Source organism: Actinoplanes lutulentus, from assembly GCF_003259845.1.
Classification (GTDB): domain Bacteria; phylum Actinomycetota; class Actinomycetes; order Mycobacteriales; family Micromonosporaceae; genus Actinoplanes; species Actinoplanes lutulentus.
In genome coordinates, this window is sequence record NZ_QLMJ01000021.1 from 1 (window position 1) to 115,343 (window position 115,343).

A 115,343-nucleotide genomic window follows, 5' to 3' on the forward strand; every position below is an offset into this window, starting at 1 on the left:
GTAGCTAAGCCCTCCAGCGCCGATGGTACTGCACTCGGGAGGGTGTGGGAGAGTAGGACGCCGCCGGACTCAACTTGTATGAAAGCCCACCCGGGTATCCGGGTGGGCTTTCTGCATTTCCAGGCCGTTTTTTGCTGCCGGCTGGGACGGTTGTGGGGCGGGGATGGGCCACGCAGGGCGGTCAGGCTTGATCCCTGCGTGACCCATCCCCGCCCCACAACCTTGCTCACCTGGCCGACTTTCTCTCACGCCTGGTGGTCGAGGAAACTCCTCAACCTTTGGCCGGTCCGCGCCGGCCACGTCGCTGCCTGCGCTAGTTCAGCGCGATGCGACTCCTGCACGCTGCGTCTCGCCACTCAGCCTTTGCTGGCGTTCTTACCCTTGTCGGTCCTCTCGCCGTTGCGGCTCGGTCATTTTGCCGTCTCGCTCGCGAGCCGTTGCGGCCACGCTGCGGCGCGTGGGGTGGTTGGTGTGGGGCCTGCTCCGGGGGTGCTGCTTCTTCCTGGCTGGTTGGTGGGTTCACGTTTGGCTGGCTTGTGGAGGGCGGCTGCTTTGGGTGGGCTGGGGGCTGGGCCTGGGGATTTGGGCTTGTTGGGGCGTACGGAATTGGGGTTCTGAAATTTGGGGTTCTTGACAGGGAGGTGGGGGTTCGGCATAGAGGTGGGTACGGTGCCGACCCAGTGCAGGGAGGGACGACGATGCGGATCAGCGACATTCTTCGAGTCAAGGGTGATCAGGTGGTCACTGTGCCGCCGGAGACTACGGTGGCGCGGCTGGTTGAGGTTCTCGCACACCATCGGATCGGTGCGGTGGTGGTGTCGCGGGAAGGTTCGGCGGTTGAGGGCATCGTCAGTGAGCGGGACATCGTGCGGGCTCTTGCCGCGCGGGGTGCGGCGGTGCTGACGGAGCAGGTGAGCGCGATTCAAACGACGCAGGTGCGGACGGTGGTTCCGGACGCGCAGCTGGAGGATGTCGAGCGGTTGATGACCGAGCATCGATTCCGGCATGTGCCGGTGGTCGCCGACGGGCTGCTGCGGGGGGTTGTCAGCATCGGGGACGTGGTGAAGAACCGGATCGACGAGTTGGAGTCCGAGCGGAGCACGCTCGCCGACTACATCACCGGAGAGCGCACCTGACGCAGATCGCGCCGGCCAGGTAAGACGGGGCCGGCCAGGTAAGCGACGAGAACCAGAAAGCCGAACCGCCGCTGCCCGGGCAATCCGGGCAGCGGCGGTCGGTCGAACAGTCGGCTCAGCGGTTCAGCAGGGCCGCGAGTTTGCTCCGTGGTGCCGCCTTGGCGGCGGTTCGGCGGCGGCCCAGGACGACAGCGGCGACTGCCGCGCCGGCCAGGGCCAGGAGGGCCGCGGTTGTCGACTTCGGATTGCTGCGGGCGGTGGAGGTCGCTTTCGTGCTCGCGGCCGACACCGCCTGGCGCGTACGGGAGTGGGTCGCCGGCAGGGTGTTGAGCTGGTCAGTCGTGGTGGTCATCGCTCACCTCTCAGAAATCGGGGTTATCCCGGCTTATGCCCCTCGTCCTCCGTACTTCAACCTCACGTAGCGGTTCATTCACGCTCTGGAACCGACGCTAATCGGACAGTGAGCGTGGGCGTGTCGGAGACCCGACTCAGCGCACGACCGACAGGCCGCCTCGCTGGGGCTCCTTGCTCAGCCGGTACTGCCGGACCGCCCACACCACCAGCATGATCAGCGCGGTGTCGCGAATCGTGACGAACACGGATCCACCGAACGTCAGTGCCTCCGGGTCGACGACCGTCTGGAGCACCACGCCCGAGAACGCTGCCGCCCCGGCCGAGGCAGCGAGCCGGGCGAACACCGCGTTACGCTGCCGGAATCGGTCACCGTGGCCGAGCCAGTACCCGGGCAGCATCCGGTTCAGCATCATTACGAACAGCACACCGGGGATGGTCGCGACCACCGCGTACGTGAGTGCCAGCAGTAGACCCGCGCCGTTCAGCGTGGCCGCGACCGCGGCCGCCGTGGCGAGCATGATGACGTCGAGGCGGTGCCGGCCGTACTTGTTCTGGGCCACCAGCCAGAGGGCGGCGACCGCCACCGCCGGCAGCATGATCGGACTCAGCGACAGCGGCCCTGCCACGGCCCAGGCGATGAGGAGATAGCCGGCGGCGAACGCGCCGGAACGGACCGGATAACTGTTGATGCTCATCGGCCTGCCTGAGGGGTCGGGAACCGTCGGGCCGGTCCGATCGGCCTCACACCGCATCACTTGAGTGTTCCAGCAGGAGCAGAGCAAGTGTTCCAGCAAGAACAGAACGAGTGTTCCAGCATGAGCAGAGCAGGAATCGAGAAGCGAGCACAACCAGCGTTGACTACCGTTGACGGCGCTGCCGACAGAGGGGACACGATGAGCACGGAAACGCACGTCGCGGACAGCCACGATCTGATCCGGGTGCAGGGCGCGCGGGTGAACAACCTCAAGGACGTGACCGTCGAGATCCTGAAACGGCGTCTGACCGTTTTCACCGGTGTCTCCGGTTCGGGCAAGAGCTCCCTGGTGTTCGGCACCATCGCCGCCGAGTCGCAGCGGATGATCAACGAGACGTACAGCGCGTTCGTGCAGGGGTTCATGCCCACCCTTGCCCGGCCGGACGTGGACGTGCTCGACGGGCTGACCACCGCGATCATCGTGGACCAGGAGCGGATGGGCTCCGACCCCCGGTCGACGGTCGGCACGGCCACCGACGCGAACGCGATGCTGCGCATCCTGTTCAGCCGGCTCGGGCAGCCGCACATCGGGTCGCCGCAGGCGTTCTCGTTCAACGTGGCGTCGATCTCCGGCGCCGGCGCGGTCACCCTGGAAAAGGGTGGGGTCACCACCAAGGAACGGCGCAGCTTCAGCATCGTGGGCGGCATGTGCCCGCGCTGCGAGGGCCGCGGCTCGGTGACCGACTTCGACCTCACCGCGCTCTACGACGACAGCAAGTCGCTGAACGGCGGCGCGCTGACCATTCCCGGTTACAGCATGGACGGCTGGTCCGGCCGCATCTTCCGGGGCTGTGGCTTCTTCGACCCGGACAAGCCGATCCGCGAGTTCACCAAGAAGGAACTGAACGACCTCCTCTACAAGGAGGCCACGAAGATCAAGGTCGACGGGATCAACCTGACCTATCTCGGTCTGATCCTGCAGATCCAGAAGTCCTTCCTGTCGAAGGACGTGGACGCGATGCAGCCGCACATCCGGGCCTTCGTGGAACGGGCGATCACGTTCACCGCCTGCCCCGAGTGCGGCGGCACCCGGCTGAGCGAGGCGGCCCGATCGTCCAAGGTCAACGGGATCAGCATCGCGGACGCCTGCCAGATGCAGATCAGTGACCTGGCCGCCTGGGTGAAAGAGCTCAAGGAGTCCAGCGTGGCGCCGCTGCTCGGCAAGCTCCAGCACACGCTGGACTCGTTCGTCGAGATCGGGCTCGGATACCTCTCCCTGGACCGGCCCTCGGGCACGCTCTCCGGCGGCGAGGCCCAGCGTACGAAAATGATCCGGCATCTCGGCTCGGCGCTCACCGATGTCACCTATGTCTTCGACGAGCCGACGATCGGGCTGCACCCGCACGACATCCAGCGGATGAACGAGCTGCTGCTGCGGCTGCGCGACAAGGGCAACACGGTCCTCGTGGTCGAGCACAAGCCGGAGGCGATCGCGATCGCCGACCGGGTGATCGATCTCGGTCCCGGCGCCGGCACCGCCGGCGGCTCCATCTGCTTCGAGGGTACGGTCGAAGAGCTGCGCAAGAGTGACACGCTGACCGGTCGTCATCTCGACGACCGCGCCCGGCTCAAGGAGAAGGTCCGCGCCGCCACGGGCCAGCTGCAGATCCGTGGCGCCGGCCGGCACAACCTCCAGGACGTGGACGTCGACGTTCCGCTCGGTGTGCTATGCGTGGTCACCGGAGTGGCCGGGTCCGGCAAGAGCTCCTTGATCCACGGTTCGATCCCCGCGGAGTCCGGCGTCGTGTCGGTCGATCAGGTGCCGATCCGCGGTTCACGACGCAGCAATCCGGCCACGTACACAAGCATGCTGGAACCGATCCGCAAAGCGTTCGCAAAGGTCAATGGGGTTAAGCCCGCGCTGTTCAGCGCGAATTCGGAGGGCGCGTGCCCGACGTGCAACGGCAACGGCGTGATCTACACCGACCTGGCGATGATGGCCGGTGTGGCGACGCCGTGCGAGGAGTGCGAGGGCAAGCGGTTCCAGGCGGCGGTGCTGGAGTACAAGTTCGGCGGCAAGGACATCAGTGAGGTCCTGGGTCTGTCGGTGACCGATGCTGAACAGTTCTTCGGCGAGGGCGAGGCGCGCATCCCGGCCGCGCACGCGATCCTGAAGCGGCTCGTCGACGTCGGCCTCGGCTATCTGAGCCTGGGTCAGCCGCTCACCACGCTCTCCGGCGGCGAGCGGCAGCGGCTGAAACTGGCCACGCACATGGGCGACAAGGGTGGCGTCTACGTGCTTGACGAGCCGACCACCGGCCTGCACCTGGCCGATGTGGAACAGCTGCTCGCGCTGCTGGACCGGCTCGTCGACTCCGGCAAGTCGGTGATCGTCATCGAGCACCACCAGGCGGTGATGGCGCACGCGGACTGGATCATCGATCTGGGTCCGGGCGCGGGCCATGACGGTGGCCGGATCGTTTTCGAGGGGACGCCGGCCGACCTGGTGGCTGACCGGTCGACGCTGACCGGTCAGCACCTGGCGACTTACGTCAGCGCCTGATCAACGCGGCCTGGGTCAGGAACCGCAGCAGAGGACGTAACTCGGGTGGCACGGTCGGTTCTGCGACCGTGCCACGCCAATGTCGCCCGCCACATTGGAGGGCGAGGTCGTATCGGACCAGGTCGGCATCGCAGGGTGCCACGATCTTCGCGCCGAGGCGGGTCAGATCGAGACCGCGGACGAGTTGAGTGAGTCGGCGGGCATCGGGCTCGGGCAGGGTCGGGGAGTCCATGACGACGTGCAGGGATCGGCCGGCATAACCACCCGATCGTCGTAGTTCGGCGCGGACGGGTTCGGTCACTGTTCCTCCTCAGGCGGCAACCATCGGATACCTGGAACATTGGCACCTACCTGACTCCAGCGCTGTCAGTTCTTGAACACTTCCGGATTCCCTACAAGTTCCATAGGTCATATAGACAGGTTGAGACAATCCGCTTAATCTCACGACCATGAATCTCTTGATCCGGTCGGCCGGCGCGGCTGTCGCGCTCACCCTGGCGTTCGGCGTGGTGCCCGCGCCGGCGTTCGCGGCCGCCGTGGCATCCGGCCCCGCCGCTCCGCAGAACCCCTACACCGCACCGGCCGGCGGTGCCTCCACACACGGCGACAGCGCGTCGGCGAAGACGTTCACCGGTCGTGGGCCGGCCGGAAGCTCGGTCAAGGTGACCCGGTCGACGCTGCTGTCGGCCTGCCCGACGCTGCTGCACGGCGCCGACGGCCAGCTGCTCGGCCTCTGCACCGAATACATCGGACAGGCGCCGGCCCTGCATCTGCTCGACAAGACGAACGGCAGCTCACTGGCCAAGCTGTCGATCGCCAAGGGGACGCTGCTGGGCGGGGTCTACGCGTACGTCGACAACCTGGATCGGGTGGTGATCGTCGACGGGAACCGGGACCTGCTGCGGATCGCGCACACCGGTGGCACGCTGACCGTCGTCGAGAAGACTCCGCTCAGTGGTGTGATCGACGCGAGTGACGCCGTCGTCGGGGTGATCCCGGCGTACGACGGGCGGGTGTGGTTCGTCACGGCGGCCGGCAAGGTCGGCGCGGTCGACACGTCCACCGGTGCGGCGGTGACCTATCAACTGCCGGCCGGGGAGAAGATCGCCAACAGCATCTCCACGGTGCCGGGGCGGTTCGCGGTCACCAGTGACCGGGCTGTCTACGTCTTCAACACCGCGGATGTCACGCTGCGCTGGCGTTATGCGTACGACCGTGGGGCTGCTCGCAAGCCGGGGCAGCTGTCCTGGGGCAGTGGGGCGACGCCGGTGTTCTTCGGGCCGTCGACCGGTTATGAGTATGTGGCCATCACGGACAACGCGAACCCCCACCTGAACCTTGTGGTGCTGCGTACCGATGGGACGGGGGCGCCGGTGTGTGTGCAGCCGCTCTTCACGAACCGTGCCGCGAGCGGTACGGAGAACGCGCCGGTCGCTGTGGGCCGCAGTGTCTTCATCACCAATACGTACGGGTACGACTACCCGGCTCTGCCGGACGATGCCGGTGAGAGTGTGCCGTCGGACGCGAGCTTCGACGGCGGCGTGGCCCGCATCGACGTGAACGCGGCGGGAACCGGTTGTGCCGTGACGTGGCAGATCAACACGCGCAGCGCCGCGCTGCCCCGGCTGTCGGTGACCGACGGCAAGGTCTACACGGCGATCCAGGACGGGATCCTGGGTGACGCCGACCCGTTCTACTTCGCGGCAATCGACTCGGGCACCGGGGCGGTCAGTGACAAGACGCTGCTCGGGTTCGGTCTGGTCAACCCGTTGCAGACCGCCGGCACGGCGATCAACCGTAGCTATTACCAGGGAACGGTCACCGGCCTGTTGACCATCACGCCGTCAAGTTGAGTCAAGGCGTCCCGGTGTGTTGAGTGCTCAATATTGACGGCGTCAATATTGAGCACTCCTCAACTCAACCCGATCTCAACGCCTCGCGGTGCGACACGACGAGGCGCGACACGGCACGACACGTCGCGACACGACGCGCGGAACCTCAGAACATGACCGGGATCAGCTGCGTCACCCGGGCCATCAGCTCGGCCGTGCTGAACGGCTTCACCAGATAACCCTCGGCGCCGACCACACGACCGAGCTCCATGTCCGACGGCTCACCGTTCCCCGAGATGATGACCGGGATCTGCGCGGTCTCCGGCGACGAGTGCAGCTCGTAGCAGAACCCGAGGCCGTTCAGCTTCCGCGTCGTCACGTCGAGAACGATCAGGCTCGGCTGCTCGTTGACCGCCAGCGACATCGCGGTGATCCCGTTGTCGGTGACCAGCGTGCGATAGCCCGCCATCTGCAACTCCTGCTCGATCAGCGAGCGGATCTCCTCGTCGTCCTCGACGACCAGGACGGTCGGCGGCTCGAGGGCGGCCGCCCAGTCCTCAACCCGCCAGAGGCCGTTCGCGTTCGCGTCGCTGAACGTGATCGTGGTGGTGGGGGACTGAGGCATCTCAACTCCTTCAACGCTGGGACACCTTTGATCGGTCTTACGTTCTCGACCTGCAGAAAAGTGTGTGTTGCAGTAGGGGAGCAGGGGTGGTGGTGACAGGGTCCGGAGCAACGGTTAGGTTAGGGTTACCTAAACCGTGATGCCTGGGGAGGCGACCGTGACCCAGACCGCCGTGCCTACGGAGGCGCCTCCGTTCCGCTTCTTCGAAGTCGAGGTCGTCCGGATCAACCGGCTCAGCCCGAACTTCGTGCGGGTGACGTTCACCGGCGACGACCTCGACCGGTTCGCCGACAACGGGTTCGACCAGCGGATCAAACTGATCCCGCCGCTCGACGACTCCGGCTTCGCGTACCTGCCGCAGGGCCTGGACTGGTACACCCAGTGGCGGCTGCTCCCCGACGAGCGGCGCAACCCGATCCGCACGTACACGGTCCGCGCCGTGCGTCAGCACCTGCGCGAGGTCGACGTCGACATGGTGTTGCACGGGGTGAGCGGCCCGGCGTCGCGGTGGGCGGTCAGCGCCGGTCCCGGTACCCAGGCCCGCCTCATGGGCCCGAACGCGGAGTTCGGCGGCCCGTCCGGCGGCATCGACTTCCACCCGCCGGCGAACACCCGGCACATCCTGCTCGGCGGTGACGAGACCGCGGTCCCGGCGATCGCCTCGATCATCGAGCGGCTGCCCGCGAACGCGACCGGCGAGGCCGTACTCGAGGTCCCGGAGCACGCCGACCGGCTGGAGATCGCCGCCCCGGAAGGTTTCCGGGTCACCTGGCTGTCCCGCGACGGCGCCGCGCACGGCACCTACCTGGTCCCCGCGATCGAAGCCGCCGCGGAACGCCTGCTCGGCGACTGCACCAGCGCGGTGAAGGCCGACCTCGAGGACATCGACGTCGACACCGACATGCTCTGGGAGGTTCCGGACGGCTCGGCGACCACGATCGACGGCTTCTACGCCTGGCTGGCCGGCGAGTCCGCGGTGATCAAGACGCTGCGCCGCCACCTGGTGACCGGCTGCGGCGTCGACCGGCGAGCGGTCGCCTTCATGGGCTACTGGCGCCTCGGCAAGGCCGAATGCTGAAAACCCGAGCTCACCCTCGGGACTGAGGTCACCCTCGGGCCCGAGCTCACGCTCGGCGCGGCTCGCTCTTGGCGCGGATCACGAGGGTACGCACGGACGACCACACCAGGCCGTTCCGGCGTACCCAAGAAGCTCTTAGATCCGGAAGCCCGCCACCACCTCGCGCAGCTCGCCGGCGACCGTGGTCAGCTCGCTGACCGACACCTCCGCCTCGCCCAGCGCCGAGGTCGTGGCGTGCGCCGCGCTGGCGACCGCGTTGATGCTGCCGGCGATGTTGGAGCTGCCGTTGGCCGCTTCGCCGATGCTGCGGCTCATCTCGTTCGTCGTGGCGGTCTGTTCCTCGACGGCCGACGCGATCGTCACCTGGTAGTCGTTGATCTCGGAGATGATCCGCGAGATCTCCTGGATCGCGACGACCGCACTCGACGTGTCGGCCTGGATCGCCTCGACGCGGCGGGCAATGTCCTCGGTGGCCCGCGCGGTCTCCTGAGCGAGATCCTTGACCTCGCTGGCGACCACCGCGAACCCCTTGCCGGCCTCGCCGGCGCGGGCGGCCTCGATCGTCGCGTTCAGGGCGAGCAGGTTGGTCTGCTCGGCGATCGCGGTGATCGCCTTGACCACGTTGCCGATCTCCTCGGACGACGTGCCCAGCTTGGCGACGGTGTCGTTGGTGGTCTGCGCGACGCCGACCGCGCTGGAGGCGACCTGCGCGGCGCTGTTCGCGTTCTGCGAGATCTCCCGGATCGACGCGCCCATCTGGTCGCTGCCGGCGGCCACCGACTGCACGCTCGCGGAGACCTCGCCGGCCGTGCCGGCAACCAGGTTGGCTTGCTCGGAGGCTTCCCGGGACTCGGCGTCCAGGCGGGTGGTGATCATGCCGAGCCGCTGGGTCACGTCGCCGAGCACCTCGGCGCCGTGGTTGAGCTTGCGCACGCTGACGATCAGGCCGTCCCGGGCCCGGTTGGTGGCCTCGGCCATCTGGCCCAGCTCGTCGCGGGAGCGGACCTCGGCGGGGATGGTGAGATCGCCGTCGGCGACCGCGCTGAGCGCCCGGGAGACGGTGGCGAGCTGCCGTTTGATCAGCTGCATCACGCCGAACCCGACGAACGCCGCGATGACGAACCCGATCACCAGCCCGGCGATCACGATCGTGCGGGCGCGCTGGTACGAGGCGGTGCCGTCGGCGGCCATCGCGTCGGCGTCGGACTCCTCGGTCGTCTGCAGGTCGTCCATCGTCGTGGTGATGGTGGTGTCCGAGGTGTTGAAGGCCGCGAGAATGTCGGCGGCGGCCGGCATCTCGAACCCGGAGGGCGGCGCCTGACCGAAGATGACCACGGTGCTCAGCCCGCGGTGGTAGAGCACCGCCTCGGAGAACGCCTGGAGCTTTTCGAGGCGGTCGGTGGCGCCGGACTTCGTGGCGATCGCCTCGTACGTCGCGACCGCGTCGTCGATCTTGGCGGAGGCTTCCTCGGCGCCGTCCAGGCCGGCCTGCATCAGCGCCTCGTTACCGGCCTTGCCGGCGTTGTACTTCAGGGCGCTGCGGAAGTACTCGGTCAGGCCGCCGCGCATGTCGGCGATCTGTTCCATGCTGTCGACGTGCTGGCTCTTCATGGCCTGCAGGTCGTCGCGAAGCTCGGCGAGGCGGGTCAGGGCCACCACGGTCACGCCCAGCGCGACGACCGCGACGCACATCGCGGCCACCGTGCTCTTGATCAGCAGACTGCGGTCGCCGAGCAGCCGATCCAGCAACCCGCGACCCGAAGTAGTGATCTCCGCCTGCATGACGTCCACCATAGAGGCGGTTCCGTCGCATTTCGGCGAATTGCTCAACCTCCTGATGTATTGCCCTGAACTAGGGCGATGCTGCACCTCGCGCGGTGCAACAGGTGCCGGCCGATCGACGGGCGCAGGGCCATCCGGAGCGCTCGGCGTACCCTCGCGCCGGCCACCACCAGCTGGGCGCCGGCGGCGGCCTGGGCCAGGACCTCGCCGGGCGGGCCGACCAGGACCTCGGTGGTGACCGGGACCGACGGGAAACGCCGCCGCCAGCAGGCGACGATCTCGTCGAGGCGGCGGCGCTCGGCGGCGACCGCTGCCAGGTTGCGCTCGCAGAGCAGGTCGCGGCCGCCGTCCGGCATCGGCCAGCCGTGCACCGCGCGCAGCGCCACACCCCGCACCGCGGCCTGCTCGAACGCGAAACCGAGCACGGTCGCCGCGGTGGGGGAGTCGTCGATGCCGGCCAGCACCGGGTCGGTGGCCCGGGGCTCGCCGCGGACCACCACCACCGGGCAGCGGGCGTGGGTGCTGACCGAGGCGGCCGTCGAGCCGAGCAGCGCGCGCACCGCGGAGTGCCGCGGGCCGCCGACCACGAGCAGCGCCGCCTCGGCGCCGCGCTGGGTGAGCGCCACCGCGGCGGTGCCGTGCTCGACACGGGCGCGCACCCGGACACAGGGATGGGTCTCGGCCGCGGCGGCGATGGCCCGGCCCAGCATGTCGCCGACCGCGTCGTCGGTCTCGGCGTCCGGGTAGACCGCGGCGGCGGGCATCATCGCCGCCGCCGGGACATAGGTGGGCCATTCGTACGCGTAAAGCAGCTCGACAGGCGCGTCCGTGCGCTGCGCCTCGTCGAGTGCCCACCGGGCTGCCTTACGGGCGTCCGGAGAGCCGTCGTAACCCACCACGATCCGCTGGTCGGGCACCGTGCCCACCTCCTCGGCGTTGCTACCCACGATCGTCGTGTCTGGACGCCCGCGCGGCAAGACCGAAAGGCTCAGTGGCGCAGGACCTTAACAACTGCTTCAGCGACACCGGTCGACGACGCGGGGTTCTGGCCGGTCACCAGATTGCCGTCGGTGACCACGTGCGGTTGCCAGTCAGCGGCGCCGGTGTGCTTGCCACCCTGCTTCTCCAGGGTGCTCTGCAGCAGGAAAGGCACCACATCGGTCAGACCGACGGCGGCCTCCTCGGAGTCGGTGAACGCGGCGATGTTCTTACCGGCCACGATCGGCGAGCCGTCCGACAGTGTGATGCCGACGAGGGCGGCCGGGCCGTGGCAGACCGCGGAGACGACGCCGCCGCGCTCGTAGAGGTCACGGGCGACGGTGGCGAGGTCGGGGTCGTCCGGGAAGTCGAAGACGGCGCCGTGGCCGCCGGCGAAGAGGATGGCGTCGTAATCGGCCTGGTCGACCTCGGCGAACGTCGGCGTCACCGCGAGCTGGGCCTGGACGGTGGTGTCCTCGGTGAACGCCTTCTGGATCGGGTCGGTCAGGTCGGCGCCGTCGATCGGCGGCTCGCCGCCCGCGACGCTGACGAAGTCGACCGTGTAACCCGCCTCGGTGAACACGTGCCACGGGTGCGCGGCCTCGGCCAGGTAGTAGCCGGTCGGGCGCAGTCCGGCCAGGTCACCGTGGCTGGTCAGGGCGATAAGGATCTTGCGAGTTGCTCTCATATTTCAATACTTGCCCACCTCAGCCATCGGCAACCAAGAGGTTTCCCTCACCGAGCCATAGGATTCCTGATGTGTCCGGACGTGTCTCGCTCGATCTGCTGCATTCCTTCCTCGCCGTCCACCGCGCCGGCACGCTGACCCACGCCGCTGAGGTGCTCGGGCTCTCCCAGCCGACCGTCACGGCCCAGCTGCGTACCCTGGAGACGCAGCTCGGCCAGGCCCTGTTCGTCCGGGGCGCCCGCGGTGTCACCCCGACGCCGGCCGCCGACGATCTGGCCCGCCGTCTCGACGGGCCGCTCGACGCCCTCGCCGGTGTCGCCGGATCGCTGGGCAGCACTCCCGATCACACCCTTCATCTGGGCGGCCCGGCCGAGCTGATGACCGCCCGGGTGCTGCCGGCCCTGAAGACCACGATCGCTGCCGGGATCAGCGTCCGGGTGCGGCTCGGGCTCGCCGACGGCCTGCTTGCCGACCTCGCCGAGGGCCGGCTCGACGTGGTGGTCAGCGCGGTCCGGCTCCGCCGGGCGGGTGTGTACGCCGAACCGCTCTACGACGAGGAGTTCACCCTGGTCGGAGCGCCGGGGACAGGAAAGGAGCAGCCGCTGCTGTCCTATGCCGAGGACATGCCGATCATCCGGCGCTGGTGGCGGCACGTGCTCGGTGCACCGCCGCCGAGACGGGCGGCGCTGGTCGTACCCGATCTGCGCGCGCTGCGAGCCGCCGCGCTCGCCGGAATCGGGGTGACGGTGTTGCCGCGTTATCTGATCGCCGGGGATCTGCGGGCCGGGACCCTGGTCGAGCTGCACCCGACCGACGATCCGCCGATCAACACGCTGTACCTGGCTACCCGGGTGGCGGTGCTGCACGCGCCGCACGTGGCGGCGACCCGGACGGCGCTGCTGGCGGCTGCCCGGTCCTGGTGACCTCGGCCAGCCACGGCTCGACCACCTCGCCGAGCAGCGTGGCCAGGGTGTTCCGGGATTCCTGGTCGAGTGGGGCGAACGCGTCCCGGATCGCGCCGCGGGCCACCTCGATCTTGCTGTGCACGAGCGCTCTGCCCTGGTCGGTCGGGCAGAGCCACACCTTGCGGCGGTCGTTCTCGTCGCGGGAGCGCTCGATCAGGCCGCCCGTCTCCAGGCGGTCGGCGAGCGGGGTGATCGAGGACTGCTGCACGTGCAGGAGCCGGGCGAGCGCGCCGCCGGTGAGGCCCTCGTGCTGGCCGAGCATGTAGAGCGCGAGCAGATCCATCGCCGGCATCCCGGCGTCGACGGCGGCCTCCTCGACCGCGTTCTGGACCAGGCGGCCGGCGTGGAGCGTGAGGTAGCCGAGTTCGAGCCCGCCGGGTGAACGGCCCAAAGACTGCGTCACGAAAGCTTCATCGGCCGAAACATTCGGGGCCTGAAAGGTTACCGGGATCACGTGTCCGAGGTGCGGGATCGGAAACGTGGATTTGATCTTCGCTGGATAGCATTCCCGCGCCGCGTCAGGGTTGTCCGGCATCGATGCATTCCAGTCGATGTTCCGGATTTTTTACTTTTTGGGAGACTGAGAATGGCTGTCAAGGCCGAATACATCTGGGTCGACGGAACCCAGCCCACCGCCAAGCTGCGCTCCAAGACCAAGATCCTGGCTGACGGCGAAAAGCCCGGCATCTGGGGCTTCGACGGCTCCAGCACGAACCAGGCGCCCGGCGACAAGTCGGACTGTGTGCTCCAGCCGGTCTTCACCTGTCCGGACCCGATCCGTGGCGGTAGCCACATCCTGGTCCTGTGCGAGGTCGAGCTGATCGACGGCACCCCGCACCCGACCAACACCCGCGCCCCGCTCCGCGCGGTCGCCGAGAAGTTCGCCGACCAGGAGGCGATCTTCGGCATCGAGCAGGAGTACACCTTCTTCAAGGACGGCCGTCCGCTCGGCTTCCCGGTCGGCGGCGGCTACCCCGCCCCGCAGGGTGGCTACTACTGCGGCGTCGGCTCCGACGAGGTCTTCGGCCGTGAGATCGTCGAGGCGCACATGGACGCCTGCCTCGAGGCCGGCCTGAACCTCTCCGGCATCAACGCCGAGGTCATGCCGGGTCAGTGGGAGTTCCAGATCGGCGCGGTCGCCGCTCCGCAGGTCGCCGACGAGCTCTGGATCGCCCGCTGGCTGCTTTACCGCATCGCCGAGGACTACGGCGTGTCCGCGACCCTCGACCCGAAGCCGGTCAAGGGCGACTGGAACGGCGCCGGCGCGCACACCAACTTCTCCACGAAGGCGATGCGCGAGGGTTACGACGCGATCATCGCGGCCGCCGAGTCGCTGGGCAAGAAGCGCCAGGAGCACGTCGACGGTTACGGCGCCGGCATCGACCAGCGTCTCACCGGTCTGCACGAGACCGCCCCGTGGACCGAGTACAGCTACGGCGTCTCCGACCGTGGCGCCTCGGTGCGCATCCCGTGGCAGGTCGAGAAGGACGGCAAGGGTTACATCGAGGACCGCCGCCCGAACGCGAACGTCGACCCCTACGTCGTCACCCGCCTGCTGATCGACACCATCTGCACCGCTCTCGCCTGATCTGGTGCTTAACGTGCGGGAGCTCCGGCTCCCGCACGTTATAACCTTCCTGCGATGACCTTCGACCTCGTGCCCGGCGATCCGGATTCCCCGGTGATCCTGCACGTCCCGCACGCCTCCCGGGAGATCGTTTCCTCCGATCTGGTGATCGGCCCCGGCGAGATCGCCGAGGAGCTCGACCACCTCACCGACGCGTGGACGGACGTGATCGCGGCCCGGGCTTTTTCGGTCGCGGCCCGCCGGCCCTGGATGCTGATCAACCGGCTGTCCCGGCTCGTCGTCGACCCGGAACGCTTTCCCGGCGACACCGAGGAGATGCTCGCCTCCGGCATGGGCCCGGTCTACACGCACGGTCACTCCGGGCGGCGCTTGCGCACCGACGATCCGTCACGCGACGCGACACTTCTCCACGATCACTTCATTCCGTACGCGTCAGCAATGACGACCCTGGTGGCAGGACGCCTGTCCTCAACCGGCCGAGCGGTGATTCTCGACGTGCACTCGTACTCGACGGTGGCGCTGGCGTACGAACTGCACCGGGACGGGCCCCGCCCGCCGGTCTGCCTCGGCACCGACGAGTTCCACACGCCGGGCTGGCTGCTCGACGCGGCCCGTTCGGCGTTCGACGGCACCGGCCTGAACAGCCCCTTCGCCGGCTGTTACGTCCCGCTGGACCACTGGCGGCGTGACCCGGCCGTCTCCGCACTGATGATCGAGATCCGACGTGACCAGTACATGCGCGAACCCGGCGGCGCCATCCTCGCCGGACCGGACGGCACAGCCGGGCTGGACACCCTCGCCCGGGCGCTCGCCACGCTCGTCGACGCGGTCCCCTGAAGGGTTGACGGCGGTAGGCGCTTTCCGCCATGACGGGTGACATGATGGGCCGGGCAACGTTACCGGGGTCGGGGAGGTGCGGCAGTCGATGGGTATTTTCGAGGCACGGACGTCCGCCGGACCCGGCCGGATCATCGTGACACTCACCGGCGAGTGCGACCTCTCCGCCCGTGAGCACCTCACCGCCATCCTGCTCGACGCGCTCACCCGGGCCAAGGCGGTCTTCGTCGACCTGGCCCCGCTGACCTTCCTGGACTCCAGCGGCGTGCACAGCCTGATCACCGCCCATCACGCCGCGAAACACACCGGAGGCCGGATCTACGTGGTGAACGCCGCCGGCCCGGTCGCCGCCGTCCTCGACCTCACCGGCGTCGGCGCCCTGCTGCGCGCCCCCGCCGACGAGCACCGCCATGTCTGAGGCCACGATGTCCGAGACCGACGGCGACGGCGACGGGATGTCGTACTCGGTGCCCGACGACCTGCGCGCCGTCCGGGTCTTCGTGACCGAGCGGGCGCTGGCACTGGGCATGCCGGAGAACCGGATAGACCTGCTGACCCTCGCGGTCAGCGAGCTGACCACCAACACCCTGCAGCACACGTCCGGCGGCGGGCACATCCGGATCTGGGCGGAGAACGGCCGCTTGGTCTGCGACGTCGTCGACCGTGGCGCCGAGCGCCCCTTCGGCCGTGCGATGCCGGCCGCGGAAGCGGTTCGAGGCCGAGGCCTCGCCATCGTCGAGCGCGTCTGCGACGAGGTCTACACAACGGCCGTCCCCGAGGGAACCCTCGTGCGGATCTGCCTCGACCTCTGACCCGCGACGCGGCGCGGCTCAGCGCGGCTTGGCGCGGCTCGGCGTGGCTCGGCTCGGCGCGACGCAGCTCGGCGCGACGCGACGCGGCTCGGTGGAGGCGGCGAGCACACCGAAGGTCACAGGCCCCGACTCCGCGCCCGTCCCCACCGCGATCGTGGTCCCCGAACCACATCCCGCCGGGGAAACCACGGCCGAACACCGCGCGGACCAGAAGGGCCGTGTCGATTAGGGGTTCGCTACGCCCCCAAACTCGACACGCACGCCGCCCGCCGCTTGACCGTGTCGACTTCAGGTCCGATGCGCACCCCAAGTCGACACGTACGCCGCCTGTCGCTTGACCGTGTCGACTTTGGGTCTGCTGGGCGCCCAAAGTCGACACGCACCGGCGGGAGCGTTTGCGGCCTGTCGACTTCGGCTCCGCCGGGCGAAAGCCGGGCCGAGCCGGTGAGCAAGCCGAGCTGCTGGACAAGCCGGGCCGCTGCGCAAGCTGAGCCGGTGAGCGGGCCGAGCCGTAGCTCAGACGCGGAATCGGGCCCTCATAAGGTGTCTGAACGACGGCCGAGGGGCGCGAGCCGTAGCTCAGACACGGCATCGCGGCCTTATGACATGTCTGAGCTACGGCTCGCGCCTCTCGGCGCTGAGTAGCGCCGCGCCCGGACACGTCGCGAGGTAACGCCGCGCCCGGATATGCCGTGAGGTAACGCCGCACTCGGATACGCCGTGAGGTGGCGCTGACGGCTGGGCGGTGCGGTGCGATCTTGAGTGACTTTCTCCAGCGGGGGTCTGGGAATCGCTCGACGTCTGCGCTGGGGCTGCTGGCGGAGTGCCGGGTTCCGCGGATGGCTGGGTGGGTGGGGGTGGGACTCGGGTCAGATGACGCGCACGGTCAGGGTGCAGGTGTCGTCGTCGGGGCTGGGGGTGTGCAGCAGGGTGTGGATGCGGGTCAGCGGGTTGGGGCCCGGCTTCGCGGACACCGCTGAGAGGTGGCCGCGGACCTCTGCCGAGCGGGCGGTGGTGCCGGCGGATCGGCGTTCGACCAGGCCGTCGGTGTAGAAGAGGATCAGGTCGCCGGGTTCCAGGCGGGCGCTTGCCACCGGGAAGTCCTCGTCCGGTTCGGCGCCGAGCAGCAGGCCCGGTGGGCGGGTCAGTTCGGCGCTCTCGCCGTCCCGGGCCAGCAGCGGGGCCATGTGGCCGGCTCGGGCCCAGGGGAGGGTGCGGGTCCGAGGGTCGTAGACCGAGATCAGGGCGGTGCCGGTGATGCCGAGCTGGGTGCAGAGGCGGTTCATGTGCTGCAGCAGCGTGCCCGGTTCGCGGATGCCGATCGAGAGCCAGGCCATCAGGGCGAAGCGCAGGTGGGCCATGCCGTTGGCCGCTTCCAGGCCGTGGCCGGCCACGTCGCCGATCGCCAGGACGACCAGGCCGTCCGGGAGGGTCTGCGCGTGGTACCAGTCGCCGCCGACCTGGATCGTGCTCTCGGCCGGCAGGTAGCTGACCATCGCCTCCATACCGTCCAGCTTGAACGGGGTGGCGGGCACCGGCTGGATCATGCGTTGCAGCTGGCCGGCCAGGCGGTGCTCGGCCAGCGCCGTCAGTTCGCGGGTCCGCAACTTGTCGCTGAGCTGCTCGATCTCGGTACGCGTATCCACCCGGGCCGTGACGTCCTGCACGACCGCGTAGATCTTCACCGGGGTCCCGGCGGCGTCGTGGGCGATGTCGGACAGGATGCGCAGGTGCTTCACCGCGTCGCCGACCTGGAAGCGGACCGTCACGTCCGAGGTGGAGCCGGTGTCCAGGGTCTGCCACGCGGCCTCGGCCAGCCCGCGGTCCTCGGGCAGCAGCGCGGCGGCCTGGGCGGTGCGGGTGAGTGGCTCGAGACGGGGGTCGCGCTCGAAGATCCGGTACATCCCCGGTGACCAGTCGGTGCGGCCGGTGGCCAGGTCGAACTCGGACCAGCCGAGGCTGCCGAGCAGTTCGGTACGCTCCAGACGGCGCTGATGTTCGTCGACCCGTTCCCACCAGACCAGCAGGCCGCCCAGCACGCGATGGACGCTGATCTCGAAGCGGGACTCGGCGACGACACCGGGCTGGCGCTCCTCGTAACGGAACTCGTCGAGCCGGCCGGGTTCGCCGGTGCGCAGGACGTCGCCGTACAGATGCCAGAGCGGTCCGCCCACCATGGACGGATAGAGGACGCTGATCAGTTCGTTGATCCGCTGGGTGCCGCGGTTCTGGATGTCGGAGACCTGGGCGCTGGTCGCGGCGACGCGGTAATCCACGAGCTCGTCGTCGTCGTGGACCGGCAGCAGCCAGGTGCAGCCCACCGGGATCACGGCGAGCAGCTCGCGGACCACGTCCTCGACGGCCATCAGCGAAGCCTAGCGGTGAGCGCGGGAAACCAGGGGGACAAGGGTGTCGCCATGCCTTTGCGGGCGGGCGGCGTGGATGCCGCCGACGCTGACCGGTGGGGCTCGGTTACGCGTACGCCATGGTGGCCTTGACGCGGTGCAGAAAGGCGGCGTTTGTCGGGGTTGTGCGCAGCTGCTTCAGCAGCTGTTGCATGCCTTCGCGGCGATCCTGGCCGGTGAGGGCGCGGCGGACCTGGGCAATCACGGCGAGTTCGGCGGGTGGGAGGAGGGCCTCGTCGTGGCGCGTGCCGGAGGCGGCGATGTCGATCGCGGGGTAGATGCGGGCCTCGGCGAGGGAGCGGTCGAGTTTGAGGTCGGCATTGCCGGTGCTCTTGAACTCCTCGAAGATCAGGCCGTCCATCGCGGAGCCGGTTTCGGTCAGGGCGGTGGCGATGATCGTGAGGGAGCCGCCGTTCTCGATGTTGCGGGCGGCGCCGAGCAGTTGTTTCGGCGGGTGCAGGGCGGATGCGTCCAGGCCGCCCGAGAGGGTACGCCCCTTGCCGGGTGCGATGAGGTTGTAGGCCCTGCCCAGGCGGGTGATGGAATCGATGAGCATGACGACGTCGCGGCCCTGTTCGACGAGGCGTTTGGCGCGTTCGATGGCCTGTTCGGCGATGTCGGTGTGCTCTTTCGGTGCGCGGTCGAAGGTCGCGGCGATCACCTCGCCATGGATGGTGCGGCGCATGTCGGTGACCTCTTCCGGTCGTTCGCCGATCAGCAGGACCATCAGGTGGCACTCGGGGTGGTTGCGGGTGATGCCGTCGGCGATGTGGCGCAGGACGGTGGTTTTGCCGGCTTTGGGTGGGGCGACGATGAGGGCGCGCTGACCCTTGCCGATCGGCATGACCAGGTCGATCACGCGGGTGGTGAGGTTGTCGGTCTCCAGGCGGAGGCGTTCGGTGGGATGGATGGGTGTTAGTTGGTAGAAATTGGTAGTTTTCGCCCTTGGCGGGCGCACGGCGGTTTGTGTCATGGGGTTCCTCGAAAAAAGGATGGTGGTGCTCGCGTGTGACAGAAACGCGAGGAAAAGAAAGGCTGATCAACGGGGGCTGGAACGCCCGCACCGGGATCTGCTGTGAGCAACGGTAGCACCGATGGGCGATGATGGCACTCCACGGCGTGGTCACGGAGGAGACGAACATGGCACTGCTACGCAGAGTGATCGGATCCGTGTTGCGGAGAGTGCGCCAGGCGCAGGGCCGCACGCTGCGTGACGTCGCCGAGGCCGCAGGCGTTTCGCTGCCCTACCTCTCCGAGGTGGAACGCGGCACCAAGGAGGCGTCGTCCGAGGTGCTGGCCGCGATCTGCCGTGCGCTCGGGCTGCCGCTGCCGGAACTGCTCGACGAGGCGCGCAAGGAGCTGCAGCGCAGTGCGCCGGGCCCGCGAGCCCGGGTGCGTTCTTACGCGACGACCAGGACCGGGGTGCCGGGGTCGACCTTGCCGAGGAGTGCTCGCTGTGCGGCGGCCGGCATCCGGACGCAGCCGTTGGACACGCTGCGGCCGAAGGCGCTCGTGCGGGACCACGCGTGGATGGCGGTGTGCGCGCCCCGCAGCGACGCCGCGAGGTTCTCCTTCTTCTCCGGCACGGTGCCGAGCACCAGCGCGTCGAGTCCTTCGTAAACCGCGCCGTTCGTGGTGGTCGTCCCCATCACGAAGGTGCGGCCGAGCGGCGTGGGCGTGGCCTTCGACCCGACGGAGACCTCCCACGACTGCTCCTCCTCGCCCTCGCGCAGCCAGGTGAGGCGGTGTTCGCTGAGGTCGACGACGATGTGGTCACCCAGCGGTTCGGGGGTCCAGCCGTCCTCGGGAACCCAGCCGATCCGCCGGTTCGACGACGGGGCGAGCACCGCGACCCAGCCGTTGTCGCGGGCCACGATCGGTGCGACCGTCGGCAGGCCGCTGATCTTCGGCGGGAGGTACGCGCGGGGTTTGCCGCCGGGCTCGTCGTAGAGCGCCATCTTCTTGGTCGGCCGCAGTGCTTCGGTCGGCACGTCGAGGCTGGTGGCGCCGGGGTCCTCGGGCAGGCCCTCGGGGCCTTCCGCGTAGGTGATCACGTGGAGGTCCTTCGGCGGTTCGGACGCCTCCAGCGGCTCTTCTTCCGGCTCGGGCAGCGCCGAAGCGGGCGCCGCCGACGGGCTCACCCAGGTGCCGGTCGTTTCGTTGCCCCGGGCGACCGCGACCGCCGCGCCGAGGGCCAGGAGCAGCGCGACAACCGTCAGGATCAACAGGTACGCGCGGGTCCGGCTCCGCGGCTGGACAGTGTGCGGGGCGCTGGGCATCCGCCCAGGGTAGCGGGAGCTGTTCCGGCCGATGTGAGGAACATTCCGCATCAGTGGTCTTCGTAACTCCTATCTGACGGGCGGGGATTGCCGGCGATAGGGTGAGAATCATGCTGCGCAAGCTGGGATTTCTCACGATCGGGCTGTTCGACGAGGCGGACCCGGGCCGGGGCCACGAGTCCACGCTGGAGATCATCGAGCTGGGGGAGCGCCTCGGATTCGACAGTGCCTGGCTGCGGCATCGCCATCTGCAGTTCGGCATCTCGTCACCGGTCGCCGTGCTCGCCGCCGCGACCCAGCGGACCAGCCGGATCGAGCTGGGCACCGCGGTCACGCCGCTCGGCTGGGAAAATCCGCTGCGCCTCGCCGAGGACCTGGCCACCGTCGACATCCTGTCCGGTGGGCGGCTCAATCCGGGGATCAGCGTGGGCCCGCCGATGCAGTACGAGCAGGTGAAGGACGCGCTCTACCCGGACTCCGGCTCGGTGGAGGACTTCAGTTACACCCGGGTCGAGCGCTTCCTGGCCGCCGTCCGCGGCGAGGCGGTGACCGATTTTGAGGGCTCGGTCGGGTTCGAGCAGTTCTCTCAGCGGGTTCAGCCGCACTCGCCCGGGCTCGCGTCCCGCCTGTGGTACGGCGGCGGCAGCCTGCGGTCGGCGCAGTGGGCCGGTGAGCACGGGATGAACTTCCTGACCAGCAGCGTGGTGAAAGCCGAGGAGTCGGAGGACTTCGAGCAGATCCAGCTGTCGCACGTGCGGGCGTTCCGGGCCGCGCATCCGGCGGGCCGGGTCTCGCAGGGGCTGGTCGTGATTCCGACCGACAGCGCGACGGCCTCGCAGAAGGCGAAATACGCGGCGTACGCGGAGAAACGCTTGCCGCGGACCCGGGCACCGCAGGGGCCGGCCCGGATGATGTTCGCGCCCGACCTGGTCGGATCATCCGCGGAGCTGGCGGAGCGGTTGGCGGCGCATGCCGCCTTCCAGGAGATCGACGAGGTGGCGTTCGCGCTGCCGTTCACATTCGAGCACGAGGATTACGTGCAGATCCTGACCGATATGGCCCAGTCACTGGGTCCGGCGCTCGGCTGGAAGCCCGCCGTTTAGAGACGGGACAATCGCGCGGCGAGGCCGTCGACGAACATGGTGAGGGCGAACTCGAAGCTGTCCCGGTCGACGGCGTCGGCGTGCTCGCGCAGCCGGTGCGCGTCGCCGAGCGCGGGGTAACGGTCCAGGTACACCTGCACGTCGTCGACGAAACCCCGGGAGAACGAGCCCATCGCGGCACCCACCACCAGGTATTTCGTGGAGGCGCCGATCATCGTGGCCTCCCGGGGCGGCCAGCCGGCGGCGACCAGGCCGCCGTGGATCGCGTCGGCGCGGCGCAGTGAGGCGTCGCGCTGGCCGGGGCCGCGCGCCAGGAACGGCACGATGTTCGGATGCCCGGCGAGTGCCGCGCGATAGGACCGCGCCCAGCCGAGCAGGCCCTCGCGCCAGCCCTGGGTGAAGGCGCTGACGTCGACCTTCTCCATGATTTCGCTGGCAACGTCGTCGAGCAGTTGCTCCTTGGTCGGATAGTGGAAGTAGAGCGCCGGCGCGCTGACACCGAGCGCGGTGGCGAGTTTGCGCATGCTGAGCCCGTCGAGGCCGTCCCGGTCGATGATCTCGAGCGCCGCCGCGCGGATGCCGGCCTGGCTCAGCAACGGGGTGGTCGGCCGCGCCATGTGGCTCCTTCCGTTGTTTTATCTAACGGTGTTAAGTTAGCATCCGACTTGAAACCTGACAGCGTTAGTTTTACTTCTTCCGGGAGGCGCCGTGGACCTCGGCCTGACGGACGAGCAGGAGCAGTTCCGCTCCCTGGCCCGAGACTGGGTTGACCGTGAGGTCGTCCCGCACGTGACCGATTGGGATCGTGCCGAGCAGGTCGACCTGAAGATCGTCGGCAAGCTCGGCGAACTGGGCTTTCTCGGACTCGGCATCACTGAGGAGTTCGGCGGCTCGGGCGGCGACTTCCTCTCCTACATCCTGATGATGGAGGAGCTGGGTCGCGGCGACACGTCGGTGCGCGGCATCGTCTCGGTCTCGCTGGGCCTGGTCGCGAAGAACATCCAGGCTTATGGCACGACCGCTCAGAAACAGCGGTGGCTGCCGGGGCTGTGCTCCGGCGAGATGCTGGGCTGTTTCGGTCTCACTGAGCCGGGCACCGGATCCGACGCCGGCAATCTGACCACCCGGGCCGTCCCCGACGGCGACGGCTGGCTGATCAGCGGCGAGAAGATCTTCATCACGAACGGGACCTGGGCTCAGGTCGTGCTGGTCTTTGCGCGTACCGGAGGGCCTGGACCGAAAGGGATCAGCGCCTTCCTGGTGCCCACCGACGCGCCGGGCGTTGCCCGGCGCGAGATCAAGGGGAAACTCGGCCTGCGCGGTCAGGCGACAGCCGAGATCAACTTCGATGGGGTACGCGTCACCGAGGCTGATCTGCTCGGCGAAGAAGGTGGCGGCTTCAAGATCGCCATGTCGGCCCTCGACAAGGGCCGGATCGCCGTCGCGTCCGGTTCCGTCGGCCTGGCCCGCGGTTGCCTCGAAGCCTCCGTCGCCTACGCGAAGGAGCGCGTCCAGTTCGGCAAGCCGATCGCCTCGTACCAGCTGGTGCAGGAGATGCTTGCCGACATGGCGGTCGAGACCGACGCCGCCCGGCTGATGGTCTGGCGGGCCGCTGACCTGGTCGACCGGGGTCTGCCGTTCCGCACCGAGGCCTCGATGGCGAAGCTGTTCGCCACCGAGTCCGCCGTGAAGGCCGCCAACCAGGCGATCCAGGTGTTCGGCGGGTACGGGTACGTCGACGAGTTCCCGGTCGGCAAGGCCATGCGCGACGCCCGCGTCACCACGCTCTACGAAGGCACCAGTCAGATCCAGAAACTGCTCATCGGCCGTGCGCTGACCGGGATCAGCGCGTTCTGAGGAGGTACGTGTTGAGTCGGGTAGCCATCGTCACCGGAGCCGCGCGGGGTATCGGCGCGGCAACCGCCGTCAAGCTCGCGTCCGACGGCGCGGCGGTCGCCGTGCTGGATCTGTCCTCGGACGCCTGCGCTCCTCTCGTTGACCAAATTCGCTCGGCCGGTGGCACGGCGGTTGCCTTCTCCTGCGATGTCGCCGACGAGGCGCAGGTCGACGCGGTCTTCGACAAGGTCGCCGGTGAGCTCGGCAGCGTCGACGTGCTGGTCAACAACGCCGGGGTGCTGCGGGACAACCTGCTGCACAAGATGTCCTCGTCGGACTGGGACATCGTGATGAACGTGCACCTGCGCGGCGCCTTCCTGTGCAGCCGGGCGGCGCAGCGGCACATGGTGCCCCAGCGCTCCGGGAAGATCGTCAACACGTCCAGCGTCTCCGCGCTGGGCAACCGGGGGCAGGCCAACTACGCCGCCGCGAAGGCCGGGATCCAGGGTTTGACGCGTACGCTCGCGATGGAGCTCGGGCCGTTCGGCATCAACGTGAACGCTGTGGCGCCCGGCTTCATCGTGACCGAGATGACCGACGCGACCGCGGCCCGGGTCGGCATCGCCGCCGAGGACATGCAGGCCAAGGCCGCCGAGATCACCCCGCTTCGCCGGGTGGGTCAGCCTTCCGACATCGCGAATGTTGTCGCGTTTCTGGCGAGTGACGCGGCTTCCTTCATCACCGGACAGACCATTTATGTCGACGGCGGACGCCGACTTTAATAGGGGATCTTTTCTATGCGTCGCTCAGTTTTCAACGAAGACCACGAGGCGTTCCGGCAGACGCTGCGGACGTTCATCGAGGCCGAGGTGGTACCGAACTACGACGAGTGGTTCGTGGCCGGCGAGGTGCCGCGCGACTTCTACAAGAAGCTCGCCGAGCTGGGCCTGTTCGGCATCGAGGTGCCCGAGGAGTACGGCGGCGCCGGCATCGACTCGTTCAAGTTCGCCGCCATCCAGACCGAGGAGACCACCCGGGCCGGTGTGTCGTTCGGTGCCTCCGGGGCGCACGTCGCGCTCTGCCTTCCGTACCTTCTGCAGCTCGCCACCGAGGAGCAGAAGCGCCGCTGGCTGCCCGACTTCGTCTCCGGCGAGGCGATGTACGCGATCGCGATGACCGAACCGGGCACCGGCAGTGACCTGGCCGGCATGAGCACCACGGCGCGTCTCTCCGAGGACGGCACGCATTACGTGCTGAACGGCGCGAAGACCTTCATCACCGGCGGTGTGCACGCCGACAAGGTGATCGTCTGTGCGCGGACCGCCGCGTCGCTGCCCGAGGACCGCCGGCACGGCATCACGCTGCTGGTCGTCGACACGAAGCTGCCGGGTTACTCGGTCGGCCGCAAGCTGGACAAGCTGGGTCTGCGTACCTCGGACACCGCCGAGCTGGCGTTCGTCGACGTGAAGGTGCCGGTCGAGGACCTGCTCGGCGAGGAGAACAAGGGCTTTTCCTACCTGGGCAAGAACCTGCCCAAGGAGCGGCTGTCGATCGCGTACGGCGCGTACGCGCAGGCCGCGGCGGCGGTGCGGTTCGCCAAGCAGTACACCCAGGAGCGCAAGGTCTTCGGCCAGGCCGTGGCGTCGTTCCAGAACACCAAGTTCGAGCTGGCCGCGTGTCAGGCCGAGGTTGACGCCGCGCAGGCGGTGGCCGACCGGGCCCTGGAGGCGCTCGACGACGGTGAGCTGACCGCTGCCGAGGCCGCGTCGGCGAAGCTGTTCTGCACCGAGGTGGCGCACCGGGTGATCGACCGGTGCCTGCAGCTGCACGGCGGCTACGGGTTCATCAACGAGTACCCGATCGCTCGCCTCTACGCCGACAACCGGGTCAACCGGATCTACGGCGGCACGTCCGAGGTGATGAAGATGATCATTGCGAAGGACATGGGTCTGTAGTTCTTGTCATCTCGGGGCGGGGCCATCCTTCTGCGATAGGCCCCGCCTGGGATGTATCGACGTTCGTCACTTTCTGGCTACGGTCGGGCCGGGCAGCAGCCCGTTCCCCCGTCAGGCAGAAAGGACGAACGCATGCGCTCCGTTCCCCGGATGCTCCTCGCTGTCGCCGTTGCCGTCGCCGGGTTGTTCGCGCCGGCCACCGCGGCCCTCGCGAACCCCTCCGACGTCGGTCCACTGGTCGTCGGCGGCCAGCCCGCCAGCGAGAACTACTCGTTCATGGTCTACGTCTCCGGCTGCACCGGCTCGCTCATCAAGGCGAACTGGGCGGTCACCGCGGCACACTGCCCGACACCCTCGACGGTGCGGGTCGGCAGCATCAACCGCAGCAGTGGCGGCACCGTGGTGTCGGTCCGGCGGGCCGTCACCCACCCGCGGATCGACGTGAAGCTGCTCGAACTGGCGTCCTCGGTGACCCACGCGCCCGCCTCGATCCCCACGGCGTCCGGCGCGGTCGGCACCGCCACCCGGATTATCGGCTGGGGACAGACCTGCCCGCAGCGCGGCTGCGGCTCGGCCCCGACGGTCGCCAACGAGCTGAACACGTCGATCGTGGCGGACAGCCGCTGCTCCGGCATCGACGCCGCGTACGAGATCTGCACCAACAACACCAACGGCAACGCCGGCGCCTGTTACGGCGACTCCGGCGGGCCGCAGGTCCGTCAGGTCAGCGGCCGCTGGGCGCTGATCGGCGTCACCAGCCGGGCCGGCAACAACAGCTCGACCTGCGCGACCGCGCCGTCGATCTACGGTGACCTGCCGTCCATCCGCGCCTGGGTGAACACGCAGGTCGGCGGTCTGCCTGCCTGACCTTTTCGCGCACGTCATTCGACGACCGGGTCGGTGCGCCGCGGCGCACCGACCCGGTCCGTCCTGACTAGGCTCTCGGTATGGCTCTCCTCCACAAGGCACAGATCACCCCGAGCAAGCTGGAATTGCTCGCCGCCTGGCTACCGACCCGCCCTTGGTACGACGGTGAGGGCCCACTGTCCCGGGTGGCAGCCGCGCGGTTCGACGACCCGGCCGGCGAGGTCGGCGTCGAGACCATGCTGGTCCGTGCCGGGGACGGTCCGGTGCTGCACGTCCCGCTGACCTACCGGGGCGCGCCGCTGGACGGTGCCGAGGAGCATCTGATCGGCGTGACCGAGCATTCGGTGCTGGGCAAGCGGTGGGTCTACGACGGCACCGGCGACCCGGTCTATGTCGCCACGCTGGTCGAGGTGATCCGCTCGGCCGGTAGTGAGGCCGTCGAGGAGATCGAGTCGGACGGCGCCCGGGTCACCCGCGAGGTGGACCTCACGCTGACCGGCAGCGGGGCGGAGGTCGCACCGGCCACCGCGATCACCGGCCACGCCGACGGCGACCCGACCGTGATCGCCACGGACGCTCTGACGCTGAACGTGAACCGGGTTCCGCTGATCGCCGTCGATCCCGCGGACAGGGGTGTTCTGAGTGGTTGCTGGAGTGGGCAGGAGACCCCGGCGGTCCTGGTCCACCTCCGCTGACTAGTACAGGGGTAGCTCGACGGGGCATTCGGCCCAGGCGTGGCGCCGGAGCTGGTACGGCGGCGTGAGGCCGGCGCCCCATTTGCCAGCGCGGCGGTTCGCCTTCGCGAGATTCGCCGAACACGCGAGGGTGTAGGGGTGGCCGGCGCCGCGTACCAGCACGGACGTGTCGTACGTCTGCTTCAGCATGCGGCAGGACGTCGCGTGGTCTCCGGCGATCGCATGGTTGATCGCCCGGCCGTTCCCGGCGCACAGGGTCACCCAATGCTGGACGCCGAAGACGTTCTCCACGGCCCCGGCCGCCTGTTCGTCATGGTGGGCGGCGGCCGCGTACTCGCCGTTGCGCCGCTCGGTCACCGCCGTGTTGACCAGGGCTGCCAGCGTCGCCGGGTGGTCGTCGCCGTACACCTTCTGATGCAGTGCCAGTGTGGCGCGAACAAGCGTGAGGGACTCTGCGGGGTGGCCGGCCCGGAGTGCGTTCACCGTGGTCATCGCGATCGCAATGGTATCGGGATGGTCCACGCCGCGGACGGTACGGTACGCATCGAGCAGCGGCCGGCTCAGTGCCGCGGCCTTCGCGTGCTCGCCGGCCGCGGTCAGGGCGATCACCTGAATGCGCAGGCCCGGGGAGAAGTACATGTCCGGTGATTCCACCAGTGGCTTCATCAGCGGGATGACGGTCTCGGCGATGTCGAGGCACTCCTGGTACCGGCCGAGGTAGTAGAGGTCGAGGGCACACGCCGCCTGTGAGAAGAGGGTGGTGAGGTGACCGGGCCCCAGGGTCCGCAGGCGCAGGGCGTGGGTCTCCTCGTTCTGCGCGAGCGCCTCGGCGAACCGCCCGAGATTGCGCAGGTCGATCGCGAGGTTGTTGGAGACCGCCGCAGTCCAGAAGCCCGTTGGCCCGTAGGTGACCCGGCATCTCTCGAGCGTCAGCAGGTCTGACTGGTAGGCCCGGCGGTAGTCACCGGCGAGCCGCAGATTGGCTCCGTAGCTGTTCGCGGCCCGCAGGGTGACCGGGTGGTCATTACCCAGCGAGCGGCGGGCGCGTCCGAGAATCTCCTCCAGTAGCACTTTCGACAGGCCGATGTCGCCGAGTCCGCGTGCCGCCCCGGCCAACCAGAATGCCGCGAAGAGCGTGTTCTCATCGTCCGGCCCGGCCCGCTCGCTCCACCGGTCTCTGGCTTCCTCGGCAAAGTCCCGGCAGCTCTTCATGTCCCCACGGTTGTGCAGGTAGCTCAGCTGCCGCAGCACCAATTCCTGAATCTGCCGGTTGGTGCTGCTCAGACAGCCGGTGAATCGCAGATGCGGCGTGATCCTGCCGTGCATCGCCCACGTCTGGGGATCGGTCTCATCGCCTGCGGCACCTTCCGCGGTCGCCAGCAGCGACTGTGCCGCCGCGCGCAACTCATCGACCCGGTCCGGGCTTACCTGGGCCTGGACGACGGCTCGCATGAGCCTATGCAGCTGGATGGTTCCCCGGCCGGCGTCGAGCTTGGCGAGAGACAACCGGCCGATGTGCGCCATGGCCTGGTCGAGGCGGAGGGGATCGGTGAGGACCTCCTTCAGCGCCGTGGGCGATACACCGCCGCCGCCGAGGCGAAGCATGCCGCGGTCGACCGGTTCCGGTGCGAGAAAGGCGGTCAGTTCGAGCAACCGCACCGCCGCGCTGTCAGTGGTGGACAGGCGTTCCAGCGCCACACCCCAGGTAGCGGCGACAGACGCCGGGTAATCGGCGGGCCGGTTGGCGTCCAGCAGATCCCGGGTTCGTTCGGAGAGCAGACGCAGATAGTGCGGGAGCGTGGTGCCGGAAGCGTCGATCCACGCGGACGCCTGCTCCAGTGCCAGCGGCAGATCACCCAGTTGTTCGGCTAGACGAACCGCGTCCGCCTCGTCGACAACGGGATTACGCTTGCGTAGCAGGGCCACGCTCTCGTCGCGGTGCAGCACCTCGACCTCGATGGTGTCGGCCACACCGGACCAGCCTCGATCGCGTGATGTGATCAGCACCTGGCCGGTTGAGTGTGGTGGCGCCGGTTCGGGAAGGTAGGCCTGTAGCGTCGCCGGCCCCTCGGCGTTGTCGAAGATCATCAGCCAGCGCCGAAACGGCACCCCTCGGCGCAGGCCGTCACGCACCAGGGCCAGGGTACGTTCCACGTCGTCCGACTCGGGCAGACCCATAGCCGCCGCGACACGTAGATAGGCGGATCGCAGCGCCGCCGGCTGCTCCGCGGGGATCCACGCCACCAGATCGAACTGATGGTGCCGGCGGTGTGCGTACTCGACCGCGAGGTGCGTCTTGCCTACACCGCCGAGGCCGTACAGCGCGTGGGGGACGATGGCGGTCACGCCGTGGCTCTCCGCCGGGCGATGTGCGAGCAGTGTGAGCAGTTCCTGCCGGCCGGTGAAGTGTCGGCTTCGCGGCGGGACATCCACCCAGGCCGGCGGGGCGCCGGCTGGTGCCGGCACGGCCGGGACGGGCGCCGGGAGACTGTAGTTCCGCTCCGCCGCGACGGTCAGCACCGCCGACACCGTGACCACGCCGGCAAGCGCGGCGAACAGCCAGGGGTCCCAGCCGGACGTCAGAACGTTGGTGAGCCAGCTTCCGATGGCCACGACGACGGGGACTGCTCCCACGAGCAGCGCGGTGCGGAGACGGCGGGGATTGCGGGCTTCCAGCAAACTGCGCCACCTCCGGTCGGTGCCGAGGGTGGTCAATCTACAACGCTCTGTCACCGGAAGCGATCCTCTTATCCGGTACTCCGCGCCGGCGCGGCCGCGTCTGGTCAGCTGGTCGTCAGGCCGAAGAACTCCGCGATGGCCGTTGCCGCGTGCAGGTCCGTCGCGGTGCGGCCCATCAGGGCGGGGGAGGGCTTCGGGCCCGGGATGGTGTGGCCGCCGCCGTGCACGGTGAACAGGGTGACCGGCGGGTGGCCGTCCTGGGCGTAGCCGGTCCGGCTCACTGTCGTCCGGCCGCCCCGATGCGGCAGGTCGGTGCTGGTCGGCGGGGTGGTTATCCCGTTGCGCCGGGCGAAGTAGGCGGCCGTCTCCGGAGCGGACAGCAGGGCCCCGCCGGACTTGAACGCGAGCCTGGCCCACGCTGCCATCCGCCCGCCCGCGTACGGAACGATCCGGTCCTTGGTTCCGTGGATCAGGAGCACAGGCTTCGGTACGACCGGCAGAGCCGGCGTTCCGGACAACAGGAAGTTGTCCGGGGCCGGCTGCTGGGCCGCGATGATCGCGCCGCCGGCGAGCAGGTCGGGGCGCTCGTGGAGGAGCCGGATCACCATGCCGCCGCCGTTGGAGTACCCGGCGGCGACGGTCTCCCGGCCGTCGCCGAACCGTTTCACGATCGCCTCGGTGAACGCCACGTCGTCGACGCCGGCGAGCCGGGCCGGTGTGCTGCTGAGCTTGCGGGCGTCGTTCCAGTTGCCCCGGTGCCCGTCGAGGTAGGCGACGGCGGTCCGGTCCAGGCGGTCGAACGCGTTGCCGGTGAAGCGGCGGAAGATCCCGGCGTTCTGGGTGGAGCCGTGGAAGACGATCAGCAGGCGGTCGTAGTCGCCGCCGTCCGGGGTGACCAGCGTGAAGGTGCGGGGCCGTCCGGCCACGTCGATGGTTTCCATGGGGGCTCCCGTTGAAGCGGATGGCTTATCCGTTTCAACGTAACATGATGTGGATGGAGTATCCGGTTATCCTTCTCACGTGACTTCCGTACCGCTGCGCAAGGACGCCGCCCGTAACTGGCAGCAGATCGTCGAGGTGGGCCGGCGTTTTGTGGACGAGGGCGTGCCGCTGCGGCTCAACGACGTCGCCCGTGAGGCGTCGATCGGGGTGGCCACGGTCTACCGGCATTTCCCCACGACGGAGACGCTGCTGGAGACCGTCGCCCGGCCGGGCCTCGAGAACCTGGTGACCGAGGCGAACCGTGCCCTGGGCGCGGACGATGCCTGGGACGCGTTCGCCGGGTTTCTCCTGGCCGGCATCGACATCCAGCTGGCCGACGCGTCCGTGCAGCCGGTCTTCGCCGCGAGTACGCACGCGCTGCCGGAGACGGCCGAGCTGGTCGGCCGTCTCCACGCCGCCTCCGGGGAGTTGCTCGGCCGGGCGCAGGCGAGCGGCGTGGTCCGGCCGGATCTGACCAGCCAGGACGTCGTCCGGCTGATGTGCGGCGTGGTCTTCGCGGCCACCGTGCACGCGAGCCCGGGGGAGCGGGCCGGCCTGACCCGCCGTTACCTCGACATGGTCCTGGCCGGCCTCCGCGCCTCCGCTCAGAGCGCCTCGTCCGTAGCGCCTCGTCCGTAGCGCCTCGTCAGTAGAACCTCGTTCTTAAAGCGCCTCGTCCGCCTTGCGTGCGGCGATCAGCACCGGGTCCCACACCGGGGCGAAAGGTGGTGCGTAGCCCAGATCCAAAGCGGTCATCTCGGTGACCGTCATCCGGTTCCACACGGCCACCGCGAACGCGTCTATCCGTTTCGCGGCCTCGGCCTTGCCGACGATCTGGGCGCCGAGGAGCAGGCCGCTCTCTTTCTCGGCGATGACCTTCACGGTCATCGGATCGGCGCCGGGCATGTAGCCGGCGCGGTTCGTCGACGAGACCGTGGCGGTCACGTATCGGTAGCCGGCCGTGTCGGCCTCTTTCGACGACAGGCCGGTCCGGGCCACCTCCAGGTCGCAGATCTTGGTGATGCCGGTGCCGATGATGCCGGGGAACGTGGCGTACCCGCCGCCGAGGTTGATGCCGGCGACCCGGCCCTGCTTGTTCGCGTGGGTGCCGAGCGGGACGTGCACCTGCCGCCCGCTGACCCGGTTCAGCACCTGGGTGCAGTCGCCGGCCGCCCAGACGCCCTCGACCAGGCCGGACGGGCCGGTCACCCGTTGCCGCAGGTCGGTGGCGAGACCACCGGTGGCGCCGAGCGGGATCCCGGCGGCCTTGGCCAGCTCGGTGTTGGGCCGGACGCCCAGTCCCAGGATCACCAGGTCGGCCGGCAGCGTCCCGGCATCGGTCACCACCGCCCCGATCCGATCACTTCCGGACGCGGAAGACCCGGACGCCAAAGACCCGGATGCTGAAGATCCGGACGCCGAAGACCCGGACGCCGGCGACCGGGACTCCAGGGATTGGACGGTGACACCCGTCCGCAGCGTTATCCCCATGCCCTCGATGGACTTCGCGACCAGCGCACCCATGTCCGGGTCGATCGTGGACATCGGCTGCGGCGACTGCTCGACCAGGGTGACCGACAGGCCGCGCCGCAGCAGCGCCTCGGCCATTTCCACGCCGATGTACCCGGCGCCGATCACCACGGCGTTCTTCGGCGACGTCTCGGCGATCCAGGCCTCCACGGCCGCGCCGTCGCCCAGGGTCTGCATCCCGAAGACGCCGCGCATCGGTCCCGCGGCCCATTTCGGCCGCACCGGGACAGCGCCGGCGGCGTAAACCAGCTCGTCGAAGCCCTCGCTGAACTCCCGGTCGGCCGAGCGCACCGTCACGGTCCGCGCGGACAGATCAATTCCGGTCACCTCGTGCCCGGTGTGGACGGTGATGCCACTCTCGGCGAACGCCGCCGGATTTCGGGCTATCAACGCGTCCGGCCCGTCGACGAGGCCGCCGATCCAGTACGGGATCCCGCACGCCGAGTAGGACGTGAACTCGCCCCGCTCGAACGCGATGACCTCCAGGTCGTCCGCCTTGCGCCGTTTCCGAGCCTGCGCGGCCGCTGACATTCCGGCCGCGTCGCCGCCGATCACGATGATTCGCACCGTCCCATTGTCCTCCAGCCCCGATCTCTGTTACCGCGGCATTTCCGGAAAGCTGCGGGCGATGGTTGCCTGTCGCATCAGCCGGGATCTATGGTGACCCCACCGCGTCCCACCCCACCGTCCCCTGACACCGCTGATCGTCGAAGCGCTTCGACAGCCCACCTCGGAGCGCCATTTCGCCATGCCTTTCTCATGATGGAGACCACCATGCGCAAACGCGGTCTGGCCGTCCTCGCCACCGCTCTGCTGGTCGTGCCTCTCGCGCCCGGCGCAGCAGTAGCCGCCGATCCCGCCTATCCGTTCCGTGATCCGAGCCTGCCCCTTGTCACCCGGATTGACGACCTGGTCGGCCGGCTCACGCTCGACGAGAAGATCTCCCTGCTGCACCAGTACCAGCCGGCCATCCCGCGTCTCGGCCTCGGTGTGTTCAAGTCCGGCACCGAGGCGCTGCACGGTGTGGCCTGGTCGAACAGTTACGCGCAGAACGGCGCGAAGATCGACGCCACCGCGACGGTCTTCCCGCAGGCCGTCGGCCTTGCCAGCACCTGGGACCCGGAGCTGCTGAAGCGGGTCGGCTCGGCGGTCGGCGACGAACTGCGCGGTTTCCACGCGCAGGACCCGGCGATCTGGGGCCTGAACACCTGGGCGCCGGTGGTCAACCTGCTGCGTGACCCGCGCTGGGGCCGCAACGAGGAGGGTTACTCGGAGGATCCGCTGCTCTCCGGGGAGATCGCCACCGCGTACGGACAGGGTCTGCAGGGCGACGACCCGGACCATTTGAAGACCGCGCCGACGCTGAAGCATTACGCCGCGTACAACAACGAGACGAAACGCGATGTGACCTCGTCGAACGTCCCGCAGCGGGTGCTCAACGAATATGACCGGGCGCCGTTCAAAGCGGCGCTGGAGAACGGCGCCGCCACCGGCGTGATGGCTTCCTACAATCTGATCAACGGCCGCCCCGCGACGGTTGACCCTGATCTGGGAACGCTGGTCCGCGGTTGGAGTGACCAGCGCCTTTTCAATGTCAGTGATGCCTGGGCGCCGACGAACCTGACCGGTTCGCAGGCTTATTTCGCGACCCAGGCCGCGGCGAACGCCGCCCTGCTGAAGGCCGGCCTGGACAGTTTCACGGTCAACGACACGAACGCCGTCCCGACGGTGACCGCGATCAACGAAGCCCTCCAGCAGGGGCTGCTCACCGAAGCGACGATCAACGAGTCGGCCGGCAACGCCCTGAGCATCCGGTTCCGGCTCGGCGAGTTCGACCCGGACGGCGGCCCGCACGCGGACATCACCGCCGCCGTGATCGACAGCCCGGCACACCGCGCCCTCGCCCGGGAGACCGCCGCCGAAGCTGCTGTCCTGTTGAAGAACGACAACAGCCTGCTGCCCCTCAAGCCGGGCGGTGACGTCGCGGTCGTCGGTCCTCTCGCCGACAAGCTTTACACCGATTGGTACGGCGGACAGCTCCCGTACGAAGTCACGACCCTCGACGGGATCAAGGAACGGGCGAAGAACGTCACCACGAGTTTCGGCGCCGACCGGATCGCGTTGAAGGAGGTCACCACCGGCCGCTATCTCAACGCCACCGACGGCCCGGCCGGCCTCGGCGAGAAGACCACGGCGTCGGAGTTCGACAGCGTGGACTGGGGTGACGGCGTCTCCACCCTGCGCAGCGTCGCCAACGGCAAGCTGCTCGGTTACGGCTGGGGGCCGTTCGTCACCGTCGAGGAGAACCCGACCGGCTGGTTCGTCCAGCAGCAGTTCAAGGTCGAGGAACAGAGCGACGGCACGGTCGTGCTGCACTACGCCGGTTACGAGACGCAGGAGCCGTGGTTCGGCACGAACACGTACGTCACCGTGGGCGCCGACGGCAACCTGGCGCTCGGGGCGTCCAGCGCGGCGACGGCGGCACGGTTCAGCAAGGAGTTGCTGGTCGACGGGGTAAAGCAGGCCGCTGCCACGGCGAAGAACGCGAAGACCGCCGTCGTGGTCGTCGGCACCGACCCGTTCGTCGCCGGCCGCGAAGCACACGACCGGACCGGCCTCGGCCTCGGCGCCCGCCAGGAAGCCCTGATCAGAGCGGTACGCCAAGCGAACCCGAATACCGTCGTCGTCCTGCAGAGCAGTTATCCCCAGTCGATCACCTGGGCGCAGCAGCACGTGCCCGGCATCCTCTGGACCACCCACGCCGGCGCCGAGACCGGGCACGCGATCGCCGACGTGCTGTACGGCAGCGTCAACCCGTCGGGCCGGCTGACACAGACCTGGCCCCGCTCGGAGGCGCAACTGCCGGCCGACCTCAACCAGTACGACATCATCACGACCGGCCAGACGTACCTGTACAGCGACGCGAAGCCGCTCTATCCGTTCGGCCACGGGTTGTCGTACACGAAATTCCGCTACAGCAACGTAAAGATCAGGAACGGCACGGTCAGCGTGACCGTCACCAACACCGGCGATAGAGCCGGTGACGAGGTGGTCCAGCTGTACACGCATCAGCGCACCTCGCGCGACGTCACGCCGACGAAGCAGCTGCGCGGGTTCACCAAGGTCCACCTGGCACCCGGGAAATCGACGACGGTCACGCTCAAGCTCGACCGGGAAGACCTGGCCAGGTGGGACGTCACCCGGCAGCGCTGGGTGGTCGAGAGCTCGGTGCACGACATCCTCCTCGGCTCGTCGTCGAGCGACATCCGGCAGCGGGCGACCCTCGCCGTCCGGGGCGAGACGATCCCCGCACGGGACCTCACTGAAGAGACGAGGGCGGAGACCTTCGACGTGTACACCGGCGTCAAACTTCTCGACGAGACCAAGGAACGCGGCACGGTGGTCGGCGCGAGCAGGGCCGGCGACTGGATCGGTTTCCGCGACGCCGCGCTCCGCGGCGGCACAACCCTCACGGTCCGTGCGTCCGGCGCCGGCTCCGTCGAGGTCAGGCTCGGTTCGCCCTCCGGGCGCCTGCTCGGTACGGCCACGCTGAGCGACACCGGCGGCATCTATGAGTACGCCTCAACGACCGCGAAGTTGCGGCTCGTGAGCGGCCGCCACGACGTCTACCTGGTGCCGAGCCCCGGCCTGCGCCTGGCGACGTTCACCATCCGCTGACCCCGGTCCGCGTGTCGATCCGGGGCGCGATGCGAACCCCGGATCGGCACGCGGTGAGGGACCACGGCCAGTGCGGCGAGCAGGACTGATCGACGGGATCAGTAGGATCGACGAGGGGAGCGGTCTTGGCAAAGGACCGGGCGACTTGGGGAGGCGCAGTGCCGACGATCAACGACGTCGCCCGGGCGGCCGGGGTTTCGCCCAGCACGGTGTCGTACGTTCTGAGCGGCCGCCGCCCGATCTCGGCCGAGACCCGCGCTCGGGTCCAGGCCGCCATCGCCGAGCTCGGGTTCCATCCGCACGCGGGTGCTCGCGCCCTGGCCAGCAGCAAGACCAACGTGCTCGCCCTGGTCGCGCCGCTGCGGGTGGACGTCAACGTGCCGGTCATCATGCAGTTCGCGACAGCCGTGGTGACCGCGGCCCGGGCGTACAACCATGATGTTCTGCTGCTGACCAAGGACGAGGGCACCGCCGGGCTGGAACGCGTCGCGCACAGCACCATGGTGGACGCGTTGATACTGATGGATCTGGAACGGGACGACCTGCGCATCCCGGCGTTGCGCCGGCTCAAGCAGCCGTCGGTGCTGATCGGGCTGCCGTCCGACCACACCGGCATCGCCTGCGTCGACCTGGACTTCGCGGCGGCCGCCCGGCTGGCGCTGGAGCATCTCGCCGGGCACGGCCACCGGCGGATCGGCCTGGTCGGCCCGTCGCCGGCCGTCTACCGGCGGCAGACCACGTACGCGGACCGGTTCCTCGCGGGCTTCCTCGAAGCCTCCGCCGAACTGGACCTGCGCACGGTCACGCACCCGTGCGAGCCGGGCGCGGCCGGGGTCCGCGACGCGATGGCCGACATCGACGCCCAGCTGTCCGATCTGACCGCGCTCGTGGTGCACAACGAGGAAGCGCTGCGGCCCCTGCTCGACCTGTTGCACGCGACAGGTCGCAAGGTGCCGGACGACGTCTCGATCGTCGCGATCTGCCCGCAGGACGTGGCTACCAGCATGCCGGTCGGCCTCACATCGATCGACATCCCTGCCCATGATGTCGGGACTCTGGCCGTGGAGACCGCGATGCGGCTGCTCGACGGCCGGACCGTGGAATACACCCGGTTGCTGGCGCCGGCTCTGGTCGAGCGGAACAGCTGCACGGAAATCTCTCCGTCACACCGTTGACATGAACGGCGCTCGTTCCCTAGCGTCTCCCGCAAGGCCATCGTCGAAGCGTTTCGACAGATACCCGTCGAAGCGCTTCGACGATCGGCGCACCCGCTCTCCCCGAATCCGAAATCTGAAACCCAGTCCCCCTGGGAGGACCCCGTGTTCAGAACACGTGCCGCTGCCGCGATCCTGCTGGCGACGTCTCTGGCCCTGACCGCCTGCGGCGGCGGAGGCGACGACGCCGATGAAGGCGCCGACGCGAAGACCCTGACCCTCTGGCACTACGAGGGTCCGAACAGCGCCATGGGCATCGCCTGGAACAAGTCGATCGAGATCTTCAAGAAGGACCACCCCGGCGTCGAGGTGAAGTTCGAGGAGAAGGGCTTCGAGCAGATCCAGCAGAACGCCCAGATGATCCTCAACTCGGACAGTGCGCCCGACCTGATGGAGTACAACAAGGGCAACGCGACGGCCGGCCTGCTCTCCAAGCAGGGCCTGCTCACCGACCTCAGCGAGCAGGCCACCAAGCGCGGGTGGGACACCAAGCTGAGCCCGAGCCTGCAGACCACCGCCAAGTACGACGAAGACGGCATCATGGGCAGCGGCAAGTTCTACGGCGTGCCCAACTACGGCGAATACGTCATGGTCTATTACAACAAGGCCCTCTTCGACAAGTACAAGCTCGCCGTACCCACCACCTTCGAAGAGTTCACCAAGGTCATGGACACCTTCGTCCAGAACAAGGTGACCCCCCTGGCCGTCGGCGGCGCCGAGTACCCGGCTCAGCAGATCTTCTACGAGCTCGCGCTCTCCAAGTCCGACCGCGCTTTCGTCGACGACTACCAGCTCTACAAGAACAAGGTGGACTTCAAGGGCCCGCAGCTCACCTACGGCGCCCAGACGTTCGCCGACTGGGTGAGCAAGGGCTACATCTCCAAGGACTCGGCCGGCATCAAGGCCGAGGACATGGGCGTCTCGTTCACCCAGGGCAAGTTCCCGATCCTCTTCTCCGGCAGCTGGTGGTACGGCCGGTTCGCCGAGGAGATCAAGGACTTCGAGTGGGGCACCTTCCTCTTCCCCGGCAACAACCTGCACCCGGGCTCCAGCGGCAACCTCTGGGTCGTGCCGGAGAAGAGCAAGGCCAAGGCTCTCGCGTACGACTTCATCGACATCACCATGTCGCCGGAGATCCAAGCGCTGCTCGGCAACTCCGGTGGTGTCCCGGTCGCGGCGGACGTCTCGCAGATCACCGATCCGAAGAACAAGGAACTGGTCGAGACGTTCAACAAGATTTCGGGCAGTGACGGCCTCGCGTTCTACCCGGACTGGCCGGCGCCCGGTTACTACGACGTCCTCGTCGCCGGCGTGCAGGGCCTGATCAACGGGTCGAAGACGCCCGATGCGTTCCTCGATGAGATCGCCAAGCCGTACAACGAGAATCTGGCCGATCTCGGCAAGTGAGCGAACTTTTTCAACGTGACGAGGGCCGTCGCCGCCGGCGCCGGCGGACGGCCCGGAAGCTTCGGCCCGATGTCAGGTTGAAAAAAGTTCGGAGTCGCGGGCGGCAGGGTGACCCGCCGCCCGCCTCGCGGAAGGAATCGGCCATGAAGAAGAATCGCGGCTACGCGATCTACCTGATCCCCGGAGTGCTCGCCTCGCTCGCCGTGATCGTCGTTCCGCTGGTGATGACGGTCTATGTCAGTTTCACCAAATGGACCGGCGTCGGCACGCCCCGCTGGGTCGGTTTCGACAACTACACCAGGCTTTTCCAGGACACGCTCTTCTGGCAGTCGTTCTCCAACATCGGGCTGCTGGTCCTCGCGATGGCCGTGGTGCCGACGCTGCTCGGGCTGTTCCTGGCCGCGGTGCTCTTCGACTACGTGGCCAAGAAGTTCGGTGACCGCTGGGCCGGCACGCTGCGTAGCGGGTACTACATCCCGCAGGTGCTGCCGGTCGCGGTGACCGGCATCGTCTGGGGCTGGATCCTGCACCCCGATTACGGCGCGCTCAACAAGATCATGGAGTCGATCGGCCTCGGCGGGCTCACCCGGAACTGGCTCGGCGACCCGGATTACGCGCTGTACAGCGTGATGGCCGTGATGATCTGGTTCCAGCTCGGCTATCCGGTCGTCATGTTCATGGCCGGGCTGTCCCGGGTCGACCCGGAGCTTTACGAGGCGGCCGACCTGGACGGCGCGAGCTGGTGGCAGCGGTTCCGCAAGATCACCGTCTACATGATCCGGCCGGAGTTCTACGTCGTGCTGGTGACCACCACGATCGCCGCACTGAAGATCTTCGGGCAGGTCTTCGTGCTCACCGGCGGCGGGCCGAGCAACGCCACCCTGGTCCCGTCGTATTTCGCCTACAAGAACTTCTTCGAGAAAGCCCAGGTCGGGTACGGCTCAGCGATCTCCACGGTGCTGACCGTGCTGATCGTCCTGCTGGCGTTCCTGTTCCTGCGCCTGCAGCACCGTGCGGAGGAGACCCGATGACCGTCGTGGACACGGAGGCCTCTACGCGTACCCTCGAAGATCCGTCGCCGAAGGCGGCGAAGCATCGCAACCCGGTGCGATTCGCCGTGCTGTTCGCCCTCGTGGTTTTGCTTCTCCTGCTGGTCGGACCGCTGCTGGTGGTCGCGGTCAACGCGGTGAAGAGCCCGGCGGATTACGCCGCGAGCGGGCCGCTGTCGATTCCCACGCACCTGTACTGGGACGGGATCGTCGATTTCTGGAACCGGGTCAATTTCGGTCAGAAGCTCTGGAACAGCTTCATCACCAGCCTGGTCGTCGCGGTGCTCGGCGTGGTCCTGAGCATTCTGAACGCCTACGCGCTCGGCATCGGCAAGGTGAAAGGCCGCGTCTGGTTCCTGGTGTTCTTCCTGGTCGCGAACCTGCTGCCGCAGGAGGTGCTGGTCTACCCGCTGTATTACATCGGCAAGGAGATCGGTCTCTACGACAACCTGATATCGATCATCATCATCTTCACGGTGATTCAGAGCGCGTTCGGCACCTACCTGTTGACCTCGGTCTACGCCGAGTTCCCCAAGGAATTGCTGGAAGCCGCCTCGATCGACGGCGCCGGCAAATGGCGCGCGCTGTGGCAGGTGGTGGTGCCGGTCAGCCGGCCGACCCTCGCGGTGCTGTTCACGTTCTTCTTCATCTGGACGTGGAACGAGTTCTTCCTGCCGCTGATCTTCCTGATCTCGAACGACAACCAGACCGTTCCGGTCGCACTCGGTGTGCTGCAGGGCGATCGCATGATGGATGCCACGACGACGAGCGCCTCCGCGCTGATCGGCATTCTCCCCGCGATGCTCTTCTTCCTCCTTTTCCAGCGGACCCTCACGCGCGGCATCGCCGCCGGTGCCATCAAATGATCGTTTGTAAAGGACACTCATGAAGTTCACCGACGGCTATTGGCGTAAGCGGGACGGGGTCACCGCGCTGCACCCGGCGCATGTTGTGGACAGTTCGACGGCGCCGGACTCGCTGACTGTCTATGCCGCCACCAAGCCGGTGCGAGGCCGTGGCGACACGCTGAACGCGCCGCTGATCACGGTCACGCTGGCCGCGCCGGCACCGGACGTCATCCGGGTGACGATCGACCATTTCCAAGGATCAGTCGCGAAATTTCCGAATTTTTCGGTTAGCTCCTCGCCGGTCGACGTCGCCGTCGACGCCGTCTCGCTCACCTCGGGCGCGCTGACCGCCCGTTTCAACGACGGCGAGCACTGGGGACTCGACTTCCTCGTCGACGGCAAGCGGATCACCGGCAGCGGCTGGAAGGGCATGGGCATCGTCGACACCGCCGACGGTTCCTCGTTCGTCCACGAGCAGCTGGATCTTGGCGTCGGTGAGGCCGTCTACGGTCTCGGCGAGCGCTTCGGCCCACTGGTCAAGAACGGTCAGAGCATCGACGTCTGGAACGAGGACGGCGGGACCAGCAGCGAGCAGGCGTACAAGAACGTCCCGTTCTACTTCACCACCGGCGGTTACGGCGTCCTCGTCGACCACCCCGGCAAGGTGTCCTTCGAGGTCGCCTCGGAGATGGTGTCGCGCACCCAGTTCAGCGTCGCCGGGCAGAGCCTGTCGTACCTGATCATTCACGGTCCCACGCCGGCCGACGTGATCCGTAAGTACACCGCGCTGACCGGCCGGCCCGCACTGCCGCCGGCCTGGTCGTTCGGGCTCTGGCTGACCACGTCGTTCACCACGTCCTATGACGAGGACACGGTGAACAAGTTCATCGACGGGATGGCCGAGCGGGACCTGCCATTGAGCGTGTTCCATTTCGACACGTTCTGGATGCGCGAGTTCTCGTGGTGCGACTTCGAGTGGGATACGCGTACCTTCCCGGACCCGCCGGGCATGCTGAAGCGCCTCGCCGGGCGGGGTCTGAAGGTCTGCCTCTGGATCAACCCCTATATCGCGCAGCGGTCGGCGCTCTTCGCCGAAGGCCGGGAGAAGGGTTACCTGGTCAAACGCGCCAACGGCGACGTCTTCCAATGGGACCTCTGGCAGGCCGGCATGGGCCTCGTCGACTTCACCAACCCGGCGGCCCGGGAATGGTATGCCGGCAAATTGCGGGTGCTCGTCGAGATGGGCGTGGATGCCTTCAAGTCCGACTTCGGCGAACGCGTGCCGACCGATGTGGTCTGGCACGACGGCTCCGACCCCGAGCGCATGCACAACTACTACACGCAGATCTACAACCAGGTCGTCTTCGACGTTCTGAAAGAGGCGAAAGGCGACGGCGAGGCGGTCCTCTTCGCCCGCTCGGCCACCGTCGGCGGCCAGCAATTCCCGGTGCACTGGGGCGGCGACAACTCCAGCACCTACGAATCCATGGCGGAAAGCCTGCGCGGCGGCCTCTCCCTGATGTCCTCCGGCTTCGGATTCTGGAGCCACGACATCGGCGGCTTCGAAGGCATGCCCGACCCGGCGGTCTTCAAGCGGTGGATCGCTTTCGGTCTGCTGTCCTCGCACAGCCGGTTGCACGGCAGCACGTCATACCGCGTCCCGTGGAACTTCGACGACGAATCCTCCGACATCCTGCGGTCGTTCACCCATCTCAAATACCGCCTGATGCCGTACCTTTTCGGCGCGGCCCGCGAAGCGCATCTCACCGGCCTGCCGGTAATGCGCCCGATGGTCGTCGGTTTCCCGGACGACCCGGCAGCGACCTACCTGGACCGCCAATACCTGCTGGGCGGCGACCTCCTGGTAGCCCCGGTCTTCAGCACCGCCGGAAACGTCCGCTATTACGTCCCCGACGGCCGTTGGACCAATTTCCTGACCGGCAATGTAATCGAAGGCCCTAAATGGGTCGACGAGGTGCACGGCTTCGACAGCGTCCCTCTGCTGGTCCGCCCGGGCGCGGCCATCCCGGTCGGCGCCCGAACCGACCGCCCCGACTACGACTACCGCGAGGGCGTCACCCTCCGGCTCTTCGAGCCGCCCTCCAACGGTACGGAAACAGTCACGGTCCCCGGCCCAGCAGAAGCCGGCACCACCTTCAGCGTGCAATGGCATGGCAACACCGTGCGAGTCGAGCGCTCCGGCGCCGAACTCCCCTGGAAGGTCCAGCTTGGTGATGCGGTGACCGAGGTTCCTGCCGACGAGGACAGCTGCACTCTCACCGTCGAGTAGCAGCGAACGACTACCGGCGGCGCCCACAAGACGCCGCCGGTAGTCGGCATCAGCAGTGCCGGCCGCGGGCCGGCGCCTTTGTCGGTAGACCCGATTCTCAAGAGTTCGGCCGCCAGATCGTGGCCGTGACCTCCCAGGCCAAGTGCTCGTCGGGGCCGTCGTGGCCCGGCGGCGGGCGGTCCATTCTGGACGCGTACCCAAGAAGGGCCCGGACAGGAAGTCCTGGCCGGGCCGATCTCGGGGTGGGGTTTGAGGGTCAGGCCAGGGACGGCTCGTCGGTGCGCAGTTGCGGGACCGCCGCGGCCGGGCCGGTGGGCGGCGGGGTGAGGCCGCGGAGGGTGAGCAGGCTGGCGAAGAGGCCGGAGAAGGTGACCGTGAAGCCGAGGGCGATGGCGGCGACCGACGGCAGGACCAGGCGGATGGTGCCGCGGGGGTCGAGGTCGCCGAAGCCGGCCAGGCCCCAGTCGGAGAGGGCGACCACGGTGCCGGCCAGGCCTACGACGATCAGGCTGAGGCCGATGACGACGCAGCGTTCGAAGCTGAGCCAGCGCACCCAGCGGGTCAGCTGACGGTCCCGCACGATGCCTTCGACGCGTCCGTAGATCTGGGCGAAGCCGCCGAACAGGAACAGCTGGGCGCCGACCAGCAGGGTGGCGCAGGCGTACGCCAGGGCGTTCACGTCGAAGGTCACGCCGGCCACCTTCACCGGGGTGAGCGCCAGCGTGACGGTGCCGACCAGGCTGAGTGCGAAGAGTGCCAGGCCCGGCCAGACCAGTGTCCGGTTCGGTGCGAAGACCAGCAGGAAGCGCAGGTGACGCCAGCCGTCGCGCCAGGTACGCAGGTGCGGCGGGCGGCTGCGGCCGTCCTTGCGCAGCGTGGTCGGCACCTCGGTCATGCGGTACCCGGCGAGTGCCGCGCGCACCACCACCTCGGAGGCGAACTCCATGCCCGGCATGCAGAGGCCGAGCTTGCGGATCCGGTCCCGGCTGAAGCCGCGGATGCCGCAGTGGAAGTCGCGGACACCGTCCAGTTTGAACAGTGCCCGGCCGAGCCAGGAGAGCACCGGGTTGCCGAGGTACTTGTGCAGCACCGGCATGGCGCCCGGCTCGATGCCGCCGCGGAACCGGTTGCCCATCACCAGGTCGTACCCGGCGCGCAGCTGCTCGATGAACGGGCCCAGGTTCGCCAGGTCGTAGGAGTCGTCGGCGTCCGCCATGATGATGTACTTGCCGCGCGCCTGGTCGATGCCGTTGAGCAGGGCGCCGCCGTAACCGCGGATCGGGGCGTGCACCACGCGGGCGCCGGCCGCCTCGGCGATCGCCTGCGAGCCGTCGGTGGATCCGTTGTCGCTGACCAGCACCTCGCCCGCGACACCCAGCTCGGCGAGGCTGGCGAGGGCCTTGCGGACGCAGACCTCCAGGGTCTCCGCCTCGTTGAGGCAGGGCAGCAGGACGGTTATCTCGAGTTCGTCGGACATTCTTAACTCCCCGTGGATGTGTCGGCGTCGGTGCGGGTCAGCGCCAAGGCGGCGCCGATCGGCAGGAAGAACAGCGCCGGTACGGCGTACCGGGGCTCGTACATGGAGGTGGCGACCGAGGCCATGATCAGGCCGAGGCCGGCGGCACCGAACAGCAGCGCGTTCCAGCGCGGCCGCCACCCGCCCCGCAGCGGCCAGACCACCCCGGCCAGCAGGGCGAGCAGCATCACGGCGAGGAACGGGCCCATCAGGTACGTGGTCACCAGCGACCAGCCCCAGAGCGCCTTCCGCAGCGGCGTGGCCGCGAGCGTGCTGCCTTCCGGTACCACGTTCTGCTCGGTGATCGCGGTGTAGTTACGCATCGCGCAGTTGGTGCCCGGCTCGGCCGGCAGGTCGTACTTGCCGAAGATGTCGCAGTCGTACGCGGCCGAGACCGGCGGGTGCCGGTCGAAGTGCCAGGACGTCTCGCGGACCAGCATGGTGAGGAAGTCACCGGGCTGGGCCAGGATCGCCTTCGTCGCGAACGAGCTGAGCAGCGGGTCGTCCTGGAGGCGTCCGGCGTGCACCATGCCGGGCTGGGTCTTCACCCACACGTAGTAGTCCGGGCGCTCCGGCCGCTTGCTGACCGGCGTGGGGTCGCAGAGCAGTCGTTCCTGATCGGTCAGCGAGGTGATCCGGTCGCAGTCGGCGAACGTCTGCACCCGGCCGTAGAGGAACCGGCCCTGGAACTGCCCGAACGAGTAGACGCCGTGGTAGTCGTGGTACCAGACCAGGTACCCGCTGAGCGGCAGCACCAGGGCCACCACAAAACCGGCGAGCGGTTTCCACCCCGGCCAGCGCACCAGCAGGAACGCGACGCAGAGCGCGGCCAGCGGCAGGCCGACCGATCGGGTCAGCGTTGCCGCGCCGATCAGCAGGCCGGCCAGCGCCGCCGCCCACGCCGGGGTGCGTTTCCGCCAGGCCAGCAGGATCAGCGCGACGCCGGCCAGGACCACGAACACCGTCTCGGCGAGGACCGCGTGTTCGAGGGTGATGGCCCGGCCGATCAGGGCGAACGGCGCGATGGCGAGGCCGGCCAGCCACGGCCGGACACCGCGGCGCAGCAGGAAGGCGTACGTGAGGACGAGCAGCCCGAGCACCAGCAGGTGCTGGACGATCGCCACCACGATCAGCGGCCAGGACATGAACGGGATCAGGAACGCGGAGTATCCGTACGGGCGGATCGGGCTCGGGTGGTCCAGCGTGGCGAACTCGGTGTAGGCCAGGCTGTCGGCGAGCCAGAACGCGTACGGGTACGCCCGCAGTACGAGTAGGCGCAGGGTGATCGCGGCCACGAGGACCACGAGGAGAACGGCGTGCCGCCTCATCCATGCCGGAAGTCCGGTGAATCGCCCCCGCGGTTCGGACATTATGGACGGTGAGTCGTCGATCAAGTGGGGTTTCAGCCGTTCCTGTCAGATGTTCGTCGATGCCGTGACGGCCCGAGTTCATCCGGGCGTCATCACGGGAGCGCCGAAACTAACAGCAAGCTGAATAATTTGTGGTCCCGTTGCTATCCGGTTTGATCTATCCCACACAGACTTGTGGACGTAACAGACGGCTGGGTGGTCACGTCCGGGGGTGCCGCCAGACGGCTTCCAGGCGGGTGACGAGATCGGGGCGCCGGGTGGCGACCTCGCTGATCAGTTCGTCGAAGGCAGCCCGGTCGTGGAGCTCGCGGATGGCGGGTACTTCGAGATCGAGCTCGTGCAACCGGCACACGGCCTCCGCGGTGAGCACTCTGTCGAGAGCGTGGGCGTTGAGGGCGAAACCGCAGCGAACGTAGCCGGCCAGGACCACGTCGATGTCCCGGCCGCCACGGCCGAGAAATGCCAGAGCACAACGGCACATCCGAGAGGCCAGCTCCCTGCGCTGGCAGCTTCCGATCACGTGGGTCGCCAGGTGCGGGCTCACGTCGGGATCGGTGGCGAGCCGGTCCAGCAACAAGGCGCCGAAGCGGGAATCCCGCTGTGTGTTGTGCTCAGCGAGGGTCAGGTAGGCGCCCGGCGACGGGGAGACCCAGAGTTGTTGCAACAGATGTGCTGGAGATTGGGCGTGCTGGTCGGCAGGCCGGACGAAGAAGCCGCCGACGCTTCCCGGAAGAGCGTCCAGGACCGGCGTCAGCGCGTGGTGCATGATGTCGGCGTTCGGATCACACTGCAGGTAGGCGGCCCGGCGGAACTGGTCCTCGCGGTACTCCCAGTGACCCGCCTGCCGGTCGCCGACCACGGATTCGAAGGTCCAGGCCAGATCGGTCTCCTGTGCCGACCATCCGGCGCCGAGAGTGAGCCGGACATCGCGCCGGCCGTCGGTGTGCACCCGCTCCAGCTTGAGGGCCAGAACCAGGGTGCTCCAACTGTCCGAGGAGAGCTGTGACCGCCACAGGGTGACCTTCCTACGCCAGGCCTCGACGCGATTCTGCTCGGTGAACAGGTCGCTCGCCCGGATCTCGCCGGCGGTGGCGAGGATCAGCAACAGCAGGTTGGCGCCGTACGCGGCGTAGCGTGCCGGCTCGCCCGGTGACTGCGGCCGATAATCGGCGAACCGGTGCCCCGGCGGCGTGTGGTCGAGGTCGCGGAACAGCCGGATCAGCAGTTCCGAGCCGTCCGGCACCGGCATCGCGGACAGGAACTCAAGGATCGGTGTGCGGGCGGTCAGAGGCTGGAACGACAACAGGGCGCGTAGCAGGTCGTCCTCGGCCGGGCCGCCGCTGAACGACATTGTCGATGCCTGTTCCTTCGCGACCATGTCGAGCAGCACCTGGTGGACGAGCCGGGCGACCAGGAACTCGCCGAACGTCGCGTGCAGGAACTCGTACGTCTGAAGTCTGGTCTTGTCGCGCAGAGCCCGCGCCTGGTGGATGAAGAAGAATCGGCCGAGCGTCAGATCGGCGCTGGTCAGCGGTGTCCGTGAGCCGGTGCCGGAGGGTGAGCCCTGCGGGCCGCGGATGGGCAGGGCGGTGAAGTCGGCGTCGAGATCGGTTTCGGTCACCCACTGGGCGGCTCGGTTGAACATCGCGAACGCCACGACGGAGAGGCGACGCAGCTCGTTCTCGACGGCGGCGGTCAGGTCGCGCTCGGTGAGGCCGGGCCGGTGCTTGGCGATCTCGCGGATCGCGAAGCTGCGCAGCAACTGCTCGTAGAGTTCGTGGGCGCTCAGATGAGTCCCCTGGCGTCGCAGTGCGTTGCCGTCGGCGTCATACAGCGCGAGCATCAGCAGGAGCAGCGGCTGCTCGGCGAGGGCGCGATGGACCAGAACGGTCTCGGCGGTCAGCGGCTGGAGCCGGCGGGTGGCGAAGTCGCCGGCGTTGACGGTGTTCCAGATGTCCAGCCACGTGGTGACCTGGTCGTCGGCGAAGGGTTCCAGGCGCAGCGCGACGGTTCCGGCCGGCGGACGGGCGCGGTCGGCCACCGCGGTCCGGCTGGTCACGACCACCGCGACCGGGCGGTGCTGTTCGGCTTCGCGGCGCTGGAATCTGGCGACCCGGTCCAGGTAGTCGGTCTGGCTCACCCCGGCGGCCTGCAGCAGCTCGTCGAAGCCGTCGAGGAGGATCACCGGCATGGCGTCGCCGGCCGAGCGGGACAGGGCCGGCCATTCGACGCGTTCGCCGGTGGCGGAGCGGATCGCGTACTCGATCTGGTCTTGAAGGTCGTCGCTCGTGGGGGTGTCACGCAGCACGACCCGGATCGGGAGGAAATCCGCGGCCGGCAGGCGGGCGGCGAAGACCTTGGTGAGCACGGACTTGCCGGAGCCGGGCTGGCCGAGCACGAGCAGGGGAGCGCGGATCGCCTGCGGCGACGTGAGGTGCCCGATCAGGAATTCCTGCAGATCGTCACGGACCGTGAGGGTGGACCACCAGGCTTCCTCGCTCACCTGCCCGGACGCCGGGACGTCGGCGACCCGGAACCGGTGCGGGAGATAGGCGTCCTCCAGCCACGGTACGGCGATCCCGTCGGGCACGTCGCCGGACTCGACAACGGGCCGGCGCAGCTCCGCGCGGTACGCCAGAGCGAGGCTCTCCCGGCGCTGGTCCGGCGCCCGGCCGGTGGAGATCGCCCGGAGCTGTTCCTCCAGGCCGGCGAGCGCCGCGCGGGTGGCGAGATGTTCCTGCTTGTTCGCCCAGAAACCCACCTCGGGGAAGTCGGCCATCAGCTGCCGGAACAGTTCCTGGTAGCGGTCGAGCGCATCCGACGGCAGCCGGGACAGCCCGTCGAGAGCCCGCCGGACCTCGATCTCGTCGGCCTCGTCCTCCGTGACGGTCTCCAGGATGATCAGCCGTGTCAGCTCGGCGAGCTCGGTGTAGACGTCCAGCATCCGGGCGTCGAAGGCGCCGGGCGAGTCCTGCGGCAGCGGCAGCACCCCGCCGAGCGCGATCAGCTGCTGTTGCAGGTTCTTCGCGAAGTACGCGGCATCCGCACGTTTACCCATGACCCGGGCGACCTGCTCGGATCTCTCCCGTGCCAGTCCGTTGATGTGATCCGGCAGCAGGTTGTCCAGGACCTCGAAATAGGCGGCCACCGCGATCACCGCGTGGGCGGCCTCGAGCCGTTCGGTCCGGCTGTGGCGGGACAGCCCGCTGCGTTACTCGGCGAGGGAGCGGATCAGGTCGTTGCTCAGCCGGACGAATTCGGACTTCGCGTCGAACCAGCTCAGGAAGGCCGGAATGACCGGAGCGCCGCCGAGGAGCACGCCGCCGACGATTTTCTCGACGGCGCTGACGATCTTGCTGTCCGTGCCGCCGAGCAATCTGACGGCGTCCGTGTAGCTGAGCGACCGCGACATGCCGTCCATCATGGCCGGTCTCCGCCAGAGAGTGTCATTCGTCCGGGGTGACCCGGGCACCGCCGGACCCTGGTAGGTCTTTTACGGGACCTTCATTTCCCGGTCGGCGCATCCGATGCCGAAGCGTGGGTAACGTGCCCTGCAGAAGCGGGACCAAAGACCCGTGTTCAGTGAATCTCGGATCGATACGTTGATCGGGACATCAGTCAGGACTCTGGCAGATCAATCGAGGGGAATGACCGTGACCGCCGTTTCGGAGAACCGGGCCAGCGCGCTCGACCACAACGAGCTCGTGCGTAGTCTGGCGGAACCCGACGAGAACGAGGTCGCGGGCCTCGACGCCTGGTGGCGGGCGAACAATTATCTGACCATCGGCCAGATCTACCTCCAGGGCAACGCGCTGCTGAAGGAGCCGCTCGTCACCGAGCACATCAAGCCCCGCCTGCTCGGGCACTGGGGGACCAGCCCCGGCCTCTCCTTCATCTACGCGCACGTCTCCCGCCTGATCAAGAAGACCGGCCAGCAGGCCATCTATCTGGCCGGGCCCGGTCACGGCGGTCCCGCGCTGGTCGCGGCCGGATATCTCGAAGGCACCTACTCGGAGATCTACCCGAAGATCAGCCAGGATGCAGGCGGCGTGCTGCGCCTGTTCCGGCAGTTCTCCAGCCCGGGCGGCATCCCGTCGCACGTGTCGGTGACGACGCCCGGCTCGATCCACGAGGGCGGCGAGCTCGGGTACGTGCTGGTGCACGCCTTCGGCTCGGTGATGGACAACCCCGACCTGCTCACGATCGCGGTGGTCGGCGACGGTGAGGCCGAGACCGGCCCGCTCGAAGGCTCCTGGAAGGGCATCTCGTTCATCAACCCGGCGCACGACGGCGCTGTCCTGCCGATCCTGCACCTCAACGGCGCCAAGATCGCCGGACCGACCGTGCTGGCCCGCAAGGACCCCGCCGAGGTGCGCAAACTTCTCGAAGGCCATGGGTACGAGATCATCGAGGTGGGCGGCGACGACCTGCCCGGCATGCATCACCGCTTCGCGGAGGGTCTCGCCAAGGCCTGGGGTCGCATCAAGGAGATCCAGGACGCGGCTCGCGGCGGCGACTGGGACGGTGCGCGGCCGCACTGGCCACTGATCATCTTGCGTACGCCGAAAGGCTGGACCGGTCCGGAGAAGATCGACGGGATCACGGTGACCGGCACGTGGCGCTCGCACCAGGTGCCGCTCTCCGGTGTGCGGGGCAACCCGGAGCACCTCAAGGACCTGGAGACCTGGCTCAAGTCGTACCGTCCGGAGGAGCTGTTCGACGAGGCCGGCGCGCCGGTGCAGATCATCAAGGACCAGGCGCCCGACGGTGACCTGCGGATGAGCGCCAGCCCGCACGCCAACGGCGGGGTGCTCACCCGCGACCTGGACCTGCCGGACTACCGCGACTACGCGGTCGACGTGAAGCAGCCGGCCCAGGGCCGGGCCGAGTCGACCCGCAAGCTCGGCGAGATGATGCGTGACATCTACACGCGCAACCCCGACCGGTTCCGGCTGTTCTGCCCGGACGAGACGAACAGCAACCGCCTCGGCGCGGTCTTCGAGGTCTCCGACCGCGGCTTCATGGAGTCGGTCAACGCCGACGACGTGAAGATCAGCAAAGAGGGCCGGGTCATGGAGGTGCTCTCCGAGCACAACTGCCACGGCTGGCTGGAGGGGTACAACCTGACCGGCCGGCACGGCATGTTCGCCACGTACGAGGCGTTTGCCATGGTCAGCGCGTCGCAGACGATCCAGCACGGCAAGTGGCTGCAGGAGGCTTCGCATCTGCCGTGGCGGGCCAAGGTTCCCAGCCTGAACATCCTGCTGACCTCGACGGCCTGGCGCAACGACCACAACGGCTTCTCGCACCAGGGTCCCGGCCTGATCCAGAACGTGCTGACCCAGCGTGGCGACGTGGCCCGGGTGTACCTGCCGCCGGACGCGAACACGCTGCTCTCGGTCGCGAACCACTGCTTCCGGTCGCGGTCGTACATCAACCTCATCGTGATCGACAAGCAGCCGCAGCTGCAGTGGCTCGACATGGACGCCGCGATCGAGCACTGCCGCAAGGGCGCCGGGGTCTGGGATTGGGCCGGCACCGACGAGGGCGCCAGCGACCCGGACATCGTCCTGGCGTGCGCCGGCGACGTGGTGACCATGGAGACCGTGGCGGCCGCGCAGATCCTCAAGGAGAAACTGCCTCGTTTGAACGTGCGCGTCGTCAACGTCGTCGACCTGATGACGCTGCCGCGGCCGAAGGACCACCCGCATGGCATGAGCGAGACGGAGTTCCGGGAGCTGTTCACCGATCACGTCGACGTGGTGTTCGCCTTCCACGGATACCCGGGCGCCATTCACCAGCTGGTGCACGGCCGGCCGGACGCGGACCGGTTCCGGGTACGCGGCTTCATCGAGCAGGGCACCACGACCACGCCGTTCGACATGACGGTCCGCAACCGGGCGTCCCGGTACCACCTGGTGATCGACGCGATCAACAACGCGCGGCGGCTGCCGGCCGGCGCCACCGAGCTGAAGGCCTGGTGCGAGTCGCAGCTCGAACGGCACGAGAAGTACGTCGTCGAGCACCTGGAGGACATGCCCGAGGTGCGCGACTGGTCGCTGGGGGACTGGGCGGAGAGCTGATCCGCTGATCTTGTGAGGTGGGATATTCCACTCCGGAGTGCGCGACTCTGCGCGTTTCCGGGGTGGAATTCTCACATTCACGCGCGTTAGCACACGATGATGGGTGCGAATCGGTCAGTCGACCGAAATTCTTTCCGAAGAATCTGTGGCCGAGACATGTCTCACCCTTTTAATCAACGGCATGGTTAAGCGAAAGTGAGGGGAGCACAACACCCGTCGCTCGACGATGAGGAAGGGGACCCCTCTATGGCCGCCACGCGGAGCCCTTGGCCGACGACCCGGCAGGGCGCGAAGGACCACTCGGTTACCACCCTGCAATTCCTGTTGCTGGCCCACGGCCAGACGGTCACGGTGGACGGCGTCTTCGGCGCCCAGACCGGCGACGCGGTACGCGCGTTCCAGTGGGCCAAGAGCCTTCCGGACAACGGCGTGGTCTGCCCGGTGACGTGGGAGGCGCTGATCGTCGAGGTACGCCCCGGCGCCCAGGGCAACGCGGTCCGCGGCGTGCAGCGGGAGTTCCCCACGTCCGTCGACGGGGTTTACGGTCCCGCGACCGAGCGGGCGGTGCGCGCGTTCCAGCAGAGCGCCGCGATCCCCGCCGACGGTGTCGTCGGACGTGCGACGTGGCAGGCCCTCATCAGCCGTGAGCAGGCCGCCGAGCTCCAGCAGGCCGCGTAGTCCCCGCACGTCCCGTACGCCCCGCACCTCCCCGGATCTTGGTGAGTTTCGCCCACACGGCGACCCGAACTTGCCAAGATCGCGGGGAGGTTGGCGTCAGAGCGGCCGGGGCGCCGGCCGGTCCGGCTGGCGCTCAGTGCTGTCCCGGTGCTTGCGGGCAGGGCTCGTGGGCAGGGCTTGCGGGCAGGGCTCGCGGGCAGGGCTTGCGGACAACGCTCGCGGGCAGCGCTTGCGGACAGTGCTCGCGAACAACGCTCGCGGATAGCGTGGGCGGCTCGTCGTGCGACGTCTCGCTTGCGGGCGGAGACGCCTGGCGGTTTGCGTCGCCTACCTCGCGAGCGGAGCGCCTATCAGTGCGGCGATCGAGCTCGCGGCGAGGTTAAGACGGCGGGTTATCACGGTGAGTAGGGAATTTCCGGGGCGACCCGCTGATCTTGGAATGCCGCGGGTGCTCTGACCCCCGAAGAATTCCACGAATGCGCGACGGGCGCCGTCGATGATCACTCGCAGGCCACGCTGTGTGATCGTTGCGCTCGGATGGCTGATTGCGGGGTGGCAGGAGGCTGTCCAGATCGCGGCGAGGTCAGCGAGAGGGCGATCGCGGGCTCGGGGAGTGCCGCTCCCTGCCTCAGCCGCTCCCCGCCTCAGCCGATCTTGGCGAGTTTCGCCCAGATGGGCGGCCCGAACTTGTCAAGATCGCGGCAGAGGCGCGGGCGGGGAGCCTACCCGGGGGATGCGTGACGTCGAATTGCGGTCGGGTGTGTTCTGTCGCCGTAGGTCTCGTCGTTGCGGGGGCCAGCCGTAGCTCAGATAGGTCATCGCACCCTCATGACCTATCTGAGCTACGGCTCGCGCCGACCAGCCGTAGGCCAGACACCTCATAGCGGCCCGATGACCTATCTGAGCTACGGCTCGCCCCCAACGGTCGGCTCGCCCCCAACGGTCGGCTCGCCCCCAACGGTCGGCTCGCCCTCGGCGGACGGCTCGCCAGTTGGCGGGCGGCACGCGCCGGCGGACGGGTTCGGTTCGTCTAGCGGGGCCGGCGGCGACACCCCGTGAGCACTCCGCCTGGTGTGTGTCGAGTTGAGGCGCGTATCGAACCTGAAATCGACACAGCCGTCGGGAACGCGCTGCGGTTGCCGTCGGGGCTGTGGTTCGGGGACCACTATCGTCGCGACCACTATCGCCGCGACCACTATCGCCGCGGGAAAGCCCCGGGGCGCAGAGGCGATCACGAACGAACGTCCCCTGCCAGCGGGACTTCAACGAGTCAGCAGGGAGAGCCCGCCGGGCGGATGCCGGGGCTCAGGACGGGCTGCGGCGGGAGGCCAGTGCCGCCACCGGGTCGAAGCCGAACGGGAGCTCCAAGCGGTGGGCGCTCATCAGCGAACGGTCGGCCAGCAGGTCGACCGTCGGGCCGTCGGCTACCAGGCGGCCCTCGTCGAGGATCACCGCGCGGGGGCACAGCTCCAGGGCGTACGGGAGATCGTGGGTCACCATCAGGACGGTGACCGGTAACGATTCCAGGATTTCGGCCAGTTCGCGGCGGCTGGCCGGGTCCAGGTTGGAGGACGGTTCGTCCAGGACCAGGATCTCGGGGCGCATCGCCAGGACGGTCGCCACCGCCACCCGGCGGCGCTGGCCGAACGAGAGGTGGTGCGGGATCTGGTCGCGGTGCGCCGACATGCCCACGGCGGACAGGGCTTCGTCGACGCGATTATCGAGCTCGGTTCCGCGTACCCCGAGGTTTGCCGGACCGAAAGCGACGTCTTCCGCGACCGTCGGCATGAAGAGCTGGTCGTCGGGGTCCTGGAAGACGATGCCGACCCGGCGGCGGATCTCGGCGATCGCGGCGCGATCGCTCGGCGTGACCGGGAGACCGGAGATCTCCACCCGGCCGGGACCGCCGTGCAGGATGCCGTTGAGGTGCAGGACCAGCGTGGTCTTGCCGGCGCCGTTCGGGCCCAGCAGCGCGACCCGCTCACCCTGGGCGAGGGTCAGGTCAACCCCGCGAAGCGCTTCGCGCCCATCCGGGTACGCGAAATGCAGCCCGGAGATGGTCAGCGCAGGTTCAGTCACGTTGATCATGTTAGAACGAGGCCGGCGACCGCGATCCCGGCGGCCGCCACCGGCAGCATGGCCGAAAAAGCCCACTCCCGGACCGGCGCCGAGCCGGAGGTGGTCTGCGGCAGGCGGCCGGTGTAACCGCGGGACAGCATCGCGAGGTAGACCCGCTCGCCGCGCTCGTAGGAGCGCAGGAACAGCGCGCCGATGCCGACCGCGAACGCTTTGACCTGCCAGAGGAAGCGCGGGTCGTAACCGCGGGAGAGGCGGGCGATGCGCATCCGGCGCGCGTCGTCGGCGAGTACGTCGATGTAGCGCAGCATGAACGTCATGATCTGGGTGAAGACCGACGGGCAGCGCAGCCGGTCGAGGCCGAGGACCAGGTCACGCATCGTGGTGGTGGCGGCCAGCAGCAGCGAGGCGAGGACGCCGAGGGTGCCTTTCGCAAAGATGTTCCACGCGCCGTAGAGGCCGTCGATCGACAGGGACAGGCCGTGCCAGTCGACGCGCTCGCCGTGCCCGGCCAGCGGCAGGGCCACCGCGAGCAGCACGAACGGCAGCTCGATGGTGGCGCGTTTGGCCAGCCAGAGAGCCGGCACCCGGGCCAGGACCGCGACCGCGGCGATCAGCAGCGCGTAACCGCCGAACGCCGCGAACTCGGTGCGGGGCGTGACCACCACGACCACGGTGAACAGGACCACCGCGGCGATCTTCACCTCGGGGGAGAGCCGGTGCAGCGGGCTCTCCCGATCGAGATAGAGCGGAGTGCTCATGGAGCCGGCGTCGAGGAACGGCGGCGCAGCAGCCAGAACAGGCCGCCGCCGATGCCGAACGTCACCAGCACCCCGAGGATGCCGGACAGCCCGGTGGAGAGGTACTCGTTGTTGATGCCCTTGATGCCGTAGTCCGCGAGCGGGCTGTCGCCGAGCTGGTGCTCGCCCTCCTGCTGGGCCATGCAGGTGCCGCCGGTGATCTCACCCTCGGCGTTGACGGTGCAGCCCTCACGGGCGGCGTAGTCGAGGCCGTCCGGGCTGCCGGAGGCGAAGCTGGAGACGACGCCGGCGAGGAGCAGGGCGACGAGGAGCCCACCCACGATGAAAAGCTTCTTGCTCATGCGGTCACCGCCTGCGTCGAAGCCGTCCGGAAGTGGCGCAGCGCGTAGACCAGGTCGGGCCGGACCCGGGCGACGGTCATCACCGTGGTGGCCGCGATCAGGCCCTCACCGATGCCGATCAGCACGTGCACACCGGCCATCGTGCCGGCGATCGCGCCGAGGGAGAGCTCGGTGGTGCCGCCGAGGGAGTACTCCAGGACGAAGCCCATCGAGGCGACGACCACGCCGACGATCGAGGCGATGAACGCGGTGGCGCCCAGCCCGCCGACGTTGCGCGGGAGGATCCGCAGCAGGGCGGCGACCAGCAGGTACGCCGCGGCGGTGCCGATCAGGGCCATGTTCGTGACGTTCAGCCCGATGGCGGTGAGGCCGCCGTCGGCGAACAGCAGGCACTGCACGATCAGCACGGTCGCGACGCAGAGCGCGCCGACCCACGGGCCGACCAGGATGACGGCGAGGGTGCCGCCGAGCAGGTGGCCGGAGACACCCGGCAGCACCTGGAAGTTGAGCATCTGAACGGCGAAGATGAACGCCGCGACGAGGCCGGCCATCGGCGCCAGCCGGTCGTCGAGGTCGGTCTTGGCCTTGGTGACGCAGACCGCCAGGCCCGCGACCGCAATGACTATGAAGGCCGCCGAGACGGGACCGCTGATGATCCCGTTGGCGATGTGCATCGCCTGTGTGTCCATGCCGCGAGCATATTAGGAACACTCTGCTGTTGCATATACCTGGCAATTAGGGGAGTGGTGATCTTCACTCGATGATGACGTCCCCGACATCTCGGCGCGGCGAGGGGTGCCCGGCACGGCCGTAACCGACCCGGACCGCCATCTGCGGGAAGCCCGTCCTGCCCAGCGAGCGGCGCAGCTGGTCGCGAGCGGGCGGCACCTCGATCGGCTGGGAGATCAGCGACGCGGCCAGCCCGGCGTCGGTGAGGGTGAGCAGCACGTTCTGCAGCGCCTGCCCGGCGATCACCTGATCGAGCCGGCGGTCGCCGGGTGTGCCGAGGATGCCGATCAGCGGCTCCGGCTCGTAATCGCGGCCCGGCCCGCGCCGGCGCCCGGCGAACGAGCGCTGCGGGATCAGGTCCTGCGGTTCGCCGACCGGCGCGCCGACGGAGACCGGCATGCCGTCCGGCGCCTCCTCGGTGCCGGTCCAGGTGATCAGCTCGGCCTGGTACCGGTCGTCGCGGCGCAGCACCCGGTCGGCACTGTGCGCGACCTCGGAGAACCCGGTCAGCGCGGTCATCCCGACGAGCAGGTCCAGCCAGGCGTTCTCGGCCTGGGCCGCCTCGATCAGCCGGATCCGGACGTCGGCGGCCACCGGATCGGGCCAGAACGGGTCGCGGTGGCTGTGCCGGCGGCCGATCGCGGTGTAGCGGTCGCGTTCGGCGTACGTCGGCGGCCGGTGCCGTCCCGGGGTGAGGCGGGCGATCACCTCGGGGTCGTCCGGGGGCAGCAGCCGGACCTCGGCCGGCGTGCCCGCCCAGGCCAGCGCGAGGCGCGCGTTGAACGTGGCCGCGCCGCACGCCAGGCGCAGGGCCCAGCCGCCATGGTCGGCCACCGGCAGCTGCCGGCGCGCGTCGGCGAGGATCTCGATCCCGCCGTCCCGCAGGCGGAACGCCCACGGCTGGGTGTTGTGCATCGAAGGCGCCTGGATCGCGGCCGCTGCGGCGCGCCGCAGGTCCGACTCGTCGTAGCGGTTCATCCTTCAACGGTGGCCCTCCGGGCCACCGTTTCTTAAGAGTCGAAGGTCCCGAGAGGCACGCGCCAGGTGACCAGGGTCCCGCTTCCGTCGGTACGCGGACCGGCCTCGAACGTGCCACCGAGATCACCCGCCCGCTCGGCCATGTTGACCACACCGCCGCGGGCCAGGGCCGGATCCATCCCGGTGCCGTTGTCCTCCACCATCAGGATCAGCTCGCCGCCGGCGACCCGGACCGAGACACGGACGTCGGTGGCGTGCGCGTGCCGGGCCACGTTCGACAGCGCCTCGCGCAGCACGGCGGTCAGCTCCGGGACGATGTCGTCCGGCACCGCGCTCTCCACCGGCCCGGACGTCTCCAGATCGGGCCGGAACCCGAGCGTGGCGGCGGCGTCGTCGACGGTGTCCCGCAGCTCGTTGCGGAACGTGGCGCCGATCGGCGCGCGCAGCTCGAAGATCGAGCGGCGGATGTCGCGGATCGTGGCGTCCAGCTCGTCGACGGCCGCGTTGATCCGCTTGGCGACGTCCGGCCGGACGGCCTGCGGCGCGGCGGCCGCCTGCAGTTGCATGCCGGTGGCGAACAGCCGCTGGATCACCACGTCGTGCAGGTCCCGGGCGATCCGCTCGCGGTCCTCCAGGACGGCGAGCAGCTCGCGTTCCTCCTGGGCGCGGGCCCGTTCCAGCGCGAGCGCGGCCTGGCCGGCGAAGGTGGAGAGCAGGATGGCGTCGTCCGCGATCAGGTCGGACCGCTGGCTGACGATCAGGACGCCCTGCGGCATGTCCCGCCCGGCGAGCGGCGCGGCCAGCGCCGGTCCGGCCGGCACCGGGCCCGGCCACTCGGCGGCGGACCGCAGGTCGTCGAGCACCTGGTACGGCGGACCGCCCAGCAGAACACTGAAATCGCCACCCACGATGCGCCCGGCCATCCCGGCACAGGACGGGTCGGCGCCGTCGGCCACCTCGATGGTGAACCGGGCGTTCTCCTCGTCGTGCAGCAGGACCAGGACGAGCTCGGCGCCGGCCACCTCGCGGGCCCGGCGCGCGATCAGGCGCAGCGCCTCGGTACGCCGGACCGTACCGAGCAGCACCCCGGTGATCTCGGCGGCCGCCTCCAGCCAGCGTTGCCGCCGCTGGGCCACCTCGTAGAGCCGCGCGTTGTCGATCGCGACGCCGGCCGCGGCGGCGAGCGCCACCACGATCTCCTCGTCGTCCTCGCTGAACTCGGCGGCGCCCTTCTTCTCGGCCAGGTAGAGGTTGCCGAAGATCTGCTCCCGGGTGCGGACCGGTACGCCGAGGAAGCTGTGCATCGGCGGGTGGTTCGGCGGGAAGCCGTACGAATGGGGGTGCCTGGTGATGTCCGGGAGCCGGACCGGGTACGGGTCGGTGATCAGCAGGCCGAGCACACCGCGGCCGTGCGGCAGGTCGCCGATCCTCGCGTGCGCCGCGGGCGGGATGCCGTGGGTCACGAAGTCGGAGAGATGATCATGGCCGGGGGCGAGCACGCCGAGCGCACCGAACCGGGCACCGGCCAGCGCGCACGCCGCCTCCACGATCCGCTGCAGGGTGCTGCGCAGGTCGAGGTCGGTGCCGATGCCGACGACCGCGTCGAGCAGGGCGCGCAGGCGCTCCCGGCTGGTCACGATGTCGCCGACCCGGTTCTGCATCTCCTGGAGCAACTCGTCGAGACGGACCCGGGAGAGCGGGCTCAGGCCGAGTGAGGGGGTCGGTGCGTCGGACACGAGCCGAGGCTACCTCCGGGACCAATGGCCCTAGGTGCGCGGGCCGATCGGAGAGCAGGATGGATGCATGATCCGAGTCTTTCTCCTCGACGACCACGAAGTCGTCCGCCGTGGCCTCATCGACCTGCTCCAGGCGGGTGGCGACATCGAGGTGATCGGCGAGTCCGGGTCCGCCCGGGAGGCGGCAGCGCGGATCCCGGCGCTGCGCCCCGACGTGGCGGTGCTCGACGCCCGGCTCCCGGACGGCAACGGCATCGACGTCTGCCGTGACGTCCGGGCCGTCGACTCGACGATCAAAGGACTGATCCTCACGTCGTACGAGGACGACGAGGCGCTGTTCGCCGCGATCATGGCGGGCGCGTCCGGTTATGTGCTGAAGCAGATCCGCGGCACCGACCTGGTCGACGCGGTCCGCCGGGTCGCGGCCGGACAGTCCCTGCTGGACCCGCAGGTCACCCAGCGGGTCCTCGAACGGATCCGCAACGGCGTGGAGCAGCCCCGCGAGCTGGCGTCGCTGACCGACCAGGAGCGGCGGATCCTGGAGCACGTGGCGGAGGGCCTGACCAACCGGGAGATCGCGGCGCGGATGTTCCTGGCCGAGAAGACCGTGAAGAACTATGTGTCCAGCCTGCTCGCGAAGCTGGGGCTGGAACGGCGTACCCAGGCGGCGGTGCTCGCCACGAAGCTGCTCGGCGACCACAGTCATTAGTTTTGACTTATCTCCGGCGGGGGTAAGGAATCGGGCGCACATCGCGCGTAGACCCGGGGTTTGTGAATTGAGTGCGTTGACCGCCCACCTTGATGTTCCGCTGGACACCGGCGCGCCCGGCGTGGCCCGCCGGGCCGTGGTCGCCATGCTCACCGGCTGGGGTTTTCGCGACCCCGACTGGCTGGACAGCGCGTCCGTCGTGGTCAGTGAGCTGGTCAGCAACGCGGTACGGCACGGCGGCGGCTGCGTCGAGCTGCAGCTGGAGGCGCACGACGGCCGGGTGGTTGTCGCGGTGGCCGACGGTTCCGTGGCGGTGCCGCGCCGCCGTGACCCGGACGGTGCGGGCGGCCGGGGGATCGCGCTGATCGAGGCTCTGGCGGCCGGCTGGTCGGTCCAGGACTACCGGGGCGGCAAACGGGTGTGCGTCGAACTGTCCGCGAACGATCAGACGGTGAATCGCTGAGCGGCGTCGCGTAGCCGGTCCGCCAGCTGCTGCACGTCCTCGGCCGTCCGGGCGGCCAGGGTGACCGCCTCCCGGCTGGACGCGGTGCTCCGCGCGACACTGGAGATGTTGTTCGCGATGTCGGTGACGCCGGTCGCGGCCTCGCCGACACCCCGGTTCATCTCGGCCGTGGTGGCGCTCTGCTCCTCGACCGCCGACGCGATCGTGGTCTGGAACTCGCTGATCTGCTCGATGATCCGGCTGATCCCGTCGATCGCGGTGACCGCCTGCCCGGTGTCGCTCTGGATCGCCTCGACCCGGTTCGCGATGTCCTCGGTGGCCCGGGCGGTCTCCTGGGCGAGGTCCTTGACCTCGCTGGCGACCACGGCGAAGCCCTTGCCCATCTCGCCGGCGCGGGCCGCCTCGATCGTGGCGTTCAGCGCCAGCAGGTTGGTCTGCTGGGCGATCGCGGTGATCGTCTTGATCACGTCGCCGATCTGCGCGGACGACTCGCCGAGGCGGTTGATGGTCGCGCTGGTCGACTGGGCCGCGCCGACCGCGTCCGAGGCGACCTGGGCGGCCTCCGCCGCGTTGCGGGAGATCTCGCCGATCGCCGCGCCCATCTCGGTGGAACCGGCGGCGACCGTGTTGACGTTGCCGGAGACCCCGGCGGCGCTCGCGGCGGCCAGCCCGGCCTGCTGGTCGGCCTCCGCGATGGACGTGTCGATCCGGGTGCTGACCTGGCGCATCGTCTGCGAGGCCTCGGTCAGCCGGCTGCCGTTCTCGATGATCTCCACGACGGTGGCCCGGACCCCGGTGATCGCCTCGTCGACGGCTCGGCCCATGTCGGCCATCTCGTCGGTGCCGGAGGTGTCGACGCGTACCGTGAGGTCGCCTTTCGCCATCCCGCGCAGCGCGTGGACCAGCCGGGTCGCCGGCACGACCACGCTGCGGGTCACCGCGATCGAGAAGAGCAACGCCGTGACCAGGGCAAGAACAGAGACCACGATCATTACGGTACGCAAGGACGACGCCTCCGCCCGAGCGTCCTCCGCCGCGGCGCCGGCCCGTGCGGTGACCGACCCGACCAGGGCGTCGGTGTCCTCCACGATCTTGAAGTAGATCTCGTAGCCGGAGCCCAGGATGATCGCGTTGCCCTCGGCGATCTGTCCGGCCGTGTAGAGCGCGATCAGCTGGTCGTCGGCATCCCAGTACTTCTCCCACTGCCCGGTGATCTCGTCGAAGTACGCGCGCTCGGCGTCGTTCATGGCGCCGGTGTCGACCTCGGTGAGCAGCTTCTTCAGCGTGGCGGCGCTGGCCAGGAACCCGGCCCGGTTCACCTCGTCGGGATCGACGGCCTTCTTATACCCGATCCGATACGCGTCCCAGGCGACCGCGAGCTGCCAGCCGGAGACGTCGGCGTTGTAGAACTTCTGCTCGTCGACCTGGCGCATCAGCCCCTGGAGCCGGTGCAGCTCCTCGGTGGCGTGCTGCTGGCGGGTCAGCCCGACGGCGCCGATGCCGACCGCGACGCCGAGGAGCACGAGCACCACCAGGAACGAGGTGCCGAGCCGCCCGGCCAGCCGGAGCCGTCGCAAGATCGCCATGCAAACTCCCGCCTCGAACCGCCCGTCCTAGGGAAATTCGGCAGGATCGGTACGGGACTGAGCGTCAACGGGATCAGACGGGCAGAACCATCCGGACCGTCGTTCCCTTGCCCTCACCGGGCGAGGTGATCTCGAACGTGCCGTCGTGCGCCCGCATGATCCGTTCGACGATGGCGAGGCCCAGGCCGACGCCGGGAACGGCCTGCTCCTGGGCGTGCCGGCCACGGTAGAAGCGCTCGGTCACGTGCGGCAGCTCCTCCGCCGCGATGCCGGCGCCCTCGTCGCTGACCTCGAGGCCGTGCGGCAGCACCCGGACTGTCACCGTCGTACCGGTCACGCTGAACAGGACAGCGTTCTTGATCAGCTGCTCGGCGGCCTGGCTGAGCCGGGTGAAGTCGCCGGTTACGCGTACCCTCTCGTCCTTGGTCTCGATCTCGATGCGCACGTCGCGCTGCGCGGCCTGAGCCCGGCAGGAGGCCGCGCTCGCCTCGGCGATCGCCACCAGGTCGACGCCGCCGCGCAGCAGCGGCAGCGGCGTCGCCTCCGGACGGGTGCCGGCGAGCAGGTGATCGACCATCCGGACCAGGCGGTCGCCGTTGCGCTGGATCGGGTCGATCAGGCGGCGGTACGGGATGAGCTCCTTGTTGTCGGCCAGCAGCTCCAGGTAGCCCTGGATCGTGGTGACCGGGGTACGCAGCTCGTGCGAGACGGTCGCGACGAAGTCCTCCTCGCGGCTGATCGCCCGGGAGAGCTCGTCGCCGACCTCGGCGAGCAGCAGCCGGTTGCGGACCGCGGAGAGGTGGCCGGCGGCCTGGCCGGCCATCGTGGTGAGCAGGTCCATCTGGCGGTCGCCGGCCGAGCGCGGCCGGTCGTCGAGCACGCACATGGTGCCGAGGATGTGGCCGTCCTCGTCGCGCAGCGGGACGCCGGCGTAGAACCGGATGTTCGGGGCGCCGATCACGTTTTCCCAGGTCCGGTAGACCGGGTGGTCCAGCGCGTCCTGCACGATCAGGGACATCCGGCGGTCGACGACGCGGTAGCAGAAGGACGTGTCCAGCGGGCCGCCGTCCGAGGGCATGCCGGTCTTGCCGGCGAACCACTGGCGGTCGCGGTCGATCAGCGTGACGGTGGACATCGAGGTCTCGAAGACCGAGCTGGCGAGCCGGGTCAGCTCGTCGAGCACCACCGGGCGAGGGGCGTCGAGCAGGCGGTAACTGTGTACCGCAGCGAGACGGGCGTCTTCCCCTACTGCGCTCACGTTTGTCATCCGTTTCTCCAGGGCCGCGATGGCGGCACTCCGCCGGGACGTGAGACGCATTTCGGCCGGTCGGGGCCTCCGCTTGAGGAGATCCGGCGGAAATTACACCTTCGCCAGACGCTTATGTGAGCGTTGTGGGTGGCGATATGACCATGCGTAACAACCGCTATACACGAGGTGAGGGACCACGGATGGGGACCGAGCTGTTCCGGTCGGCCGGCGCCGACAAGGGTAAGCCTGTCGTACTTCTCGTCGACGACGAGGACACCGTGCTGCAAGCGCTCGCGCTGCAGCTCGGCCGTGATCACAAGCTGCTGACCGCCTCCGACGGCGTCGAGGCCCTGCAGGTCCTGGCCGAGTACGGTCCGGTCGCCGCCGTGATCAGCGACATGCGGATGCCGAACATGGACGGCATCGAGCTGATGCGCCGGATCGCGGTGGAGTACCCGGACACCACCCGGGTGCTGCACACCGGGCACGGCGACATCGAGACCGCGATCGCCGCGATCAACTCCGGCGGGGTCTACCGGTACGTGCCGAAGCCGGCCGGCACCGACGAGCTGCGCAGCGTCGTCGGCGACGCGGTGGCCCGGCACGGCGAGGCGATGCGCGACCGGGAACTGCTCGACACCACGCTGCGCGCCAGCATGCAGGCCCTGTTCGGCTGCCTCGAACTGGCCAGCCCGGTGGCGTTCGCCCGGGCCGGCCGGATCCGCTCGCTGGTCGTCGAGATCTGCCACGAGCTGCAGCTCGACGGGCTCTGGGAGATCGAGGTCGCGGCCATGGCGTCGCAGCTCGGCGCGGTGACCGTGCCGCCGGCGGTGCTCAAGAAGCTCGACCGCGGCCAGCAGCTCGGCCCGGACGAGCAGGCCATGGTCAACGGCATGCCGCGCGCCGCGGTCCGCCTGCTGCGCGACATCCCGATGCTGCACGACGTCGTCGCGATCGCGTCCGGGCTGGCCGGCGACCCGCCGCCCGAGGAGGGCCGGTCGGCGCTGGTCGAGGCCGGGATCAACGTGGTGCGTACCGCGATCGATTACGAGATCGTCGAGTCCCGGTCGCCGACCAACGCGATGGCCATCGCCGCTCTGGAGGAGCGGGGTGACGGCGCGGCGCACGTGCTCGCCGCGCTGCGCAAGGTCAAGGGCGTCCGGGCGCACCAGGAAGTGGTGAAGTCCGTCCGGATCATGGAGCTCGAGGTCGGCATGCGCCTGGCCGAGGACGTCGTCGCGGTCAACGGCCTGGTGCTGATCGGCCGGGGCACCGTGGCGACCGAGGTGATGCTCGACCGGCTCACCAACTTCGCCCGGGTCGTCGACATCGTCGAGCCGGTCCTCGCGGCCGTGCCCGATTACCACAAGTACCTGGTCCGCAAGGAGAAGCGCTGACCAGCGGTCACGCTTGAAAGTCATCGGCCACCTCGGTGACCGCCCGCAGCGCCTGAGCGACCTCGTCGCGCAGGCGCTGCGCCGTCGTGGCGGGGTCGGAGCGGATCCCCTCGCGGGCGTCCTTCTCGACAGCCGCGCAGAGCGCTGAGAGGGCGCTCGCGCCGATGTTGGCGGCCGAGCCCTTGAACGCGTGCGCCCGCTCCCGGATGTCGCCGGTGCCGCCGTTCTCCAGCACGAAGATCAACTCGTCGGTGGCGACCGGCGCCTTCGCCGCGAAGGCCCGCAGCAGTTTCACCAGCAGGGCGCGCTCGTCCGGGCCTGGTTCGCCGCCGGTGATGTCGTCCAAGCGGGTGCGGACCGCTGCGACCCGGGCATCATGTTCCGCCGGAGGCGCGACGCTTGCCATGCTGTCATGGTGCGCCGCGCCTACCGGGGCTCGCCGGGTTTTTACCGGCTTTTACGCTCCCCAGCTTGCCTGGACGCCACCGGCGCGCTCGGTTGCCGCTGTTTGTGCGTACCCGGAGAGCTGGAAAGCCGCCACCGGATCGCGGGGAAGGCCACGCGCCTCGCGCCGGTCCGCAAGGACCGCGCGGACATCGGTCTCGTAAGCGTCCATCAGCACCGCGTTGGCACCCAGCACGTCGCCGTCACGCTGCGCGGTGGCGAGCGCCGCCTGGTCGATGAGCAGCGCTTTCGCGAGGGCCTGCTCGACGTTGAGCACCGAGCGGATCTGGCCGGGGATCTTCTCCTCGATGTTGTGGCACTGGTCCAGCATGAAGTTGACCTTGGATTCGGGCCGGTGCGCGCCGGCCGCCACGATCTCCGACATGATCCGGAAGAGCTGGAACGGGTCGGCCGCGCCCACGATCAGGTCGTCGTCGGCGTAGAAGCGCGAGTTGAAGTCGAACGCGCCGAGCCGGTTCTGCCGCAGCAGCTGCATCACGATGAACTCGATGTTCGTGCCCGGCGCGTGGTGACCGGTATCGAGCACGACCGTGGCCTGCTCGCCGAGGGCCAGGCAGTGCAGCAGCGAGGTGCCCCAGTCCGGGATGTCCATGCTGTAGAAGGCCGGTTCGAACAGCTTGTACTCCAGGAGCATCCGCTGGTCGGGGTCCATCGCGGCGTAGATCTGCTGGAGCGAGTCGGCGAGCCGGTCCTGCCGGCCGCGCAGCGAGTCCTGACCGGGATAGTTCAGGCCGTCCGGCAGCCAGATCTTGATGTCGGTGGAGCCGGTCTGTCGCATCACGTCCAGGCACGCCAGGTGATGGTCGACGGCTTTGCGGCGGATCGCCGGGTCCGGGTTGCAGAGCGAACCGAGCCGGTAGTCGTCCTCCTGGAAGAGGTTGGAGTTGATCGCGCCGATCTCTATTTTTAAAGAGTCGGCGTGCGCTTTGAGGTCCGACCAGTCGTCGACCACGTCCCACGGGATGTGCAGCGAGACCCGGTTGGCGAGCCCGGTGAGCTTGTTGACCTGCGCGGCATCCGAGATCTTTTCGTACGGGTTCCGGGGCACACCCTTGGTCGTGAAGACCTTGAATCGGGTGCCCGAGTTGCCGTATGCCCAGCTCGGAACCTCGATGGTGAAGTCGTCGAGATCGGCGAGAGTCATTGGGCGCCTCCATACTTGCGGTTCGTGAGCCCGTTGAGCAGCGCCGCGAAGACGAGCACCGCCCCGAGGGCGAGGAGCTGGTACTGCGAGCCCTCGTTGCCGACGAAGGCGAGCAGGATGCCGGCGTTGAGCCAGACGATGAGCAGGGTGGCGAGCACCACGCCGGCGACCCGGCCGATGCCGCCGGTGATCGCCACGCCGCCGAGGACGGCGATGGTGATCGCGGGCAGAGCCATGCCGTTGCCGGAGACACCGGCGTCCGGGCGCGCCGAGGCGAACTGCGCCACCGTCACGACCGCGACAAGACCCGAGATCAAACCCGCATAGACGTACGCCTTGAAGCGCGTGTCGCGGACCGGAAGGCCGGACCAGCGGGCGGCCACGTCGTTGGTGCCGATCGCGTAGAGCCGTCGGCCGTACGCGGTCCGCGCCATCAGCAGCCAGACCGCCACGACCGTGGGCAGCAGGAACGTGAAGATGCCCAGCGGGATGTCCGGGATGTACTGCCCGATGATCGGGATCTCGACCGACTTGCTCAGCGAGAAGAGCTGCTGGATCGGCTCGGTGCTGATCGGCTGCTGGTTGTTGATCACGATGGCCAGGGACTTGAACGCGTAGAACGTCGCCAGGGTCGCGATCAGCGCCGGGAATCCGATGTAGGAGACCAGGAAGCCGTTGACCGCCCCGCACAGCGCGCCGAACGCGGCCGTCGCGATGATCGCCAGCCAGAGCGGCCAGCCCCACATGCCGTACGCGAAACCGAAGACCATGCCGGCCAGGCTCACGATCGCGCCGACACTCAGGTCGATGCCGCCGCGGCCGGAGAGGATGACCAGCATCTCGGCGAGGCCGAGCATGGCGAGGGGCACCGCGTTGATCAGCGACGCCGACATGTAGTCGAAGTCGTAGGGTGCCGTCAGGTATCCACCGGCGTCGTTGATGAAGAAGGTGACGACGACGAGGACGATGAGCACCGCGAGGAGCGGGATCCGCTGGGTAAGGAAAAGTCGTACAAAGTCGGTTTTTTCTTTGGGGGGTGCTTCCGCGACCGTCATCGGTTCCTCCTCGCCCTGGCACGCAGCAGGTCAGCGCCGACCGCCACGATGATGAAGATGCCGACGAACAGGTCGGACAGCTGCGAGCGCCAGCCCAGCTGGGTCACCCCGGACGACACGGTCTGCACCAGCAGCGCACCCAGCATGGTGCCGAGCACCGATCCCCGGCCGCCCATGATCGACGTGCCGCCGATGACGACCGCCGCGATCACCGCCAGCTCCTTGCCGGAGCCGACCGACTGGTCCAGCGTGGACGTGCCCTGCGCGATCACGAAGCAGGACGCCAGGCCGACGAGCACACCCGTGATCACATAGGCCAGCAGGACCCGGCGCTGCACGCGGACACCGGCCAGCCGGGCCGCCTGGGCGTCGCCGCCGATCGCGAAGAAGTGCCGTCCACCGGCGGTGTGCCGCAGGTACCACCAGGCCGCCGCCGTGATCAGCACGGTCGCCAGGAAGGCGTGCGGAACACCGAGGGTACGGCCGTCCGGCCCGCGCCCGAAGAAGCCGAGCGTGCCCGGGATCCCGTTCACCGTGCCGGACCCGAAGATCCGCAGGCCGAGGAACATGAACAGGTTCGCCGTACCGAACGTGATGATGATGGCGTGCACCCGGCCGTACGCGATCAGCACGCCGTTGACCAGGCCCAGCACCGCGCCGGCGATGATCGAGATGAGCACCGCGACGCCGAGGTTCACGCCCGAGCCGACAAGGGTCTTCGCCGTGATGACCGAGCAGACCATGATGGCGCCGCCGACCGACACGTCGATGCCGCCCGTGATGATCACGATGGTCATGCCGACGCCGACCAGGGCGATCGGCGCGGTCGCGACCAGCAGTGGCTGGATCGAGCCGGCGGTGAGGAAGGCCGGGGTGCTGACGGCGAGAGCGGCCCAGAGGATCACGATCACGCCGACCAGCACGAGTTCCTGGCCGGTGATCGGGCTGGGCAGGTTTTTGATCTTGGAGGTTCTCGGTGCCTTCGGCTCCGCGACGGTCGTCATTCGCTTCCTCCCGCGGCCGCGGCCAGCAGGTCGACCTGCTTGGCGTCCGGGCCGAACTCCACCGTCGTCGTGCCGCCGCGGACCACCTGGATGCGGTCCGCGATGCGTAGCGCCTCCGGCAGGTCGGAGGTCACCACGAGCACCGCGGTGCCCTCCTCGGCCAGCTCGGTGATCAATCGGTGGATCTCCTCCTTGGCGCCGACGTCGACACCCTGGGTCGGCTCGGCCAGGATCAGCACTTTCGGCCGTTCCACCAGCTGGCGGGCGAGGACGACCTTCTGGGCGTTGCCGCCGGACATCGCGCTGATCGGCTGGCGCTCGTGCGGTGTGCGTACCGAAAGGCGTTTGATCATGTCGAGGGCCAGGGCCTTCTCGCGGGCGCGGTCGACGAACACGCCGAGCTTGGAGAGCAGCGTGAGGTGGCCCGCGGAGATGTTGAAGGCGATCGACTGGAAGCCGAACATGCCCTCGACCTTGCGGTTGGCCGGCAGAAGCGCGATCCCTTTTCTTTTTGCTTCTTCCGGATTTTTCGGACTAGCCGGTTCTCCGCCGATTTTGAGTGTTCCGCCGGTGGCCCGCTCGATGCCGTAACAGCAGGCCGCGATCTCCGAGACGCCACTGCCGACCAGGCCGTAGAGCGCGACGATCTCGCCCTTTTTCACCTGCACATTGACGTTCTTGAACTTGTTCGTCCGGCTGAGGTCGATCAGCTCCAGCACGGGCGGTCCCTGCGGGACCTCCCGCTGCGGCCGCGTGTCAGAAAGCTCCTCACCCACCATCAGGTGAGCGATCTGGCGCACGCTCAGATCACCGATCGGGTACGTCCCAATGGTTCGCCCGTCCCGCATGACCGTCACCTCGTCGGCGATGCGGAACAACTCGTCGAGCCGGTGCGAGATGTAGATGACGCTGACGCCCGAGGCGGTCAGCCGCCGCACCACGCCGAACAGGGTCTCGATCTCGGCGTCGGTCAGGATCGCCGACGGCTCGTCGAGGATCAGCACCTTTGCGTCGCCGGACAGCGCCTTCGCGATCGAGACCTGCTGCTGCTCGGCGATCGAGAGGTCGCCGACGGTTGCCGTGGCGTACCGGGCCGGGAGGCCGAGCAGCGCGAGCAGCTCGACCACCTTGGTGTTCTGGCCGGCCCAGTCGACTCTTCCCTGTTTCTTGAGCTCCTTGCCGAGGAAGATGTTCTCCGCGACGGTCAGCTCCGGGAAGAGCTGCGGCTCCTGATAGACGGTCGCGATGCCGAGCGCGATCGCGTCGGTGGTCGACCCGATCCTGACTTTCTCGCCGGCCCACTCGATCTCGCCGGTGTCCGCCGTCTCGGCCCCGGCGACGATTTTGATCATCGTGGACTTGCCGGCGCCGTTCTCGCCGACCAGGGCGTGCACCTGGCCGGCCTGGACGGTGAGGTCGGCATGCTGAATGGCCCGAACCGCGCCGAACCGCTTGGAAACAGCGGTCAGGCGCAGCCGGGGCTGTACTTTTTCCTGGGTCATTCGTTTTTCCCGGGTCGTCGGCTCAGTAGTTGAACTGGTCGACGTTCTGGTCGGTGATCGCGAGCGCCGGGCCGAGGAGCAGCATCTTGTCGGCCTCGGTGTAGGCGACCGCGGACAGGTCACTCGACACGTTGTTGCTCGCCGTGAACGGCTTGCCCTGTGCGAGCTGCGCGCCGGCCCAGGCGGTCAGGTAGCCCAGGTTCTCCACGTCCCAGAGGATCGCGGCGGTCGACGACTTGTCGGTCAGGTACGGCTTCATCGACTGCGGCGTACCGAGGCCCACCGTGAAGACCTTGCCGATCTTGCCGGCGTCCTTCACGGCCTGCGCCACACCCGGCGCGGAGCTCGTGCACTCGCCGACCAGGCCGGTCAGGTCCGGGTGAGCGTTCATCAGGTCGGTCGCCATCTGGGTGGCCTTGGCCTGGTCCTCACCGGCGTAGACGATGTCCACGATCTCGGCGTCCGGGTACTTCGTCTTCGTGTACGCCTTCTGCACCTCGATCCAGGAGTTCAGGTTCTCGGCGGTCTGGCCGCAGGAGACGATCGCGTACTTACCCTTGCCGCCCATCGCGGTCAGCAGCGAGTCGGTGAGGCCCTCGCCGATGCCCTGAGCCGTCGCCTGGTTCACGAAGACCTCGCGAACGCTGCTCGGCGCGTCGGTGTCGGCGGTCGCCACGTGGATGCCGGCGTCCTTGGCCTGCTGCAGCAGCGGGGCCATGCTGTCCGGGTCGTTCGGGGCGACGATGAGGGCGTCGACCTTCTGCTGGATGTAGGAACGGACGATGTCGGCCTGCGCGGCGGCATCAGCCTGGGTCGGACCCTGGTAGAGCCACTCGACGTTGCCGAGCGCGGCGGCGGCTTCCTTGCCGCCGGCATTCATCGCCTCGAAGTAGGGCACGCCCTGCAGTTTCGGGACGAAGGCCACCTTGTATGTCTTGTCGCCGGTCGCGTCACCGCTTGCGGCAGTGTCGTCGTTTTTCTTGGTGCATCCGGTGAGAGCCAGAGCAGCAGTCGCGGTGAGTGCGACGGCAGCGGCGAACCGAGGACGCATGACGCCTCCAGATAAGGACAACTTGAAACGTTCTAGCGGGGGTGTGACTCACGTTACGATCCTGTTAGGGCTGGGTCAAGAGTTGAGCCCGGATGCGCTTGAGGATCGTTGTCAGCCTGGGCGAGCGCGCGGGGCGAAGCGGGGTGAGACGTTTCAATGGGTGGGCGCGCAGCAACGAGCCCCGGCCGGTTTCGTCCGGCCGGGGCTCAGGTGCCTAGGGCCCATGCGCGTCGGGAGCTCACCGTGTGCCCGGGTCCACGCCCCGGGCAGCAAGCGCTGGAGGTCAGCGCGCTCGGCGGATCAAGACCACTCCTATGGCGGCGATGGCGACGGCCGCGCCTAGCAACGCGTAGCGGCGTGGCTCCTCGACGAACCGGCGCGGAACCGAGCCGATCGCCGCCGTAGCCTGCTCCGCTGCCTCAGCGGCGGCCTCCACCACGTGCGCGCCGGTCTCCGCCGCCGATTGGCGGACGAGTCCGGGAGCGCCGGCCTCCGCAGCCGGGGCCGCGGCGGTGTCGCCTGTACCGGTCCGGGCCGCCGCATCAGTCTTCTCGACGCTCGCGGGTGCGGAAGTGCCGGTCGCGGTCGTCTGACCGCCCACCGCAGCGGGCTGGCCTTTGACCTCGGTCGGCTTCCCCGCGTCCGCATCCGCGTCCGTGGAGGGCTTGGCCGCAGGTGCTGGCGTGGGCACGGCCGGTGCCGGCATGGCCTTTGGCGCCGCGGGTGCTGGTGTTGGTGCGCCCTTGGGTACCGCGGGTGCTGGTGCTGGTGTGGCCTTGGGCGCGGCGGGTGTTGGTGTTGGCGTGGCCTTTGGCGCCGCGGGTGTGGGTGTTGGTGCGGTCTTGGGTGCGGCGGGTGCTGGTGTGCTCTTCGGTGTCCCGGCTGTTGATGTCGTTCCTGGCTTGGGCGCCGGTGCCGGCTTGCGGCCGGGAGTCGGTGGGGCCTCGCCGCGGGCTGGTTTGGCGGGGCCGGGGCCGGTTCGGTTTTGATTGGGTGGAGGCGCCGGTTTGGGGCCTCCCGGTTTTGAGCTGTTCTGTTTCCGCTCCGGTCCGCCGCGTCCCTGCGCGGGCCTGGCTGTGGCGTTGACCCCGGAAGCCGGGCCGGGTCGCGGGGATCGCTCACCGGGCGTGGGTGACTCGCCGGTGTTCGACGAGGCGCCATGGGTGGGCGTGTGCGCTCCCGGGTTGTGCTGCCGCGAACCCGCGGATCCGTCCGCCTCCTCTGACCGCGACCGGGACCCTGAGCTGGGGCTCTCCGAGTTGGTCATGAGTGCCTCCCGGTCCGGGCGGCGGTCATCAGGGTGTCGACGTCGCGGCGGCCGCTTGCCATCGCCGCTTCGGGTGACGGGGGCACCGCCTGCTGGACCTCGTTCTTGCCGGCCGCAGCGGCGATGCCGGCCGCGGCGAAGAGCACCACGGTCACGATCAGGGCGGCCGCCCACACGGGCAGAACCAGCGCCAGCGCGGCGCCGGCCGTGACGAACAGGGCGCCGAGGCCGTACCAGGCGATCACCCCGGCACCGCCCAGCAAGCCTGCGCCCTTGCCGGCCTTCTTGCCCTTCTCCACCATCTCGATACGGGCGAGTGCCAGCTCGTCGCGTACCAGCGTCGTCACCTGTTCGCTGAGCCGGCCGACCAGTTCAGCGGTAGACGCCTGATCGGCGCGTGCGTCTGTGTGGGTCATCGTCCCCTCCGTCCTGCACGGATATCCGGGACATGTCGTACCCCTGCGAATCCCGACTAATCGCTCCAACCCCTGGTCCGGGCCACCCGAAGTCGACACGGCGTCTCCAGGGCGACCCACATGGCGCGGCCGGCGGGGGAGCACCACCGATCTTGAGCGATTCTCGACACTCGGCGGTGGAAAGTCGCTCAAGATCCGCCAAGGCGACCGCCCGGGACGCGAGCCGTAGCCCAGAGAGGTCATCGGGGCGGATGACCTCTCTGAGCTACGGCTCGCCTAGCGGTCGGCTCGCTCGGTGGTTGGCTTGCCTGGCGGTTGGCTTGCCCGGCGGTCGGCTCGCTCAGTGGCCGGGTTCGGTCCGGTTGGCAGGGCCGGCACCATCACGCCGCGAGTGCCCCGCCCGGTGCGTGTCGAGTTGAGGTGCGTGTCGAACCCGGAATCGACACAGCGCAGGTGGTCGCGCGGTGTGTGTCGAGTTGAGGTGCGTATCGAACCCCTAATCGACACGGGACAGGTGTTTCGCGGGGTGTGTGTCGAGTTTGGGGGCGTAGCGAACCTGAAGTCGACACACTCGCCGCGCCGCGCCGCGCCGAGCCGAGTGGGGCGGGGCGGGGCCTGGAGCGGGCTTGGGCTGAGCTGGAGCTGGGCGGCCGGGCTGAGGATTGGGGCGGGGCTTCAGGGGGTGGGGGACCAGGCTGAGGTGATCAGGGTGCGTAGTTCGGTGTGGGTGGGGGTGTCCGCTGCTGCCAGCAGGCCGCCTTCGCCGGTGTGCAGGGGCTGGCCCTTGATGCCGGTGACCGTGCAGCCCGCGGCCTGGCAGATCGCGATGCCGGCGGAGAAGTGGACGCTGTCCAGGACCGGGCCGTATGTCACGTAGGCCGCTCGCCGGCCGGCGGCCACCCACAGCAGGGCGAGGGTGGTGGAGAGCACGCGGGGGCGGAACCGGCCGGTGAAGCCGGGTTCGGACAGCAGGAGCGCGGGGTGGCTGGGGAACGGCGGGTCCAGGTTCACGTCGACGAGGTCGGACGTGGCGGAGGGGTGCAGGGGGTGGTCGGCGCCGTCATGGCGTACCCATGCGGTGTGTCCGTCGGTCCAGAAGGTCTCGCCGCTGAAAGGATCTGTGGCGGCGGCCGCGCCGATCGCGCCGGAAGGGAGTCGCAGGGCGACGTTGACCGCGACCAGGGGGTTGCGGACCGCGTAGTTGAGCGTTCCGCAGAGGGGGTCGACCAGCCAGCGGCGGGTGGCGCCGGCGGGCCCGGACGAACCACTTTCCTCGCCGGTGACCGCGTCGTCCGGGCGTTGGGTGCGCAGCACTGCGAGAATGGCGCGTTCGGCGGCGATGTCGGCTTCGGTCGCGAAGTCGCCGGCGGTTTTCTCGACACGGCCCAGCTCGGTGCCGTATCGGGAGCGGACGACGGCAGCGCCGGCTTCCGCGGCGGCTATGGCAGTCTCATGATCGTCAAACGGCACGCGGACCAGCCTAGGTCCGACCGGCAAACGCGCCCCGGGACAGGCATCAACCTAGATTCCTAGGATGCCTTAGCGGGTGTGCGGAGTGGCACGAACGGGAACGACGGCACGCAGTTATACGGGCTGGAAAGTACGACACGGACTAGCGAGCCGACCACGGCTCGGTGCGGGCGACACGCGTGGCAGGCACGGCCTACGTTGGGGAAGCTCGCGGAGAGGGTATGACGGAACCTATGCCCGATGCGCCGACGATCCTTGCCGGGCGGTACCGGCTGGGCGAGCTGCTGGGCCGCGGCGGGATGGGTGCTGTGCACCTGGCCCGCGACGAGACCTTGCAACGCGATGTCGCGGTCAAGGAGATCGACCAGCCTCCGGGTGAGGACGGCAGCGCCGCTGCGCGCCGCACCCTGCGGGAGGCACGCGCGGCGGCTCGGCTCAGCCATCCGAACGTGGTCCAGGTGTACGACGTTCTGCAGCTGGACGGGCGTACCTGGATCGTCATGGAGTACGTGCCGTCCCGGTCGCTGCGCCAGGTCATCGCGGAGGAGGGTCCGCTGGATCCGGCCCGGGTCGCGCGGATCGGCATGGAGCTGCTCGGCGCGCTGCGTGCCGCGCACCGGGGCGGTGTCGAGCATCGGGACGTGAAACCGGCGAACGTGCTGCTCGCCGACGACGGCCGGGTGCTGCTGACCGACTTCGGCATCGCGGCCATGGACGACGACTCGGTGATCAGCCGGTCCGACGTGGTGGTGGGTTCGCCGCACTTCATGGCGCCGGAACGGGCCCGGCTCGGTGTCAGCGGGCCGGAGGCCGACCTGTGGTCGCTGGGCGCGACGCTGTACGCCGCCGTTGAGGGGCGTTCGCCGTACGAGCGGGGCTCGACGATGGCGACGCTGACCGCGCTGGCCACCGAGGAGCCGGAGCCGCCGGTTCATGCCGGACCGCTGCGGCCGGTGCTCGACGGGCTGCTGCAGAAGGATCCGGAACGACGGATCGGGATCGAGGACGCCGAACGACTGATTCGTCAGGCGTTGGACGAGACCGGTGCTATTTCCGTACCCGGGAATGATGAGGAAGAGGCCGCGGCCTCGCGCATTCCCGCTCAGCGCACCGAGGTGCTGCCTGGGGATGACCGCGGAGAGGGAGCGGGCAAAAATCGCCGGCGTCTCGCGGTGCTCGGTGCCGCTGTCGTGGTGTTGCTGACCGGTGGGCTGGCGTGGGCTGTCGCCGGGCGGGACAGTGGCGATTCTGATCAGCAGGCGACGCCGCCGGCGGCGACCGCGCAGGTGACGAGTCCGGCGGCGCCGAGTCCGCCGGCCAGTTCTCCGACGAGCGCTCCCGCCACATCGGCGAGTGCGGCGCCGTCGGTGTCGCCGTCGGTCAGTGCGAGCGCTGCGGGTGAGCGTCCTGTTCTTCCGGCGGGGTGGGAAGAATATAAAGACAAGAGCGGATATTCCGTGTACGTCCCCAAGGGCTGGAAACACACGCAGGAGGGGACGCTGGATTACTTCCGGGGCGACGGCAAGGTGCTCGGCATCGACCAGACCGATACGCCGCGGTCGAACCCGGTCGCGGACTGGCGCAATCAGCGTGACGCGCGGGTGTCGGCGGGTGACTTCCCGAAGTACGACGAAGTGAAGATCGCGTCGGTGAAGTACTTCCAGAAGGCGGCGGACTGGGAGTTCACGTTCACCAGGAACGGCACCCGTCAGCACGTGAACAACCGTGGTGTCGTAGTGAGTTCGAAGAAGGCCTACGGCTTTTACTGGCAGACCAAGGACTCGGAGTGGGACGACTCCCGGGCCGACCTGCAGCTGGTCTTCGACAGCTTCGTCCCGAAGAAGTAGGTCAACGGGCGACGCCCAGGGTTGCTGCCTGGGCGGCCCTGGCCAGCTGGGCGGACACCTCGTCGTGGTCGGCGGCGACCAGGCCGACCGTCACCCGCAGGTGGGGCTCCATGCCGGGGCCGACCGCGAACGCGGTGCCCGCCGCGGCGCCGATGCCGGCGCTGGCCAGGCTCAGCAGCGCGGCCTGTTCGTCCTCCACCGGCAGCCAGATGTTGAGGCCCTCGCCCGGTGGTAGCGCGATGCCCGATGCCGCCAGGCCGGAGGTGATCAGGCGGCGGCGCAGGGCGTACTCGTCGCGGGCGGAGCGGACCGCTTTGACCGAGGCCGGGTCGGTCAGCAGCGTGAGCAGCAGGTGTTGCAGCAGGCGGCTGGTCCAGCCCTGGCCGAGCAGGCGGCGTTCCAGGATCGGGTCGAGGACGGTGGCCGGGCCGCTGACCGCGGCGAGCCGCAGGTCGGGGCCGTGCGACTTGGAGAAGCTGCGGACGTGGATCACCTGGCGGGGCAGGTGGGTGCCGAGTGAACAGAGCGGACCGGCGGCCAGGTCGCCGGCGGAGTCGTCCTCCACCACGTACACCTGCGGGTGTGGCGCGAGGACCGCGGCGAGTGCGCTCGCCCGGGAGCCGGACCACGACGCGCCTGTGGGGTTGAGAGCGCGCGGTTGCAGGAAGACGGCGGCGGGCCGCCGGGCGAGGGCCGCGGCGAGCTGGTCCGGCAGCATGCCGGAGGCGTCCGTGCCGACGCCGATGACCGGTACGCCGAGCACTTCGAGCAGGTCCAGCAGTGGCGGGAAACAGGGGTTCTCCACGACGGCGAGGTCGCCGAGGCGCAGCAGGGCCGAGGCGACCTGGTCGATCGCGTCCATGGCGCCGTCGAAGATCGCGAGGCGTTCCGCCGGGTAGGGCCACTGATCGCGCAGCAGTGCCCCGAGGGCAGGCAGCACCGGTTCGTCGAGATATGACGAGGGTGCGGGGGAGAGTCCGTGCAGAGCCGGGATCGGCGGCAGCAGCGCGGGGTCGGGCACGCCGGTGGAGAGGTCGAGGCCGAATCCGGAGGTGCGGCGCAGCGCCGCGCGGTAGCGGCCGGGACCGCCGGTGCCGGCGGTGGCGACGACAGTGCCGCGCCTGCCGTCCGTCCGGATGGTGCCGGCCCGGCGCAGCAGCTGCCACGCTGCGTTGACGGTGCTGGGGGAGAGGTGCAGCTCGGCGGCGACCGTGCGGACCGGTGGGAGTTTGGCGCCGGGGGCGAGCGCGCCGTCGCCGACGGCGCGGCTGACCGCTTCGGCGAGGCCGCGGGCACTGGGATCGATGAGCCGTTCCATCACCGCGTTGAGCATTTTGTGACAGTACAGATGAGGCATTGTTCGGTCCAGGGTCGTCACATAACCTCAGGCCATGAATCACATTGCGCACTGGATCGGTGGCGCCGAGCGCGCCGGTGTAAGCGGCCGGGTCGGACCGGTCTTCAACCCCGCCACGGGTTCGCAGATCGCTGAAGTTGATCTTGCTTCCAAAAAAGAGGTCGATGACGCGATCGCGGTCGCGAAGGAAGCCGCCAAGGCGTGGCGGTCGGCGTCGCTGTCCAAGCGCTCCGCGGTGTTGTTCAAGTTCCGCGAGCTTTTGCATGAAAAATCCGGCGAACTCGCAAAAATCGTCACCACTGAGCACGGCAAGGTGCTCGCCGACGCGGCCGGTGAGATCGCCCGGGGCCTGGAGAACGTCGAGTTCGCCACCGGCATCCCGCACCTGATGAAGGGCAACTTCTCGGAGCAGGCCGCCACCGGCGTCGACGTGTACTCGATCCGGCAGCCGCTCGGTGTGGTCGCCGGCATCACCCCGTTCAACTTCCCGGCGATGGTGCCGCTCTGGATGTGTGCCACCGCGATCGCGGCCGGCAACGCGTTCGTGCTCAAGCCGAGCGAGAAGGACCCGTCGGCGTCGCTCTTCCTGGCCCAGCTGTGGAAGGAAGCCGGCCTGCCGGAGGGCGTCTTCAACGTCGTGCACGGTGACAAGGAGGCGGTCGACGCCATCCTGGTGAACCCGGACGTCGCCGCGGTCAGCTTCGTCGGCTCCACCCCGATCGCGAAGTACATCTACGAGACCGGTACGTCGCACGGCAAGCGCGTACAGGCCCTCGGTGGCGCGAAGAACCACATGATCGTGCTGCCGGACGCCGAGCTCGACGCGGCCGCCGACGCGGCGATCAGCGCGGGTTACGGCGCGGCCGGCGAGCGCTGCATGGCGATCTCGGTCGTGGTGGCCGTCGGTGACATCGCCGACCCGCTGGTCGAGGCGATCGCGGCGCGCCTGCCGAAGATCAAGATCGGTGACGGGTCTGACCCGTCGTCCGAGATGGGGCCGCTGATCAGTGCTCAGCACCGGGACAAGGTCGTCGGTTACATCGCGGCCGGCGAGTCCGAGGGCGCGACGCTGGTTGCCGATGGTCGCGATATTTCCGACATCTCGGAAAAGGGCTTCTTCCTGGGTGCCACTCTTCTCGACAACGTGACCCCGAGCATGACCGTCTACACCGACGAGATCTTCGGCCCGGTGCTCAGCGTCGTCCGCGTCGAGACCTACGCCGAGGCCGTCGAGCTGGTCAACAACAACGAGTTCGGCAACGGCACCGCGATCTTCACGCGGGACGGTGGCGCCGCCCGGCAGTTCCAGTTCGACGTGAACGCGGGCATGGTCGGCGTGAACGTGCCGATCCCGGTGCCGGTGGCGTACTACTCGTTCGGCGGCTGGAAGGCGTCGCTCTTCGGCGACAGCCACATGTACGGCCCGGACGGCATCCACTTCTTCACCCGCGGCAAGGTCGTCACGTCCCGCTGGCCGGACCCGGGAACCTCGGCGATCGACCTCGGCTTCCCGCAGACTCGTTAAGGATGTCGCATATGTCCACTGAATCTCAGGTGCGCGCGGACGACCGCGCCCATGTCTTTCACTCGTGGTCTGCTCAAGGGCTGATCGACCCGCTGCCGATTGAAAAAGCTTTGGGTAGCCACTTCTGGGATTACTCAGGTCGTAAATATCTCGACTTTTCTTCCCAGTTGGTGAACATCAACATCGGGCACCAGCACCCGCGCCTGGTGGCCGCGATCCAGGAGCAGGCCGCCAAGCTCTGCACCATCCAGCCGGCGTTCGCCAACGACAAGCGCGGCGAAGCGGCCCGGATGATCGCCGAGGTGGCCCCGGCCAACCTGAACAAGGTGTTCTTCACCAACGGCGGCGCCGAGGCGAACGAGAACGCCATCCGGATGGCCCGGCTGCACACCGGCCGGCACAAGGTGCTCTCCACGTACCGCAGTTACCACGGCTCGACCGCCACCGCGATCACCGCGACCGGCGACCCGCGCCGCTGGCCCAACGAGCCGGTCGCGATCGGCGTCGTGCACTTCTGGGGTCCGTACCCCTACCGCTCGCCGTTCTACTCGGAGAACGAGCAGCAGGAGTCCGAGCGCGCTCTGCAGCACCTGCGCGACACCATCGTCTTCGAGGGCGCCGGCACGATCGCGGCGATCCTGATCGAGACGGTCGTCGGCACCAACGGCATCCTGGTGCCGCCGCCCGGTTACCTGGCCGGCGTGCGGGCGCTCTGTGACGAGTTCGGCATCGTCTTCATCGCCGACGAGGTGATGGCGGGCTTCGGCCGGTGCGGCGAGTGGTTCGCAGTCGACAAGTGGGGTGTCAGCCCCGACCTGATCACCTTCGCCAAGGGCGTGAACTCCGGTTACCTGCCGCTCGGTGGCGTGGTCATCTCCGACGAGATCGCCGAGACGTTCCGGGAGCGGCCGTTCCCGGGCGGGCTGACCTACTCCGGGCACCCGCTGGCGGTGGCGTCCGCGGTGGCGAGCATGCAGATCTTCAAGGAGGAGGGGATCATCGAGCACGCCCGGATGCTGGGCGACGACGTGATCGGCCCTGAACTCGCCAAGATCGCGGCTAAGCACCCCAGCGTGGGCGATGTTCGGGGCCTGGGCGTTTTCTGGGCGGTCGAGCTCGTGAAAGATAACGAAAAATCGCCACTTGTCCCTTATAACGCGGCAGGGAAAGACGCGGCCCCGATGAACGCCGTCGCCGCCGCATGCAAGGAAAAGGGGCTTTGGCCCTTCGTCCACTTCAACCGGATCCACGTGGTGCCGCCGTGCACGATCAGCGTGGACGACCTCAAACAGGGCCTCGCGATCCTGGACGAGGCGCTGACCGTGGCTGACAGCTACACCACAGGCTGAACCCCGGATTACGTCGTCTGAACCGGGGTCAAAGTTCTGATTCCGTTTCAGGCTTGGAAATTACTTCGGATTCCCTTGCCCCTCAATGCATCGGTGTGGAATGGTCTCGCCAGTCCCGGTGAGATCCCCGGCACACCAAGACCGGAAGGCCTTTCTTTCGTGAGCACCGTGCTGCGCAACTTCGTCGCCGGGTCGTACACCGACACCGTCGACGGGGTTACCTCCCCGATCGTCGACCCCAGCACCGGGGAGGTCTACGCGCAGGCGCCGATCTCCTCCGCGCAGGACGTCGAGAGGGCGGTGGCCTCGGCCGCCGACGGGTTCGAGGTGTGGCGCGACAGCACGCCGAGCGAGCGGCAGCGGGCGCTGTTGCGCATCGCCGACGCCGTCGAGGCGCGCGCCGAGGAGATCATCGCGGCCGAGTGCCGCAACACCGGCAAGCCCGTCGAGGCGACGCGCCAGGAAGAGATGGCGCCGATCCTCGACGAGCTGCGGTTCTTCGCCGGTGCGGCGCGGATGCTGGAGGGCAAGTCCGCGGGGGAGTACCTCCGCGACCACACCTCTTTCGTACGCCGTGAGCCGATCGGCGTGGTCGCCCAGATCGCGCCGTGGAACTACCCGATGGTGATGGCCGTCTGGAAGTTCGCACCGGCCATCGCGGCCGGCAACGCGGTCGTGCTCAAGCCGTCCGACACCACCCCGGTGAGCACCCTGCTGCTCGCCGAGATCGCCGCGGAGTTCCTGCCGGCGGGTGTGCTCAACGTGGTCTGCGGCGACCGGGACACCGGCCGCTCGCTGGTGTCGCACCCGACGCCGCAGCTCGTGTCGATCACCGGTTCGACCCGGGCCGGCATGGAGGTCGCGGCGTCGGCGGCGCCGGATCTGAAGAAGGTGCACCTCGAGCTCGGCGGCAAGGCGCCGGTCGTGGTCTTCGACGACGTCGACATCGAGGCCACCGCGGCCGCGATCGCCGGCGCCGGTTTCTTCAACGCCGGTCAGGACTGCACCGCGGCCACCCGGGTGCTGGTGCACGAGCGGATCGCCGCCGACTTCACCGCTGCCCTCGCGGCCGCGGCGAAGAGCACGAGGGTCGGCGCCCCGTCGGACACCGAGGCGTACTTCGGGCCGGTCAACAACGCGAGCCAGCTGGAGCGGGTGTCCGGTTTCCTGGACCGGACCCCGGATCACGCGGAGGTGGTGGCCGGTGGCAAGCGGATCGGTGACCGAGGGTATTTCCTGGAGCCGACCGTCGTGACCGGACTGCGACAGCGAGATGAGATGATCCAGGACGAGATCTTCGGACCGGTCATCACCGTGCAGAGTTTCACTGACGAGGAGCAGGCGGTCCGCTGGGCCAACGACGTCCGTTTCGGTCTCAGTGCCAGTGTCTGGACGCAGAACCACGGCCGGGCGATGCGCGTCTCCCGGCGACTTGACTTCGGCGCGGTGTGGATCAACACGCACCTGCCGTTCGTTTCCGAGATGCCGCACGGCGGCTACGGTCACTCCGGTTACGGCAAGGACCTTTCCATGTACGGCTTCGAGGAGTACACCCGGATCAAGCACGTGATGAGCTACAACGGCTGATCCGGTCGTAAAAGAACGCGGTCGTAAACAAACGTCAGCAATTCCGCCCCGCCTGAGGTGATAGATGACCACTTCTCCCCCGCATCACGCCACGAGCGCGCCGACCGGTCACGGTCAGCGCGCCGGGCACCCGGCGATCGAGTTCGTCGGCGTGCGCAAGGACTACCTGTCGCACGGTGAGTCGGTGCCGGCCGTCAAGAGCCTGGATCTGGCGATCGGACAGGGGGAGTTCTTCTCGCTGCTCGGCCCCTCCGGCTGCGGCAAGACCACCACCATGCGGATGATCGCCGGCTTCGAGGAGCCCACCGAGGGCAAGGTGTACCTGGACGGCCAGGACGTCACCGATGTCGCGCCGAACAAGCGCGACGTCAACATGGTCTTCCAGTCGTACGCGCTCTTCCCGCACCTCAACGTGCTGCAGAACGTGTCGTTCGGCCTGGAGCGCAAGAAGGTGTCGAAGGCCGAGATCCGGCGCCGGGTCGGCGAGATCCTCGAGATCGTCTCGCTGACCGGGATGGAGAAGCGCCAGCCCAAGGAGATGTCCGGCGGCCAGCAGCAGCGTGTCGCGCTGGCCCGGGCCCTGGTGAACCACCCGCGCGCCCTGCTGCTCGACGAGCCGCTCGGCGCGCTCGACCTCAAGCTGCGCCAGCAGATGCAGGTGGAGCTCAAGCGCATCCAGCGTGAGGTCAACATCACCTTCGTCTACGTCACGCACGACCAGGGCGAAGCGCTGACCATGTCGGACCGCATCGCGGTCATGAACGGCGGCAACATCGAGCAGCTCGGTTCGCCGCGCGCCATCTACGAGCGCCCGGCGAGCCGGTTCGTGGCCGGCTTCATCGGTACTTCCAACATCCTCGACGGCCAGGTCAGCTGGGTCGAGAACGGCCTCGGGGTGATCGACCTCGGGTCCGGCGAACGGGTTCTGGCGCCACTGCCCGCCACCGTCCAGGCTGGCCGCAACATCGAAGTCTCGGTTCGCCCGGAGAAGATCGACCTGCACCGCACGGCTCCGCACGCGCCGGGGCTCAGCGTCGTCTCGGGCACCGTCTCCGAGGTTGTGTATCACGGCACATCGACGAACTACACAGTGGCGACCACCGCTGGATCAGACTTCGTGGTGTTCGATCAGAATGCACACGATGCCGAGGACGTCGCCTCGCGCGGCGAGCGCGTCTTCCTCACGTGGGCCCCGCAGCACTCGTACCCGATCGGAGTCTGAAGTTGTTCCCCACCAATAAGCCGGACCCCTCCGTCCTCCGGGGCATGACGTCTCGGCGGTTCGGCCGCCGTGACGCTCTGCGCCTCGGCGGGATGTCGGCGATGGGCGCCTTCCTCGCCGCCTGTGGCGTGGAAGGCCAGGGCAAGCCGCAGGCCAGCGTCGCGCCTGACGCCGTCGAGAAGTTCTGGAGCGGCAAGGTCAAGAACGGCAAGCTCGACTTTGCCAACTGGCCGCTCTACATGGACCCGAAGCACCCCGAGCTCAAGAAGTTCACCAAGGAGACCGGGATCGCGATCTCGTCGTACGACGAGGTCATCCAGGAAATGGGACCCTGGTTCGCCAAGGTCCAGCCGCAGCTGTCCGCCGGGCAGTCGATCGGTTACGACCTCATGGTCATCACCAACTCGATTCAGTTCGGCCAGTTCCGGGACGCGGGCTTCCTCGCCCCCCTGGACCACTCGAAGCTGCCGAACTACGTGGCGAACGCCGCCAAGTCGTACTCGCAGTCGTCGTACGACCTCGGCAACGTCTTCAGCATCCCGTACGCGTCCGGTATCACCGGTATCGCGTACGACCCGGAGAAGACCGGTCGCGAGATCACCTCCCTCGCCGACCTGTGGGACCCGGCGTTCAAGGGCAAGGTCGGCATGTTCCGCGACCTGCAGGAGCTGGGCAACTTCGGCCTGCTCGCCGCTGGCCTCACCCCGGCCAAGTCGGGCGAGGCCGAGTGGAAGAAGGCCGCCGCCAAGCTGCGCGAGCAGAAGGACGCCGGCATCGTCCGCCAGTACTACGACCAGAGCTACGTCGACGCGCTCGGCAAGGGCGAGGTTTGGATCACCCAGGCCTGGTCCGGTGACATCTTCCAGAAGAACGTCTCGGACGGCACGAACTTCAAGTTCGTGGTCCCGTCGGAGGGCGGCACGATCTGGACCGACAACATGAGCATCCCGGTCACGGCGGCGAACCCGGTCGACGCGATCACGCTGATGGACTTCTTCTACGAGGTGGAGAACGCCGCCACCCTCGCCGAGTACATCAACTACGTGTGTCCGGTACCGGCCGCCCAGGCCGCGATGAAGAAGCACGCCGCCGCGCTCACCGGCGAGGACAAGGAATACCTCGACTCGGTGGCGACCAGCCCGCTCGTCTTCCCGAGTGAGGCCGACTACGAGAAGCTCCACTACTACGTGGACTTCAACACGGCCGAAGAGCAGCAGGACTTCACGAAGATCTTCGACCCGATCGTGCTGGGCTGATCATGGGCCGGGTAAAACGTACACTCGCGCCTTATCTGCTCGTGCTCCCCGGCGGGCTGTGGCTCCTGATGTTCTTCGCGGTGCCGATGGCGACCATGCTGTCGTTGTCGCTGCAGGAGGGCGACATCGTCAACGGGTACGTCTTCACGGGTCACTGGCAGACCTATATCGAGGCGATCTCGGACTACGAGACCCAGTTGATCCGCTCGCTGGTGTACGGCGTCATCGCCACGATCATCCTGATCGTGCTGGCGTTCCCGGCCGCCTACTGGATCGCGTTCTACGGCGGCAGGCGCAAGTCGACGTACCTGTTCCTGCTGCTGTTGCCGTTCTTCGTGTCGTTCGTGCTGCGCACCATCTCGTGGCGGCTGATCCTCACCGACGACGGCTTCCTGCTGCATCCGCTGAAGCAGGCGGGTCTGCTGCCGGAGAATTTCCACATCCTGGGTACGTCGGCCGCGGTGATCGGCGGCCTGGTGTACAACTTCCTGCCCTTCATGGTGCTGCCGATCTACGTGGCCCTGGAGCGCATCGACCCCCGTGTGGTCGAGGCGGCGCGGGATCTGTACGCCTCGCCGGTCACCGCGTTCCGTAAGGTGATCCTGCCGCTCGCTCTGCCCGGCGTCTTCGCCGGCGTGCTGATGACGTTCATCCCGGTCAGCTCGGACTACGTCAACTCCGAGGTGCTGGGCAGCTCGTCAACCACGATGATCGGGCAGGTCATCCAGAGCCAGTACCTGTCGAGTTCCAACTACCCGACCGCCTCGGCGCTGTCCTTCACCCTGATGGCGGTCCTGCTGGTCGGCGTCTTCTCCTATGCGAAGGCGCTCGGCACCGAGGACGTCATGAAGGTGGCGGCCCGATGACCACGACGCTGGAAAGGCCGGCCACCACACCGGCCAAGGCGCCCCGCAAGAAGTTCGGCGGCGTGCAGCTCATGCACGTCTACACCTGGCTGATCATCCTCTGGCTGGTGCTGCCGATCTTCGTGATGATCCTGTTCGGGTTCAACAACCCGAGCGGGCGGTACAACCAGACCTGGCAGGGCTTCACGCTCAAGTGGTACACCCAGCTCTTCGCGCTGGACGACCTCACCTCGGCGCTGATCCTGTCGCTGGTCATCGCGATCGCCAGCTCGGTGATCTCGGCGGCGCTGGGTACCGGCATCGGGTACGCGCTGGGCCGGTACCGCTTCCGCGGCTCCGGCTCACTGAACCTGATCATGTTCGCCACGATGAGCTCACCGGAGCTGGTGATGGGCGCGTCGCTGCTGACGCTGTTCGTCTCACTCGGCATCGGCCTGGGCCCCATGACGATCACGATCGCGCACGTCATGTTCTCCATCTCGTTCGTCGCCACGGTGGTCCGGGCCCGGGTGCTCACCCTGGACCGGTCCATCGAGGAAGCCGCCGCCGACCTCGGCGCCAACGGCTGGACGACGTTCTGGAAGGTCACGTTCCCGATCATCGTGCCGGCGGTTCTGTCCGGTTTCATGCTCGCGTTCGCGCTCTCCGTGGACGACTTCGTGGTCACCAACTTCACCGCGGGCACCAGCGTCACGTTCCCGCTGTGGATCTGGGGCGCCACCCGGGTCGGCCTTCCGCCGCAGGTCAACGTGATGGGCACGCTCATCTTCGCGGCCGGCATCCTGATCGCCGTGGTCACGAACCTCCGGTCGCGGCCGAAGAAGACCGCGGACTGATCGGCCCACGCTCTTCCCGAGGCGCCACCCGGCTTCTGCCGGGTGGCGCTTCTTGCGTGGGTACGCGTTTGTTCTGGAGCGTTCCAGTGCCGAAATGGCGCGGAAATAGTGGTCAATAGACTTGTGCACGACGGATTCCGTAGGCAGGATCACGTGGAACAGTAGTTACCAGTGGCGCTCAGGAGAACCAACGTGACAGACCAACCAGCTGATGTGGACGCACTCTCCGCGACCGCCCGTGACCACCTGTGGATGCACTTCACCCGTCTCTCCGCGTACCGGGACGCCCCGGTACCGGTGATCACCCGCGGTGACGGCTGTTACGTCTGGGACGCCAGCGGCCGCCGCTATCTCGACGGCCTCTCCGCGCTGTTCGTGGTGCAGACCGGCCACGGCCGCCAGGAGCTCGCCGACGCCGCCGCCAAGCAGGCCGCCGAGCTGGCGTACTTCCCGATCTGGTCGTACGGCCACCCCAAGGCGATCGAGCTGGCCGGCCGCCTCGCCGACCTCGCCCCCGGCGACCTGAACCGGGTCTTCTTCACCACCGGCGGGTCCGAGGCCGTCGAGAGCTCGTGGAAACTGGCCCGCTCCTACTTCAAGCGCGTCGGCAAGCCGCTCAAGACCAAGGTGATCTCCCGCGCCATCGCGTACCACGGCAGCTCGATGGGCGCCCTGTCGATCACCGGCATCCCGCCGTTCAAGCAGGACTTCGAGCCGCTCGTGCCGGGCGCCTTCCGGGTGCCGAACACCAACTACTACCGCCGCCCCGACGAGAACATGACGCCGGAGCAGTTCGGCGTCTGGGCCGCCGACCGCATCGCCGAGGCCATCGAGTTCGAGGGCCCGGACACCGTCGCCGCCGTGTACCTCGAGCCGGTGCAGAACGCCGGCGGCTGCTTCCCGCCGCCGCCCGGATACTTCCAGCGGGTCCGCGAGATCTGCGACCGGTACGACGTGCTGCTCGTCTCCGACGAGGTCATCTGCGCGTTCGGCCGGCTCGGCGAGTACTTCGGTGCCGACAGGTACGGGTACCAGCCCGACATCATCACCGTTGCCAAGGGCCTGACCTCGGGTTACGTGCCGCTCGGTGCGATGATCGCGTCGGACCGGCTGGCCGAGCCGTTCCTCTCCGGCGACAACATGTTCGCGCACGGCATCACCTACGGCGGCCACCCGGTCGGCGCCGCGGTGGCCCTGGCCAACCTGGACATCATGGCCCGGGAGGACCTCATCGGCCACGTCCGCGACAACAGCCCGCTGTTCCGGTCGTACCTGGAGAAGCTGCTCGACCTGCCGATCGTCGGCGACGTCCGCGGGGACGGCTACTTCTTCGGCATCGAGCTGGTCAAGGACAAGGCCACCAAGGAGACGTTCAACGCCGAGGAGTCCGAGCGGCTGCTGCGCGGCTTCCTGTCCACCGCGCTGTTCGAGGCCGGCCTGTACTGCCGCGCCGACGACCGTGGCGACCCGGTCATCCAGCTGGCGCCGCCGCTGACCGCGACCGAGACCCAGTTCGCGGAGATCGAGCAGATCATCCGCGGCGTCCTCGTCGAGGCGCAGAAGCTGCTCTGACCTTTGGGTAAAGAGCTCGTGAGGCCTTTTGGTAAAAGCTCGTGAGGCTGGCCGGGGACCCCTAGTCGGACCCGGCCAGCTCCTTCAGGATCCGCTCGACGTCGCCGCGCAGCGCGTCCTGCATCTCCTGCTCGGTGGCCGGCCAGCCCTTCGGCTCGGACACGAAGCCCGAGTAGTGGTACGACAGGACCAGCCCGCCGTCACGGACCACGAACTTGAACACGCTCAGATCCTGCGGCGTCCACGGCTTGCTGTCGTCGTGCCAGCGCCGCAGATAGGCGGCGCTGCCCAGATCCTTCAGCTCGACGACCGTACCGTCGGCGGTTTTGAACTGGTCGAATTTCGCCGTTGCCGCCGCCTCGTCGGGAAACACCTCGGCGAACAGCAGCAGCGTGATGCTGCCGTTGGCGTACGCCAGCTCGCACTGACCGTTCGCCGGATCCGACCGTTTCGACGGCGGCTCGGTGATCCGCGCCTGCACCTGGTTCTCCGCGATCAGATCGCAGACGTCACCGTCGATCCGGTAATCCGGTGGATCGTCCGAACACCCGGCCAGCAGCGTGGACGCGAGCACGAGCGATAACACGGCACGTCGGGCGATCGAGGGCATGCCCGCGATCGTGGCACATGATCACCAGTCTCGCGGTCCCGCACACGCCGGTCCGCCCCAGGACGGATCATCCCCCGGATGGACGGGAAATCCGGTATAGCGGCCCGGCGGCTCCCGCGCAGGGGCATCCTGAGGAAGAGACCGTTTGATGGAGCTGAGATGCCCGTTTTGCTGATCGCCGAGGACGACGAGGACATCGCGCTGGTGCTCACCAGGGTGTTCAAGCGTGCCAAGATGACGGTGCTGCGTGCCGAGGACGGCCAGGCCGCGCTCGACCTCATCGTCCAGGAGCACCCGGACGTGATCGTCACCGACCTGGGCATGCCGCGGATGGACGGCTGGGAGCTGATCACCGCGGTCCGCGCGCATCCGGACGTGTCCCTGACCCCGATCGTGATCCTCAGCGGCCATCTGCGCCCGGGTGACCCCCGGGCCGGCTCCGCACAGTGCTGCGCCATCCTGCTGAAGCCGTGCCCGAACGACCAGCTGCTGGCGACCGTCCAGGAACTGCTGGACATCGGGCCGCACGAGCACGACAGCAGCGACTCGCCCTGTCCGGCCGAGATGCCGGTCTCGGTGTAGATGGTGCTGCTGGACGAGGCGGTGCTCGGCAACCCGATCCGGCTGGAGGCGGTGGAACGGGCCCTGCGCACCCTGCCCGGCCGCACCACCGACCCGGACGACGTCGCCACGCTCGCCGCCCGGCTGCTCGACGCGCCGCTGGCCGCGGTCACCCTGGTCGGCGGCGATGTGGAGCACATCCTCGGCATGCACGGCCTGCCGGAGCCGTTCCGCAGCACCCGCCGGGTGCCGATGGCGTACTCGGTCTGCAAGTACGCCGTCTCCACCGATCACGTGGTGCGCTGCGGTGACATGGCCGCCGAGACCGACGCGGAGTTCCGCGATCACCCGATAGTGCGTGAGTACGGGCTCCGCGCCTTCGTCACCGTGCCGATCCGCAACGAGGACGACCGCCCGATCGGCTCGCTGACCGTGCTCGACACCCGGCCCCGCGACTGGACCGGCGAGCAGGCCGACACCCTGGTCACCATCGCCGGCACTCTGCTCGGTCCCTCCGCCGACCCCGAGGTGACCGCGCTCGACGACGGCGCGTTCCTCGGCGCACTGCTGCAGAGCCTCGACGCCGGGGTGATCGCCTGCAACGCCACCGGCCGGGTCGTGTTCGTCAACCGGGCCATGCGCGAGGCCCGTGGCCTGCCACCGGACGGGCCCATCCCGCAGGACTACGAGGACCAGACCATCGGCGTGCTCACCGGCCCGGACGAGCGGCCGCTGCCCTGGGAGCAGACCCCGCTGATCCGGGCGCTGCACGGCGAGCAGGTCCTCTCCGAGGACGTGCACGCGCACCTGGCCGGGCACCGGTGCCGGATCTTCGCGACCACCGCGCGGCCGATCGTCGGCGCCGGCGGGCGGCTGCTCGGCGCGGTGGCGGTCGCGCACGAGGCCACCGCGCTGCGCCGGGCCGAACGCTTCCGGGCCTGCCACCTCGCCGTCGAACACGTCCTGAAACGGGCCGGCACCGTCGCCGAGGCCGCCCCCGAGGCGCTGCGGGCGGTCACCGGCACCCTGGGCTGGCCGGCCGCCGAGCTGTTCCTCGTCGACGACACGACCGGCTCGCTGGAAGCCGTCGGGCACTGGGACTCCTCCGGTTTCGACCCGGACGGCTTCTTCGGGCACACCCCGATCCCGGGGGAGGGGATCACCGGGCGGGCCTGGCAGAACGGCCGGGCCATCTGGGTGCCGGACATCGCACTGAGCCAGGATCTGCGTACCGCCCACGAGCGCGAGCGGGTGGAGATCTGCCTGCGCCGCGGGGTACGCACCGCGCTGGCCGTGCCGGTCCGCGACGGCGGCACCCTGCTCGGGGTGATGACCTGCTACGCCGGCACCCAGGAGTACGAGCCGGACCTGCTCACCGTGCTGCTCGACGGGGTGGCCGCGCAGATCGGGGTGTTCGTCTCCCGGCGCCGCGCCGAGGAGATCGGCCGGCAGCTGAACCGGGCGCAGAACGACTTCGTCGACCTGGTCGGCCACGAGTTGCGGACCCCGCTCACCTCGATCACCGCGAACGCCACCATCCTCGCCGAGGAGATGGCCGGCCTCGACGACGACTGCCGGCAGATGGCCCGGGTGATCGCCCGCAACGCCGAGGTGCTGCAGCGCATCGCCGGCACCCTGCTGGACCTGGCCGGCCTCGACGCCGGCCACCTCGTCCTCGACGTGCACCCGGTCGACCTGGCGTCGCTGGTCGCCGACGCGGTCACCACGGCCCGGCACGGCGCCGACCGGCTCACCCTGGTCACCGAGGTGCCGGCCGAGCTGATCCTGCCGGCCGACGCGGCCCGGCTGCGCCAGGTCGTCCTCGACCTGCTCTCCAACGCGATCCGGTACAGCCCGCCCGGCGCCCCCGTGCACGTCATGCTGCGGGCCGAGGGCGCCACCGCCGACCTGCGCATCGCCGACATGGGCATCGGCACCCCGGCCGCCGAGCGGGCCCGGCTCTTCGACCGCTTCTTCCGCGGCAGCAACGTGCGCCACCAGGGCACCTCCGGCAGCGGCCTGGGACTGAGCCTGGCCAGGGCGATCGTGCTGCTGCACGGCGGCACGATCCGCCTGGAGGAGAACCGCCCGTCCGGCACGGTGGTCAGCGTCCGCCTGCCCCTGACCGGCCCGCCGGTCAGCTGAGCCCGGTGTCAGGCCGCGGTGCGGCGGTCCCAGGCGTCCAGCAGCGCGGTCGCGCGCAACCCCACGTTGATGCCGAGCCAGCGCGCCGGCTCCGGCTCCCAGCGCCGCGAGCGATGATTCACCCAGGGCAGCGCGGTCAGCTCACTCTGGTTGCCACGGATCAGATCCGCGAGCGTACGCCCACCGAGGTTGGCCGCCGCGACACCGTCACCGACATAACCGCCGGCCCAGGCGACCCCGTCGCGCAGCCCGGCCGACGGCATCCAGTCGCGGGGGATGCCGAGCGGCCCACCCCACCGGTACGCGATCGGCGCCTCAATGCCGAACAGTTCGGTGATCGTGCTGCGCAGCGCCTCGAAGACCTCCGGCACCCGCTCGTACTCCGGGCGGACCCGTGAGCCGAAGTGGTACGGCGCGCCCCGCCCGCCGAAGGCGAGCCGGTCGTCGGCGGTCCGCTGCCCGTAGATGACCATGCGGCGCTCGTCGGTGAACGTCTCGCGGCGCTTGAGCCCGACCCGGTCCCAGAACTCCGCCGGCAGCGGCTCGGTCGCGATCATCAGCGAGTACACCGGCGCCAGGTTGCGGCGGTGCCCGGCTAGCCCGGCGGTGTAACCCTCCAGCGCCCGGACCACCGTCTCGGCCCGCACGGTGCCGTGGTCGGTGACCACGACGCCGCGGCCGATCCGCAGCGCCCGGGTGCCCTCGAAGATGGTGACGCCGAGGCGCTCGACCGTCTCGGCCAGGCCGCGGACCAGCTTGGCCGGGTGCAGCGCCGCGCAGTGCTCGCTGTAGATGCCGCCGAGCACGTCGTTCGCCCCGCAGAGCGCGAGGGTCTGCTCGGCGTCGAGGAACCCCGGGTCGGTCCGGGCCCGGCGCAGCTGGGCCGGGCTGCGCACCAGCGACAACGTGCCGCCCTTGGTGTAATCGCAGTCGATGCCCTCGGCGGCGGTCGCCCGGCCCACCTCGTCGACGGTGCCGGCGAGCGCGGCGGTCATGGCGGCCGCTTTCGCCGCACCGAACCGGCGGGTCAGTTTCGCCTCGGAGACCGGGAACTGCCCGGACACCCAGCCGCCGTTGCGGCCGGAGGCGCCGAAGCCGCAGTACTCCGCCTCCACGATCACGATCCGCAGGCCGGGGTCGGCCTTGGCGAGGTAGTACGCGGTCCACAGACCGGTGTACCCGCCGCCGACGATCACCACATCGGCGTCGCGGTCACCGGGCAGGGCGGCGCGACGCTCGATGCTGCCGAGGGAGTCGAGCCAGAAATAGGGGTTGTTGCTCAATTTAACGGGTTCCCCAGGCGTAGGTCTGTTTGGCGAGTTTCAGGTACATGAAGGTGTCGGCGGAGGTGACACCCTTGACCGTCCGGATCTTCTCGTTGAGGAGGTCCAGCAGGTGGGCGTCGTCGGTGCAGACCAGTTCGACGAGCAGGTCGTACCGCCCCGCGCAGATCACCACGTAGTCGACTTCGGGTATTTCGGCGATCTCGTCGGCGATCGCGCGCAGATCGCCGGTGACGCGCAGACCGACCATGGCCTGCCGGGCGAAGCCCAGCGTCAGCGGGTCGGTCACCGCCACGATCTGCATCAGGTCGTTGTCGAGCAGGCGCTGCACCCGCTGACGCACCGCTGCCTCGGAAAGCCCGATCGTCTTCGCGAGAGTCGCGTACGACATCCGGCCGTCTCGTTGCAGGTGCTCGATGATCTGCTTGTTGATCTCGTCCAGAGCCACGTCGGTCACTACGCGATTCTTGCCTGCGGAGATTGGCGAGAGCAAAGAGACCGAGCCTTTCGAGGGAGTCGGCATCAACGCAGTGCGCCCCGCAAGATCTCGATACCCCGGCGCAGGTCCTCATCGGAGATCACCAGCGGGGGCAGGAACCGCAGCACGTTGCCGTAGGTGCCGCAGGTCAGCGTGAGCAGGCCCGCCTCGTGGCAGGCCTTCGACACCGCGGCCGTGCGGACCGGGTCCGGCTCCAGGCCACCGGGTACGACCAGCTCGATCGCGATCATCGCGCCGCGGCCGCGGACCTCGGCGATGCCGGGATCGGCTTCCTGGAGGGCCAGCAGCTCGGGGACCAGCACCGACTCGATCCGGCGCGCCTCGGCGGCCAGGTCGAACTCGCGCATCGTCTCGATCGCGGCGAGCGCGGCGGCGCAGGCCACCGGGTTGCCGCCGTACGTGCCGCCGAGACCGCCGGCGTGCACCGCGTCCATCAGCTCGGCCCGGCCGGTGACCCCGGCGATCGGCAGCCCGCCGCCCATCCCCTTGGCCGTGGTGATCAAATCCGGTTCGACGCCCTCGTCCTCGCAGGCGAACCAGGCACCGGTACGCGCGAACCCGGTCTGGATCTCGTCGGCGATGAAGACGGCCCCGGTCTGCTTGGCCCACGCCGCGATCGCCGGCAGGAACCCGGGCGCCGGGACGACGAAACCGCCCTCGCCCTGGATCGGCTCGATCAGCACGGCCGCCACGTTGTCCGCGCCGACCTGCTTCTCGATGACGTCGATGGCCTTACGGGCCGCCTCGGCGCCGTCCAGGCCGCCGTCGCGCAGCGGGTACGACATCGGCGCCCGGTACACCTCCGGCGCGAACGGCCCGAACCGGTGCTTGTACGGCATGTTCTTCGCGGTCAGCGCCATCGTCAGGTTGGTCCGGCCGTGGTACGCGTGATCGAACACCACGACCGCCTGCCGCCCGGTGGCGTGCCGTGCGATCTTGACGGCGTTCTCCACCGCCTCGGCGCCGGAGTTGAACAGCGCGGCCCGCTTGTCGAACGTGCCCGGCGTCAGCGCGATCAGCTGCTCGCAGACGGCCACGTACGACTCGTACGGCGCGACCATGAAGCAGGTGTGGGTGAACCGCTCGACCTGTTCCCGGACGGCGGCGACCACGCGGGGCGCGGCGTTGCCGACGTTGGTGACCGCGATGCCGGAGGCGAAGTCGATCCACTCCCGGCCGTCCACGTCGGTCAGCGTGCCGCCGGCGGCACGCTCGACGTACGCCGAGATGGTCGACCCGACACCCTTGGCCACGGCGGCGAGGCGGCGCTTGTGCAGTTCTTCAGAGGACGACGACGATGACACGGTTCAGGCTCCTACGTTGTGCATGACGTGCTTGATCCGGGTGTAGTCCTCGAGGCCGTATACCGAGAGGTCCTTGCCGTGCCCGGAGTGCTTGAAGCCGCCGTGCGGCATCTCGGCCACCAGCGGGATGTGGCAGTTGACCCAGACACAGCCGAAGTCGAGGTTCTGCGTCATCCGCATGGCCCGGCCGTGGTCCTTGGTCCAGACGCTGGAGGCCAGGGCGTACTCGACGCCGTTGGCGTAGCGCACCGCCTCGTCCTCGTCGGTGAACTTCTGCACGGTGATGACCGGGCCGAACACCTCGTTCTGGATGATCTCGTCGTCCTGGCGCAGCCCGGACACGACGGTCGGTGACCAGAAGTAGCCGCGGTCGCCGACCCGCGCGCCACCGGCCTGCAGCACCGCGTGGTCGGGCAGCCGGTCGATGAACCCGGCGACCCGGGCGAGCTGGCCGGCGTTGTTGACCGGGCCGTAGAGCACGTCCTCGTCGTCCGGGCGCCCGGTCTTGATGGCCTTGGCCTGCTCGGCTAGGGCCGCGACGAAGTCGTCGTAGGCGCCGGCGGCGACCATCACCCGGGTGGCGGCGGTGCAGTCCTGGCCGGCGTTGAAATAGCCGGCCTCGGCGATCGCGGCGGCGGCGGCCTCGATGTCGGCGTCGTCGAAGACCACGACCGGGGCCTTGCCGCCGAGTTCGAGGTGGGTGCGCTTGAGGTCGGCGGCGGCGGAGCCGGCCACCTCCATGCCGGCCCGGACCGAGCCGGTGATCGACACCATCTGCGGGGTCTTGTGCTCGACCAGCGCGCGGCCGGTGTCCCGGTCGCCGAGGACCACGTTGAAGACGCCGGCCGGGAAGAACTCGGCGGCGATCTCGGCCAGTCGCACCGAGGTGACCGGGGTGGTGTCGGACGGCTTGAGCACCACGGCGTTACCGGCGGCGAGCGCCGGAGCGATCTTCCAGACGGCCATCAGCAGCGGGTAGTTCCACGGCGTGACCTGGGCGCAGACGCCGATCGGCTCGCGGCGCACGTAGCTTTCGAAGCCGTTCATGTACTGCCCGGCGGAGCGGCCTTCGAGCAGGCGGGCGGCGCCGGCGAAGAACCGGATCTGGTCGATCGCGGGCGGCAGTTCCTCGCTGGCGGTCAGGCCGAGCGGCTTGCCGGTGTTCTGCGACTCGAGCGCGACCAGCTCGTCGGCGCGGGACTCGATCGCGTCGGCGAACTTCAGCAGCGCCCGCTGCCGGTCACTCGGGGTGGTGGTGCGCCATTCCGCGAACCCGGTCGCGGCGGCCTGCATGGCCCGGTCGACGTCGGCGGCGCTGGAGACGGGCGCCGAGGCGAACACCTCGCCGGTCGACGGGTCGATCAGGTCCTCGTAACGGCCCTCGGCGGGCGCGACGGCCTCGCCACCGACGAAGTTGTGCAGAACCGTCTTGGCGCTCATCCGGCCTCCAGCTGTGGTATCAGTGCATGCGGCCCCATCTTTTCCGCTGAATCCGTGGCGAACAAGAGGGTTAAGGAATTTTTCCGTACCGGAAACACGATGGCCTCAAACGTGGCGGCGTAGCGCGAGGACAGCGACATCGTCGGTCGGCTGTTCCACCCCGGCCTCGGCCATGACGGTAGCGCACACCACGTCGGCGGGGCCCGCGAGAACGGTCTCCACCAGCCGTCCCAGACCGATGTCGATCACCTGCTGGCGTCGCTCGACGAGCCCGTCGGTGTAACAGAACAGCACCGTGCCCGGCTCCAGCGCGAGGGTGGTGCTGCGCCGCGGCCGCAGCCGCCGGCCGGCGCCGAGGGGCGGGTCCACCACGATGCCGGCGAGCGCGGCGGCCCGGCCCGGCTCGGCCAGCACCGGCCGCAGGTGACCGGCCGAGGAGATGACCAGGCGGTCCCGCTCCGGGCTCACCATCACGTAGAGCGCGGTGGTCAGGCTCCCCGCCTCGAAATGCTGGACCTTGCGGTCCAGCAGCGTCAGCGCCTGCGCCGGATCGTCACAGATCATTGCGTACGCACGAAGAGCACTCCGGACCCGTCCCATCACCACCGCCGAGGCCAGGCCGTGGCCGGACACGTCACCGATCACCACACCGACCCAGCCGGTGGGCAGCTCGAAGACGTCGTACCAGTCGCCGCCGACGCCGGTCGCGTGCCCGGGAACGTACCGGGCGGCCAGCTCGATGCCGGGCACCTCGGGCAGCCGGGCCGGCAGCAGGCTGCGCTGCAACGCGAGCGCGGCCTGCTGGTCGAGCTTGGCCGACCGGATCCGCCCGGCCACCCCGGCCCGGTCGGCGACCAGCTCCAGCAGGGCCACGTCGTCGTCGCCGAACACCCGCCGGCTCAGCGAGCCGACGTGCAGCACCCCGACCAGGTCGGTGCCGTTCACGATCGGTACGCCGAGCAGCGACCGGATCCCCTTCTCCAGCAGTATCGGGTTGATGACGTCGTCGGCGGTGACGTCGTCGATCCGCACCGGGCGCCGGGTCGCCGCGATCCGGCCGGCGAACCCGCGGCCGACCGCGACCCGGAATCCGGTGCGGACCTCGTCCTCCAGGCCTTTCGCCGCGGTCGCGACGAGCTGCTGGGCGTGCACGTCGAGCAGCAGGATCGCGGCGGTGTCGACGTCCAGGAGATCGCGGACCCGGTCCAGCAACTCGTCGAGGAGATCCGAGACGTCGAGCCGGGACAGCGTCGCATCGGTGACCGCCTCGAGCCGCCGCAGCCGCTCATCGTTCCTGATGCGTCGGGGCACGATTCAAAGCCTAGTGTTTAGCGCTGGTCGCGGGCCGTAACCGGGAGTCACGAATCGGCGGGCCGCACCTCCACCGGGGTGACCAGCCGGCGGCCCGGGCCGGCCTCCCGCAGGTCGCCGGTGAGCTCCACCGAGCCTTCGCACGGCAGGTCCCCGGCCGAGACGCCGACGAGAACGCGCAGCTCACCGGGTTCCACGATGCGCCGCATACGTCGTCCGGTGAACGCGGTCCGGTCGGTGTGCACGGCGAACACCACGTCGGCGGCCGCACCCGGCGCGAGCTCGACGCGCTGGAACCCGACAAGCTGTTTCACCGGACGGGTGACCTCGGCGACCGGATCGGCCAGATAGAGCTGCACCACCTCGGCGCCGGCCCGCTCGCCGGTGTTGGTGACCCGCACGGTGACGGTGAACTCCGCGTCGGTCGGCACCCGGTCCGCGCTGATCCGCAGCTCGTCCACGGCGAACGTGGTGTACGAGCGGCCGTGGCCGAACGCGTACAGCGGGGTGGGGTCGAGGTTGCTGGGGCCCAGGTGCTCCGCGCCGAGCTTGGGCTGCAGGTAGGTGCCGGGCTGGCCGCCCGGGTGCCGGGGGATCTGCACCGGGAGCTTGCCGCTGGGCTGGACCCGGCCGGAGAGCACGCCGGCGATCGCGGCGCCGCCCTCCTCACCCGGCATGAACGCCTGCACCAGCCCGGCGGCGCGGCCGGCCACGTCACCGAGCGCGTACGGGCGGCCGGAGACCACCACCACGACCACCGGTTTGCCGGTCGCCAGCAGCGCGTCGACGAGGTCGGCCTGCACGCCGGGAAGCCGCAGGTCCTCGGCGTCGCAGCCCTCGCCGGAGGTGCCCTTGCCGAACAGGCCGGCCAGGTCACCGACGAACACCACTGTCACGTCGGCGGCCTGCGCGGCCCCGACGGCTTCGGCGAAACCGGACCGGTCATCACCACTGACCGCGCAGCCGGCCGCGTACACAATCTCGCTGGTGTTGAACTCGACCTTGAGCGCCTCCCAGGCGCTGGGAAGCGCGATGCCGGCGTCCACGCCCGGATAGCGCGGGAGGACGTGGTTGGGGAAGGCATAACAGCCCAGGAAGGTACGCGCGTCGTCGGCGCACGGCCCGACCACCGCGATCGTGCCGGGGTTGGCGAGAGGCAGTGCGGTGCCCGGGTCGAGCAGGACGATCGAGCGTTCCGCCAGCTCGCGGGCGAGCGTGCGGTTGGCGGGGGAGTCGAGGTCCAGGTCCGTCGCGCCGGTCACCGAGGCCTCCGGTGTCCACTCCGGATCGAGCAGGCCGAGGGCCGCTTTCTGGGTGAGCAGCCGGCGGGCGGCGCGGTCGACGAGGTCCTCGGAGATCTCGCCGCTGCGGACCCGGGCGACCAGCTCGTCGCCGTACCCGATGGTGTCCGGAAGCTCGACGTCGATGCCGGCGATCAGCGCGCGGACGCCGGCGCCGCCGTTGTCCGCGGCGATGCCGTGCATGCTCGCCAGGAACGGCACCGACCAGTAATCGGAGACCACAGTGCCGGTGAAGCCCCACTCGTCGCGGAGCAGGTCGGTGAGCAGCCACTCGTCGGCGCCGGCCGGGACACCGTCGACGTCGGAGTACGAGTTCATCACCGAGCCGGCGCCGGCACCGCCACCGGCGACCGGGGCGATCGCGGTCTCGAACGGCGGCAGGATCACGTCGAGCAGCTCGCGGCGGCCCATCGGCACCGGGCCGTGGTTGCGGGCGCCGCGGGCGGCGGAGTACCCGGCGAAGTGCTTGAGAGTGGCGATCACACCGGCGCTCTGCAGCCCGCGCACGTAGGCGGCGCCGACCTGCGACACCAGGTACGGGTCCTCGCCGATCGCCTCCTCGACCCGGCCCCACCGGTAGTCGCGGACCACGTCGAGCACCGGAGACAGGCCCTGGTGCACGCCGAGCGCGGCCATGTCCCGCCCGATCGCGGCGGCCATCCGCTCGATCAGGTCCGGGTCGAACGTCGCACCCCACGCGGTGGCGGAGGGATAGACACTCGCCCCGTACGCGGTGAAGCCGGTCAGGCACTCCTCGTGCACGATGGCCGGGATGCCCAGGCGCGAGGAGCCCATCACGATCCGCTGCTGGCGGACCAGCTCGGCGGCGCCCTCGGCGACGGTGAGCGGATAGCTGCCGTAGACCCGGGTGAGGTGGCCGAGGCCGTGCCGGCTGGCGTCCTCCAGCGCGGCGCCGGCGGCGAACTCGTCCTCCATCGGCGCGACGTTGTGGCTCTCCTCGGGTTCCGGACCGGCCGCGCCGGTGGCGCCCTTGTCCTTGCCGAGCCAGCGGCTGCCGAGTTGCGCAACCTTCTCTTCCAGGCTCATGACGGCCAGCAACGCCTCGACACGGTCGGCCACCGGCAGGCCAGGGTCCTGCCAGGGTTGAGTCGGCTGATCTGTTGTCAAGGAAAACCTCCGAAACTTTCGGTGTCCGCCGATCAGCGGCGAACTGCTCTTGCCGCAGCCTTCCGGCGCGAGCCCACGTTGCCTACTCTCGCGCTGTGAGCACTGTTACGGCAAGGGTCTTGACACTTGTGTCGACGAAACCCTACGTTAACGAAACCTCGCGTTAAATTGCGGCGGGCATTCGAAACTTTCGAAACTTAACCGGTTCGGGAAACCGGTAGTTCCGGAAATCGGGTGCCGGCCATTGCCATATCGCCAGCCGTGCCCCGACGCGGCTTCTTCGAATACGGAGACCAGCGTGAAGCGCAGGAATTTCTTGACCCTTTCCGCCGGAGCCGCCGCGGGCGCAGCCCTCGCCGCATGTGGCAGTTCCGGTCCCTCCGAAAGCACCGGCACCGGTTCCGGCGCCGAGGCCGGTTACTGGTTCCTCAGTGGCCCGCCCGGTGAGCCCATCCGTCAGGGCGCGGTCGACCGGTTCAACAAGGCCAACACCGGCGGCCAGATCAAGGTCACCACGTTCCAGAACGACGCGTACAAGGACAAGCTCAAGACCGCGCTCGGCGCGGGCCAGGCGCCCAGCATCATCTGGGGCTGGGGTGGCGGTGGCCTCAAGAGCTACGTCGACAACGACCAGGTCGACGACCTGACCGACTGGTTCGGTCAGAACGCCGCGGTCAAGGACCGGCTCTTCCCGGCCTCGTTCGGCCCGGCCACCATCAACGGCAAGATCTACGCGATGCCGTGCGAGACCGTGCAGCCGATCGTCCTCTTCTACAACAAAGAGGTCTTCGACAAGCTCAAGCTCTCGCCCCCGACCACCTGGGGCGAGGTCATGGACATCGTCCCGAAGATCAACGCGGCGAACATCGCGCCGTTCTCGCTGGGCGGCCAGTCCCGCTGGACCAACATGATGTGGCTGGAGTTCCTTTTCGACCGCATCGGCGGCCCCGAGGTCTTCCAGTCCGTCTTCGACGGCCAGGCCAACGCGTGGAACAACCCGGCCTCGCTCAAGGGCCTCACCGAGATCCAGAACCTGATCAAGGCGAACGGCTTCGTCAAGGGCTTCTCCTCGATCACCGCCGACTCCAACGCCGACCAGGCGCTGCTCTACCGGGGCAAGGCGGCCATGATGCTGCACGGCTCCTGGTCCTACGGCATCATCTCGGCCGAGGGCGGCAGCTTCATCAAGGACGGCAAGCTCGGGTACGTGAACTTCCCGACCGTCGAGGGCGGCACCGGAGACCCGTCGAACACCGTCGGTAACGCCGGCCAGTTCCTCTCGATCTACTCGAAGGCCAGCGACGCGCAGAAGGACACGGCGAAGAAGTTCTTCACCAGCCTGCTCGACGACACCGAGCAGCAGGGCTGGATCGAGACCGGCGGTGTGCCCATCGTCAAGGGCGCCGACGCCAAGCTCGCCGCCTCGCCGGACAAGGACTTCCTGAACTTCATCTACCAGGTGTCCAGCAGCGCGAAGTACTTCGGACAGTCCTGGGACCAGGCGCTGAGCCCGACGGCCGCCGAGACGCTGCTGGACAACATCGCCAAGCTGTTCCAGCTGCAGATCGCGCCCCAGCAGTTCGCCGACAGCATGAACCAGGTCATCGGCAAATGACGATTGCTCCGCCGGCTCCAAAAATCGCTCCGCCTGCCGCGAACAGCGGCGGGCGGGGCGGTTCCGTCACCTGGATGGCCTGGCCGGCGCTGGTCGCGTTCCTCACGTTCGGCATCGTGCCGCTCATCGGCGTGCTGCTGCTGAGCTTCACCTCGTGGAACAGGCTCAGCACGGACATCCCGTTCACCGGCCTGGACAGCTGGCGTTCGGTGCTGAGCGACCCCGGGCTGCCGCACGCGCTCTGGGTCACCTTCCTGATCATGGCGTTGTCCTGGCTGTTCCAGACACCGATCTCGCTGCTGCTCGGCGTCTTCATCGCCGCCCACAAGCGGTACCGCTCGGTGCTCGCGGTGCTCTTCTTCGTCCCGCTGCTGCTCAGCCAGGCGGCCATCTCGATCACGTTCAAGGCGCTGCTGGACCCGAACTTCGGTCTCGGCGCCGGCCTCGGCTTCGAGTTCCTCCAGCAGGACTGGCTCGGCAACAGCACCCTGGCCATGGGCGTCGTGGTGTTCGTGGTGTCCTGGCAGTTCATCCCGTTCCACACCCTGATCTACCAGGGCGGCATCCGGCAGATCCCGGCCTCGATGTACGAAGCCGCCCAGATCGACGGCGCCGGCCGGGTCCGGCAGTTCTTCAGCATCACGCTGCCGCAGCTCAAGTACACGGTCATCACGTCGTCGACCCTGATGGTGGTCGGCTCGCTGACGTTCTTCGACCTGATCTGGGTGCTCACCGCCGGCGGCCCCGGCGACGCGACCCGGGCCCTGGCCGTCGACATGTACCAGCGCGGTTTCAAGGCCGACCTGATGGGCCCGGCCAGCGCGATCGCGGTGATCCTGGTGCTCGTCGGCCTGGCGCTCGCCCTGGGGCTGCGCCGGCTCGGCGGCCGCGACGCCACGGCGAGTCAGTTGGAAGGGCTCTGAGATGACCACGATGCTCGACAATGTCTCGCAGGCAGCGGTCGTCCCGCCGCCGGTCGCCCGCAGGCGCCGCCCGCGGCTGCTGCAGTACAACTGGCTCGGTGGCCTGGCCGGCTGGATCTGGCTGTTCGTCGTCCTGCTGCCGATCTACTGGATCGTCATCACCAGCTTCAAGCTGCAGGAGGACTACTACGCCACCAACCCGCTCGTCCCGCCGTCCAGCCCGACCCTGGAGAACTACCGGTTCGTGCTGGAGAGCGACTTCGTCAGCTACTTCATCAACAGCGTCATCGTCACCGTCGGTGCGGTCGGTCCTGCGGTGCTGGTGTCGTTCATGGCGGCGTACGCGATCGTCCGCGGCAGTGCCGCGAGCCGGTTCCTGCGCGGGGTGAACGGGCTGTTCCTGATGGGTCTGGCCATCCCGCTCCAAGCGGTGATCATCCCGATCTACCTGCTCATCATCAAGCTCCAGATGTACGACACGCTCGGCGCGATCATCCTGCCGTCGCTGGCGTTCGCCATCCCGCTGTCCGTGCTGGTGCTGTCGAACTTCGTCCGCGACGTGCCGAAGGAGCTCTTCGAGTCGATGCGGATGGACGGCGCCACCGAGTGGGGCACGCTGTGGCGGCTCGCGTTCCCGCTGACCCGCCCGGCCATCGTGACCGTGCTGATCTACCAGGGACTCACGGTGTGGAACGGCTTCATCCTGCCGCTGATCCTCACCCAGAGCCCCGAGCAGCGCACCCTGCCGCTCGCGCTCTGGAGTTTCCAGGGTCAGTACAGCGTCAACATCCCGGCCGTGCTCGCCTCGGTCGTGCTGACCACGCTGCCGATCCTGACGCTGTACGTCCTCGGCCGCCGGCAGCTGCTCAGCGGTCTAACGGCCGGATTCGGGAAGTGAGCTCGTACTCTCGCGCACCATCAGCTTGGTGACCAGCTCGACCCGGGGAGTCTCGATGGTCTCGCCGCGCGACAACCGCAGGACGGTACGCGCGGCGAGCGCCCCCATCTCGGCGAGCGGCTGCCGGACCGTGGTGAGCGGGGGAGAGGCCCACCGCGACTCGGGCAGGTCGTCGAACCCGACCACGCTGAGCTGATCGGGCACCCGCAGCCCGCGCCGCCGCGCCGCCTCGCAGGCACCGAGCGCCATCAGGTCGCTGGACGCGAAGATCGCGGTCGGCGGGTTGTCCACACTGAGCAGCTTGTTCGCCGCCGCGAACCCGGACTCGTGCCGGAAGTCGCCGGTCTCGATCAGCTCGTCGTCGGCCTGCAACCCGGCCGCTTCCAGAGCCGCGCGGTAACCGTCGAGCCGGGCCCGGCTGCACAGCAGATCCTTCGGACCGGCGACGAAACCGATCCGCCGGTGCCCCAGCGACAGCAGATGGTCGGTGGCGGTCCGGCCACCCGACCAGTTGGTCGCGCCGATCGTCGGTACGTCCGCGGCAGCGCCACCGGCCGGATCGATGATCACCACGGGCACCTTGAGCCGGTGCAGCTCGGCGTGGATCGGCTCGGCGACGTCCGAGGTCACGAAGATGACGCCGTCGGACGCGCGGGCCCGCAGGTTCTGCAGCCACTGCCGCGCCACGGTGGTCCGGTGGTGCACCTGGGACACGACAGTGCCCACCCCGGCCGCGTGGCTGACGTCCTCGACACCGCGGATCAGCTCCAGCGCCCACGGGCTGTCCAGGTCGTTGAAGACCAGGTCGACCAGCCGCGCCCGGCCCGAATGCCGAGAGTTGCGAGGCCGGTAGTCGTGCTCCCGGAGAAGCCTCTCGATCAGTTCCCGGGTCTGCGGCGACACGTCGGAGCGCCCGTTGAGCACTCGCGACACCGTCGGCACCGAGACACCGGCGGCTTCCGCGATGGCCGCGATGGTCACACGTTGCCTGGCCACAGCCATGGGAGCGCTCCTTACGGCCGGGCGATGCCCGCTGCAACTTCCGGTCCCGGCATCGAAATCATGCCACGCCGCGTTCCCGCACTCCACAGGCCCTCACGGCACTCCACCGCGATCGGCTCCCGGCGGGTCACACAGTCGCTACGGTCAGGGTGTGGACGACACAACCGACCGCTACCTGTTCACCGGCGAGCAGATGGGCTGGCGGCAGCTTTCCGGTGAGGACCGGACTGCCTATTACCCGCTCGTCGGCCCGGAGCTCATCCACGTCCATCGCGTCGGCACGCTGACCGCGCTGACCGTCAGCGTCGACGGCAAGCAGGCGCCGGACGTGCTCGCCGACGTGCCCTGGGCGCCGGGGGACGACCGGATCGAGCTGGCCGAGCACGTCGAGGAGTCACTCCGGCGGCGAGAGACGACGGGCGAGATCCTCGACGAGCCGCTGCGGGAGTTGCTGGAGCAGATCGCGGGGTGGCGCAGGCTGCAGGAGCCCGCCGCCGGGTAGGCCGCCCGGTTCAGCCGGCCAGCGGGACTCGGATACCAGCGGTGTACATCGACTCATGCAGTACCACTGACGTCAGCTTCGTACCTTCCGGCACGTCGAACACCAGCTTTCCCTTCACGGTGTTACCGGGGTTCAGCGACTCCAGGAACGTCGAGTGATCCTTGTTGGCCCAGGTGCCCGCACCCGAATCCACCTGATACTCGCCACCGGCCGCGTCGTAGGCGTACTGCGACATGTCCGAGAACACCTCCGCTGAGGCACCGACGTTCTTCACCGTCACATCGAGCAGGCAGAACTCGCCCTGCGCCTTCTCCCCGAACTCGGCTGGCCCGACGCGGTCGACCCCGCACTTCAGCTTGGTCACCGTGAACTGGAACTTGCCGTCGGTGGCCGCGGTACCCACCTTCCCCGCTACAGCGTTCTCGCCCTTACGGTTGGCGTCCATCTCCCCGGCCGCATCCCCCACCACTTTTGCGGTGCCGCCGAGAACCAGCGTGAACAAGCCGACACAGCCCAGGACGCCGGCAAGGAGAACGCCGGCGACAATCCACGGCCACCGCTTCTTCTTCGGCGCGGGCGGGGGAGCACCCCACTGAACCTGACCGGGAACACCCTGCACAGGCTGGGCAGGCGGATATTGGGGTGGCTGGTAGGTCATGAGAACGCGCTCCACACGGACCAGGGGCCAAGGACCGATGTGCGGTCGAACCCCGGTCCCGAACCCGGCCGCAACCGTCCAACCCGCCGGCAGCGCATCGAGCGATGGGCCGATCATCCAAGCGCCGACGTCGATCGGCTATGGCCGGCGGTCAATCGGGAAACCAGATTCCGACCCGCCGTTTCGTCGTTGATCCACTGTCTCAGCTGGTCCGGACGGTGATGTAGGTGATGCCCCGCACCGGGACGTACGTGGTGCCGTAATCGTCGTTGAAGGTGACGACCGAATTCGGATCGGTCAGCTGCGCGACGATTCCTTCGGCCGTGCCGGCGTCGACCTGGAAGTCGCGATACTTGTCGGCTCCGACGAACCTGACGCGGATCGTGGTCATGGTGTGTCCTTCCGGCGTTGGGTGGGCTGTGTGAATACCCAATTGGCCGCTGGTCGTCTCCCGCCGACTAGAACGTCGATCTCGCTGCGGGGACCGGTGCCCGCGATGACCTCGTCAGCCACGCCACTCAGCTCGTTCCTCGATCTCGCGAAGCCGCGTCAGAACAACATCGTGGGTGACGTCGTATGCCCGTGCGCTACTCAGGAATCGGACATTCTCCACGCTGATCTGAATCGGCTGCCGGAGGATCGCGAGGAATCGCTCATGCGCGCCCTCGGTCCGGGTACGCCCGACCGCCGGGAAGGGCTGCTTCCGCGTGAAGCCCACGAGACACTCCAGGTACTCCCGCACATCGCTGTACAAATTCACGGCGAAGCCGGTCCCCGGCTCCGCGGAACGCAACAGATAACAAGCCGCGTCGGCGAGCTCAGCGATACGCAGATCCGCGGCGACCGCCCTGTTCCAATCCGATCTGGTCTGCTCGTCCATGTAGTCCTCCTGCTCGGCGCTCGTGGACATTTGTAGTTGTCGACCCGGTGCGACAGCCAGTCCGGGCGGGCACAGCACCCCGAACCAGGAGCGCCGTCGAGGGCGAAGATCGGCCGGGTCGCCACTGGTCGACCACGGCGGATGGGTACGTTGATCTCATGAGCATGCGTTTCGGGGTTTTCGTGCCGCAGGGGTGGCGTAACGATCTTGACGAGATCGCTGACCCGGTTGAGCAGTACGAGGCGATGACCCAGGTCGCGAGGCTGGCCGACGCCGGTTCGTGGGACAGCGTCTGGGTGTACGACCACTTTCACACGTTCCCCGAGCCCACCATGAACACCACCTTCGAGGCGTGGACGGTCAGCGCCACCCTGGCCCGGGACACCAGCCGGGTCAACATCGGGCAGATGGTCGGCTGCAACGGTTACCGTCACCCGGCCCTCTACGCGAAGATGGCGTCCACGGTCGACGTCGCCAGCCGCGGCCGTCTCTACGCCGGGCTCGGCGCCGGGTGGTACGAGCAGGAGTGGAAGGCCTACGGGTACGAGTGGGCCGAGGTTCCCGAGCGGATGGCCGCCTTCCGCGAGGCCGTGCAGATCGTGCACAAGATGTGGACCGAGGAACGGCCGGTCTTCACCGGCAAGCACTACCGCATCGATCAGCCGATCAACGAGCCCAAGGGCGTACGCAAGCCGCACCCGTCGTTCTGGCTCGGCGGTGGCGGCGAGAAGGTGACGCTCAAGCTGGTCGCGCAGTACGCCGACGGTTCCAACCTCGGCAACGGCGACCCGGAGATCATCAAGCAGAAGCTCGCCGTGCTGCGGGAGCACTGCGACCGGCTGGGCCGTGACTACGACCGGATCACCAAATCCACCAGCCTCAACATCCAGGCCGGCGATACCACCGCGGACCTGGTCGCCAAGGTGGAGCGGATCCGCGAGGCCGGCGCCGATTACCTCATCACCTACTTCCCGCGGGTGGCCTACGACCACGAGCAGATGCTGCGCTTCGCCGACGAGGTGATCCCACAGTTCAGCTGAGGTTACCGAATCCCGAAATCTTGTCCGGGTAGGCTCGAACATTGCGTGTTCAGCGGTTCGGGTGAGGATGGGTTGATTTTGGGTAGGCGACGCCGATGCGGATAGGTGTGCTCGACGTCGGATCGCAGGCGGTCAACCTGGTCGTCACCGAGACCGGGGCCCGCCCCGATCGGAAAAAGGCGTTCCCGGCTCGGTCGTGGAAGGTCCGGACCTACGTCGCCAAACGCATCGCTTCCGACGGCACGATCGACGGCCGGGGCCGGGACCTGGTCACCTCGGCCGTCGCCTCGGCCATGGACCGGGCCCGGCGTGCCGGCGTCGACGAGATCTTCGCGTACGGCACCGCGGCGATCCGGGACTGTCCGAACCGCGACCAGATGCTCGGCGCGATCGAGGACCGTGCCGGCATCAGGCTGGGCGCGTTGTCCGGCATCGAGGAAGCCGAGCTGACGTTCCTGGCGGCCCGCAGCTGGCTGGGCCGTGACGCCGGGCAGATGCTGCTGCTCGACATCGGCGGCGGGACCCTGGAGGTCGCGTCCGGCGAGGGCCAGGTGCCGCTGCGCGCGCTGTCACTGCCGATGGGCGCCGGGCGGCTCACCCGGGAGTTCCTCGACGACGGCGACCCGCCGTCGAACGCGGCGGTGCGGCGGCTGCACCGGCACGTGCGCGGCCAGCTGCGCGAGGTCGTCCAGCCGTCCGACTGGCCGGTGCCGCGCAGCGTCGTCGCCGCGTCGCGGACGTTTTACCAGCTGTCCCGGCTGACCGGCGCCGTGCCGATGCGCCACGGGCAGCACCGGCCGCGGTTTGTGCAGCGCAAAGCCCTGCGCAAGTGGATCGAGCGGCTGTCCCGGTTGCCCACCGACAAGCGGCAGCACCTGCCCGGCGTGTCCGCACATCGCGCCCACCAGATTTTGGCCGGGGCGATCGTGGCCTATGAGCTGCTGGAGGCGTTCGGCGAGGACAGCGCGCGGATCTGCCCGTGGGGCCTGCGCGAGGGCATCCTGCTGCGGCGCCTGGCCGAGGAGGCAGTGCCGGTCGAGGACCGCTGGTCGGCCGCTCGCGCGTTGTGGACGCCGAGCCCCTGGTCGCAGCGCTGTCTCGCACCCGTCTGAAGCAGGCGGCAAAAGCCTACCTATCCTATCGGTCATGGATTGTTGCACGCCGTCCGCGGACCGGCCGCTCACCTCGGTTCCGGCGCCGGTTCCCGGCACCGGAAACCATCGGATCGAGCAGATCTCGGTGCCTTCCCAGACCTTCGCGATGGGCGACGCTCACGACGATGGGGTACGCGCGGACGGCGAGCAACCGGTCCATCCGGTACGCGTACCGGCCTTCAGCATCGACGCCACCTCCGTGACGGTCGCCGACTTCCGGGCCTTCGCGACGGAGACGGGTTATCGCACCGACGCCGAGCAGTACGGCTGGTCCGCCGTCTTCCACCTGGCCCTGACCGATCCTGATCACGTAGCGGGCCAGATGCAGGGCACACCGTGGTGGCTCGGTGTCGAGGGCGCGAACTGGGCACACCCCGGCGGCCCGTCCGACGTGGCGGCCGACGATCACCCGGCCGTGCACGTGAGCTGGAACGACGCACAGGCGTACTGCGCCTGGGCGGGCCGCCGCCTGCCGTCGGAGGCGGAGTGGGAGTGCGCGGCGAGGGCGGGCCTGCCGTCGCTGCGCTATCCCTGGGGCGACGAGCTTCCGTCGGACGGCCACGCCCTGAACATCTGGCAGGGCAGCTTCCCGACGACGAACCTCGGCTCGGACGGCTTCATCACGACAGCGCCGGTCCGCACGTTCACGCCGAACGCGTACGGCCTGTGGCAGCCGGTCGGCAACGTCTGGGAGTGGGTGGCCGACTGGTTCTCACCCACCTACTACGCCGAATCCCCGGCCGGCGACCCCCGCGGTCCGGCCGACGGCACCGCCAAGGTCATCCGAGGCGGCTCGTACCTCTGCCACGACTCCTACTGCAACCGCTACCGCAACGCCGCTCGCTCCTCCAACACCCCCGACTCCTCAACCGGCAACATGGGCTTCCGCACCGCAGCGAACCGGTGATCGGGCCGGCGATGCGCCGGCCCGATCGGCGTCCGTCTGTCTCGGAGACGTAACGGTCTGGCCCGGCGGGCGTGCCTTTCCGGGCGCTCGGCGTGAGGCTGTCGGGACAACGTCGACGCGGGGGAGAGCGGCCACGTGTTCAGGATCGTCGCGGGCGCCGTGCGGTTTCGGGCCGCGCAGGCGCTGACCCTGCTCATCCTCACCGCGCTGCCGGCCACCGTGGCCGCCGCCGCACCCTGGTACGTCCTGATCGCCGACGCCCGCTCCTCCACACAGGCCACCGGCGCCGTTCCGGCCGGGGACCGGATGATCACCGTGCATCAGGCCGGGAGCGGGCCCGGGGATGACCAGTTCGGGGCCGAGGTCGCGAAAGTGCTCCCGCTTCCCGGCGCCACGCCGATTCTCGGGCTGGCGCTGCGGACGACCATCGACATCCCCGGTGGTGGCGCCGATCAGGTCGCGGTGGTCGCCCGGGACGGTTTCTGCGACCAGGTCCGCCTGGCCGGGCGTTGCCCGTCACAGGCGGGCGAGGCGGCACTCACCGCGGAATCGTCACGCCGCTTGCGGGTACGCCTCAACGACCGCATCACCGTCCGCGCCAACCCTGAGGCCGATCCGGTGCCCCTGACGGTGACCGGCACCTATGAGCCGCGAGACCCGTCGGCAGGTTACTGGGCGGACGAACTGTTCCGGGCGGAGAGCGGCCTCGACCCGATCTTCACGGTCCCCGAGACGGCAGCGGGCGGCGCGCTCGGCTCGCCGACGCTGGCCTGGGCCGCCGAGGTACCGCTCCCGCTGCTGCGCGGCGACGACGGCTTCGACCTGGGTGAGGTGGTCGCCTCGGCGGGCGCGTTCACGGTGTCGGACCCGACCGGTCCGCTGCGGGCCGCCCTCGCCGGCGAGCGGGACCGCCTGGTCCGGGGCGTGCTGCTCGCCGTGGTCCCGGCGCTGCTGCTGGCCTGGTTCGCCATCGGCCTGGCCGGCCGTTACACCGCCCGGGACCGCCGCCGCGACGCCGCCCTGCTCAAACTCCGCGGCATCACCCGCCTGCGCCTGCACCTCCTGCTCGCCGGCCAGGAACTCCCCGCCCTGCTGGGCGGCGCGGTTCTCGGCCTGCTCGCGGGCCCTCTCTCAGCGATCCTGCTGGCCGGTCCACCCTTCAAAGACGCCTTCTTGGGTACGCACGTGAGCACCACAGCCCTGCTATCGACAGCCTCCGCCGCCGCTGTGGTCCTGATCGCCCTGGCAACCCTGCTCGTCGCCGATCTGGTGATGGCCCGCACCCCGGTTTCCGCCCTGCTCCGCCGGGTCGTGCCCGCCCGGCGTACCTGGATGGCCGGCCTCATCGACGTCGTCCTGGTCACGATCGCGGTGGCCGCCGCGTACCAGGCCCGCTCGGCCAGCCCGGACGCCGGCGTCGGCGCCCTCGCGCCGGCCGCCGTAGCGGTCGCCGTTGCCGTGCTGCTGGCCCGCCTCCTGGCCCGGGCCGCGGATGCCGGCGGCGGGGCTGCGCTGCGGTCCGGGCGGCTGGGATTCGGGCTCACCCTGGTCCGGATGTCCCGGCAACCCGGCGCGGACCGGTTGTTCGCGCTGACCGCCGCCGCCGTGGCGCTGCTAGCGGTGGCCCTTGGCGCGGCCGGCGCCTCCCGGGAAGCCCGCCTCGAACGGGCCGAGTCCGAGCTGGGCGCCGACCGCGTCCTCACCGTCCGCGCCGCCACCTGGACCGCCCTGACCCACGCCGTCGCGGCCGCCGACCCGGACGGCCGGTACGCGGCCGCGGCCGTCGTCGACCGCACGAGCAATCCGCCGCTGCTCGCCGTCGACGCGTCCCGGGCCGCCGCGGCCGCGGCCTGGCGGCCGGTTTACGGGCCCCGGCCCGTCCCGCAGCCGGCGACGACTCCGTCGTTGCTGGTGAACGGCCGGGCGCTGACGGTCCGCGTGGACAACGGCCGGGCCATCGCCGCCTCGCTCGACGCGGTGCTGCGCAACGAGGTGACCGGCGCCGCGGTCCGGGCCGGCTTCGGCCGGATCCCGCGCGGCGAGCACACCGTCAGCGCCGAGGTGCCGGGCTGCGCGGACGGCTGCCGGCTGGTCCGCTGGGAGCTGCCCACCCTGCCCGGACCGGACGGCAACCCGGACCGCGGACCGGTCACGCTGCATACCCTCACTCAGAGCGGACCGGACCGGGAACTGCTCGGTCAGGCCGAGTTCGCCGACAGCACCCGGTGGCGTACCTCGATGGGCGGGTCCGGTCTGGAACTGGCCGGCGGCGCGGACGGCCTGACGCTCGCGGCCGGTCCCGGCGAGGGCGGCGGCACCAGCCGCGACCAGGTGTTCACCGCCGACACCGCGCTTCCGGTCGCCGTGGCGCTGGCCGGTCCGGCCCCGGCGACCTGGCGTTTCGAGGAGTCCCGCCTGGAACCGGCCGGGATAGGCGCCATCCCGGTACGCGTCACCGCAACCCCCGCCGTCCTGCCGGTGCTCGGCACCACCGGTGTCCTGCTCGACCTGACCGCGCTGCGGCAGCTGGCCGGCGACGCGGCCACGTCCGGCGTGACCCAGGTCTGGCTGGCCCCCGGGACCCCGGAGTCCGTCGTGGACGCTCTGCGCACGGCCGGCCTGACCGTGCTCGCCGACGACTCGGTGACCGCCCGCGCCACCCGGCTACCGGCCCGGGGCGCCACCGCTGCCGGAGCGTTCGCCCTGTTCGCGGCCGTGATGGCGGTGCTGGTCGCGGCGGCGGTGAACGCGGTGGCCGCGGCCGTGGACCGTGAGCCGCGCCGGGCGATGCTGCGCGCTCTGCGTACCCAAGGGTTGTCGTCGCGGACGGCCGCGACCACCCGGCGGACCGGTGTCGGCGCGGTCGCGATCTCCGGTGCGGGCGGTGGCCTGCTCGCCGCGGTGCTGGCCCGGGAAGCGGCCGGTGCTCCGGACTCGCTCTTCGCGGACGGCTGGCGGCTCCTGGCCGTACCCGAGGTCCTCGGTTTTCTGCCGCTGCTGACCGCCGGCTTGACCGCGCTCCTGGTCCTGACCGCCACCAACTGGCTGGCCGGAAGAGGAACCCGGGAGGTCGCCGCGTGATCGCGCTCGTTCTGCGGATGGTCTGGGCCCGGCGCGGGCAGGCCGTCGTCCTCGCCTTGCTCGCCGCGCTCGCGGTCATCCCGGCGGTGGCGGCGCCGGCTTTCGTACGCGCGGCCGACCGGGTCGTCGCCGCCGGTGAGGTCGCCTCGGCGGACCTGCCGGAACGCACGGTCTCGATCGGCCTGCACGAGAGCGCCGGCCCGGTCGGCGACGCGGTCCCCGGCGACGCGGTTGCGCTCAGCCTGCCGTCGACCGGCGGCGCGCTGGTCGCGATCCCCGGCTTCGAGTACGTGTACGCCGCTGAGTACCCGACCGTCGGCATCGAGCCGGACAACCGGTTCCGGACGCGGATGGTGTACCGCCAGGACGCCTGCGCCCACCTGACGATGGTGACCGGGCGCTGCCTCATCGGCGCCGGGGACATCGTGCTCGGCGAGCAGACCGCGCACCGGCTCGGCCTGGTGGCCGGTGACTCGGTGAGCCTGAGCTACGCGGTCTACCGCTCCGACCCGGACTTCATGATGTACGTGGCCGCCGGCGAGCCGAAACGGTTCTTCGTGGCCGGCGTCTACCGGCCGGCGGACCCGGGCGACTTCTACTGGGGGCGGCAGGGCTATTTCGCCGAGGACCCGGGCGACCGGCCCGGCGAGCCCGCGTTCATCGGCCTCGGGTCGATGACCACGATGGACCGCGGCGACGTGCAGATCACCATCGACGGCTCGGCCGGCCCGGGTGCCATGGACGTGGACCGGCTGCCCGAGGTGCGAGCCGCCCTGGGCCGGCTCCAGCATGACGTCACCGAGCTCGGCGGCGGCCTGACCCTGACGACGTCGATGCCGCTGCTGATGGAACGGATCGACAGTGGCCGCGCCGCCGTACGGGAGATGGTTCCCGTACCTGCTCTGGCCCTGATCCTGCTCGCCTGCCTGACCCTGTTCCTGGCTGTCGGATACAGCGCCGAGGGCCGCCGGCCGGAGGCCGCGGTGATCGCGCTGCGCGGCACCCGCTGGTGGCATCGCTGGTGGCTGGCGACCGGGGAGAGCCTGGTCGCGGTGCTGGCCGGCGCAATGACCGGCACCCTCGGCGGCCAGCTGATCGTCAACGCGCTGGTGGCGGTCCGTTTCCCGGGCGTGGGCGCCGACCCGGACCCGGCGTCCCTGCGCTGGGCGCCGCTGGCCCTGCTCGCGGCCGCGCTCACCATCGTCCTGGCGCAGCGCCGGCCGCTGCTGCGCCCGGTCGCCGAACTGCTGCGCCGCGCGCCCCGGCCCGGACGGGCCGCCGGGCTGGTCACCGACGTGCTGGTCGTCGCGCTCGCCGCCGCGGCCACCGCGCAGCTGCTGACCAGCGGTGACCTGCGCGGCGCCGGCGCGACCGCCCCGGCCCTGGTGCTGATCGCGCTGTCGCTGCTGCTGGCCCGGGTGCTCGGCCCGCTGGTGGCCTGGTACGGGCACCGGGCGATCACGCGTGGCCGTCTCGGCACCGGGCTCGCCGGTTTCCAGCTGTCCCGGCGGCCCCGGTCCGCGACCGTCTTCGCGGTGCTGGTCGCCTCGGTCGCGGTCAGCTGTTACGCCGCGTGCGCCGCCGACGTGGCGGCCCGGGGCCGGGAACTGCAGGCCGGCCTCGGCACCGGAGCGGATCGGGTGCTGACTGTGGAGCCGATCGGGCGTACCCGGCTCATGGAGGCGGTCCGGGCCGTCGACCCGGCCGGCACCGAGGCGATGGCCGTGGTCCGGATCGTCACGCCGGACGGCGAACGGCCCGCCCTCGCCGTGGACACCACCCGGCTCGCTGCCGTCGCGACCTGGCCGGCCGGCACCGACCCGGCGCGGATCGCGGGCCTGCTGCACCCGGCCGCGCCGGAACCGCTCGTGCTGCGCGGCGCGGACGTGAACCTCGACCTGAGCGCCACCGAGTTCCGTGAGGGCAAAGCGGTCAGCCTTGACGTGGTGCTCACCCCGCTCAACGGCGAGCCGGACATCGTCACGCCGATGGGTGTGCTGCGCGAGGGACGGCACGTCTACCGGCAGAAACTGGCCGCGTGCGCGGACGGCTGCCGGGTCAACGCCCTGAAGATCGCCGGCGGATCCGCGGTCCTCGACGTCACCGGGGTGATCACCCTGCACGGGCTGGGCAGCGCCGATCCGCAGGGGTGGCGGGTCTCCCGGGGTGGTTCGCTCGCCACCGGCCCGGACGGGCTGCGGATCGCGGTGACCGGCCTGGACGGCCTGCCCGAGGGCCTGATCGTGCAGCCGGTCAGCACCCCCTATCCGCTGCCGGCAGCGATCGCCGGCGGCGGCATCCCGGGTACGGTCACCGGCCTCGACTATCGCAACGTGCCCGTGACGGTCGCGGCCCGGGTGCCCGCCATTCCGGCGGCCGGGCGTCCGGCCGTGCTGGTCGACCTGGAGTACGCCGACCGGCTCACCGTCGACGGGGCACCGGCCACCGGCGCGCAGGTGTGGCTGGCGGCCGGCGCACCGGACGACATCGTGGCCCGGCTGACCGACGAGGGCGTGAAGGTCGTCGGCGACATCCGCGCCGAGCAGCTGAGCCGGCGTCTCGATCGCCAGGGCCCGGCTGTGGCGATCGGGTACTTCGGGCTGGTCGCGCTGCTCGCGGCCGGCCTCGCGGCGGGGGTCCTCGTACTGACCGCGGCCGTCGATCGCCACCGCCGGGCCGAGGATCTGTCGGCGCTGAGACTGCAGGGGCTCGGGCGCCGGGAAGCCAGGGGAGCGGTGCTGTGGGCGTACCCATGGCTCGTGATCTTGGGGGTGACCGCCGGGATGGCGGTCGCGCTCGCGGGGTGGGCACTGACCGGCTGGGCGCTGCCGCTCGCCGGGCTGAACCCGCCGCCGCTGCCGTTCCCCGGACGCCCCGGCGTGGTCCCGCTTCTGCTGACCGGCGGCGCGCTGCTGGCGGCACTGCTCGGAGCCGCGATCCCGGCCGCACGGGGCGTGTTGCGGAAGATCCCCTGAGGGACCGCTCCGAGGACCTTGGGGGTTATTAGGGTTGATCCCATGGACGCTGTCAGCTTTTCGAGTGGTGCCGGCGGACCGCAGTTACTCTCCGCGTGGGCCGGGCACTGGACCGGCGACGGCACCGGCGTCACCGTGATCCTGCCGCCGCCCGGCACCGTCGGCTCCGGAGAAGTACGCGGCGGCGCCCCCGCGACCAGGGAATTCGCCCTGCTGGAACCCTCCCGCCTGGTCGACCGGGTAGACGCCGTGGTGCTCTCGGGCGGATCAGCGTTCGGCCTCTCCGCCGCCGACGGCGTGATGCGGCTGCTGCGATCGCGCGGCCTCGGATTCCCCACCCCGCTCGGCCCGGTCCCGATCGTCGTCGGCATGTCGATCTTCGACGCCTCGGTAGCGGGCACGCCACCCTCATCGGCGGCCGGCCAAGATGCCGCCCTCGCGGCCCTGCGCGGAGACCCTTTCACCGAGGGTACGGTCGGAGCCGGCACCGGAGCAGCCACCGGCAGATGGCGCGGCAGCGAGTCCCCAGGCGGCCTGGGCGTAGCCCGCGGCATGTCAGGCAACGCGTCGATAGTGGCGGTAGCCGTCGTAAACGCCTGGGGCGACGTGATCGGCCCAGACGGCACCCCAGTGTTCAGCCAGCCCGAGGCAGCTTCCGGCTCAGAGGCAGCAGCCTCCGGCTCAACGGCAGCCTCTGACTCGGCGGCGGCAGTCTCTGACTCGGCGGCGGCAGTCTCCGGCTCGGCGGCGGCAGCCTCCGGTTCGGCGGCAGCCTCCACGGGGCGTGGCGGTGAGGCGGTGGTCAAGCCGTTCGGGATGACCAACACGACGATCGCCGTGGTCCTCACCGACGCGAAGCTCACCAAGGCGGACTGTTACCTCCTGGCCCAGAGCGGGCACACGGGTTTTGCCCGG

94 protein-coding genes and 2 pseudogenes (1 of these 96 running past the window's edge) are annotated in these 115,343 nt (G+C 69.2%); 49 read left to right on the forward strand and 47 right to left on the reverse strand.

Features of this window, described 5'->3' with window-relative positions; translation table 11 throughout:
- Positions 1-698 precede the first annotated feature (698 nt).
- Positions 699-1,136 (forward strand): CBS domain-containing protein, encoded by a 438-nt coding sequence (locus tag B0I29_RS35555; protein WP_111653542.1) that lies wholly within the window; start codon positions 699-701, stop codon positions 1,134-1,136.
- Positions 1,137-1,251: 115 nt separating this feature from the next.
- Here B0I29_RS35555 and B0I29_RS35560 read toward each other — a convergent pair whose 3' ends face one another.
- Together B0I29_RS35560 and B0I29_RS35565 are read right to left on the reverse strand one after the other, a co-directional pair.
- Positions 1,252-1,488, reverse strand: a complete 237-nt coding sequence (locus B0I29_RS35560) for a hypothetical protein (RefSeq protein ID WP_111653543.1) — start codon at positions 1,486-1,488, stop codon at positions 1,252-1,254.
- A 136-nt stretch (positions 1,489-1,624) separates the two neighbouring features.
- Positions 1,625-2,185, reverse strand: coding sequence for a hypothetical protein (locus tag B0I29_RS35565; RefSeq protein ID WP_146617001.1), 561 nt, complete (start codon positions 2,183-2,185; stop codon positions 1,625-1,627).
- A gap of 198 nt (positions 2,186-2,383) precedes the next feature.
- Between B0I29_RS35565 and B0I29_RS35570 the strand changes: the two genes are divergently transcribed.
- Positions 2,384-4,747, forward strand: a complete 2,364-nt coding sequence (locus B0I29_RS35570; protein WP_111653545.1) for an ATP-binding cassette domain-containing protein — start codon at positions 2,384-2,386, stop codon at positions 4,745-4,747.
- Here B0I29_RS35570 and B0I29_RS45395 read toward each other — a convergent pair.
- Positions 4,737-5,048 (reverse strand): protealysin inhibitor emfourin, encoded by a 312-nt coding sequence (locus B0I29_RS45395; RefSeq protein ID WP_146617002.1) that lies wholly within the window; start codon positions 5,046-5,048, stop codon positions 4,737-4,739. The two genes, B0I29_RS35570 and B0I29_RS45395, sit on opposite strands and share 11 nt — an antisense overlap.
- 148 nt (positions 5,049-5,196) lie before the next feature.
- Between B0I29_RS45395 and B0I29_RS35580 the strand changes: the two genes are divergently transcribed.
- Entirely contained in the window at positions 5,197-6,600 is a 1,404-nt protein-coding gene (locus B0I29_RS35580; RefSeq protein WP_111653547.1) for an NHL repeat-containing protein, read from the forward strand.
- Between the two features lie 145 nt (positions 6,601-6,745).
- On the opposite strand, the gene B0I29_RS35585 is transcribed toward B0I29_RS35580, so the two are convergent.
- On the reverse strand, positions 6,746-7,204 hold the full coding sequence (locus B0I29_RS35585; protein WP_111653548.1) for a response regulator transcription factor: 459 nt from the start codon (positions 7,202-7,204) through the stop codon (positions 6,746-6,748).
- A gap of 157 nt (positions 7,205-7,361) precedes the next feature.
- On the opposite strand from B0I29_RS35585, the gene B0I29_RS35590 reads away from it, so the two are divergent.
- Entirely contained in the window at positions 7,362-8,282 is a 921-nt protein-coding gene (locus B0I29_RS35590) for a siderophore-interacting protein (RefSeq protein ID WP_111653719.1), read from the forward strand.
- A gap of 135 nt (positions 8,283-8,417) precedes the next feature.
- Here B0I29_RS35590 and B0I29_RS35595 read toward each other — a convergent pair whose 3' ends face one another.
- From B0I29_RS35595 to B0I29_RS35605, 3 genes are read right to left on the reverse strand one after another with little or no spacing between them, the layout of a single operon-like run.
- The gene (locus B0I29_RS35595; RefSeq protein ID WP_111653720.1) at positions 8,418-10,064 is read right to left on the reverse strand and encodes a methyl-accepting chemotaxis protein; all 1,647 of its coding nucleotides are present in this window, start codon (positions 10,062-10,064) and stop codon (positions 8,418-8,420) included.
- 44 nt (positions 10,065-10,108) lie between these two features.
- A complete protein-coding gene (locus tag B0I29_RS35600; RefSeq protein ID WP_111653549.1) occupies positions 10,109-11,011 on the reverse strand; it encodes a universal stress protein in 903 nt (300 codons plus the stop codon).
- A 41-nt stretch (positions 11,012-11,052) separates the two neighbouring features.
- The gene (locus tag B0I29_RS35605; RefSeq protein WP_111653550.1) at positions 11,053-11,730 is read right to left on the reverse strand and encodes a type 1 glutamine amidotransferase domain-containing protein; all 678 of its coding nucleotides are present in this window, start codon (positions 11,728-11,730) and stop codon (positions 11,053-11,055) included.
- A gap of 71 nt (positions 11,731-11,801) precedes the next feature.
- Between B0I29_RS35605 and B0I29_RS35610 the strand changes: the two genes are divergently transcribed.
- Complete coding sequence (locus B0I29_RS35610; protein ID WP_111653551.1) at positions 11,802-12,653, forward strand: LysR family transcriptional regulator; 852 nt, start codon at positions 11,802-11,804, stop codon at positions 12,651-12,653.
- Here the strand turns inward: B0I29_RS35610 and B0I29_RS35615 are convergent.
- On the reverse strand, positions 12,574-13,098 hold the full coding sequence (locus tag B0I29_RS35615) for a MarR family winged helix-turn-helix transcriptional regulator (RefSeq protein ID WP_181558145.1): 525 nt from the start codon (positions 13,096-13,098) through the stop codon (positions 12,574-12,576). The two genes, B0I29_RS35610 and B0I29_RS35615, sit on opposite strands and share 80 nt — an antisense overlap.
- Positions 13,099-13,281: 183 nt before the next feature.
- On the opposite strand from B0I29_RS35615, the gene glnII reads away from it, so the two are divergent.
- The 4 genes from glnII to B0I29_RS35635 all read left to right on the forward strand — a co-directional run bounded on the left by glnII (position 13,282) and on the right by B0I29_RS35635 (position 15,932).
- Positions 13,282-14,283 (forward strand): glutamine synthetase, encoded by a 1,002-nt coding sequence (glnII, locus tag B0I29_RS35620; protein ID WP_111653553.1) that lies wholly within the window; start codon positions 13,282-13,284, stop codon positions 14,281-14,283.
- Positions 14,284-14,337: 54 nt separating this feature from the next.
- A complete protein-coding gene (locus B0I29_RS35625; protein ID WP_111653554.1) occupies positions 14,338-15,120 on the forward strand; it encodes an N-formylglutamate amidohydrolase in 783 nt (260 codons plus the stop codon).
- A gap of 88 nt (positions 15,121-15,208) precedes the next feature.
- Complete coding sequence (locus tag B0I29_RS35630) at positions 15,209-15,538, forward strand: STAS domain-containing protein (RefSeq protein ID WP_111653721.1); 330 nt, start codon at positions 15,209-15,211, stop codon at positions 15,536-15,538.
- Positions 15,531-15,932 carry an ATP-binding protein gene (locus tag B0I29_RS35635; RefSeq protein WP_245973022.1) on the forward strand — a complete coding sequence of 134 codons (402 nt, stop codon included), beginning with the start codon at positions 15,531-15,533 and terminating at the stop codon, positions 15,930-15,932. The genes B0I29_RS35630 and B0I29_RS35635 overlap by 8 nt, the downstream gene beginning before the upstream one ends.
- Before the next feature lie 869 nt (positions 15,933-16,801).
- Here B0I29_RS35635 and B0I29_RS35645 read toward each other — a convergent pair.
- The gene (locus tag B0I29_RS35645) at positions 16,802-18,298 is read right to left on the reverse strand and encodes a PP2C family protein-serine/threonine phosphatase (protein ID WP_111653556.1); all 1,497 of its coding nucleotides are present in this window, start codon (positions 18,296-18,298) and stop codon (positions 16,802-16,804) included.
- Between the two features lie 106 nt (positions 18,299-18,404).
- Positions 18,405-19,310, reverse strand: coding sequence for a transcription termination factor Rho (gene rho / locus B0I29_RS35650; protein WP_245973024.1), 906 nt, complete (start codon positions 19,308-19,310; stop codon positions 18,405-18,407).
- Positions 19,311-19,477: 167 nt separating this feature from the next.
- Here rho and B0I29_RS35655 point away from each other — a divergent pair.
- Positions 19,478-19,705 (forward strand): annotated as a pseudogene (locus B0I29_RS35655) (helix-turn-helix domain-containing protein); the annotation flags it as partial.
- 32 nt (positions 19,706-19,737) lie between these two features.
- Here the strand turns inward: B0I29_RS35655 and B0I29_RS35660 are convergent.
- A complete protein-coding gene (locus B0I29_RS35660; protein WP_245973029.1) occupies positions 19,738-20,616 on the reverse strand; it encodes a L,D-transpeptidase in 879 nt (292 codons plus the stop codon).
- A gap of 110 nt (positions 20,617-20,726) precedes the next feature.
- Between B0I29_RS35660 and B0I29_RS35665 the strand changes: the two genes are divergently transcribed.
- On the forward strand, positions 20,727-21,719 hold the full coding sequence (locus B0I29_RS35665; RefSeq protein WP_111653557.1) for an LLM class flavin-dependent oxidoreductase: 993 nt from the start codon (positions 20,727-20,729) through the stop codon (positions 21,717-21,719).
- On the opposite strand, the gene B0I29_RS35670 is transcribed toward B0I29_RS35665, so the two are convergent.
- Entirely contained in the window at positions 21,716-22,336 is a 621-nt protein-coding gene (locus B0I29_RS35670; RefSeq protein ID WP_111653558.1) for a TetR/AcrR family transcriptional regulator, read from the reverse strand. The genes B0I29_RS35665 and B0I29_RS35670 overlap by 4 nt on opposite strands.
- Before the next feature lie 91 nt (positions 22,337-22,427).
- On the opposite strand from B0I29_RS35670, the gene B0I29_RS35675 reads away from it, so the two are divergent.
- The 5 genes from B0I29_RS35675 (at position 22,428) to B0I29_RS35695 (ending at position 27,072) form a co-directional block, all read left to right on the forward strand.
- Complete coding sequence (locus B0I29_RS35675; RefSeq protein WP_111653559.1) at positions 22,428-23,576, forward strand: acyl-CoA dehydrogenase family protein; 1,149 nt, start codon at positions 22,428-22,430, stop codon at positions 23,574-23,576.
- An 11-nt stretch (positions 23,577-23,587) separates the two neighbouring features.
- Positions 23,588-24,337 (forward strand): 3-oxoacyl-ACP reductase FabG, encoded by a 750-nt coding sequence (gene fabG, locus B0I29_RS35680; protein WP_111653560.1) that lies wholly within the window; start codon positions 23,588-23,590, stop codon positions 24,335-24,337.
- Positions 24,338-24,352: 15 nt separating this feature from the next.
- Positions 24,353-25,510: an acyl-CoA dehydrogenase family protein gene (locus B0I29_RS35685; protein WP_111653561.1), complete on the forward strand. Its 1,158-nt coding sequence runs from the start codon at positions 24,353-24,355 to the stop codon at positions 25,508-25,510.
- A 132-nt stretch (positions 25,511-25,642) separates the two neighbouring features.
- Positions 25,643-26,377, forward strand: coding sequence for a S1 family peptidase (locus B0I29_RS35690; RefSeq protein ID WP_111653562.1), 735 nt, complete (start codon positions 25,643-25,645; stop codon positions 26,375-26,377).
- 80 nt (positions 26,378-26,457) lie between these two features.
- Positions 26,458-27,072, forward strand: coding sequence for a CG0192-related protein (locus B0I29_RS35695; protein WP_111653563.1), 615 nt, complete (start codon positions 26,458-26,460; stop codon positions 27,070-27,072).
- On the opposite strand, the gene fxsT is transcribed toward B0I29_RS35695, so the two are convergent.
- Both fxsT and B0I29_RS35705 read right to left on the reverse strand, forming a co-directional pair.
- A complete protein-coding gene (gene fxsT / locus B0I29_RS35700) occupies positions 27,073-29,787 on the reverse strand; it encodes an FxSxx-COOH system tetratricopeptide repeat protein (RefSeq protein ID WP_181558146.1) in 2,715 nt (904 codons plus the stop codon).
- 68 nt (positions 29,788-29,855) lie between these two features.
- Complete coding sequence (locus tag B0I29_RS35705; RefSeq protein WP_111653565.1) at positions 29,856-30,692, reverse strand: CE1 family esterase; 837 nt, start codon at positions 30,690-30,692, stop codon at positions 29,856-29,858.
- Between the two features lie 79 nt (positions 30,693-30,771).
- On the opposite strand from B0I29_RS35705, the gene B0I29_RS35710 reads away from it, so the two are divergent.
- Positions 30,772-31,371, forward strand: a complete 600-nt coding sequence (locus B0I29_RS35710; RefSeq protein ID WP_111653566.1) for a TetR/AcrR family transcriptional regulator — start codon at positions 30,772-30,774, stop codon at positions 31,369-31,371.
- 24 nt (positions 31,372-31,395) lie between these two features.
- On the opposite strand, the gene B0I29_RS35715 is transcribed toward B0I29_RS35710, so the two are convergent.
- Positions 31,396-32,793 (reverse strand): FAD-dependent oxidoreductase, encoded by a 1,398-nt coding sequence (locus B0I29_RS35715; protein ID WP_221403178.1) that lies wholly within the window; start codon positions 32,791-32,793, stop codon positions 31,396-31,398.
- A 243-nt stretch (positions 32,794-33,036) separates the two neighbouring features.
- Here B0I29_RS35715 and B0I29_RS35720 point away from each other — a divergent pair, with 243 nt between their 5' ends.
- The 6 genes from B0I29_RS35720 (at position 33,037) to yicI (ending at position 42,748) form a co-directional block, all read left to right on the forward strand.
- On the forward strand, positions 33,037-35,940 hold the full coding sequence (locus B0I29_RS35720) for a glycoside hydrolase family 3 protein (RefSeq protein ID WP_111653724.1): 2,904 nt from the start codon (positions 33,037-33,039) through the stop codon (positions 35,938-35,940).
- Positions 35,941-36,098: 158 nt separating this feature from the next.
- Entirely contained in the window at positions 36,099-37,115 is a 1,017-nt protein-coding gene (locus B0I29_RS35725) for a LacI family DNA-binding transcriptional regulator (RefSeq protein ID WP_111653568.1), read from the forward strand.
- A gap of 144 nt (positions 37,116-37,259) precedes the next feature.
- Positions 37,260-38,561 carry an extracellular solute-binding protein gene (locus tag B0I29_RS35730; RefSeq protein WP_111653569.1) on the forward strand — a complete coding sequence of 434 codons (1,302 nt, stop codon included), beginning with the start codon at positions 37,260-37,262 and terminating at the stop codon, positions 38,559-38,561.
- A gap of 143 nt (positions 38,562-38,704) precedes the next feature.
- Complete coding sequence (locus tag B0I29_RS35735) at positions 38,705-39,592, forward strand: carbohydrate ABC transporter permease (protein ID WP_111653570.1); 888 nt, start codon at positions 38,705-38,707, stop codon at positions 39,590-39,592.
- Positions 39,589-40,476, forward strand: a complete 888-nt coding sequence (locus tag B0I29_RS35740) for a carbohydrate ABC transporter permease (RefSeq protein WP_111653571.1) — start codon at positions 39,589-39,591, stop codon at positions 40,474-40,476. The genes B0I29_RS35735 and B0I29_RS35740 overlap by 4 nt, the downstream gene beginning before the upstream one ends.
- A 19-nt stretch (positions 40,477-40,495) precedes the next feature.
- Positions 40,496-42,748 carry an alpha-xylosidase gene (gene yicI, locus B0I29_RS35745; protein WP_111653572.1) on the forward strand — a complete coding sequence of 751 codons (2,253 nt, stop codon included), beginning with the start codon at positions 40,496-40,498 and terminating at the stop codon, positions 42,746-42,748.
- Between the two features lie 256 nt (positions 42,749-43,004).
- Here yicI and B0I29_RS35750 read toward each other — a convergent pair whose 3' ends face one another.
- The 3 genes and pseudogenes from B0I29_RS35750 to B0I29_RS35760 all read right to left on the reverse strand — a co-directional run bounded on the left by B0I29_RS35750 (position 43,005) and on the right by B0I29_RS35760 (position 49,058).
- Positions 43,005-44,225 carry a glycosyltransferase family 2 protein gene (locus tag B0I29_RS35750; RefSeq protein WP_111653573.1) on the reverse strand — a complete coding sequence of 407 codons (1,221 nt, stop codon included), beginning with the start codon at positions 44,223-44,225 and terminating at the stop codon, positions 43,005-43,007.
- A 2-nt stretch (positions 44,226-44,227) separates the two neighbouring features.
- Positions 44,228-45,592: a hypothetical protein gene (locus B0I29_RS35755; RefSeq protein ID WP_181558147.1), complete on the reverse strand. Its 1,365-nt coding sequence runs from the start codon at positions 45,590-45,592 to the stop codon at positions 44,228-44,230.
- A gap of 241 nt (positions 45,593-45,833) precedes the next feature.
- Positions 45,834-49,058, reverse strand: a pseudogene (locus B0I29_RS35760) (NACHT domain-containing protein).
- Positions 49,059-49,281: 223 nt separating this feature from the next.
- Between B0I29_RS35760 and B0I29_RS35770 the strand changes: the two are divergent.
- Together B0I29_RS35770 and B0I29_RS35775 are read left to right on the forward strand one after the other, a co-directional pair.
- Positions 49,282-51,717 (forward strand): phosphoketolase family protein, encoded by a 2,436-nt coding sequence (locus tag B0I29_RS35770; RefSeq protein WP_181558148.1) that lies wholly within the window; start codon positions 49,282-49,284, stop codon positions 51,715-51,717.
- Between the two features lie 246 nt (positions 51,718-51,963).
- Positions 51,964-52,395, forward strand: a complete 432-nt coding sequence (locus tag B0I29_RS35775; RefSeq protein ID WP_111653577.1) for a peptidoglycan-binding domain-containing protein — start codon at positions 51,964-51,966, stop codon at positions 52,393-52,395.
- Positions 52,396-53,700: 1,305 nt separating this feature from the next.
- Here the strand turns inward: B0I29_RS35775 and B0I29_RS35785 are convergent.
- The 6 genes from B0I29_RS35785 to B0I29_RS35810 form a co-directional block, all read right to left on the reverse strand.
- Complete coding sequence (locus tag B0I29_RS35785) at positions 53,701-54,474, reverse strand: energy-coupling factor ABC transporter ATP-binding protein (protein ID WP_375790653.1); 774 nt, start codon at positions 54,472-54,474, stop codon at positions 53,701-53,703.
- 5 nt (positions 54,475-54,479) lie between these two features.
- Positions 54,480-55,232 (reverse strand): cobalt ECF transporter T component CbiQ, encoded by a 753-nt coding sequence (cbiQ, locus tag B0I29_RS35790; RefSeq protein ID WP_111653580.1) that lies wholly within the window; start codon positions 55,230-55,232, stop codon positions 54,480-54,482.
- Complete coding sequence (locus tag B0I29_RS35795; RefSeq protein WP_111653581.1) at positions 55,229-55,573, reverse strand: PDGLE domain-containing protein; 345 nt, start codon at positions 55,571-55,573, stop codon at positions 55,229-55,231. Before B0I29_RS35795 ends, cbiQ begins: the two co-directional genes overlap by 4 nt.
- Positions 55,570-56,262, reverse strand: coding sequence for an energy-coupling factor ABC transporter permease (locus B0I29_RS35800; RefSeq protein ID WP_111653582.1), 693 nt, complete (start codon positions 56,260-56,262; stop codon positions 55,570-55,572). Before B0I29_RS35800 ends, B0I29_RS35795 begins: the two co-directional genes overlap by 4 nt.
- A gap of 64 nt (positions 56,263-56,326) precedes the next feature.
- Positions 56,327-57,280 carry an Acg family FMN-binding oxidoreductase gene (locus B0I29_RS35805; RefSeq protein ID WP_111653583.1) on the reverse strand — a complete coding sequence of 318 codons (954 nt, stop codon included), beginning with the start codon at positions 57,278-57,280 and terminating at the stop codon, positions 56,327-56,329.
- 32 nt (positions 57,281-57,312) lie between these two features.
- Entirely contained in the window at positions 57,313-59,016 is a 1,704-nt protein-coding gene (locus B0I29_RS35810; RefSeq protein ID WP_375790652.1) for a GAF domain-containing sensor histidine kinase, read from the reverse strand.
- A gap of 67 nt (positions 59,017-59,083) precedes the next feature.
- On the opposite strand from B0I29_RS35810, the gene B0I29_RS35815 reads away from it, so the two are divergent.
- Entirely contained in the window at positions 59,084-59,725 is a 642-nt protein-coding gene (locus B0I29_RS35815) for a response regulator (RefSeq protein ID WP_111653584.1), read from the forward strand.
- 67 nt (positions 59,726-59,792) lie between these two features.
- Entirely contained in the window at positions 59,793-60,188 is a 396-nt protein-coding gene (locus tag B0I29_RS35820; RefSeq protein WP_111653585.1) for an ATP-binding protein, read from the forward strand.
- On the opposite strand, the gene B0I29_RS35825 is transcribed toward B0I29_RS35820, so the two are convergent.
- Positions 60,170-61,774 (reverse strand): methyl-accepting chemotaxis protein, encoded by a 1,605-nt coding sequence (locus tag B0I29_RS35825; protein ID WP_111653586.1) that lies wholly within the window; start codon positions 61,772-61,774, stop codon positions 60,170-60,172. The two genes, B0I29_RS35820 and B0I29_RS35825, sit on opposite strands and share 19 nt — an antisense overlap.
- A gap of 73 nt (positions 61,775-61,847) precedes the next feature.
- Positions 61,848-63,032 (reverse strand): sensor histidine kinase, encoded by a 1,185-nt coding sequence (locus B0I29_RS35830; protein ID WP_111653727.1) that lies wholly within the window; start codon positions 63,030-63,032, stop codon positions 61,848-61,850.
- Between the two features lie 191 nt (positions 63,033-63,223).
- On the opposite strand from B0I29_RS35830, the gene B0I29_RS35835 reads away from it, so the two are divergent.
- Positions 63,224-64,420 (forward strand): response regulator, encoded by a 1,197-nt coding sequence (locus tag B0I29_RS35835; protein ID WP_111653587.1) that lies wholly within the window; start codon positions 63,224-63,226, stop codon positions 64,418-64,420.
- 7 nt (positions 64,421-64,427) lie between these two features.
- Here B0I29_RS35835 and B0I29_RS35840 read toward each other — a convergent pair whose 3' ends face one another.
- The 9 genes from B0I29_RS35840 to B0I29_RS35880 all read right to left on the reverse strand — a co-directional run bounded on the left by B0I29_RS35840 (position 64,428) and on the right by B0I29_RS35880 (position 73,794).
- Positions 64,428-64,826, reverse strand: coding sequence for an Hpt domain-containing protein (locus B0I29_RS35840; protein ID WP_111653588.1), 399 nt, complete (start codon positions 64,824-64,826; stop codon positions 64,428-64,430).
- 51 nt (positions 64,827-64,877) lie between these two features.
- Positions 64,878-66,029: an L-rhamnose isomerase gene (gene rhaI / locus B0I29_RS35845; protein WP_111653589.1), complete on the reverse strand. Its 1,152-nt coding sequence runs from the start codon at positions 66,027-66,029 to the stop codon at positions 64,878-64,880.
- Positions 66,026-67,084, reverse strand: coding sequence for an ABC transporter permease (locus B0I29_RS35850; protein WP_111653590.1), 1,059 nt, complete (start codon positions 67,082-67,084; stop codon positions 66,026-66,028). The genes rhaI and B0I29_RS35850 overlap by 4 nt, the downstream gene beginning before the upstream one ends.
- Positions 67,081-68,088: an ABC transporter permease gene (locus B0I29_RS35855; protein ID WP_111653591.1), complete on the reverse strand. Its 1,008-nt coding sequence runs from the start codon at positions 68,086-68,088 to the stop codon at positions 67,081-67,083. The genes B0I29_RS35850 and B0I29_RS35855 overlap by 4 nt, the downstream gene beginning before the upstream one ends.
- Positions 68,085-69,590, reverse strand: coding sequence for a sugar ABC transporter ATP-binding protein (locus B0I29_RS35860; protein ID WP_111653592.1), 1,506 nt, complete (start codon positions 69,588-69,590; stop codon positions 68,085-68,087). Before B0I29_RS35860 ends, B0I29_RS35855 begins: the two co-directional genes overlap by 4 nt.
- Positions 69,591-69,612: 22 nt before the next feature.
- Positions 69,613-70,641: an autoinducer 2 ABC transporter substrate-binding protein gene (locus B0I29_RS35865; protein WP_111653593.1), complete on the reverse strand. Its 1,029-nt coding sequence runs from the start codon at positions 70,639-70,641 to the stop codon at positions 69,613-69,615.
- A 283-nt stretch (positions 70,642-70,924) separates the two neighbouring features.
- Positions 70,925-71,332 (reverse strand): hypothetical protein, encoded by a 408-nt coding sequence (locus B0I29_RS35870; protein WP_146617006.1) that lies wholly within the window; start codon positions 71,330-71,332, stop codon positions 70,925-70,927.
- A gap of 572 nt (positions 71,333-71,904) precedes the next feature.
- Positions 71,905-72,324, reverse strand: a complete 420-nt coding sequence (locus B0I29_RS35875; protein ID WP_111653595.1) for a phage holin family protein — start codon at positions 72,322-72,324, stop codon at positions 71,905-71,907.
- A 675-nt stretch (positions 72,325-72,999) separates the two neighbouring features.
- The gene (locus B0I29_RS35880) at positions 73,000-73,794 is read right to left on the reverse strand and encodes an inositol monophosphatase family protein (protein ID WP_111653596.1); all 795 of its coding nucleotides are present in this window, start codon (positions 73,792-73,794) and stop codon (positions 73,000-73,002) included.
- 221 nt (positions 73,795-74,015) lie between these two features.
- Between B0I29_RS35880 and B0I29_RS35885 the strand changes: the two genes are divergently transcribed.
- Positions 74,016-75,641 (forward strand): serine/threonine-protein kinase, encoded by a 1,626-nt coding sequence (locus B0I29_RS35885; protein ID WP_245973033.1) that lies wholly within the window; start codon positions 74,016-74,018, stop codon positions 75,639-75,641.
- Between the two features lies 1 nt (position 75,642).
- On the opposite strand, the gene B0I29_RS35890 is transcribed toward B0I29_RS35885, so the two are convergent.
- Entirely contained in the window at positions 75,643-76,974 is a 1,332-nt protein-coding gene (locus tag B0I29_RS35890) for a GntR family transcriptional regulator (protein WP_181558149.1), read from the reverse strand.
- Positions 76,975-77,032: 58 nt separating this feature from the next.
- Between B0I29_RS35890 and B0I29_RS35895 the strand changes: the two genes are divergently transcribed.
- The 8 genes from B0I29_RS35895 (at position 77,033) to B0I29_RS35930 (ending at position 87,211) form a co-directional block, all read left to right on the forward strand.
- Positions 77,033-78,523 (forward strand): CoA-acylating methylmalonate-semialdehyde dehydrogenase, encoded by a 1,491-nt coding sequence (locus tag B0I29_RS35895; protein ID WP_111653599.1) that lies wholly within the window; start codon positions 77,033-77,035, stop codon positions 78,521-78,523.
- A gap of 11 nt (positions 78,524-78,534) precedes the next feature.
- Positions 78,535-79,872 carry an aspartate aminotransferase family protein gene (locus tag B0I29_RS35900; RefSeq protein ID WP_111653600.1) on the forward strand — a complete coding sequence of 446 codons (1,338 nt, stop codon included), beginning with the start codon at positions 78,535-78,537 and terminating at the stop codon, positions 79,870-79,872.
- Positions 79,873-80,031: 159 nt separating this feature from the next.
- Complete coding sequence (locus B0I29_RS35905) at positions 80,032-81,459, forward strand: gamma-aminobutyraldehyde dehydrogenase (protein ID WP_111653601.1); 1,428 nt, start codon at positions 80,032-80,034, stop codon at positions 81,457-81,459.
- A 64-nt stretch (positions 81,460-81,523) separates the two neighbouring features.
- Positions 81,524-82,681, forward strand: coding sequence for an ABC transporter ATP-binding protein (locus tag B0I29_RS35910; protein ID WP_111653602.1), 1,158 nt, complete (start codon positions 81,524-81,526; stop codon positions 82,679-82,681).
- Positions 82,682-82,725: 44 nt separating this feature from the next.
- A complete protein-coding gene (locus B0I29_RS35915; protein WP_111653603.1) occupies positions 82,726-83,937 on the forward strand; it encodes a polyamine ABC transporter substrate-binding protein in 1,212 nt (403 codons plus the stop codon).
- A 2-nt stretch (positions 83,938-83,939) separates the two neighbouring features.
- Positions 83,940-84,803, forward strand: coding sequence for an ABC transporter permease (locus B0I29_RS35920; RefSeq protein WP_111653604.1), 864 nt, complete (start codon positions 83,940-83,942; stop codon positions 84,801-84,803).
- Positions 84,800-85,639 carry an ABC transporter permease gene (locus tag B0I29_RS35925; RefSeq protein WP_111653605.1) on the forward strand — a complete coding sequence of 280 codons (840 nt, stop codon included), beginning with the start codon at positions 84,800-84,802 and terminating at the stop codon, positions 85,637-85,639. The genes B0I29_RS35920 and B0I29_RS35925 overlap by 4 nt, the downstream gene beginning before the upstream one ends.
- Positions 85,640-85,831: 192 nt before the next feature.
- The gene (locus tag B0I29_RS35930; RefSeq protein WP_111653606.1) at positions 85,832-87,211 is read left to right on the forward strand and encodes an aspartate aminotransferase family protein; all 1,380 of its coding nucleotides are present in this window, start codon (positions 85,832-85,834) and stop codon (positions 87,209-87,211) included.
- Between the two features lie 61 nt (positions 87,212-87,272).
- Here the strand turns inward: B0I29_RS35930 and B0I29_RS35935 are convergent, their stop codons facing one another.
- The gene (locus B0I29_RS35935) at positions 87,273-87,821 is read right to left on the reverse strand and encodes a hypothetical protein (RefSeq protein ID WP_111653607.1); all 549 of its coding nucleotides are present in this window, start codon (positions 87,819-87,821) and stop codon (positions 87,273-87,275) included.
- A gap of 159 nt (positions 87,822-87,980) precedes the next feature.
- Between B0I29_RS35935 and B0I29_RS35940 the strand changes: the two genes are divergently transcribed.
- The gene (locus B0I29_RS35940; RefSeq protein WP_181558150.1) at positions 87,981-88,403 is read left to right on the forward strand and encodes a response regulator; all 423 of its coding nucleotides are present in this window, start codon (positions 87,981-87,983) and stop codon (positions 88,401-88,403) included.
- Positions 88,404-90,527, forward strand: coding sequence for a sensor histidine kinase (locus tag B0I29_RS35945; protein ID WP_111653608.1), 2,124 nt, complete (start codon positions 88,404-88,406; stop codon positions 90,525-90,527).
- An 8-nt stretch (positions 90,528-90,535) separates the two neighbouring features.
- On the opposite strand, the gene B0I29_RS35950 is transcribed toward B0I29_RS35945, so the two are convergent.
- From B0I29_RS35950 to B0I29_RS35975, 6 genes are all read right to left on the reverse strand, one after another.
- The gene (locus B0I29_RS35950) at positions 90,536-91,810 is read right to left on the reverse strand and encodes an NAD(P)/FAD-dependent oxidoreductase (RefSeq protein ID WP_111653609.1); all 1,275 of its coding nucleotides are present in this window, start codon (positions 91,808-91,810) and stop codon (positions 90,536-90,538) included.
- Between the two features lies 1 nt (position 91,811).
- Positions 91,812-92,267 carry an Lrp/AsnC family transcriptional regulator gene (locus tag B0I29_RS35955; RefSeq protein WP_220091523.1) on the reverse strand — a complete coding sequence of 152 codons (456 nt, stop codon included), beginning with the start codon at positions 92,265-92,267 and terminating at the stop codon, positions 91,812-91,814.
- Positions 92,268-92,332: 65 nt separating this feature from the next.
- Positions 92,333-93,613, reverse strand: a complete 1,281-nt coding sequence (gabT, locus tag B0I29_RS35960; protein ID WP_111653611.1) for a 4-aminobutyrate--2-oxoglutarate transaminase — start codon at positions 93,611-93,613, stop codon at positions 92,333-92,335.
- Between the two features lie 3 nt (positions 93,614-93,616).
- Entirely contained in the window at positions 93,617-95,053 is a 1,437-nt protein-coding gene (locus B0I29_RS35965; protein ID WP_111653612.1) for a gamma-aminobutyraldehyde dehydrogenase, read from the reverse strand.
- Positions 95,054-95,158: 105 nt separating this feature from the next.
- Entirely contained in the window at positions 95,159-96,364 is a 1,206-nt protein-coding gene (locus tag B0I29_RS35970; protein WP_111653613.1) for a PP2C family protein-serine/threonine phosphatase, read from the reverse strand.
- 47 nt (positions 96,365-96,411) lie between these two features.
- A complete protein-coding gene (locus tag B0I29_RS35975) occupies positions 96,412-98,745 on the reverse strand; it encodes a glycoside hydrolase family 3 N-terminal domain-containing protein (protein ID WP_245973034.1) in 2,334 nt (777 codons plus the stop codon).
- 346 nt (positions 98,746-99,091) lie between these two features.
- On the opposite strand from B0I29_RS35975, the gene B0I29_RS35980 reads away from it, so the two are divergent.
- The 3 genes from B0I29_RS35980 (at position 99,092) to B0I29_RS35990 (ending at position 102,229) form a co-directional block, all read left to right on the forward strand.
- Positions 99,092-100,408 (forward strand): extracellular solute-binding protein, encoded by a 1,317-nt coding sequence (locus B0I29_RS35980; RefSeq protein WP_111653614.1) that lies wholly within the window; start codon positions 99,092-99,094, stop codon positions 100,406-100,408.
- Between the two features lie 74 nt (positions 100,409-100,482).
- Positions 100,483-101,331 (forward strand): carbohydrate ABC transporter permease, encoded by an 849-nt coding sequence (locus B0I29_RS35985; protein WP_245973035.1) that lies wholly within the window; start codon positions 100,483-100,485, stop codon positions 101,329-101,331.
- Position 101,332: 1 nt separating this feature from the next.
- The gene (locus B0I29_RS35990) at positions 101,333-102,229 is read left to right on the forward strand and encodes a carbohydrate ABC transporter permease (protein WP_111653616.1); all 897 of its coding nucleotides are present in this window, start codon (positions 101,333-101,335) and stop codon (positions 102,227-102,229) included.
- On the opposite strand, the gene B0I29_RS35995 is transcribed toward B0I29_RS35990, so the two are convergent.
- On the reverse strand, positions 102,206-103,231 hold the full coding sequence (locus B0I29_RS35995; protein ID WP_111653617.1) for a LacI family DNA-binding transcriptional regulator: 1,026 nt from the start codon (positions 103,229-103,231) through the stop codon (positions 102,206-102,208). The two genes, B0I29_RS35990 and B0I29_RS35995, sit on opposite strands and share 24 nt — an antisense overlap.
- A gap of 151 nt (positions 103,232-103,382) precedes the next feature.
- Here B0I29_RS35995 and B0I29_RS36000 point away from each other — a divergent pair, with 151 nt between their 5' ends.
- Positions 103,383-103,733 carry a hypothetical protein gene (locus B0I29_RS36000; RefSeq protein ID WP_111653618.1) on the forward strand — a complete coding sequence of 117 codons (351 nt, stop codon included), beginning with the start codon at positions 103,383-103,385 and terminating at the stop codon, positions 103,731-103,733.
- 10 nt (positions 103,734-103,743) lie between these two features.
- On the opposite strand, the gene B0I29_RS36005 is transcribed toward B0I29_RS36000, so the two are convergent.
- From B0I29_RS36005 to B0I29_RS36015, 3 genes are all read right to left on the reverse strand, one after another.
- Positions 103,744-104,391 carry a DUF4352 domain-containing protein gene (locus B0I29_RS36005; protein WP_111653730.1) on the reverse strand — a complete coding sequence of 216 codons (648 nt, stop codon included), beginning with the start codon at positions 104,389-104,391 and terminating at the stop codon, positions 103,744-103,746.
- Positions 104,392-104,593: 202 nt separating this feature from the next.
- Complete coding sequence (locus B0I29_RS36010) at positions 104,594-104,782, reverse strand: hypothetical protein (protein WP_111653619.1); 189 nt, start codon at positions 104,780-104,782, stop codon at positions 104,594-104,596.
- A 114-nt stretch (positions 104,783-104,896) separates the two neighbouring features.
- A complete protein-coding gene (locus B0I29_RS36015) occupies positions 104,897-105,301 on the reverse strand; it encodes a hypothetical protein (protein WP_111653620.1) in 405 nt (134 codons plus the stop codon).
- Positions 105,302-105,429: 128 nt separating this feature from the next.
- Here B0I29_RS36015 and B0I29_RS36020 point away from each other — a divergent pair, with 128 nt between their 5' ends.
- From B0I29_RS36020 to B0I29_RS36045, 6 genes are all read left to right on the forward strand, one after another.
- Complete coding sequence (locus B0I29_RS36020; RefSeq protein WP_111653621.1) at positions 105,430-106,311, forward strand: LLM class F420-dependent oxidoreductase; 882 nt, start codon at positions 105,430-105,432, stop codon at positions 106,309-106,311.
- A gap of 95 nt (positions 106,312-106,406) precedes the next feature.
- Positions 106,407-107,423, forward strand: a complete 1,017-nt coding sequence (locus B0I29_RS36025; protein WP_111653622.1) for a Ppx/GppA family phosphatase — start codon at positions 106,407-106,409, stop codon at positions 107,421-107,423.
- A gap of 34 nt (positions 107,424-107,457) precedes the next feature.
- Complete coding sequence (locus B0I29_RS36030) at positions 107,458-108,372, forward strand: formylglycine-generating enzyme family protein (RefSeq protein WP_111653623.1); 915 nt, start codon at positions 107,458-107,460, stop codon at positions 108,370-108,372.
- Between the two features lie 135 nt (positions 108,373-108,507).
- Positions 108,508-111,453 (forward strand): FtsX-like permease family protein, encoded by a 2,946-nt coding sequence (locus B0I29_RS36035; protein ID WP_111653624.1) that lies wholly within the window; start codon positions 108,508-108,510, stop codon positions 111,451-111,453.
- On the forward strand, positions 111,450-114,428 hold the full coding sequence (locus B0I29_RS36040; protein WP_111653625.1) for an FtsX-like permease family protein: 2,979 nt from the start codon (positions 111,450-111,452) through the stop codon (positions 114,426-114,428). Before B0I29_RS36035 ends, B0I29_RS36040 begins: the two co-directional genes overlap by 4 nt.
- Before the next feature lie 42 nt (positions 114,429-114,470).
- On the forward strand, positions 114,471-115,343 hold the 5' portion of the coding sequence (locus tag B0I29_RS36045) for a P1 family peptidase (RefSeq protein WP_111653626.1). It continues 144 nt past the right edge of the window; 873 of the gene's 1,017 nt are visible here — the first part of the coding sequence; its start codon is at positions 114,471-114,473; the stop codon falls past the right edge of the window.

Coding starts and splice junctions, on each gene's coding strand:
- B0I29_RS35705 (WP_111653565.1), bottom strand. CDS start 30,692: ATGGAAACCATCGACGTGGCCGGACGGCCCCGCACCTTCACGCTGGTC.
- B0I29_RS35940 (WP_181558150.1), top strand. CDS start 87,981: ATGCCCGTTTTGCTGATCGCCGAGGACGACGAGGACATCGCGCTGGTG.
- B0I29_RS35715 (WP_221403178.1), bottom strand. CDS start 32,793: ATGTCAGCGGCCGCGCAGGCTCGGAAACGGCGCAAGGCGGACGACCTG.
- B0I29_RS35865 (WP_111653593.1), bottom strand. CDS start 70,641: ATGCGTCCTCGGTTCGCCGCTGCCGTCGCACTCACCGCGACTGCTGCT.
- B0I29_RS35565 (WP_146617001.1), bottom strand. CDS start 2,185: ATGAGCATCAACAGTTATCCGGTCCGTTCCGGCGCGTTCGCCGCCGGC.
- B0I29_RS36025 (WP_111653622.1), top strand. CDS start 106,407: ATGCGGATAGGTGTGCTCGACGTCGGATCGCAGGCGGTCAACCTGGTC.
- B0I29_RS35935 (WP_111653607.1), bottom strand. CDS start 87,821: ATGCCCTCGATCGCCCGACGTGCCGTGTTATCGCTCGTGCTCGCGTCC.
- B0I29_RS35875 (WP_111653595.1), bottom strand. CDS start 72,324: ATGACCCACACAGACGCACGCGCCGATCAGGCGTCTACCGCTGAACTG.
- B0I29_RS35885 (WP_245973033.1), top strand. CDS start 74,016: ATGACGGAACCTATGCCCGATGCGCCGACGATCCTTGCCGGGCGGTAC.
- B0I29_RS35670 (WP_111653558.1), bottom strand. CDS start 22,336: ATGGCGCGGCCGACCACCCCGTTGCTGAGCCAGGCCGGCATCCGCGCG.
- B0I29_RS35630 (WP_111653721.1), top strand. CDS start 15,209: ATGGGTATTTTCGAGGCACGGACGTCCGCCGGACCCGGCCGGATCATC.
- B0I29_RS35990 (WP_111653616.1), top strand. CDS start 101,333: ATGACCACGATGCTCGACAATGTCTCGCAGGCAGCGGTCGTCCCGCCG.
- B0I29_RS35585 (WP_111653548.1), bottom strand. CDS start 7,204: ATGCCTCAGTCCCCCACCACCACGATCACGTTCAGCGACGCGAACGCG.
- cbiQ (WP_111653580.1), bottom strand. CDS start 55,232: ATGAGCACTCCGCTCTATCTCGATCGGGAGAGCCCGCTGCACCGGCTC.
- B0I29_RS35890 (WP_181558149.1), bottom strand. CDS start 76,974: ATGCTCAACGCGGTGATGGAACGGCTCATCGATCCCAGTGCCCGCGGC.
- B0I29_RS35645 (WP_111653556.1), bottom strand. CDS start 18,298: ATGGCCGTCGAGGACGTGGTCCGCGAGCTGCTCGCCGTGATCCCGGTG.
- B0I29_RS35580 (WP_111653547.1), top strand. CDS start 5,197: ATGAATCTCTTGATCCGGTCGGCCGGCGCGGCTGTCGCGCTCACCCTG.
- B0I29_RS35660 (WP_245973029.1), bottom strand. CDS start 20,616: ATGCCCAGCGCCCCGCACACTGTCCAGCCGCGGAGCCGGACCCGCGCG.
- B0I29_RS35835 (WP_111653587.1), top strand. CDS start 63,224: ATGGGGACCGAGCTGTTCCGGTCGGCCGGCGCCGACAAGGGTAAGCCT.
- B0I29_RS36015 (WP_111653620.1), bottom strand. CDS start 105,301: ATGTCCACGAGCGCCGAGCAGGAGGACTACATGGACGAGCAGACCAGA.
- B0I29_RS35925 (WP_111653605.1), top strand. CDS start 84,800: ATGACCACGACGCTGGAAAGGCCGGCCACCACACCGGCCAAGGCGCCC.
- B0I29_RS35965 (WP_111653612.1), bottom strand. CDS start 95,053: ATGAGCGCCAAGACGGTTCTGCACAACTTCGTCGGTGGCGAGGCCGTC.
- B0I29_RS35770 (WP_181558148.1), top strand. CDS start 49,282: ATGACCGTGACCGCCGTTTCGGAGAACCGGGCCAGCGCGCTCGACCAC.
- B0I29_RS35895 (WP_111653599.1), top strand. CDS start 77,033: ATGAATCACATTGCGCACTGGATCGGTGGCGCCGAGCGCGCCGGTGTA.
- B0I29_RS35665 (WP_111653557.1), top strand. CDS start 20,727: ATGCTGCGCAAGCTGGGATTTCTCACGATCGGGCTGTTCGACGAGGCG.
- B0I29_RS35740 (WP_111653571.1), top strand. CDS start 39,589: ATGACCGTCGTGGACACGGAGGCCTCTACGCGTACCCTCGAAGATCCG.
- B0I29_RS35985 (WP_245973035.1), top strand. CDS start 100,483: ATGGCCTGGCCGGCGCTGGTCGCGTTCCTCACGTTCGGCATCGTGCCG.
- B0I29_RS36010 (WP_111653619.1), bottom strand. CDS start 104,782: ATGACCACGATCCGCGTCAGGTTCGTCGGAGCCGACAAGTATCGCGAC.
- B0I29_RS35635 (WP_245973022.1), top strand. CDS start 15,531: ATGTCTGAGGCCACGATGTCCGAGACCGACGGCGACGGCGACGGGATG.
- B0I29_RS35720 (WP_111653724.1), top strand. CDS start 33,037: ATGCGCAAACGCGGTCTGGCCGTCCTCGCCACCGCTCTGCTGGTCGTG.
- B0I29_RS35750 (WP_111653573.1), bottom strand. CDS start 44,225: ATGTCCGACGAACTCGAGATAACCGTCCTGCTGCCCTGCCTCAACGAG.
- B0I29_RS35735 (WP_111653570.1), top strand. CDS start 38,705: ATGAAGAAGAATCGCGGCTACGCGATCTACCTGATCCCCGGAGTGCTC.
- glnII (WP_111653553.1), top strand. CDS start 13,282: ATGGCTGTCAAGGCCGAATACATCTGGGTCGACGGAACCCAGCCCACC.
- B0I29_RS35570 (WP_111653545.1), top strand. CDS start 2,384: ATGAGCACGGAAACGCACGTCGCGGACAGCCACGATCTGATCCGGGTG.
- B0I29_RS35815 (WP_111653584.1), top strand. CDS start 59,084: ATGATCCGAGTCTTTCTCCTCGACGACCACGAAGTCGTCCGCCGTGGC.
- B0I29_RS35595 (WP_111653720.1), bottom strand. CDS start 10,064: ATGCAGGCGGAGATCACTACTTCGGGTCGCGGGTTGCTGGATCGGCTG.
- B0I29_RS35900 (WP_111653600.1), top strand. CDS start 78,535: ATGTCCACTGAATCTCAGGTGCGCGCGGACGACCGCGCCCATGTCTTT.
- B0I29_RS35560 (WP_111653543.1), bottom strand. CDS start 1,488: ATGACCACCACGACTGACCAGCTCAACACCCTGCCGGCGACCCACTCC.
- B0I29_RS35625 (WP_111653554.1), top strand. CDS start 14,338: ATGACCTTCGACCTCGTGCCCGGCGATCCGGATTCCCCGGTGATCCTG.
- B0I29_RS35840 (WP_111653588.1), bottom strand. CDS start 64,826: ATGGCAAGCGTCGCGCCTCCGGCGGAACATGATGCCCGGGTCGCAGCG.
- B0I29_RS36020 (WP_111653621.1), top strand. CDS start 105,430: ATGAGCATGCGTTTCGGGGTTTTCGTGCCGCAGGGGTGGCGTAACGAT.
- B0I29_RS35685 (WP_111653561.1), top strand. CDS start 24,353: ATGCGTCGCTCAGTTTTCAACGAAGACCACGAGGCGTTCCGGCAGACG.
- B0I29_RS35855 (WP_111653591.1), bottom strand. CDS start 68,088: ATGACGACCGTCGCGGAGCCGAAGGCACCGAGAACCTCCAAGATCAAA.
- B0I29_RS35860 (WP_111653592.1), bottom strand. CDS start 69,590: ATGACCCAGGAAAAAGTACAGCCCCGGCTGCGCCTGACCGCTGTTTCC.
- yicI (WP_111653572.1), top strand. CDS start 40,496: ATGAAGTTCACCGACGGCTATTGGCGTAAGCGGGACGGGGTCACCGCG.
- B0I29_RS35850 (WP_111653590.1), bottom strand. CDS start 67,084: ATGACGGTCGCGGAAGCACCCCCCAAAGAAAAAACCGACTTTGTACGA.
- B0I29_RS35945 (WP_111653608.1), top strand. CDS start 88,404: ATGGTGCTGCTGGACGAGGCGGTGCTCGGCAACCCGATCCGGCTGGAG.
- rhaI (WP_111653589.1), bottom strand. CDS start 66,029: ATGACTCTCGCCGATCTCGACGACTTCACCATCGAGGTTCCGAGCTGG.
- rho (WP_245973024.1), bottom strand. CDS start 19,310: ATGACACAAACCGCCGTGCGCCCGCCAAGGGCGAAAACTACCAATTTC.
- B0I29_RS35755 (WP_181558147.1), bottom strand. CDS start 45,592: ATGAGGCGGCACGCCGTTCTCCTCGTGGTCCTCGTGGCCGCGATCACC.
- B0I29_RS35805 (WP_111653583.1), bottom strand. CDS start 57,280: ATGAACCGCTACGACGAGTCGGACCTGCGGCGCGCCGCAGCGGCCGCG.
- B0I29_RS35695 (WP_111653563.1), top strand. CDS start 26,458: ATGGCTCTCCTCCACAAGGCACAGATCACCCCGAGCAAGCTGGAATTG.
- B0I29_RS35915 (WP_111653603.1), top strand. CDS start 82,726: ATGACGTCTCGGCGGTTCGGCCGCCGTGACGCTCTGCGCCTCGGCGGG.
- B0I29_RS35995 (WP_111653617.1), bottom strand. CDS start 103,231: ATGGCTGTGGCCAGGCAACGTGTGACCATCGCGGCCATCGCGGAAGCC.
- B0I29_RS35800 (WP_111653582.1), bottom strand. CDS start 56,262: ATGGACACACAGGCGATGCACATCGCCAACGGGATCATCAGCGGTCCC.
- B0I29_RS35690 (WP_111653562.1), top strand. CDS start 25,643: ATGCGCTCCGTTCCCCGGATGCTCCTCGCTGTCGCCGTTGCCGTCGCC.
- B0I29_RS35775 (WP_111653577.1), top strand. CDS start 51,964: ATGGCCGCCACGCGGAGCCCTTGGCCGACGACCCGGCAGGGCGCGAAG.
- B0I29_RS35795 (WP_111653581.1), bottom strand. CDS start 55,573: ATGAGCAAGAAGCTTTTCATCGTGGGTGGGCTCCTCGTCGCCCTGCTC.
- B0I29_RS35605 (WP_111653550.1), bottom strand. CDS start 11,730: ATGAGAGCAACTCGCAAGATCCTTATCGCCCTGACCAGCCACGGTGAC.
- B0I29_RS35910 (WP_111653602.1), top strand. CDS start 81,524: ATGACCACTTCTCCCCCGCATCACGCCACGAGCGCGCCGACCGGTCAC.
- B0I29_RS35920 (WP_111653604.1), top strand. CDS start 83,940: ATGGGCCGGGTAAAACGTACACTCGCGCCTTATCTGCTCGTGCTCCCC.
- B0I29_RS36005 (WP_111653730.1), bottom strand. CDS start 104,391: ATGACCTACCAGCCACCCCAATATCCGCCTGCCCAGCCTGTGCAGGGT.
- B0I29_RS35555 (WP_111653542.1), top strand. CDS start 699: ATGCGGATCAGCGACATTCTTCGAGTCAAGGGTGATCAGGTGGTCACT.
- B0I29_RS36030 (WP_111653623.1), top strand. CDS start 107,458: ATGGATTGTTGCACGCCGTCCGCGGACCGGCCGCTCACCTCGGTTCCG.
- B0I29_RS35825 (WP_111653586.1), bottom strand. CDS start 61,774: ATGGCGATCTTGCGACGGCTCCGGCTGGCCGGGCGGCTCGGCACCTCG.